Source organism: Rhizobium sp. BK112 (assembly GCF_014193215.1).
Classification (GTDB): Bacteria; Pseudomonadota; Alphaproteobacteria; order Rhizobiales; family Rhizobiaceae; genus Rhizobium; species Rhizobium anhuiense.
The window spans coordinates 1-112603 of record NZ_JACHYZ010000009.1; the positions used below are offsets into that span (position 1 = coordinate 1).

Annotated in this window: 112 protein-coding genes and 1 riboswitch (1 of these 113 cut by a window edge); of the genes, 73 read left to right on the forward strand and 39 right to left on the reverse strand. The window is 59.9% G+C overall.

What is annotated here, in order from left to right; all coding sequences use genetic code 11:
- Positions 1–600: 600 nt before the first annotated feature.
- From FHT75_RS22905 to FHT75_RS22930, 6 genes are all read left to right on the forward strand, one after another.
- Entirely contained in the window at positions 601–1731 is a 1131-nt protein-coding gene (locus tag FHT75_RS22905; protein ID WP_183844968.1) for an RNA ligase, read from the forward strand.
- A 143-nt stretch (positions 1732–1874) separates the two neighbouring features.
- The gene (locus FHT75_RS22910) at positions 1875–2063 is read left to right on the forward strand and encodes a hypothetical protein (RefSeq protein ID WP_183844969.1); all 189 of its coding nucleotides are present in this window, start codon (positions 1875–1877) and stop codon (positions 2061–2063) included.
- Positions 2064–2136: 73 nt separating this feature from the next.
- Positions 2137–2844, forward strand: coding sequence for an alpha/beta fold hydrolase (locus tag FHT75_RS22915; protein WP_183844970.1), 708 nt, complete (start codon positions 2137–2139; stop codon positions 2842–2844).
- A 39-nt stretch (positions 2845–2883) separates the two neighbouring features.
- Entirely contained in the window at positions 2884–3345 is a 462-nt protein-coding gene (locus FHT75_RS22920; protein WP_183844971.1) for a GNAT family N-acetyltransferase, read from the forward strand.
- A 419-nt stretch (positions 3346–3764) separates the two neighbouring features.
- Positions 3765–4193: a DUF4304 domain-containing protein gene (locus FHT75_RS36510; RefSeq protein WP_409527371.1), complete on the forward strand. Its 429-nt coding sequence runs from the start codon at positions 3765–3767 to the stop codon at positions 4191–4193.
- Between the two features lie 102 nt (positions 4194–4295).
- The gene (locus FHT75_RS22930) at positions 4296–4790 is read left to right on the forward strand and encodes a hypothetical protein (RefSeq protein WP_246712925.1); all 495 of its coding nucleotides are present in this window, start codon (positions 4296–4298) and stop codon (positions 4788–4790) included.
- Between the two features lie 111 nt (positions 4791–4901).
- On the opposite strand, the gene FHT75_RS22935 is transcribed toward FHT75_RS22930, so the two are convergent.
- Positions 4902–5279, reverse strand: a complete 378-nt coding sequence (locus FHT75_RS22935; protein WP_097631552.1) for a VOC family protein — start codon at positions 5277–5279, stop codon at positions 4902–4904.
- Between the two features lie 37 nt (positions 5280–5316).
- Positions 5317–5697: a GNAT family N-acetyltransferase gene (locus FHT75_RS22940; RefSeq protein ID WP_245450254.1), complete on the reverse strand. Its 381-nt coding sequence runs from the start codon at positions 5695–5697 to the stop codon at positions 5317–5319.
- Between the two features lie 223 nt (positions 5698–5920).
- Here FHT75_RS22940 and FHT75_RS22945 point away from each other — a divergent pair, with 223 nt between their 5' ends.
- Positions 5921–7300 carry a transposase gene (locus FHT75_RS22945; protein ID WP_183844974.1) on the forward strand — a complete coding sequence of 460 codons (1380 nt, stop codon included), beginning with the start codon at positions 5921–5923 and terminating at the stop codon, positions 7298–7300.
- Between the two features lie 258 nt (positions 7301–7558).
- Here the strand turns inward: FHT75_RS22945 and aspS are convergent, their stop codons facing one another.
- Together aspS and FHT75_RS22955 are read right to left on the reverse strand one after the other, a co-directional pair.
- Entirely contained in the window at positions 7559–8875 is a 1317-nt protein-coding gene (aspS, locus tag FHT75_RS22950) for an aspartate--tRNA(Asn) ligase (protein WP_097631587.1), read from the reverse strand.
- A gap of 742 nt (positions 8876–9617) precedes the next feature.
- Positions 9618–10490 carry an ornithine carbamoyltransferase gene (locus FHT75_RS22955; protein WP_183844975.1) on the reverse strand — a complete coding sequence of 291 codons (873 nt, stop codon included), beginning with the start codon at positions 10488–10490 and terminating at the stop codon, positions 9618–9620.
- Between the two features lie 1428 nt (positions 10491–11918).
- Between FHT75_RS22955 and FHT75_RS22960 the strand changes: the two genes are divergently transcribed.
- Entirely contained in the window at positions 11919–12980 is a 1062-nt protein-coding gene (locus tag FHT75_RS22960) for a flagellin (protein ID WP_183844976.1), read from the forward strand.
- Here FHT75_RS22960 and FHT75_RS22965 read toward each other — a convergent pair whose 3' ends face one another.
- Complete coding sequence (locus FHT75_RS22965; protein WP_097631546.1) at positions 12981–13544, reverse strand: recombinase family protein; 564 nt, start codon at positions 13542–13544, stop codon at positions 12981–12983.
- Between the two features lie 78 nt (positions 13545–13622).
- On the opposite strand from FHT75_RS22965, the gene FHT75_RS36405 reads away from it, so the two are divergent.
- Positions 13623–14348 carry a helix-turn-helix transcriptional regulator gene (locus tag FHT75_RS36405; RefSeq protein ID WP_183844977.1) on the forward strand — a complete coding sequence of 242 codons (726 nt, stop codon included), beginning with the start codon at positions 13623–13625 and terminating at the stop codon, positions 14346–14348.
- Between the two features lie 149 nt (positions 14349–14497).
- Here FHT75_RS36405 and FHT75_RS22975 read toward each other — a convergent pair whose 3' ends face one another.
- Entirely contained in the window at positions 14498–14995 is a 498-nt protein-coding gene (locus FHT75_RS22975; protein ID WP_183844978.1) for a GNAT family N-acetyltransferase, read from the reverse strand.
- Positions 14996–15159: 164 nt separating this feature from the next.
- On the opposite strand from FHT75_RS22975, the gene FHT75_RS22980 reads away from it, so the two are divergent.
- The 9 genes from FHT75_RS22980 (at position 15160) to FHT75_RS23020 (ending at position 22595) form a co-directional block, all read left to right on the forward strand.
- Positions 15160–15288, forward strand: coding sequence for a trifolitoxin family RiPP peptide (locus FHT75_RS22980; RefSeq protein WP_179869564.1), 129 nt, complete (start codon positions 15160–15162; stop codon positions 15286–15288).
- Between the two features lie 68 nt (positions 15289–15356).
- Positions 15357–16478 carry a SagB/ThcOx family dehydrogenase gene (locus FHT75_RS22985; RefSeq protein WP_183844979.1) on the forward strand — a complete coding sequence of 374 codons (1122 nt, stop codon included), beginning with the start codon at positions 15357–15359 and terminating at the stop codon, positions 16476–16478.
- Positions 16471–17541 (forward strand): SagB/ThcOx family dehydrogenase, encoded by a 1071-nt coding sequence (locus FHT75_RS22990; RefSeq protein WP_183844980.1) that lies wholly within the window; start codon positions 16471–16473, stop codon positions 17539–17541. The genes FHT75_RS22985 and FHT75_RS22990 overlap by 8 nt, the downstream gene beginning before the upstream one ends.
- 3 nt (positions 17542–17544) lie before the next feature.
- Positions 17545–18795, forward strand: a complete 1251-nt coding sequence (locus FHT75_RS22995; protein ID WP_183844981.1) for a hypothetical protein — start codon at positions 17545–17547, stop codon at positions 18793–18795.
- A complete protein-coding gene (locus FHT75_RS23000; RefSeq protein WP_183844982.1) occupies positions 18776–19534 on the forward strand; it encodes a YcaO-like family protein in 759 nt (252 codons plus the stop codon). Before FHT75_RS22995 ends, FHT75_RS23000 begins: the two co-directional genes overlap by 20 nt.
- Positions 19531–20307: a SagB/ThcOx family dehydrogenase gene (locus FHT75_RS23005; protein ID WP_183844983.1), complete on the forward strand. Its 777-nt coding sequence runs from the start codon at positions 19531–19533 to the stop codon at positions 20305–20307. Before FHT75_RS23000 ends, FHT75_RS23005 begins: the two co-directional genes overlap by 4 nt.
- A gap of 251 nt (positions 20308–20558) precedes the next feature.
- Positions 20559–21344, forward strand: a complete 786-nt coding sequence (locus FHT75_RS23010; RefSeq protein ID WP_183844984.1) for a phosphotransferase — start codon at positions 20559–20561, stop codon at positions 21342–21344.
- Positions 21345–21429: 85 nt separating this feature from the next.
- Positions 21430–22389, forward strand: coding sequence for a hypothetical protein (locus tag FHT75_RS23015; protein ID WP_183844985.1), 960 nt, complete (start codon positions 21430–21432; stop codon positions 22387–22389).
- Positions 22389–22595, forward strand: a complete 207-nt coding sequence (locus tag FHT75_RS23020; protein WP_183844986.1) for a hypothetical protein — start codon at positions 22389–22391, stop codon at positions 22593–22595. Before FHT75_RS23015 ends, FHT75_RS23020 begins: the two co-directional genes overlap by 1 nt.
- Positions 22596–22962: 367 nt before the next feature.
- Here FHT75_RS23020 and FHT75_RS36410 read toward each other — a convergent pair whose 3' ends face one another.
- From FHT75_RS36410 to FHT75_RS23040, 4 genes are all read right to left on the reverse strand, one after another.
- Positions 22963–24402 (reverse strand): reverse transcriptase domain-containing protein, encoded by a 1440-nt coding sequence (locus FHT75_RS36410; RefSeq protein WP_312865376.1) that lies wholly within the window; start codon positions 24400–24402, stop codon positions 22963–22965.
- A 424-nt stretch (positions 24403–24826) separates the two neighbouring features.
- On the reverse strand, positions 24827–25639 hold the full coding sequence (locus FHT75_RS23030; RefSeq protein WP_183844988.1) for a metallophosphoesterase: 813 nt from the start codon (positions 25637–25639) through the stop codon (positions 24827–24829).
- A gap of 212 nt (positions 25640–25851) precedes the next feature.
- Positions 25852–27840 (reverse strand): AAA family ATPase, encoded by a 1989-nt coding sequence (locus FHT75_RS23035; protein WP_183844989.1) that lies wholly within the window; start codon positions 27838–27840, stop codon positions 25852–25854.
- Between the two features lie 18 nt (positions 27841–27858).
- Complete coding sequence (locus FHT75_RS23040) at positions 27859–28158, reverse strand: hypothetical protein (RefSeq protein WP_183844990.1); 300 nt, start codon at positions 28156–28158, stop codon at positions 27859–27861.
- Positions 28159–28313: 155 nt separating this feature from the next.
- Between FHT75_RS23040 and FHT75_RS23045 the strand changes: the two genes are divergently transcribed.
- The 5 genes from FHT75_RS23045 to FHT75_RS23065 all read left to right on the forward strand — a co-directional run bounded on the left by FHT75_RS23045 (position 28314) and on the right by FHT75_RS23065 (position 32138).
- The gene (locus FHT75_RS23045) at positions 28314–28832 is read left to right on the forward strand and encodes a helix-turn-helix transcriptional regulator (protein ID WP_183844991.1); all 519 of its coding nucleotides are present in this window, start codon (positions 28314–28316) and stop codon (positions 28830–28832) included.
- 505 nt (positions 28833–29337) lie between these two features.
- Complete coding sequence (locus FHT75_RS23050; protein WP_183844992.1) at positions 29338–31197, forward strand: hypothetical protein; 1860 nt, start codon at positions 29338–29340, stop codon at positions 31195–31197.
- Positions 31198–31420: 223 nt separating this feature from the next.
- On the forward strand, positions 31421–31654 hold the full coding sequence (locus FHT75_RS23055) for a DUF2171 domain-containing protein (RefSeq protein WP_097594267.1): 234 nt from the start codon (positions 31421–31423) through the stop codon (positions 31652–31654).
- A gap of 53 nt (positions 31655–31707) precedes the next feature.
- Entirely contained in the window at positions 31708–31917 is a 210-nt protein-coding gene (locus FHT75_RS23060) for a DUF2945 domain-containing protein (RefSeq protein ID WP_097594268.1), read from the forward strand.
- Positions 31918–31952: 35 nt separating this feature from the next.
- On the forward strand, positions 31953–32138 hold the full coding sequence (locus FHT75_RS23065; protein ID WP_028756545.1) for a DUF3008 family protein: 186 nt from the start codon (positions 31953–31955) through the stop codon (positions 32136–32138).
- 13 nt (positions 32139–32151) lie between these two features.
- On the opposite strand, the gene FHT75_RS23070 is transcribed toward FHT75_RS23065, so the two are convergent.
- Positions 32152–32871 carry an MgtC/SapB family protein gene (locus FHT75_RS23070; protein WP_183844993.1) on the reverse strand — a complete coding sequence of 240 codons (720 nt, stop codon included), beginning with the start codon at positions 32869–32871 and terminating at the stop codon, positions 32152–32154.
- A gap of 245 nt (positions 32872–33116) precedes the next feature.
- Between FHT75_RS23070 and greA the strand changes: the two genes are divergently transcribed.
- Positions 33117–33599, forward strand: a complete 483-nt coding sequence (gene greA / locus FHT75_RS23075) for a transcription elongation factor GreA (RefSeq protein ID WP_183844994.1) — start codon at positions 33117–33119, stop codon at positions 33597–33599.
- A 93-nt stretch (positions 33600–33692) separates the two neighbouring features.
- On the forward strand, positions 33693–34052 hold the full coding sequence (locus FHT75_RS23080) for a hypothetical protein (RefSeq protein ID WP_183844995.1): 360 nt from the start codon (positions 33693–33695) through the stop codon (positions 34050–34052).
- Positions 34053–34091: 39 nt separating this feature from the next.
- Here the strand turns inward: FHT75_RS23080 and FHT75_RS23085 are convergent, their stop codons facing one another.
- On the reverse strand, positions 34092–34985 hold the full coding sequence (locus tag FHT75_RS23085) for a LysR family transcriptional regulator ArgP (protein ID WP_028756549.1): 894 nt from the start codon (positions 34983–34985) through the stop codon (positions 34092–34094).
- Positions 34986–35085: 100 nt separating this feature from the next.
- Between FHT75_RS23085 and FHT75_RS23090 the strand changes: the two genes are divergently transcribed.
- The 3 genes from FHT75_RS23090 to FHT75_RS23100 all read left to right on the forward strand — a co-directional run bounded on the left by FHT75_RS23090 (position 35086) and on the right by FHT75_RS23100 (position 37166).
- Positions 35086–35694 (forward strand): LysE/ArgO family amino acid transporter, encoded by a 609-nt coding sequence (locus FHT75_RS23090; RefSeq protein WP_063475209.1) that lies wholly within the window; start codon positions 35086–35088, stop codon positions 35692–35694.
- Between the two features lie 274 nt (positions 35695–35968).
- On the forward strand, positions 35969–36910 hold the full coding sequence (locus FHT75_RS23095; protein WP_028756551.1) for a LysR family transcriptional regulator: 942 nt from the start codon (positions 35969–35971) through the stop codon (positions 36908–36910).
- 100 nt (positions 36911–37010) lie between these two features.
- Positions 37011–37166 (forward strand): hypothetical protein, encoded by a 156-nt coding sequence (locus FHT75_RS23100; protein WP_003560194.1) that lies wholly within the window; start codon positions 37011–37013, stop codon positions 37164–37166.
- 51 nt (positions 37167–37217) lie between these two features.
- On the opposite strand, the gene FHT75_RS23105 is transcribed toward FHT75_RS23100, so the two are convergent.
- Entirely contained in the window at positions 37218–37559 is a 342-nt protein-coding gene (locus FHT75_RS23105; RefSeq protein ID WP_063475079.1) for a hypothetical protein, read from the reverse strand.
- A gap of 31 nt (positions 37560–37590) precedes the next feature.
- Positions 37591–38592 carry a glycine betaine ABC transporter substrate-binding protein gene (locus FHT75_RS23110; RefSeq protein WP_183844996.1) on the reverse strand — a complete coding sequence of 334 codons (1002 nt, stop codon included), beginning with the start codon at positions 38590–38592 and terminating at the stop codon, positions 37591–37593.
- A 655-nt stretch (positions 38593–39247) separates the two neighbouring features.
- Here FHT75_RS23110 and FHT75_RS23115 point away from each other — a divergent pair.
- The 3 genes from FHT75_RS23115 (at position 39248) to FHT75_RS23125 (ending at position 42985) form a co-directional block, all read left to right on the forward strand.
- Positions 39248–40702 carry a cobyric acid synthase gene (locus FHT75_RS23115; protein ID WP_063475078.1) on the forward strand — a complete coding sequence of 485 codons (1455 nt, stop codon included), beginning with the start codon at positions 39248–39250 and terminating at the stop codon, positions 40700–40702.
- Positions 40703–40824: 122 nt separating this feature from the next.
- Positions 40825–41595 (forward strand): SDR family oxidoreductase, encoded by a 771-nt coding sequence (locus FHT75_RS23120; protein ID WP_047610293.1) that lies wholly within the window; start codon positions 40825–40827, stop codon positions 41593–41595.
- A gap of 133 nt (positions 41596–41728) precedes the next feature.
- Positions 41729–42985 (forward strand): adenylate/guanylate cyclase domain-containing protein, encoded by a 1257-nt coding sequence (locus FHT75_RS23125; protein WP_063475077.1) that lies wholly within the window; start codon positions 41729–41731, stop codon positions 42983–42985.
- Positions 42986–43013: 28 nt separating this feature from the next.
- On the opposite strand, the gene FHT75_RS23130 is transcribed toward FHT75_RS23125, so the two are convergent.
- Complete coding sequence (locus FHT75_RS23130; protein WP_028756557.1) at positions 43014–44804, reverse strand: chloride channel protein; 1791 nt, start codon at positions 44802–44804, stop codon at positions 43014–43016.
- A gap of 258 nt (positions 44805–45062) precedes the next feature.
- Positions 45063–45459: riboswitch (cobalamin riboswitch) on the forward strand.
- Between the two features lie 221 nt (positions 45460–45680).
- Here FHT75_RS23130 and cobU point away from each other — a divergent pair.
- The 4 genes from cobU to cobO are packed head-to-tail and all read left to right on the forward strand — an operon-like array spanning position 45681 to position 51744.
- Entirely contained in the window at positions 45681–46190 is a 510-nt protein-coding gene (gene cobU, locus FHT75_RS23135) for a bifunctional adenosylcobinamide kinase/adenosylcobinamide-phosphate guanylyltransferase (RefSeq protein ID WP_028756558.1), read from the forward strand.
- Between the two features lie 4 nt (positions 46191–46194).
- Positions 46195–47244, forward strand: coding sequence for a cobalamin biosynthesis protein CobW (cobW, locus tag FHT75_RS23140; RefSeq protein WP_028756559.1), 1050 nt, complete (start codon positions 46195–46197; stop codon positions 47242–47244).
- A gap of 4 nt (positions 47245–47248) precedes the next feature.
- A complete protein-coding gene (gene cobN / locus FHT75_RS23145; RefSeq protein ID WP_063475076.1) occupies positions 47249–51097 on the forward strand; it encodes a cobaltochelatase subunit CobN in 3849 nt (1282 codons plus the stop codon).
- Positions 51094–51744 carry a cob(I)yrinic acid a,c-diamide adenosyltransferase gene (gene cobO / locus FHT75_RS23150; RefSeq protein WP_063475075.1) on the forward strand — a complete coding sequence of 217 codons (651 nt, stop codon included), beginning with the start codon at positions 51094–51096 and terminating at the stop codon, positions 51742–51744. Before cobN ends, cobO begins: the two co-directional genes overlap by 4 nt.
- Positions 51745–51749: 5 nt before the next feature.
- Here the strand turns inward: cobO and FHT75_RS23155 are convergent, their stop codons facing one another.
- The 3 genes from FHT75_RS23155 to FHT75_RS23165 form a co-directional block, all read right to left on the reverse strand.
- Complete coding sequence (locus tag FHT75_RS23155) at positions 51750–52544, reverse strand: helix-turn-helix domain-containing protein (RefSeq protein ID WP_183844997.1); 795 nt, start codon at positions 52542–52544, stop codon at positions 51750–51752.
- Complete coding sequence (locus FHT75_RS23160) at positions 52544–52909, reverse strand: nuclear transport factor 2 family protein (protein ID WP_028756563.1); 366 nt, start codon at positions 52907–52909, stop codon at positions 52544–52546. Before FHT75_RS23160 ends, FHT75_RS23155 begins: the two co-directional genes overlap by 1 nt.
- Positions 52910–53019: 110 nt before the next feature.
- On the reverse strand, positions 53020–53805 hold the full coding sequence (locus FHT75_RS23165) for a TSUP family transporter (RefSeq protein ID WP_047611645.1): 786 nt from the start codon (positions 53803–53805) through the stop codon (positions 53020–53022).
- Between the two features lie 101 nt (positions 53806–53906).
- Between FHT75_RS23165 and FHT75_RS23170 the strand changes: the two genes are divergently transcribed.
- From FHT75_RS23170 to FHT75_RS23205, 8 genes are all read left to right on the forward strand, one after another.
- Positions 53907–54326 (forward strand): cobalamin biosynthesis protein, encoded by a 420-nt coding sequence (locus FHT75_RS23170; protein ID WP_047610280.1) that lies wholly within the window; start codon positions 53907–53909, stop codon positions 54324–54326.
- 71 nt (positions 54327–54397) lie between these two features.
- Positions 54398–55351 carry a nucleoside hydrolase gene (locus tag FHT75_RS23175; RefSeq protein WP_028756566.1) on the forward strand — a complete coding sequence of 318 codons (954 nt, stop codon included), beginning with the start codon at positions 54398–54400 and terminating at the stop codon, positions 55349–55351.
- Positions 55352–55541: 190 nt separating this feature from the next.
- Positions 55542–56381 (forward strand): uroporphyrinogen-III C-methyltransferase, encoded by an 840-nt coding sequence (gene cobA / locus FHT75_RS23180; protein WP_063475208.1) that lies wholly within the window; start codon positions 55542–55544, stop codon positions 56379–56381.
- On the forward strand, positions 56378–57685 hold the full coding sequence (locus tag FHT75_RS23185; protein ID WP_047610278.1) for a cobyrinate a,c-diamide synthase: 1308 nt from the start codon (positions 56378–56380) through the stop codon (positions 57683–57685). The genes cobA and FHT75_RS23185 overlap by 4 nt, the downstream gene beginning before the upstream one ends.
- Positions 57682–58704 carry a threonine-phosphate decarboxylase CobD gene (cobD, locus tag FHT75_RS23190; RefSeq protein ID WP_183844998.1) on the forward strand — a complete coding sequence of 341 codons (1023 nt, stop codon included), beginning with the start codon at positions 57682–57684 and terminating at the stop codon, positions 58702–58704. Before FHT75_RS23185 ends, cobD begins: the two co-directional genes overlap by 4 nt.
- Positions 58701–59681, forward strand: a complete 981-nt coding sequence (gene cbiB, locus FHT75_RS23195; protein WP_028756577.1) for an adenosylcobinamide-phosphate synthase CbiB — start codon at positions 58701–58703, stop codon at positions 59679–59681. The genes cobD and cbiB overlap by 4 nt, the downstream gene beginning before the upstream one ends.
- A gap of 81 nt (positions 59682–59762) precedes the next feature.
- Positions 59763–59963 carry a hypothetical protein gene (locus tag FHT75_RS23200; RefSeq protein ID WP_028756576.1) on the forward strand — a complete coding sequence of 67 codons (201 nt, stop codon included), beginning with the start codon at positions 59763–59765 and terminating at the stop codon, positions 59961–59963.
- Between the two features lie 149 nt (positions 59964–60112).
- Positions 60113–60541, forward strand: coding sequence for a L,D-transpeptidase (locus FHT75_RS23205; RefSeq protein WP_028756575.1), 429 nt, complete (start codon positions 60113–60115; stop codon positions 60539–60541).
- Positions 60542–60581: 40 nt separating this feature from the next.
- Here the strand turns inward: FHT75_RS23205 and FHT75_RS23210 are convergent, their stop codons facing one another.
- On the reverse strand, positions 60582–61304 hold the full coding sequence (locus FHT75_RS23210; RefSeq protein WP_028756574.1) for a Crp/Fnr family transcriptional regulator: 723 nt from the start codon (positions 61302–61304) through the stop codon (positions 60582–60584).
- A 419-nt stretch (positions 61305–61723) separates the two neighbouring features.
- Here FHT75_RS23210 and FHT75_RS23215 point away from each other — a divergent pair, with 419 nt between their 5' ends.
- From FHT75_RS23215 to FHT75_RS23245, 7 genes are all read left to right on the forward strand, one after another.
- Positions 61724–62002 (forward strand): acyl carrier protein, encoded by a 279-nt coding sequence (locus FHT75_RS23215; RefSeq protein ID WP_003540486.1) that lies wholly within the window; start codon positions 61724–61726, stop codon positions 62000–62002.
- A gap of 212 nt (positions 62003–62214) precedes the next feature.
- Complete coding sequence (locus FHT75_RS23220; protein WP_003564235.1) at positions 62215–62697, forward strand: 3-hydroxyacyl-ACP dehydratase FabZ family protein; 483 nt, start codon at positions 62215–62217, stop codon at positions 62695–62697.
- Complete coding sequence (locus FHT75_RS23225; protein ID WP_183844999.1) at positions 62694–63899, forward strand: beta-ketoacyl-ACP synthase; 1206 nt, start codon at positions 62694–62696, stop codon at positions 63897–63899. The genes FHT75_RS23220 and FHT75_RS23225 overlap by 4 nt, the downstream gene beginning before the upstream one ends.
- A gap of 11 nt (positions 63900–63910) precedes the next feature.
- On the forward strand, positions 63911–65197 hold the full coding sequence (locus tag FHT75_RS23230) for a beta-ketoacyl-ACP synthase (protein WP_063475073.1): 1287 nt from the start codon (positions 63911–63913) through the stop codon (positions 65195–65197).
- A 55-nt stretch (positions 65198–65252) separates the two neighbouring features.
- Positions 65253–66281 (forward strand): zinc-binding dehydrogenase, encoded by a 1029-nt coding sequence (locus FHT75_RS23235; RefSeq protein WP_063475072.1) that lies wholly within the window; start codon positions 65253–65255, stop codon positions 66279–66281.
- Between the two features lie 4 nt (positions 66282–66285).
- Positions 66286–67221 (forward strand): lipid A biosynthesis lauroyl acyltransferase, encoded by a 936-nt coding sequence (locus tag FHT75_RS23240; protein ID WP_047610269.1) that lies wholly within the window; start codon positions 66286–66288, stop codon positions 67219–67221.
- 245 nt (positions 67222–67466) lie between these two features.
- Positions 67467–68183 carry a PAS domain-containing protein gene (locus FHT75_RS23245; protein WP_063475070.1) on the forward strand — a complete coding sequence of 239 codons (717 nt, stop codon included), beginning with the start codon at positions 67467–67469 and terminating at the stop codon, positions 68181–68183.
- Positions 68184–68228: 45 nt separating this feature from the next.
- On the opposite strand, the gene FHT75_RS23250 is transcribed toward FHT75_RS23245, so the two are convergent.
- The 3 genes from FHT75_RS23250 to FHT75_RS23260 all read right to left on the reverse strand — a co-directional run bounded on the left by FHT75_RS23250 (position 68229) and on the right by FHT75_RS23260 (position 69849).
- Entirely contained in the window at positions 68229–68588 is a 360-nt protein-coding gene (locus FHT75_RS23250; RefSeq protein ID WP_047610265.1) for a VOC family protein, read from the reverse strand.
- Positions 68589–68987, reverse strand: a complete 399-nt coding sequence (locus FHT75_RS23255; protein ID WP_183845000.1) for an SRPBCC family protein — start codon at positions 68985–68987, stop codon at positions 68589–68591.
- 70 nt (positions 68988–69057) lie between these two features.
- A complete protein-coding gene (locus FHT75_RS23260) occupies positions 69058–69849 on the reverse strand; it encodes a helix-turn-helix domain-containing protein (protein WP_047610261.1) in 792 nt (263 codons plus the stop codon).
- A gap of 210 nt (positions 69850–70059) precedes the next feature.
- On the opposite strand from FHT75_RS23260, the gene gndA reads away from it, so the two are divergent.
- Positions 70060–71511 carry an NADP-dependent phosphogluconate dehydrogenase gene (gndA, locus tag FHT75_RS23265; RefSeq protein WP_174824475.1) on the forward strand — a complete coding sequence of 484 codons (1452 nt, stop codon included), beginning with the start codon at positions 70060–70062 and terminating at the stop codon, positions 71509–71511.
- 384 nt (positions 71512–71895) lie between these two features.
- On the opposite strand, the gene FHT75_RS23270 is transcribed toward gndA, so the two are convergent.
- The 7 genes from FHT75_RS23270 to FHT75_RS23300 form a co-directional block, all read right to left on the reverse strand.
- Positions 71896–73401 carry a tripartite tricarboxylate transporter permease gene (locus FHT75_RS23270; RefSeq protein WP_183845001.1) on the reverse strand — a complete coding sequence of 502 codons (1506 nt, stop codon included), beginning with the start codon at positions 73399–73401 and terminating at the stop codon, positions 71896–71898.
- Positions 73402–73410: 9 nt separating this feature from the next.
- On the reverse strand, positions 73411–73872 hold the full coding sequence (locus FHT75_RS23275) for a tripartite tricarboxylate transporter TctB family protein (protein ID WP_097543714.1): 462 nt from the start codon (positions 73870–73872) through the stop codon (positions 73411–73413).
- Positions 73873–74172: 300 nt separating this feature from the next.
- On the reverse strand, positions 74173–75165 hold the full coding sequence (locus FHT75_RS23280) for a Bug family tripartite tricarboxylate transporter substrate binding protein (protein WP_373289111.1): 993 nt from the start codon (positions 75163–75165) through the stop codon (positions 74173–74175).
- Between the two features lie 155 nt (positions 75166–75320).
- Complete coding sequence (locus tag FHT75_RS23285; RefSeq protein WP_183845002.1) at positions 75321–76208, reverse strand: amidohydrolase family protein; 888 nt, start codon at positions 76206–76208, stop codon at positions 75321–75323.
- A complete protein-coding gene (locus FHT75_RS23290) occupies positions 76208–77230 on the reverse strand; it encodes an amidohydrolase family protein (RefSeq protein WP_097543704.1) in 1023 nt (340 codons plus the stop codon). The genes FHT75_RS23285 and FHT75_RS23290 overlap by 1 nt, the downstream gene beginning before the upstream one ends.
- Positions 77227–78117: an NAD(P)-dependent oxidoreductase gene (locus FHT75_RS23295; RefSeq protein WP_097543703.1), complete on the reverse strand. Its 891-nt coding sequence runs from the start codon at positions 78115–78117 to the stop codon at positions 77227–77229. The genes FHT75_RS23290 and FHT75_RS23295 overlap by 4 nt, the downstream gene beginning before the upstream one ends.
- A 28-nt stretch (positions 78118–78145) precedes the next feature.
- On the reverse strand, positions 78146–79396 hold the full coding sequence (locus FHT75_RS23300; RefSeq protein WP_097543702.1) for a LysR family transcriptional regulator: 1251 nt from the start codon (positions 79394–79396) through the stop codon (positions 78146–78148).
- A 105-nt stretch (positions 79397–79501) separates the two neighbouring features.
- Between FHT75_RS23300 and FHT75_RS23305 the strand changes: the two genes are divergently transcribed.
- The 6 genes from FHT75_RS23305 (at position 79502) to FHT75_RS23330 (ending at position 85089) form a co-directional block, all read left to right on the forward strand.
- A complete protein-coding gene (locus FHT75_RS23305) occupies positions 79502–80173 on the forward strand; it encodes a 4-carboxy-4-hydroxy-2-oxoadipate aldolase/oxaloacetate decarboxylase (RefSeq protein ID WP_063475062.1) in 672 nt (223 codons plus the stop codon).
- Entirely contained in the window at positions 80166–81221 is a 1056-nt protein-coding gene (locus FHT75_RS23310; protein WP_063475061.1) for a 4-oxalomesaconate tautomerase, read from the forward strand. The genes FHT75_RS23305 and FHT75_RS23310 overlap by 8 nt, the downstream gene beginning before the upstream one ends.
- Positions 81222–81301: 80 nt before the next feature.
- A complete protein-coding gene (gene dctA, locus FHT75_RS23315) occupies positions 81302–82621 on the forward strand; it encodes a C4-dicarboxylate transporter DctA (RefSeq protein ID WP_063475206.1) in 1320 nt (439 codons plus the stop codon).
- Between the two features lie 689 nt (positions 82622–83310).
- Positions 83311–83805 (forward strand): GNAT family N-acetyltransferase, encoded by a 495-nt coding sequence (locus FHT75_RS23320; protein ID WP_063475060.1) that lies wholly within the window; start codon positions 83311–83313, stop codon positions 83803–83805.
- Positions 83806–83861: 56 nt separating this feature from the next.
- A complete protein-coding gene (locus FHT75_RS23325) occupies positions 83862–84371 on the forward strand; it encodes a GNAT family N-acetyltransferase (protein WP_047610252.1) in 510 nt (169 codons plus the stop codon).
- Positions 84372–84471: 100 nt separating this feature from the next.
- Positions 84472–85089, forward strand: a complete 618-nt coding sequence (locus tag FHT75_RS23330; RefSeq protein ID WP_063475059.1) for a class I SAM-dependent methyltransferase — start codon at positions 84472–84474, stop codon at positions 85087–85089.
- 18 nt (positions 85090–85107) lie between these two features.
- Here FHT75_RS23330 and FHT75_RS23335 read toward each other — a convergent pair whose 3' ends face one another.
- The 3 genes from FHT75_RS23335 to FHT75_RS23345 are packed head-to-tail and all read right to left on the reverse strand — an operon-like array spanning position 85108 to position 87380.
- Positions 85108–85647 carry an AAA family ATPase gene (locus tag FHT75_RS23335; protein ID WP_063475058.1) on the reverse strand — a complete coding sequence of 180 codons (540 nt, stop codon included), beginning with the start codon at positions 85645–85647 and terminating at the stop codon, positions 85108–85110.
- Positions 85644–86732 carry a D-alanine--D-alanine ligase family protein gene (locus FHT75_RS23340; RefSeq protein ID WP_063475057.1) on the reverse strand — a complete coding sequence of 363 codons (1089 nt, stop codon included), beginning with the start codon at positions 86730–86732 and terminating at the stop codon, positions 85644–85646. Before FHT75_RS23340 ends, FHT75_RS23335 begins: the two co-directional genes overlap by 4 nt.
- A gap of 33 nt (positions 86733–86765) precedes the next feature.
- Positions 86766–87380: a C39 family peptidase gene (locus tag FHT75_RS23345; RefSeq protein ID WP_063475056.1), complete on the reverse strand. Its 615-nt coding sequence runs from the start codon at positions 87378–87380 to the stop codon at positions 86766–86768.
- Between the two features lie 175 nt (positions 87381–87555).
- On the opposite strand from FHT75_RS23345, the gene FHT75_RS23350 reads away from it, so the two are divergent.
- The gene (locus FHT75_RS23350) at positions 87556–88446 is read left to right on the forward strand and encodes a LysR family transcriptional regulator (RefSeq protein WP_063475055.1); all 891 of its coding nucleotides are present in this window, start codon (positions 87556–87558) and stop codon (positions 88444–88446) included.
- Positions 88447–88542: 96 nt separating this feature from the next.
- Here FHT75_RS23350 and FHT75_RS23355 read toward each other — a convergent pair whose 3' ends face one another.
- A complete protein-coding gene (locus FHT75_RS23355; RefSeq protein WP_063475054.1) occupies positions 88543–89586 on the reverse strand; it encodes a LacI family transcriptional regulator in 1044 nt (347 codons plus the stop codon).
- Between the two features lie 453 nt (positions 89587–90039).
- Between FHT75_RS23355 and FHT75_RS23360 the strand changes: the two genes are divergently transcribed.
- The 12 genes from FHT75_RS23360 to FHT75_RS23415 all read left to right on the forward strand — a co-directional run bounded on the left by FHT75_RS23360 (position 90040) and on the right by FHT75_RS23415 (position 104872).
- Positions 90040–91275, forward strand: coding sequence for an ABC transporter substrate-binding protein (locus FHT75_RS23360; protein WP_063475053.1), 1236 nt, complete (start codon positions 90040–90042; stop codon positions 91273–91275).
- Between the two features lie 182 nt (positions 91276–91457).
- A complete protein-coding gene (locus tag FHT75_RS23365) occupies positions 91458–92363 on the forward strand; it encodes a carbohydrate ABC transporter permease (RefSeq protein ID WP_047610242.1) in 906 nt (301 codons plus the stop codon).
- Positions 92356–93300 (forward strand): carbohydrate ABC transporter permease, encoded by a 945-nt coding sequence (locus tag FHT75_RS23370; RefSeq protein ID WP_047611637.1) that lies wholly within the window; start codon positions 92356–92358, stop codon positions 93298–93300. Before FHT75_RS23365 ends, FHT75_RS23370 begins: the two co-directional genes overlap by 8 nt.
- Positions 93301–93304: 4 nt before the next feature.
- Positions 93305–94396, forward strand: coding sequence for an ABC transporter ATP-binding protein (locus tag FHT75_RS23375; protein WP_174824474.1), 1092 nt, complete (start codon positions 93305–93307; stop codon positions 94394–94396).
- 125 nt (positions 94397–94521) lie between these two features.
- Positions 94522–96984, forward strand: coding sequence for a beta-mannosidase (locus FHT75_RS23380; protein WP_063475052.1), 2463 nt, complete (start codon positions 94522–94524; stop codon positions 96982–96984).
- Positions 96985–97021: 37 nt separating this feature from the next.
- Positions 97022–97783: a sugar phosphate isomerase/epimerase family protein gene (locus FHT75_RS23385; RefSeq protein ID WP_063475051.1), complete on the forward strand. Its 762-nt coding sequence runs from the start codon at positions 97022–97024 to the stop codon at positions 97781–97783.
- Positions 97784–97791: 8 nt separating this feature from the next.
- The gene (locus FHT75_RS23390; protein ID WP_063475050.1) at positions 97792–98925 is read left to right on the forward strand and encodes a Gfo/Idh/MocA family protein; all 1134 of its coding nucleotides are present in this window, start codon (positions 97792–97794) and stop codon (positions 98923–98925) included.
- 128 nt (positions 98926–99053) lie between these two features.
- Positions 99054–100085, forward strand: coding sequence for an L-glyceraldehyde 3-phosphate reductase (mgrA, locus tag FHT75_RS23395; RefSeq protein ID WP_063475049.1), 1032 nt, complete (start codon positions 99054–99056; stop codon positions 100083–100085).
- A gap of 98 nt (positions 100086–100183) precedes the next feature.
- Positions 100184–101797: a glycoside hydrolase family 43 protein gene (locus tag FHT75_RS23400; protein WP_063475048.1), complete on the forward strand. Its 1614-nt coding sequence runs from the start codon at positions 100184–100186 to the stop codon at positions 101795–101797.
- Positions 101798–102338: 541 nt separating this feature from the next.
- A complete protein-coding gene (locus FHT75_RS23405; protein WP_063475047.1) occupies positions 102339–103265 on the forward strand; it encodes an ABC transporter ATP-binding protein in 927 nt (308 codons plus the stop codon).
- Entirely contained in the window at positions 103262–104023 is a 762-nt protein-coding gene (locus FHT75_RS23410; RefSeq protein WP_063475046.1) for an ABC transporter permease, read from the forward strand. The genes FHT75_RS23405 and FHT75_RS23410 overlap by 4 nt, the downstream gene beginning before the upstream one ends.
- 111 nt (positions 104024–104134) lie before the next feature.
- Positions 104135–104872, forward strand: a complete 738-nt coding sequence (locus FHT75_RS23415) for an SDR family oxidoreductase (RefSeq protein ID WP_047610228.1) — start codon at positions 104135–104137, stop codon at positions 104870–104872.
- Here FHT75_RS23415 and FHT75_RS23420 read toward each other — a convergent pair.
- Positions 104835–105758 carry a LysR family transcriptional regulator gene (locus FHT75_RS23420; RefSeq protein ID WP_063475045.1) on the reverse strand — a complete coding sequence of 308 codons (924 nt, stop codon included), beginning with the start codon at positions 105756–105758 and terminating at the stop codon, positions 104835–104837. The genes FHT75_RS23415 and FHT75_RS23420 overlap by 38 nt on opposite strands.
- Positions 105759–105884: 126 nt before the next feature.
- Positions 105885–106322: an EamA family transporter gene (locus FHT75_RS23425; protein WP_063475044.1), complete on the reverse strand. Its 438-nt coding sequence runs from the start codon at positions 106320–106322 to the stop codon at positions 105885–105887.
- A gap of 490 nt (positions 106323–106812) precedes the next feature.
- Here FHT75_RS23425 and FHT75_RS23430 point away from each other — a divergent pair, with 490 nt between their 5' ends.
- A complete protein-coding gene (locus FHT75_RS23430) occupies positions 106813–108066 on the forward strand; it encodes an MFS transporter (protein WP_097622391.1) in 1254 nt (417 codons plus the stop codon).
- Between the two features lie 17 nt (positions 108067–108083).
- Here the strand turns inward: FHT75_RS23430 and FHT75_RS23435 are convergent, their stop codons facing one another.
- Genes FHT75_RS23435 through FHT75_RS23445 form a run of 3 tightly spaced genes read right to left on the reverse strand, consistent with a single transcriptional unit; the run spans position 108084 to position 109801 of the window.
- The gene (locus FHT75_RS23435) at positions 108084–108785 is read right to left on the reverse strand and encodes a TIGR02281 family clan AA aspartic protease (protein WP_047610219.1); all 702 of its coding nucleotides are present in this window, start codon (positions 108783–108785) and stop codon (positions 108084–108086) included.
- A complete protein-coding gene (locus FHT75_RS23440) occupies positions 108782–109000 on the reverse strand; it encodes a DUF1289 domain-containing protein (protein ID WP_063475042.1) in 219 nt (72 codons plus the stop codon). Before FHT75_RS23440 ends, FHT75_RS23435 begins: the two co-directional genes overlap by 4 nt.
- An 18-nt stretch (positions 109001–109018) precedes the next feature.
- Positions 109019–109801, reverse strand: coding sequence for an adenosylcobinamide-GDP ribazoletransferase (locus FHT75_RS23445; protein WP_047610214.1), 783 nt, complete (start codon positions 109799–109801; stop codon positions 109019–109021).
- A 155-nt stretch (positions 109802–109956) separates the two neighbouring features.
- On the opposite strand from FHT75_RS23445, the gene cobT reads away from it, so the two are divergent.
- On the forward strand, positions 109957–110973 hold the full coding sequence (cobT, locus tag FHT75_RS23450) for a nicotinate-nucleotide--dimethylbenzimidazole phosphoribosyltransferase (protein WP_047610212.1): 1017 nt from the start codon (positions 109957–109959) through the stop codon (positions 110971–110973).
- A 159-nt stretch (positions 110974–111132) separates the two neighbouring features.
- Positions 111133–111516: a diacylglycerol kinase gene (locus tag FHT75_RS23455; RefSeq protein ID WP_047610210.1), complete on the forward strand. Its 384-nt coding sequence runs from the start codon at positions 111133–111135 to the stop codon at positions 111514–111516.
- A gap of 1 nt (position 111517) precedes the next feature.
- Here the strand turns inward: FHT75_RS23455 and FHT75_RS23460 are convergent, their stop codons facing one another.
- Positions 111518–112603, reverse strand: the 3' portion of a protein-coding gene (locus FHT75_RS23460; protein WP_063475041.1) for a sensor histidine kinase. The gene runs 450 nt beyond the window's last position; only the last 1086 of its 1536 coding nucleotides appear in the window; the start codon falls outside the window, past its right edge — the gene reads right to left on this strand; it ends in the stop codon at positions 111518–111520.

Sequence of the window (112603 nt, forward strand, 5' to 3'; positions counted from 1 at the left end):
CTGCAGACCCCACTAAACAGGGGGCGAGATCATCCCGGAAACCGGGGGCGCAATCATCTCGGAACAAAGGGGCGGCTTCATCGGAATCGGCAGATGTGCACGACCAACAACGGCCCACGCTCATCACCAAGGCGCACAATCCGTTTCCATTCGGCCTCTCCCCAATCGCTGGTTCCGACAAGCACCCTCGTCAATACGACCGGAATTTCGGACGGGAGTTTCAAAATTAGGTCGTGTGCGACGCTTTCGATTTTCTCAACCGCTTCGATGAACTCTGGCGACTTGAACTCTGTCGTAAGCGGGGCCCCAATCACACCTTATGGCAGCCTAGATAATGCCGCGAGAATAAATTCTTTGAGCATGATTGATCGAGCCGTTATCTCGAATCGGTTTCACGCTTCGACGCGGGGATCGCGAACGCCAGCAGCGAAATCATTGGCAAAGGGCTGTGCTGGGTCCGAACCCAATAGGCGTTGCATCCATCAGAGCGGGCAATCAAATCTATTAGTAAATCGCGTTTGACGGCGTGGAACGGCTGAACAATTGATAAATTTAGCCAAAATTAATTCTGAAGGCGATAAAAGAGGATGCTGTGAAAAGATGAACGACCCGATACACCCTGCACGCCAAATCCCGTTTCCCGACCTTATCGCTGGCTTGAAGCGAGCCCAAGGGCTTGGCCATGTCCATCGCCGTCCGAACGCAACCAATACTTTGCAGCTCTACATCTATACGCCCCGGTGCGTATATGAGGATGGTTGGGATCAGTTTTCGCTGATCGCTCGCGGTCTCATTGTGGACGAGGGCGCTGGTCGGGTCGTTGCCACGCCGTTTCCGAAGTTTTTCAATGTCGGCGAGCGGCATGGCGAAGTACCCGATCTGCCGTTTGAGGCGTTCGAAAAGCTCGATGGTAGTCTGATAATCGTGTTCAATGATGCTGGCCGTTGGCACGCAGCCACCAAAGGCGCGTTCGACTCCGAACAGGCCCTATGGGCTCAAGCACGCTTGGATGCCCACGATCTCTCCGGTCTGTCGCCGGATACGACATATCTGTTCGAGGCGGTATATCCGGAAAACAGAATTGTCGTGCGATATGCGGAGCCTGCCATGGTGATGTTGGCGGCCTACCACGCTTCAGGTCTTGAAGTAACCTACGACGAGGTTCGAACGACCAGCCAAGCGTTGGGATGGCGTGCGGCCGAACGCCATGAGTTCGGGAATATGGCGGACATGATGCTCCATACTGCAACGCTCCCACGCGACAACGAGGGATTTGTGGTTAGATTCACAAATGGTTTGCGCTTCAAACTCAAAGGCTCCGAATACCGTCGTATCCATGCGTTGATCTCACGCTGCACGCCATTGGCAATGTGGGAAGCAATGGCCGCTGGGGACGACATGGCCGCGATTCGTCGTGATTTGCCGGAAGAGTTTTGGAGCGATTTTGACAACATCGTACTCCTCCTGACGAAGGAATACGCGGCGATGGAAAGGAGGGTTGCTGAACTGGCAGCATCTGTCGCCCATCTTTCCGATAAAGAGTTGGGATTGTCGCTCAATTCACTGCCTGCTGACGTGGGTCCTTACGTTTTTGGCTTGCGAAAAGCAGGTGCAATCGTAGGCAAGTCCCGAGACGCGTTGATGCGTTCCATCAGACCCACTGGCAATGTGTTGCCAGGTTACCAGCCGTCATATGCCATGGGGCGTGTGATTGATGAGGCAACATCGTAGATTTGCAGCTTACAGTAGCTCTGGCGTGAATGCGGGATTGGAAAAGGCCTCGGCTGAGAGGCTCCTTCGGCTGTGACATTGAGGCAATATGCGTTAAATAGCGGCATCAACCGTTCTGCCTCGAACAACACGGAGCGGAAACAATGAGCAAATTGACCAGAGCGGAAGTGTTTCAGCGTTTTGAAGCCGCGCTTGCTATATTGGGCGAAGAAGATTGCGAGGACGCGCAGGCTGATCTGAGGATGAAGAACTTGAGGAATTTAGTTAAGTGGGCAAGCCAAGATTCAGCGGTCAATCTCCACGACGTTGCTAATGATGTGTTGGCTAACTGAACCGCAATGGGGTGAACCGGATTGAGCGAAAACCTAGCTTTAACCTGAGATTTTAGTGAGTACGAGGTTGCACGTGGATTCTGGTGGAAAGCTCGGATTGCTTCTCTTGCATGCGCTTCCGCTTGATGGCTCGATGTGGGATCGCCAGATCAATTTGTTGCCTGGGTCCACTTATGCACCGACGCTCTATTCCTTAGGCGACAGTGTTGAGGAGTGGGCCGCCTCGGCTTTGAACCAAGTCAACGAGGAACGCATTGTCGTCGTTGGCTGCTCGGTCGGTGGTTCTTGCGCGTTGGAGGTCGCCGCGATTGCCTCCGATAGGGTTGCGGCGCTGGTTCTCATCGGGACGAAGGCGAGGCACCGACCTGATCCGATCCTTCATATGTCCGTTCTGGAAACGATGCAGACGGAAGGACAAGAAAAGGCTTGGGACGCATTTTGGGCACCGCTGTTTTCAAAGGCTGCAGCTGGCTCGGTGGTAGATGCGGCGAGGCTGACCTTCCTCCGCCAGTCTCCTGGCGATGTGGCGAGAGGGGTTATCGCATTTCATAGCCGTCCGTCCCGCGATGAAATCCTTTCAACGTTTTCCGGACAAGTTGCGGTGATTACCGGCGCGGAAGATACCGCCCCTGGTCCTAAAGTGAGCGCAGCTCAAGCGAACTCTGCGCGGCGAGGGAGGCTGTATGTCATCCCGGCGTGCGGGCATTACGTGCCGCTAGAGCAACCCGAACATCTGAATTCAATTCTGCGCGACGTGATAGCGGCCCAGTCACGCCCTTGAGCAGGCGGAATCCGCTCAAACACAAGTGGGAGGTGGAGAATGATGGTTCAGATCAGCCTAGCACAGGATGATGATGTAGCACCCTGGCTGCGGCTGGCTGAAGACGTTGTCCCGTTGTTTGGCCCTATGCCGGATTTTGATGCTGTTCTCGTCCGGAAGATCGCCCAGCAGCGGGCTTTCAGCGCAAGAACAGACATAGGGAGCGCAGGATTCATAGGAGGAGTTCTGATAGGTGGCAGCGACTTGAAACACGCGATCCGCTGGCTTGCGGTCTCTTCGGAGTTTCGAAGGTTTGGCGTCGGTAAGATGCTTGTCGAGGCTGCCCTTTCCAGCATCCCATCTGACTCCACCGTTCATGTCGATACCTTTGTCGCAGGTAGTCCAGGAGCGGAAGCAACAAAGCGACTCTATGAGGGATGCGGCTTCATTCCATTGGAAGTCTGGAGAGAGGGTGAGGTGGTTCGCCAACGGTATATTCGACCACCGCTAAAGCGGCCGTAGTACCTATGACCGCCAATGGCGCGAAGCTACCGCCCCGTCGTAGCGGCGTCCTCCGACAATATGCAGCTGGCGGCAAACGCCACGACCTTTAAACTCCGAAAGAGAAATGCCAATAGTTCCTTTGGCATGCTGGCCGCCGTAAAATTCGTTCAGCGACCATAGGGCGTTTCACGAAAAAGACGAGTTACCGACGATGGAAGCATCGAGGCAGCATTCGATCCCGAGCGACATTGCGATGAACGCTCTTAAGGGCTCAGCAGTGCCAATTATAGCCAGGATTGCCCACCTACGGTAAGCACTGCTAAGAACGGCGATTGCCTGGGTCAGTGAATCGCAACTGTCGCCTGAAATTATTGATGCGCTCTTATAGTGCTTTTTCGGTAGGGGCTGCGTTACCTATCGGCTTGAAAGGTGTCGAAATGGCCTCTCGCCAGGAAATCAACGCGGCTATCAAGTCGAATGTCCTTTCAAAATTGAGAAATCAGGGATTCAGCGGGTCGTTTCCTCATCTCCGCAGAATTGGTGATGAGGTGGTCGATCTGGTCACATTTCAGTTTGATCGACACGGAGGAGCATTGACGATTGAGATAGCAAAATGTTCGCTTTCAGGTTTCGACGGTCCGCTCGGACATACACCGGCAAAAAATGCCACGGCTCACCATAGACACCCAATCTACAGAAAGCGGCTCGGGGATCACTCGCGTTCACCCGGGGGCAGCGATAACTGGTTTAGCTATGCTGACCGGGACGCGGCTTCCGTTGCCGACGCTATCCTCACCCGTTTGTCGGATGATAGCATTTGGAACGACGTTTCTCCCGACGGATCGGAAACGCCATATCGGAAATAGGTTACGGACCCAGTGCGCCTCAGCTTTTTTGCTCTAATTCTCCCATTGATTTCGATTGTCGCATTACCTTGCGCTGCACAAGAAGATCGGAGGTCTTTCGCCTTGCTCGACCGTCTTCCAGGCGAAGACCCTTCGTGTGATTTCGTAAACCGTTCCTATGAGCGCACATTTGGAGGGAATTTCTCGGCACGCACCTATGGCGTTCAACCGATGGGCGATTACGAATTAATCGAAACCGGAATCTTTATTGGCGATTTAGCTTATGATCGACAGGGGCTGGGTAGGTGGCATTTGCGGCACCGTGGACTCCGGAAGACTGTCGATGGAATAGGGGCTGTTTTCCGGCATTGCTCGAACGCTTCCGACAGCCTCTATGGCGCATTGCCGGTGAAGGTTTTTCAGGTTGACTGGGCAAGAAACGGATATAACGCCAAATCGGAAGTCGTGATTGCCACAGCAACTGCGAAGTTCGTCAAAATCACAAGTCATTTTGTCGGAAGATCACCTTCTGGCTTCCCCGTAATGATGGGATTAATTGAGACGAAAGGAGATCGGATCAAAGCGCCCTCTGACGCAATCGATCTCCGGTACGAATAGGTCGCGCGAGAAGCCCTGGCTACAGACTGAGGGCGATTGGCGTCGGTGAATTCCGCACATCGATTCTTGAATCGATACGAGCCTGTCTGTGCGGCCGCACCTGGGTATGCGTCAGTTCGGATGACGGCTGGTCACTCTGACATAATAGCCGTCGGGATCGATAAGGCGAAAGTCACGCAGCCCCCAAGGCTGTAGAGCAAGATCGGAGACCGGCCAGCCGCTCTCTTTTGCCGCGCGATAGGCACCCTCGACGTCAGCGACCTTCAAGACGATCTCGACGCCAAGGCCAACCCTATCGCCGATTTCGATCCGTAATGGATGATCGCTCGAAAGAACGCTTCGCGAGTTGATCGCGATCACCGCGTCACCGTTTTTCAACATCGTGTATTCGGCGCTTGCCGAGCCCTGAACTTCAAAGCCCAGGACGCGCTGATAGAAATCGAGCGATTTCCCAGGCGTTTCGACAAATAGCTCCAAACTCAGTTGCAACTGGTGCCTCCCTTTTTCTTCCGGAATGGCGTAAGACTCACAGTGATCGTTCGAAAAGAAGCTCACTGTCCTTTTCGCCGACGTGCTCCCAACCAGCCGCGCGATAAAATCTCTCGGCTCGGGTGTTTGGATCGGTGGTGAGCCAAGCGCGTCCGATGCCTGCAGACCTGAGGCAGGCACAGGCTTCGGCCAGCAGAATGGAGCCGATCCCTTTTCTTTCAAATCCTGGAGCCACAAAAAGCGCCCAAATGTTTCCGTTGCGTGGGTCGGACGCAGAAAAGCCGACGACATCGCCGTTCTCTTCCCAAACGGCCACTCCCGGATTGGCTACATACCAATCGTAATCATCATCGGTAACCTTTGTGGGGTCGCCCAACATGTTTTCGAGGACCGACGAACGGACAGCTTTCAGCGCCAAGAGGTCACTCGGAACCGCTTTTCGGAGCATGCAATGATCTCTCGATATCTTGCGAAGGCTTGCACAATGCCTCTTTGTGGCCATCGGTTCAATGACCGCTTTCTGGCCCGGAACGGACGCGATCCCATGACTGCTTTCTGCCGATACCGTTGAAAAACTTGGCATTGCCGGTGCTTGAGACGCGTGATTCAATCCTCTGAGTGATTTGCAGGGGATTAGGCGAATGATGGGATGTCAGGCGGCTCCGGCACAGCTCTTCTACGACTTCTGCCTCGATGATCACGTCCCTGCGGACCATCTGCTGCGCGGGATTAACCGCCATCTCGACCTCGACAGCGTCCGGGTACAGTTGAAGCCGTTCTACAGCAGCACAGGTCGTCCTTCGATTGACCCTGAGCTGATGATGCGGATGCTGATCATCGGCTATTGCATGGGTATCCGCTCGGAACGGCGGCTTTGCGAAGAGGTTCACCTCAATCTTGCCTATCGCTGGTTTTGTCGCCTCGGACTGGACGGCAAGGTGCCGGATCATTCCAGCTTCTCGAAGAACCGTCATGGCCGGTTCCGGCAGAGCGACATCCTGCGGCATATGTTCGAGACGGTGGTGGAGCGTTGTCTGGCACAGGGTCTTGTCGGTGCTGAAGGCTTTGCGGTCGATGCCAGCTTGATCGCGGCGGACGCCAACAAGCAGCGCTCGGTGCCCGGCTCAGAATGGGAGGTCAAAGACGACGCCAGCCGCTCGGTCCAGGAATATCTGGCGGTTCTCGATGACGCCGCTTTCGGTGCTGCCTCTCCCGTAACGCCGAAGTTCATCTCCCCATCCGATCCGGCAGCGCAATGGACCGGTGCCCACAAAGGCCATGCCTTCTTCGCCTATGCCACCAATTATTTGATCGATACCGACCATGGCGTCATCCTTGATGTGGAGGCGACGCGTGCGATCCGCCAGGCGGAGGTGGGAGCATCCCGTACGATGCTCGACAGGACCGAGAACCGCTTCGGCTTGAAGCCGGACTATCTCGCTGCCGACAGTGCCTATGGTTCTGCCGACAATCTGGCCTGGCTGGTCAAGGAAAAGAAGATCGCGCCGCACATTCCTGTCTTCGACAAATCGAACCGGACAGACGGCACCTTCTCGCGTTCCGACTTCACCTGGGAGGCGGAGAATGATCGCTACATCTGCCCTACGGGCAAGGAACTGAAGCAATTCCATCGAACCTATGCAACGCCCAGATCGGGGATCACGGCCGAAGGTACGCGGCTCTATAGGGCAAAAAAGAGAGATTGCGACGCTTGTGAACTCAAGCAGAGATGCTGTCCGAACATGCCGATGCGCAAAATACCGCGTGATCTCAACGAAGATGCCCGCGATGTCGCCCGAGCGATTGCCGCCACACCGGAATACGAGCAGACCCGGCATCGTCGCAAGAAGGTCGAGATGCTCTTCGCTCACCTCAAACGAATTCTCCGCATGGCGCGTTTGAGGCTGCGAGGTCCATGTGGTGCGCGGGACGAATTCTTGCTTGCAGCAACCGCCCAGAACCTCAGAAGATTGGCGAAACTCAGACCACCAAGGCCGCTGTGCGGCGTCATCGCCGCATAAGAGCGGCACAAACCAATACCCCCGCGCACGAGCGCAGGGCATCTACCGACAACGCCCTGCGCCAAAAGGCCGAAACCGGCAGATGAGCCGCTACCCCTTCGAGTTTTTCAACGATATCTGCCCAAACCGGTCATCGCGTATTGGCGCGTTCCCGCCGAGGAAATGCTCGACGGGAATATTTGCTGCAAGCGAGGGCTATGCAGAAACGAGAGGCGATAAGCAGATATTTCACGCTTATGAATGCCCCGTGATCAAGGATCAGGGACGTAGCCGTTTTGGGGTACGGCTGAGTAGAGTTACTTCTCTGATGCTGTCAGTCTTAAATAGCCGCATCAGTACGCGGGCCAGCCCTACACCCATTCCGCCATGTGGCGGGCATCCATAACGAAAAAACTCTAAGTAGTCTGAGAGTGCATCAAGTTTGTAGCCACGCTCAGATGCTTGAGCTACCAGGCGGTCGTACCGATGTTCTCGTTGAGCACCAGTTGTGATCTCCATTCCTCGCCACAATAAATCGAAACCTTTCGTAAGATGAGGCTCGTCATCTCGACACATATGGTAAAATGCACGCCCTTGGGCAGGATAGTCGGTGATGAAAAGAAACTCATGGCCCGTTTTTGCCGTCATCCATTCGGAGAGTATGCGTTCTCCCTCAGCGTCGAGATCGTGGGACTTTTGTAGGTTATGGCCTAGCATGGCGAGGGTCTGACGCGCCTCTTCAAAGGTGATTTTCGGGAACGGAAGTTTCGGCGGTGATATTTCGATGTCGAACAGCTCCTTGATGGCCGTGCCGTGACCTTTGGCTACAGCACTTACGGAATGCGCCAACCACCGCTCCTCCAAGTCCATTAAGTCATAGTGGTCATCGATCCACGCAACCTCCATGTCGATTGAGGTGAATTCAGTCTCATGACGAGAGGTGAAGGACGGTTCCGCACGGAATGCGGGACCAATTTCGAATACCCGTTCCATGCCTCCAGCAATCGCCATCTGCTTATAGAATTGAGGTGATTGGGCGAGAAAAGCTGTGGTGCCGAAATACTTTACGGCGAAAACCTCCGATCCGGATTCACTGAACGTGCCCATGAGCTTCGGTGAATGAAGCTCTCGGAAACCGTTCTCGCCCCAGAACGAACGCATCGCTTCTTCAAGGGCCGTCTGGACAGAGAAAACGAGTTGCTGTCTTGGATATCTCAGACTGACCTGCCTATGGTCAATCCACTTGTCGAGGCTCGACTCTTCGTCGATTGGCGAGCGAGCGTCAGCGAGCCCGCAGACGTCGGCGGTTTCAAGGCTAACCTCCAGGCCGCCAAGTTTCACGCCGGGAGCCGAGGTTACCAGACCAGTGATGGCAACCGCGCTTTCCGAAGTGAGAGCATCGAGAACAGCGGTGAGCGGGAGATTGTCTTTGCTGTGTGTAAGCTGAACTTTTCCTGTGTGATCTCGGAGGACAATGAAGCGCATTCGCTTTTGATCGCGGATTGCCTCTGCAAAGCCGCAGAGCCTGACACGTTGGCCTACGAGCATAGGCAGCTGTGCAATTACAGATCGTTTTAAGGGTGATTTTTCAAGCATGACTATCTCCTGAAACGGAAACCGGATCAGGAGAAGCCAAACCACAAGCCCTTCCGAAACCGGCAGGGCTGTGGTGATCAATGAGCTACGCTAGAACGCGCACACAATGTCCACGACCCCGAAGGGGCCGTCATTATTGATCGTGTTCTTCGACAACGTGCTCATACGGTCATCTGGACACAGGACACTACGAAAGTAAACCCACAAAAATCATGAGGGTGTTTGGTACCAGATGACCGGTTTTGGCACTTGGTGAACTGCGTCACATGAGTGCTGGCGGTGCAGCTCGGTCATCATTGCTCATGGCGCACCAGAACAGTTTTGAATCCGATTAGATATCGGTGCTCCTCGCGAGCTTGCATCTGCTCCAGCGTTTCGATGGCTGGAAAACCTATCCTCTTGGATAGATGTAGAACCAAGCCTTGCCCCAAAGAAAGCCCCACATGTGCGCCGAAGCTTTTGGGCTCATCATTCACTAAGACCAGATCGAACGGCTTCGGGTCCTAGAGACCGCCGTATGTGCCGTGTCATCCCAAAGGTCGTTGGAGCGAAAGTTCGGCAGCTCGAAACCGAAGTGCCTCAAAATCGAGTATGCGTATTGCTGACAGTTCGCTCCACCTTCTACGCCGCGAACTCCATGAGCGCCAGGAAAATGCCCTCCGTTATATCGTACCCCCCCAAAACTGAGGAGGAATTTCGATTGGGGATTGGTTGAGGTTTTTGGTCATGCCAGGCCCCATGGTCAGGACGTAGCCCACTCCATCAGTGCATTCTGGGCGTGAAGCAGGAATGCTTTTGCGGGACGGCTTTGACATGCAGTGTGCGACATTGCGTCGGCCGTCATTTCTTGCCCCCTCGCGACCGGCGGACACGGCAGAAAGATCACGTCGCGCTTCCCCTTATCGAGGAGCGCTGCCGTCACCTGATATTCTGCTAACTCGCGTTCCTCGGTATCTTTCGGCCACGAGTCCGTGATGATGACATCCGCTTCAAGGACATGCCGGATATCCCGGCTGGTTTCGAAATTCGGGTTTAGCAGGTTGGGGTCGGCAACGTGCCAGCGCTCGGGATACACTTGGACGACACGGATGGGCATGGACTTCGACGCCTCGACCCATGAACGGAACATGTTGGCATCTGGAGCTATCCCGACAACTTTAAGACCTTCTAGTGATCCCCTGACGCTCTTGATGTAAGCAAGATCGCCAAGCGTTTCGCACGGGTGATTGGCCGTTGTCCGGGCATTAATAACGGGCGCATCCGTGAAGGATGCAAGTTCCCACAAGGTAGAGAGTTCCTTAGTCCTGATGACGAGAAGATCAAACCAATTGTCGAGGTAGCCCGCAAGGTCGGCGGTGGTCTCGCGGACATTGAAGCTGATCGCCGGTTGCACGCAGACGCCTCCCATAGCCTTCACGCCGAGGTCGAAGGCAGCAGTATTCCGCCATCCAGTGTCATCGACGATAACACCGACCCGTTTGCCTTTCAGCGATTGCGGCATGGCGCGGTCCGCCCAATGCTTCCCAAGCTGACCAGCTCGGTCGATGATCGCGGTGATGACTTCCAGCGGCAATGAGTGAAACTCAAGGAAATCTCTATTCTGCTTAAAATCCATGTGCTTCCAATTCCAAGTTCGGTGCGATCAGAGCGGCTAATCGGCGAATACCCATACGGAACCTTCGAACCGTTCAATCGATTCGGCAATGGTTGGTTTCCCGGCTCCCGATGCGCCGGTTAGAATTACGAGTGGCATGATTTTTCCTCAATCGCAGCCAGCAAAAAGGCATCCGCAAGGCGGTGCTGGCTAAACGTACCCAGGTGCGATGCACCTGCTTCGAACCCCTTCAACAAGGGAAATGCCGCTAGGCTCCAAGAAGGCCGTGGCGATGTTGAGGATGATCGTCTTCATAACGACAGAAAATATAGTACAACTAGGATTGGTGCAATGGCTATCGTTGCTACTCGCAGAAACTGGTTTGTTGGCGCAGTGCAGCGGCGGGGATGTGCGGAAGGGAAGGCGGATGTCGCGGGTGGAAGCAATGATCGGCATGTTTTGTGCAATGGTGATATGTCTAATCTGCGCCACCATGGCTTGTTACGCGGTGTTTTCAATCCTCATCCGGCTGCCTGTTTCCAATCCCTTCGTATGGTGGACCCTCGACAGCTACACGGGGTTTGCCACAGTGTTTGGTTCTGTCTTCCTACTTACGTTTGTCGTCTTGATCAGCCTATACCGTCTTGCTTTACGACGAGCACGATAGCCTCATCGAGTATGATGGGTTTGGAACCCTTCATTGCATGACGCTTTCCTAGCATCGTTGCTGCAATGCCCTGCCTAAAAGGGACATGCGATCAAACTCAATGATCAACCTCGACGCACCGGATCATTGCGTCGACTGCCAGTTCGTACTGGCTGCGTTCGAACTCAAATGGCCCAAAGCACGCGTAGTCCCGTCGTGGCCGATGCGGTTGCATGAACCCCTCCCATATTACTTTGTCATGGTGCAGGCGAACATGCGCGACTAGCGGCCAGCACCCGACCTCGCCACACTCGCATGACAAGACATAGATTTCGCCCTGTTCATCGCCTCTGACCGGCTCCTCTCTGCCAAGAAAATAGCTCGATAGCGCCCCGAAAAAGCGTGAGGGTACGAGCCCGCCATGTCCCCAGCGGGATCGGTATAGCCGTTGGCTCGCTCGAAATTAGCCACGAGTTGATCCAAGCCCAATCCGTCTACGCAAGGAAGAATGGCCGTCGTGTCTTCCGCAATGTTTTCGAGCTTAAAGCTGAGAACGTTTGTCATCCAGTCTGGATAAAGCCAGCGTCCGTTCGCAGTCAACTTAACCTGTCACTGGCATCGCGCAACGTCGTTAACAGGCATCCTGGGGACATGGCGAATAGTTTGGATGTTTTTCTCAAAAGCACCGGGGGAGGGTAGTTTTCCCCTTCCATTTGTGCCGCTTCGTTAACGCAACCTGCTCGAAAAATAACGCCAGAAGTTGTCGCTTCATGATGAAGCCATCTAAGCAAATGGCGGAAATCATGACATCGATAAACACGAATAATGGCGCAATGGCCGCCTTGCAGACGTTACGGACGGTCAACAGCGGCCTGGAAAAAACGCAACAGCAGGTTTCTTCAGGCCTGCGCGTCGTGAAAGCCTCGGACAATGCAGCCTACTGGTCGATTGCCACGACGATGCGATCCGATAAGAAGGCGATGGGAGCCGTTTCCGACAGTATCGGCTTTGCGAGGGCGGTCCTCGACACGACCTATGACGGCATGGACAAGATCAAAGACGAATTGGTCACTATCCGCAATCTGATGATCACGGCATCGAGCCTTCCGCCGCCAGCAACCGATGGCTTCTCGAACTGGACCGATTATCAGCCTGACGCGATCTACGATCAATCCCAAGTCGCCAAGGTCGATGCTGAAATCTATCAGCATTGGCAGCAGATCAACTCCGTTGTGGAGTCTGCATCCTTCGGCGGTGTGAATCTGCTGAAGAATGATACGTTCGAGCCGACGCTGCCGGGTGCGAAGACCGAGTTCACCACCGGCTACGTCAACGGCCAGGTGCTGACGGTATCCATCGACACGAAGGATACGACGATGATCAACTACAACCGAACGGTCGACAACATGTGGAACCAGCCCGGATCGGAGAATATGGGCTACGTCGACGGTGTGCTGTGGAGTGCCAACATCATCTACCCCATCACCTATGTCGACGGTGGTGGTGTGGTCCAGAAGAACGAAAACACCTATACTCTGCGTAATGCGGAAGTCAGGATCGCCGCCAACAATCTGGACCGGAATTTCTACTATAACGCCTTGATCGGTCAGATGGATGAGCGAATCCAGGCAGTTGTCGGCGGCATGTCGGTCGTTGGCTCCGCTCAGAAGCGTGTCGGCATGCAAGACGAGTTCAACACCAACATGATCGACAACGTCGACAAGGGCGTTGGCCGGTTGGTCGATGCCGATATGGAAGAGGAATCGGCGAAATTGTCAGCCTCACAGACGCAGCAGCAATTGGCGATCCAGGCGCTCAACATTGCCAACCAGAGCCCGCAAACTATCATCACGCTGTTCCAGTGATTACGTTCCAACGGCACCTTTGACGAGACAGCGGCGTATCGTTCTCGGATGGACGTTGAACCGCTTTGCCAGGTCCGTTGGAAGCTCCGCTCCTGAGGCAACCCGCTGCATGATTTCGGCCCGTTGTTCAGCGTTTAACAAAGGACGCCTGCCGAGTAGGTGCCCCTTCTGACGGGCGGCAGCGAGACCAGCACGAGTTCGTTCCTGGATTACCTCTTTTTCGAATTCGGCGAATGCGCCCAGCATGTGCATCGTCAAACGGCCAATTGCTGAGGAAGTGTCAAAGGATTCCGTTATTGACAAAAATTGGACCCCTCGCTTCTGAAGTCGACTGATCAGATTCACGAAATGCATCATGGACCGGCCAATGCGATCCATTTTCCAGACGACCAACGTGTCACCACGTTTGAGCCTTCGTAGTGCGGCAGATAGGCCAGGGCGGTCTCTTTGAGCACCGGAAACATGGTCGTGGAAAATGAGTTCGCAACCGGAGGCTCTTAACGCGCTCATCTGTAGATCAAGGTGTTGATCGAGCGTTGAGACCCGCGCGTATCCAATTCTCATGCAAATTCCTTGTCCATCCCGCCGTTGACAAAAACGACCGTTTCCGCCGCTTGGCTGTGGGCTGATCAGGAATTGAGCGTGGCAAGGAAATTCGCATCCAACAAAATGGTCGCCACGCTCGTGACAAAAACGGTCGTTTTCGCCGGGCATCGGCGAGAACTGCCAGGCTGCCGCCAGGATTTCCCGCCTATGAAGCCCAAGAGGAGCTTTGCGCACGCGTCGAGAGTAATGTGGGATGCCTGGATTTCCAGCGTCGCAAACACCTCTCCGGAGCTGGTTTATCGCCCGGCGCTAAGGCTCTTCACAGCGAGTATGGTTCTTGCGGTCCAGGAAAAAGAAGAGTGCCTTATCCTGCAAGGGTACGAAGCGCTTGCCGGACAAGCGCCCATCGCCAACGATATCGCTCGCGAATGGCTCGTCGTCCGATGTCACGAAGCACAAAGGCGGGACCGGCCGGTCACAACCAAGGAAATGATCCAAAAAGAAGAGAAGTTCGCGGCGTTAGAGTCTTTGCTGCTTCCACAAAAGGGTGGGAGATGGTGCCTCGCGGTCATCGATATTCAGCTAATGCTTCCGATCCCCCGCACAAGAGCGGACATCGACGACATAGACCGGACGATCCTTCAGTTGTTATACGAGGGCTTTTCTGGAAAAGAGATCGGGCAGTACCTTGCGCTTTCCCACCGCACTATCGAGCATCGGCTTGAGCGATTGAAACATGGCTTTGGCGCACGCTCGCTTGCACAGCTCGTGGCACTCTCGATTGCGGGCGGACTAGGGAGCGGGACTTCTCACACCGGCTGAGACGATGGAAACCGATGCGGGGCGGATCAATATCATTCCCGCATTGTGCTCCTGAAAGTCAGCCATCCCCTGGTTACGATGCGCGGAAGGAAGATGGAACAGTGTGGCAATTATTGGCTTGGCGGACGAGATCGCGCTTGCTCCCCCGATTACCCCATCAGCTTTTTTTCCATTTTGGCCGGGTGGCTATCTTCTACTTCAACGTATCCGCGCGACGCGTAAAAGACACGAGCAGTCTCCGTAGACCATAAGAAGCTTTTAGAGCAGCCAACGCATAGCAGCCGCTTTTCTAAAGCTGCTAGCAGCTTGGTGCTTATTCCTTGGTAGCGTACGATTGGATCGATATACAAAAGTGTAATCTCGCCACTAACAAGAGCCGATCCGACTCCTCTTACTAGTCCGGCAACCTTAGCTGTAAGAAATATTGAGTGCGGGTTGTCAATCCACATCGATACGTTTGCTGCGGTCTTGTTCTCCAACCACTCATCTATTTCGGCAGAATTTCCGTGATGGTCAGCCAAGCAAAGTTCTGCGATTGATCGCCGCAATACACGGGCGCAGTCGGCGGCATCTATCGCCGAAGCGTCACCAATTTCCGCAGCGAGGTTTTCTCGCTGCATAATTTTTTTCTTTCCTGAATCGATCATTAGTTGTGTTTTTTGTTGCTTTCGACGTATTTGCAACCGTTTGATTCGATTGCGTATTTGTCAAAATACTCCATATGATTGCATTTTTTAAAAGACAAGATAGGCTCACATTTGTCAGCAAATGACTGCTGGCAAACCCCAATCGCTAAATGAGGTGTTGTTGCATGGATAACAAGGTTGCGAAGAATGTCGAAGTGAAGAAGGGCTCCATCAAGGCGACCTTCAAGGCTGCTGTTCTGAAGTCGAAGACGAAGGTCGACATCGGAGGTAGCCGTCAGGGCTGCGTCGCTTAAGTGAACATCCGGCGGGTGCGGCAAACGTACCCGCCACTTATGCCCTCGCTTTCAACGGGATGTTTCGCATGGACTTCGTCCAACGATTCGTAATCGACCGCTCTTTCCACCTCCGCTACTACAGCCTCGACGCCTATCTATATCGCGCAGTTGACCAGGTCGCCTGGGACGCAGACATCACTCACAATCGCCTATTTTGGGACATTTGGTCAGCATTCATGCAGCCGAGAAGTCTGGTAGACGCTGTTGAGACGCTATCCGATTACGATCCCGACGAAGTGGCCGCAGCAATCGAAGGCATGTGCGAGTCGGGCATCATCGAACCGGTGGGCTTGAAAGACCGCCAATTTGATCCTTTGACGGTAGAGCTGTCACATGTGCCACAGGCATGGGATTATCACCTGGTCTCAAGTCGCATCGACTGGATCAATTATCTGGATGGGAAGGACGTTAAACGCCAGGACCTTGAACAAATGGACAAGCATTTGTCGGAGGAGGCTGTTCCGTCGAATTTTCACAAGGCCGCCAACTCTCGACCGAAATATGATTTGCCAAGTTTAGTGCCGCTGACAGCGTTCGAATTCAATAACTCGGCGTCCGTCGCATTCGGTCATGAGAAGGCACCGCTTCCGAACGAACTGTCGCTCGATATAATCACATTGCTCCTCAACTATGCGGCCGCAAAGACGGATACCGTCAACATGTATGCCACTGGCGAGCATCTGCGAAAGGCCGTCCCATCCGGAGGAGCGCGACACCCCATCGAATTCTACGTGGTTGTCGGCGATGAGATTGCAGGTATCGAAGCTGGCGTATATCACTACAATGTTCGCCATCATCGGCTCGATGCTATCGAAATAGCGTCCACCTCATTGAAAGCACTGCAAGAGGCAAGCTCAGTGCTGCCCCGATCACGGTCAAAACCGTTCGGCTTTGCTTTCATTCATACATGTCGGTTCGAGCGAAGTATGTTTCGGTACCGCGAACCGCGAAGCTACCGTGTGATGCAGTTTGATCTTGGGCATATCCATGCCAACGAGGTTTTGGCTGCCAAAATCCTCGGCCTCGATTTCAGTGAAACCTTTTCTGTGCCGGAAAGCATAGTTGAGAGCGTCTTGACGCTCGATCCGTTCATCGAGTCCGCGATGTCAGCCTTTGTCGTCCACAGACACGAGAACCACCATGATTGAACTGCGCCCGCTTCTCCAACTGAATCTTGAAGATGGAATCCCGGTCCTCAAAGACCTCCTGACCGCCGACAGCTTTTCCTTCACCGATGTTGAACTCTTGCGGTACATTCCAGCCATTGCCAAGAACACCCCCGCCCAGACTCGGGATTTGGCTGCCTCTGTTGCTGATGCGCTGGATGTTGACCAAACCACCGCGCTCGCAGCCATCGAAGCATTGGTTGAGCTTGGTCTTTTGGTGCCATCCGCGTCGATCTCCTCGCAGAAGGCAGGAATCCAGTTGTGGGTGGATAAGGGATGGGTGGACGCACTGATCCTGCATTTCGCGAGCAGAAATCTCAATTATAATGACGATCCAATTGAATTTGGCGGGTTGGAGGATATCAAAAGCTATCCCGAACCGATGGAATCGAAGCGTAGGAAACGCGGCACCGCCACGCGATTGGTCAAGCCGTCCCGGGAGCTGGCAGCTGCAGTCATACTGGACGGGCTCATGAACAGGCGCTCGTTCAAACCCTTCACACGCAAACAACTGTCGATCACCGAGGTCAGCGAGATACTTTGGTTTGGGAACCTCTATGCGCGAGAACGCGCGGTCATCGCTGAAAATCGTGACTTCGAGTCTCCTCGCGATATAGCTTTCGACAGCGCCTTCTCAGCGTTGTCCACCTTTGTTGTCACATATGGACAGATCGATTGGCAGGATGGCTCGTTGCCACCCGGAGTCTATCGTTACAATGTCGTCAATCACGAACTTGAAGCAATCAGAGCCGGTGATTTCAAGCTGGACATGGCAAAACTCGCTATCGGTCAGAGTCGGGCTTCGAGCGGGCTATTCACGTTTGTGATCTGCGGCGATTTGAAGTCATACACATCGCGGTACAGGCACGAGCGGAGCTACCGCAATCTGCTGATCAACACCTCACAGCTCGCCCAATTCTATTTGACCCTCGCAACGATCAACGACTTCAACACCTTTCTCACGCCCGCCATCCACGATGAGAAAATGCATCTGTTTCTTGAAGCGGAGGACGACCTCCCGCTTTATCTCGTCACGGCAGGCTAGAGCATGAGCGACGAAAACCAGCATGGGTTCTATCGGACTTCGTTCGAATACGCATCGATCAGTTGGCGGAGAATGATTCCCAATGTGGCTGACACTATCGTCGTCACGCTCATCGGCGCTACTGCACTTCAGGTGGCGTCAAATGTTCTGATCACGATACTGACCCTCAATATCGCTTTTCTGAACTTTTGCTCGCTTATCTGCATGCACAATCTGAAAAGAGGGGCAAAGGCCGACGTATTTGCTGCAATCGTCCGCGCTGCTTGCATGATGATCGGGGTCTACCTGGCGCTTATCGCGGTCTCCGTCGCCACCCTCGAAGGTGCACCGCGTACCCAAACCATTGCTTTCATAGCACTGTCTGCGCTCCGGCCGTTTGTGGCTGGATGGAATGCTTACTGTGCGGAGGTTTTTTTCGCCCAGGGAAAACGACAAATTGTGCGAAGCGTCATCACGAGATCGTCGCTGATCTATGCAGGAGTTAATCTGCTCTTTGTCGGGCTGTCGCATTTCGCTGGCACTCAAAATTCGATCATATCGCTTCTCATCGGCGTATATCTTGCTCTCTTCCACAACGCCCTGGCCTACGCCAGAATCCTGCCGACCGAATGGAGGTTCAGTCGCCAGGATTTGAAGGATGTCTTCTCACTTCGGAAGCTTGATCTGGTCGGAATCGGGGCAGGGCTTTCTGCGTCTTTTATCAACATGCTCGAAATGGGGTTTCTTGCATTAGTTGGGTGGGTGGTGGCAGCAAAGTTTCCGCAAATCGCGGTTTTTTATTTCCCGTTTTTCACTTTGGTGGAATTGACGAGCGGACTTGCGATTGGGCTTGGACGCTCAGTCACCGAACGTTTGATTACGCCGCGCCCGTTTCCCCGGCTGCACGTCTTGATCGCCGTTTACAGCACGTATTCGTTGCTCTGCTTCTTGATCTACGTTGGATTAATAGGTGTGAGCAATCGGGACATATTTGCTCTCCCGCTGTCGCTTGCCGGATTGGCGCTACTTTTCCTGATCTGCGACGGGCTGCAGCTTGTGGTTCGGGGATATACGCTCGCCAAAGCTGACGGAGGCAAGCTCACGCATCTCAGCGCCATTGCATACCTAGCCTCTGGAGTGATCCTCGCGCTGGCGGCCGTCTTGGGCTCGGTTCAAGCGTTGGCCATCGCTTTGGTCTTGGGACCGCTGTTCCTTGCAATCTCCATTCCCGCCGTTCAAAGTCGAACTGCCCTAAATGCACTACCGAACAGATAAACCGAAAGTATTCGTAACCGACTCCGGCAGGTTTGTTGCTGACTGCCAGATAATTCTGCTTGGTCGCAAGATCATATGTACGGGAACCGATCTTCAGTACGAGATTGCGGTTGCAAAAGCAAAGTCTGAGCTTGCGGAGAGGATCGCGTTTGCATCACCAGACGCCTTCAATGCGCGAGTGACGCGGGTTGCAAGGCGTCTCATGCTCGAAGCTACCAATGCCTTCAACAGAGAATCCGTCACCCTGCCGTTGAGCTTGTTCGTAACGCGGCCACATCTGTGCTGGATGCGCGGCAACAACTCCACAGGATTTGCCGCACATCCCCGGCGCAAGGCAGCAATTGAACACGCGGTCAATGAGGTTTTAGAGCGCGGCTGGAACGCTCGGTTTCGACGAGATCAGCAGTCTCTTCTTAAGTTGGCCACGATCCGACGAGACGGTTCAACAGCTTGGGTACACGAATCGAGGCTCCGCCAGGTTTCCTACTGCTTGGCCAACGCCCGTGTTGCGGGACATGTCGGTTGGGGTTCCGCAGTTCGCAGAACGACCGAAGCGGCAGTGGAAGCTGCAACTAGTGAAGCCCATGCGATGAGTGCGTCGGGGCAGGATTACGGTCGCGGCGGAACCGGCGTGTCGGAGCTTCCCTCGCAACACGACCAAATCGCGTTTGTCGAGAGGCAGCCGGTGCGCATCGATGACGTCACTCATTACGTGATACAGGCGGTGAGTTATTCATGAGAGCAAGCAAAACACCGATCTTGATAAACGGCTCTCCGTGGTTGTTAGATTTCCGTCGGCGGTCAAGCCGAGAATTCGATTGGGAAATTGCCGAACATCTAGAGGTGCCCGAAGCATATTTTCAGGCGTATGACCCGCTAACAACTTGGTTCGAGTGGTTTTCTCGGATCGGCTATCGAGATTACACCGATGCTGAGGCCGAAATTGAGCGAGATGCCGAGGAAAATGTACGGCAGCACCAAGTTTCCGTTCAACCCGATCTCACGCTGACCCAGCGCCTATCGAGCGAAGGCTCGATCCAGCTTCCAGTTCCGTTCCTAAAAACGGCCGATCAATTTTGTATCTTGTCGTCGCTCCTGTACGCCGGTTTTGGAGTGGTTGAGACGCGGAAATTCCACGGTGACACGATCTTCCTAAAAAACGTACCTTCGGTTGGAGCGCGTCACGGCATTGAGGCTTATGTTTCCCTGGATGACGGGCGCTATTATTACGACTGTGAGCAGCATCGGTTGTTTTCCGCAGGCTATCGGGGTGATCTACGGAGCGGTCAGATCGATATCGTATTTCGGCCTGAGGTATACATGTGGCGTTATCAAACCGCTGCCTGTCTTGCCGATGTCTACCTCGACCTTGGCCACATATTAGGTACTCTATCGATGGTGGCGTCCCTCTATGACACGTCTATCACGAGCCGCTCTGCAGAAGCCGCTCCTGTAGACTTGATCAATGCGGTGCATCTCCAGCGAATAGCCGTTGATGGATTTAATCCATAGGCGCAGGACGGGAATGCCTGCGAACTGAAGAAGGCCGACGATCCGTTTTTCTCTTGATGAACGCCGTCGGCCAGTCGTCCGTTTTGGGCCGTAAGCGCTGACCCAGCGGCGGCAACAGCGACCGTGTCTTTATGGCGGCTTGCCAACGACAGGAGCGAGGCCCTTGAGGTGCAGAAATCGTTGCCGGGGGGCGAAGGCTGAAAGGTAAACGCGCCGCTTGTGGTGCTACTAATGGAATCCAGGTGGGTGCCATGAATGATGAGATTTGCCTGACAGGTGGCGGACGAACGACTGTCACGCGGCGCGGCGGAGTCGTGTATCGCGAAGGCGGCCCGTGGTCATCAACCGTCATTTCGCTCCTGCGGCATCTGGAAGCCTCTGGCTTCGCTGAAGCTCCTTCCGTTGTCGGCACCGGTTTCGATGAGCGCGGCCGGGAGACATTATCGTTTATCGAGGGTGAGTTTGTTCACCCAGGCCCTTGGTCGGAGGAGGCTTTTCCGCAATTTGGAATGATGTTGCGGCGACTGCACGATGCCACCGCCTCGTTCAAACCTCCCGAAAACTCGATGTGGCGCGATTGGTTCGGGCGTAACCTCGGTGAGGGTCAACACGTAATAGGACACTGCGACACAGGCCCATGGAACATTGTTTGCCGGTCAGGATTGCCTGTCGGGTTGATAGATTGGGAGGTGGCTGGGCCTGTCAGGGCGGATATCGAATTGGCCCAGGCTTGTTGGCTGAATGCCCAGCTCTACGATGACGACATTGCGGAGAGGGTCGGATTAGGCTCTGTGACCATGAGAGCGCATCAAGTTCGCCTGCTGCTTGACGGCTATGGTCTGTCTCGGAAGCAACGCGGCGGCTTCGTCGACAAGCTAATCACGTTCGCAGTTCACGATGCGGCCGAGCAGGCGAAAGAGGCGGCTGTCACGCCAGAGTCGAACGATGCGGAACCGCTATGGGCAATTGCCTGGCGCACTAGAAGTGCCTCCTGGATGCTCCATCATCGGCAAACACTGGAAGCAGCGCTGGCATAGTAGGCAGCGACCGCGCCATAAGTCGTGGGACGAAGCTGCGGACTGGGGTTGCGAGGTTAAGTTCAGCAAGCAAGGGGGAGACACTATGGAAGCTTCGTTCAGGCCGTTCGTCCGCTTTATCCACGAAAAACAGATGCAACTTCTCGAAGAGACTGCAAAAAGTCCGAAAGGCTCCTGGCTGTGTGACGCGCTCGGTGATCCGGAACTATTCTTCGCCTTGAGAGACGAGCGTATCGACGTCTACTATCGCGGACGGGCCATCTATTCCATCGAGTTCAGCGGTGGCAAGGTGACACCACGGACCCATGTGAAGTACCTGGTTCTCGACGACCGTGACCCTTACATCAAGATGCAGAACGCGTCCTTTGATTATAAACACCCATACCTGCAGGGCGATTACCAGGAGAGGGTGTCGCTCCGACAGATGAAGGCTGCCGCCAAAACCTTCTCGGGCATCGAGAGCATGGGAGTCTATGCTGCGATCAAAGACGACCCCTTTGTGATCGACGTTGAAGTTGCTTTCAACCGCAGCACGGAGGTGACGGAACACGACGAGCTGGAGGTGGGGAGGAAGCAGGATCGGGTCGATGTGGTTAGGCTTCGCAGAGCCGCTGACGGCTTCGACCTCGTCTTTTGGGAGGCCAAGCATTTCAGCAATTCGGAGCTGTTCAACGACAAGATATTGAGGCAGCTGGCCGCCTACGAAAGGCAGTTGCAGGCCAGGGAAGAACAGTTGCTCACCGCATTCCGGAATGTTTGCCGGTTCCATCACGATCTCGACCAACTGAGAAAGAGCCTGGGGTTTGACGGCGGGTCTGAGTCCCATCTGAAGACGCTGCAGGACCTCGCCAGCGGCAAGCTTGCTTTGAACGTCGTCAAGGAGCCATCCCTGTTCGTATTCGGCTTCGATAACGACCAGAAGGGAGGCCGCTGGAAAGGTCGGAAGGAGCATTTCGAGGGGGTGCTCGGGAAAGAGCGTCTGAGGGCAATAGGAGACGCATCTGACGGCTTCGAGCCTGGTGGCAAGAAGAAGGGAGTTCGCTGATGGCAACTTCCAACGCATCGCAAAAAGGAAGCTACGTTCACCTCTATGATGAGCGTGGACGAAACACCTGTCAGCTCCCGGCTGGCAACGGTCCGAAGGACGGTCTCGTAGGCTTTACCGGCTCCACCGTAAGCATCAGGCGCGGCAACAATATCTACACCTACGACGAACACGGGCGGAACACGTTCGAGAAACACGCATACTGACAAATAACAGTGAGGACGGTGATGGCGAGATCGCGCAAAAAACTGCCCTACGTCGGGGCCTGTCCCGACAGCGATAAGGCAAGCAAGAAGCTGGCTCACTAGCAGGAGCTCCATGCCGTCAAGAAAGCTTTGAAGCGGGAAGATGACATTCCCGCTTCAAAGGCATTCGGCGATTCTTGGAACGGAGACAAGGATGGGAACCATCCCGCAGTTAATTAAGATTTCAGTAAGGCCTTGTGCCTCTACTGGTCGGATAGCGGGTGCATCCCCAGAAATTGCTTCCTGAACGGCGTCCGCGTCTCGTGGTCGGCAACCTCATAGCTGACACGCAGATCGGGCACGGCGATACACCTCTCGATGGTTGATGCTAGGAAAGCGCTCGTTTTAGCTCTGCTGCCAGGCGAGTTTTGATTGATCGGCGCAGACCGCCCAGTTGCCGGGCGATAGGCTTTCCAAGCGTTCCCATCGCTCGCGACGCTCTCTTTGCATATGTCGTGAACGTCCATGCACGATAGTCGCTCGCCTTTGAACGGAAGTCCTCAACCGTGCCAAATGCCTGGATCAGGCGCTCAAGGTCAGCCATTTCGAGAATTTCGTCCGCTCCTTTTCCCTGATATCGCTTCACCATCTTTATTGCTGACGCTCGGCAGACCGACGCAATCTTGCGATGAAGGTTACTCATTGTCTTATCGCGAATAAAGACGCTGCACCCGTCGTAGCGGAAGCCAAGGTATTCGAACGGCTTGCCGGGCATTGGTTTGTCATCTTTGTCGAAAGCTTTAATGACCGATATATTTTGTCGACCGTTGCCGTCTTCAAACCGATGGATCGCTGACTTCGCTTCCTTGATAACGAGACCCTTGCCCAAGGCGCTGATTGCGGCGCGGACATCCTGCTCCATTTCCAATGCTTTTTCCAAACTGATGGGCGCAACGATCAGGATATCGTCCGAGTATCGGAAGTAGGTGCCACCGACTTTTGCGCACAGGTCGCGAACGGATTTGTCAAATTCCAGCAGATAAGCGTTTGCGAGAAGATCGGAAAGTGGTGCGCCTTGCGGAACGCCCATGCCCTCCTTGTTTGTTTTGATTATCGAGGGGAGACCGCCATCACTTGCGATCTTCGCTCGAAATGATCTGCCATCGCAAAGCTGCACCGGCATTTCCTTGAGAGACCGGAGGTATCCAAGCCTAGTTTTGCCATGCCGGTCTTTCTTTTCACCATAGAAACCGAGCCTTTCGTAGGCTTCTTCAAGTTCGACGTAGGCATATCTCGTAATCGCTTGGTAGACTCTGAAATGATCTTCTGGAAGGCGCGAGACGCCTAATAGGTCGCCCCAAACTTCCCTCAACCGGACATGGTCAAGCGATTCAAAAAAGCTGCTGATGTCCAACGCGAGCGTGCAGCAGTTCCCAAGGCTGCGGATTGCATCAACAGCCGATAGCGCGAACTCGACGTTGCTCTGTCCGCCTCGACCGTTGGACTTGAGAATCCTTCGATAAGCGATGACAGAATTGGCCAGGCCCTCCGCCAGAAGCTTTTCCTCATATGGTTCAGAAAGGAGGTAGCGGTAGTAAGAAAAAATGCAACTGTCGAGGCGAGCCGCGTAGCGGATTGGGCGATCTTTTCGTCGCCCAAATGTTCCCTTTTTGGCGAAGGCCGTCCAACCCTCGTTATATTTAAGGAATGGGTAAAACGTGTGCTTGGCAACTTGCGTGGGATTGGTCGCAATTGCTGCAGCTTCATCAACCGAAATAACAGGATCAAAATGCGGATAACGCCGAACCGTTGGTGTCCATGGCTTCACGCATTTCCCCCAAAGGCGAGAGGGGGCAAGAGAACCGTTGTGCTTCCGGTTAACCTCTCGCCCCCGACTGTTTAGAACGGGCCTGGAAACCCTACGGCACATTTAGTCGAGATAATGGACTATATTGGCTGTATGAAGAATTGCTCTTCATGCACCGTGGGCGTCCAGATACGCATGGAGGTCCTGATGGACATCGTAGCAATACTGCTGGCAGCTTTCGGGCTTGACAGCTTCAAGCTATTCTCCGTCCCCTCGGGAATACCTTTAAAACGGATAGCGCGAATATCGGGATCAATACATGCAACGTCAAGAGGTGCGAATCCGGAATCTGCTCTATCCACAGTATGAAGGTCTTTCTAGGGATCGACGGACACCTTGGCCCAGTTGACAGTTCGTTGATGACAAGGTCGAAGTCATATTCGCGCTATAAATCGATCACGAAATCAGGCCGAAATCCTGATGTGCCGCGCTCACCACCATAACCGCGAGGATTGCAAATTACTCTGGTCTTGGCAGCCATATAGTCACGGAATTTATGGATGTGGCCGTGAATCCAGACGTCGGGCCGTCTTCGCGCGATCAAGTCCGAAAGATCACTTCCAAACGCTGCATTGGTTACACTCCCAAAAAATCGGGCATCGAAGCTCCGAATGAGCGGTGCGTGGTGGGTCACGACGAATGTGCGGCCGTCGAACGGCTTTTCCAGTTCGCGGTCAATAAATGATCGGCTCGCGATATGGCGCTCAAGGATTTCCTGAACTGTGATCAGCCCGTTTTCACCGGGGCGTCGAGGGTCGGATCGGAAAATGCAGGAGAAATCCGCCATCAGCGACGGCACTAGGCCGAATGCAACAGCCCGACGTTCCTCCGGCGGAACATGCTCGTCCCCACCGATAGACACCGCAAAGTCGGTCCACAAGGTAGCGCCGACAAAGCGGCAACCGGATGTCTCGATGCTTTGATTTTCTAGGAGATGGATGCGGGTGCCTTCGATTTCGCGACGTGCTCTTTCCAGCGCAAGATCGATGCTGCTGTTGTAATAGTCGTGATTTCCCAGGACCAAGATGACGGGCATATGCCGCTCGATATCGCGTCGCAGGTAAGCGATGCTCATCGAAACGTTTTCCGAAATATCGCCTGCGCAGATGCAGATATCCGCATCCGGAATCCGAAGGGGAGCGCCCACGAGAGCATCCATCGGGGAGTAGTGGAGGTCACTGATGATCCAAGCTCTCACTCGGCCGTTCCTTTAGCAGAGGCAAAGGTGTGGGGATGACGCGCCGGAATTTCCGCCGCAGTCTTTCTGTTCAGAACTTTGGGAATTGTCTGCGTCAGCCAGATTTCATGGGCGCGTCGTCAGGCACTGTTCGTTCAGGTCGAATGCCACGGCCCGCACCACTGCGAGAGCAACCTTTTCACGGACCAAGGAAATGTTGACAGAACGGTCCCTCAACATTTCCTTGCCACCGTCTGGTCTGAGGTTGTTGCTCCTGGCCAAAGTTTTTCCAGCTGATTCCCTTGCAGTCGCTTGTGCTTGGCCAGCTCGGCAGCGAATTTCACAAGCGTTTGCTGCAGGCCGCTGAGCATGTCTTTTGCCCGCGCGTACTCGGTTCGAAGAATGCCATCGACCTCCGCTCTCAGCCTGCGGTCCTGCCACAGCTCCGAAGAGCTGCTCGTGTTTATGGAGCCTGGTAGATAGTAGGGCGACGTACCAAAGCCGTATTTCGTGATCATTTCGACGGCGAGTTCCGTTGCCATCGCGAAGTCGCTTTGGCTCGAACCTGAAGCCATAGTCGACCGGTCTCCGTAAGAGACTTCTTCCGCAGCCGCCCCGGCCAGGTGCATGGCGACTAGGTTCATCATTTCCCCCTTAGTTTTGAAGGGTAGCCTTGGGTGCTCGATAACAGTGATCCCGTGCGCATCGATGTCTGTTGCGAAGTTCCGGGCGTTATCGAACACCTCAACCCGCTCGACTCTTCCAACTCGCAAAGCGTGAGCTATAAGCGCATGACCCGCTTCGTGAATTGCGATGTGCAGCTGGTATCCTTCATTCAGAACAGGCAGGGGCTCGATCTTTTCTCGGAGGTCATCAATTGTGACGCCCCGGCGCTCCTGTCGCGCCGTCCGACGGGCATCCCGCGACAGGCGTTCCAGATCGGCACCGCTCTTGCCGGGCAGTCTGGCGGCGATTTCCTTCAAGGAAGGATGTTCGGCAAGGGATGGGAGATGGAAAGCGAGGATTTCGGCCCGGGCTTCCGCATTCGGCAAGGGGAAGTACACATGCTTCTCTAACCGACCGCTTCTGATGAGCGCGGCATCGATTCTGTTGGGGTGATTGCAAGCCCCCACGACGACGACGCCTTCTCGTCCCTCGACACCATCGAGGCACTCCAGGAGTGCGTTCACCACCTGGACGCTGTAATCAGCGTGTCTGGAATCGAATTTGGTACGGTCGCCAATGGAGTCAAATTCGTCCAGAAATAACAGGCAGGGCGCATTTTCCTTGGCGCTCGCGAAGGATCGGTACATTGCCTTGAGCATATCGCCTAGATGACCATCTTTGCTGCTCTGCCACTTTGAAATGGACGTGGCTTCCAGATGCATCTCGCACTCCGCCGCGAGCGCTGACGCAAACCTCGTCTTCCCTGTGCCCGGCGGACCGTAAAACAAGCACCCCTTGTCGACATCGGACCAGGCTAGCTTGCCGTCGCGCCAATCCTGGAGGTCTTTCTTCAGCTCCAGTGCCCAGGTGGACGCCTCACCGAAGCCTTTGGAGACATCCAGTCGTTTGACTTCGGTCGATAGGAGGCGCTGCTTGCTTTCATTCCGGAGCCGCGTCGCCGCCCGCTCGGCCGGTTGCCCAATCCGGTAGATAGCCTCCATCCTCTCTGAAGGCTGTTCGGCGATCAGCGCAATATGGTCGTCGGAGAGATTGCCGCAGCCCCGGAGCCTCCCAAGCGCTCGAAGGTGGCGGGGATCACACAGGTGGAGGCGGTCACGGACCGTTGCCGCGAGTTCGAAATCCTCATGGATTGTCGATCCCTCGGTCACGAAGACGATCAATCTGCCTGACGTGAGATGCTCAGCAGGGTCAATCTCCCAACCGCGCCGACTCTTAGACGCCGGATGTAGGCAAAAGCGAACTTTCTCATCTTTGAAGATGATTTTCGCCGCCTCCTGGATATCGTTCAACTGCCATGCGGCTGGTACCACGACGAGCCCAACGCAAAACGGATTATAGATCGGCTCGATGTTTCGGCGGACCAGGCTCACCAATGCACAATAAGCTAAGAAAAGGCGCGTAGACTTCATCGCGAGTGCTGCTCCTTCACGACGAGCCTTGAAGGGGCGGGCGGATCGCAATCCGTTCAGCTGGATCGCGATCCGCTGGAGTTTGGTGATGTATGCGTCGAGGTTGTCCTTAAAGGCCGTATCCATCGATATTCTCCGCCCGGATCAGATGAGGCCGTCGTCGAACCGATACCAACGGCTCAACGTCCGCGCGAGCTTCCGCTTCCCGTCGAGATAAAACAGCTCGGAGGTGATGCCGGGACCGTCCTTGATAGACGGGTGCCCGCTCATCTCGCCCATCAGGCAGGGCACCGCGCGGCTCGCGACAAAACAATTCCGGATGTTGACAAGCTCGTTCGGTGCTGGGTGGCTGCCGGGCAGGGCAAGTTGTTCGAGATCAGCGAGGAGCGACCTCAGTCGCGGGAGGATCACGAGGGGTGGGGTTCCAAGCCATTTGTCGTTCATCGAGAGGACCTTTTGATTCGAGTTCCGTTTGCGGGCGAGCAAGGAAATAGACCGATTCGTGAGACATACGCAAAGAAAAAGAGTTGAAATCTCCTTTGGTAAGACAAATGCCCAATATGTTGACATTTTGCAAATGAAAGCTGCTCTTCCGCCAAATGAGGATTTTGGCGAGCCAGTTCCGGGCAGCACGAGCGCTTCTTGGTAAAGATCAAGAGGATGTCGCGGCGTGGGTGGGACTGGATCGCCGCGAAGTCAGTCGATGGGAAGCCGCCAAGTACAAGCTGTTCTCTTCGGATGCCGAAAACTTGCAAAAGGCGTTTGAAAAAAACGGAATTGAATTTCTGACATCCACAGGAGTACAGGGAGCAGGGGTACGCTGGCTCAAACCGGGCCAAAAGGACCGATACCGGGGAGCGCAGTTCCGCGCGGCTCGCGCGATGGCTAACCTGTCGATGCGCGACCTCCAAACAACGTCCGGCGTGAACCGGAACTTCGTCACCCGGTTAGAAACGGGGCAAATCGCCGGACTGAATCTGGAGACTTTAAAGAAGCTGGAGCAGGCCTTTGCTCGGTTGAATATCGAACTTACCGCTGAGACCGAGAATTGGGGGGCGGGAGTCCGATGGATGGTCCCAGAACCGTTCTCTCAGTCTGCCGCGAAGGAGCATCAGTAGGCTTTTGCGTCGTCAGGTAACTCGGAAAGGTGTCCTCTCCGAGGCCCACGAAAGCGGCTCACAGGGTTCGCAGATATTCGATGTCGAGGGAATCGAATTCCTTGGCGGAGACGGTAAAGCAGGAGCCGAGATTACGTTGGAAGACTGGCGGGCACGAAGAATTCTTCCGAGGCAAACAGGTGCAAACGGCCCGAGTTCTGATCAATTTGTCCCAGACCCAGCTAGCGCTGAAGCTTGTGTCGCCAGAAAGGTCGTGACGAAATACGAGAGGGCGCGGTGAAGACGCCTGACAGGCTTTGATGAGCAGGTCGTGCGAGCTTGGAGGACGAAGGCGTGATCTTCTTTCCAGACATTGCAGGTGAGGCATAGGAGTCCGCTTAAAGCCTCGCTGTCTTCGCCGGAAACAAAACCGGAAGGGGAGACTGGGGAGCCAGAGACCCACTCGCAAGGGCATATGGGAGCAGCTACGCCGATCTGTCACCAAGTAGCAGTAAGGGTAAATGCGATGCTTTACGATCCACCGATTACAATCACCACAGAAATTGCTCAGCGACTGATTTCCCTTGAAGGGAAACGCCTTGCGGTTCCGGTAGCTCCCCTGCCAGGCGAAGGGCTCGCTGATGTAGCGTTCAGATCGGCGAGTATAAACGGCTTGTCAACGACCAATCGAATGCTGGGCAGGGAGGCCAAAGCCTTTTCGCACCAACTTGCGGCGCTGGCAACGTTCGAAATCTCGGCGATAGCCGATCTCATCGGGACACCAAATGGAGCCGCTGATCTCGTTCCAATCTCATACCCCCGGGTCAAAGGGCCGAACGAGTCAGACGAAGGCGCTGCTCTGCACCGCAATGAGAGCAGCCATTACTCATTCTTCGGCAGCAGGGTTACAGCAAAGCAGCTAATCTCTAACCGACGCGTCTCGCCACGGTCGCTCCGCGAGTCGCCACATTCCCGGGCAATATGGCATCTTGCCCCTTTGAACTTCGATCCAACAACTTTGGAAATGCTGCTGGATCATTGTCCGGTTTGCCTTGCTGCCCTAGATTTTCTGAATAGTCGCGGAGTTTGCTTCTGTCATAAGTGCGGTAGCAGAGGCGATTTGCGAAATCACCCACAACCCATCGTGAGCGTACCCCACGAGGATGCGTTGCGATTTCTCGCAGGCTTGCTTGACCCGTGTCACCCTGAAAGCAAAGTCACGCTCTCCAACCTACATCCAGACATCTCGAAGGAAGAGCCTGGTTCCATCTTCTTTTTGGGCTCACTCATTGCAAATGTGTTGGATGGTAACGTACAGCCAAATGCCCTGGCACGGCGATATTACCTCGCGGCGCAGGCCGCTTCCCCGACCAATCTGGCTCTGGCCGCGAGAGCCTTGTTGGACTGGCCATACGGATTTGAGAAACTTCTTCCTGAGTTGGAGAGGAGACTGCCGTTTTCGCGACCAAGCTTAAATGGGCATCCATTCGTCATACTTTTCGGCCAGTCTCGCCTGGTCAGCAAATCGCTCCTTAAAGTGTGTGCAAATGCGGCAAAATCGACCGATGTAAAACGGATAGCGGGCTTGGCATTCGGGGGCGTCGAGGGTGGATCGCCTAAGGACGGAAAAGCTCCTGCCATATTCAATTCAAGCGCTGAGTATGAACTTCTCAACCTTGCTGTTCGCTCGAAAGAGGTTTTTGCCCTGAAGTGTGTCACTGGGCTGCCAGTTGGCATCCTCTTAAACTGCTTTCGGTACGGTGCACTAAGATGCCCGGAAGTCGGTCTGGCTTCGGCTTTCGTACATTCGTCAATTGGTCAGACTGAAATGGCCTCATTTCTGAAGTCGGTCCCAAAGACGAAGAGCAAGGCATCGTTGCCAGTGAAGAGTTTTGTGTCTGTGATGTTCAGGCTGCTCGGCTGCCCATGGCCGCCGGTCATACGAAAGCTGTTAGAAGGCGAGTTGCCTGTGGTAAAACACTCGTCGGGTGGCACCTGGATTGACGCATTGCACGTCATCGATTTCGAGAATTGGAAGGCTATACTAAGCCAAATATTGCCATCTACGAAAGTCGTCAATGTACTTACTTGGAATGACGTTGCGTTCTACTTGGATAAGAGCCGCACATCTGCGTTCGCCAACACCCGACACCATTTCTTAAACCATGAACGTCCTACCATGGAAGAACTTGCTTCTTTCAGGGCTAAATACATTTCGATCAGGGAGATCGCGGGTCGGTTTCGTATTGGTGGGGTTAAAATGCCTGAGCAGCGTATATTATGGGAGCTGAAGCGAGCTGCGATCCACTCGCCACCTGGAAGAGATGGCTTCGGGCTACGAACTGAAGTCGAGAGTTTCTATGGACAGTCAATTTCGATATCGTAGAATAGGTCCATCAGAACCACGTTGGGTGAATCGTTTCTGACCGCGTTCTGAATCGTTTTTTCTTGCGCTCTCTGATTTTTAAGGATTATTTTGAATCATTTTGAATGGATTTCATACATCTGGCCCGACGAGCATAATTCGGTGCGCGACCGGATGCCTCGGAACCAAGTTTGCTCCACCTCGTTGCCAGTTCGTAGCTGACAATGATGCAAAGGAGGAAACGATGATTTCCGCAGATCAGATCCGTGAGCATATGGAAGTGCGGGCTGCCGACGGCACCCATGTCGGCACAGTTGATCACCTCGACGGCCCGACACGCATCAAGCTGACGAAGCTCGATTCGGAAGACGGCAAGCACCACCTGATCCCGATCGATTGGGTCGATCACATCGATGCACACGTCCATCTGTCGAAGAACGCCAGGGATGTCCGGATGCAATGGGCCACCATCAACTGAGAGCCCATCGGCTGCGGCTTGCAGGCCGCAGCCTCTTTGAAACAGGAGCCGCCATGCCGAAGCAATTGAAGAAGGGCGACGAGGTAAGCTGGAATACCAGCCAGGGAAAGACCGAGGGCAGGGTGGTCAAAAAGCAGAGCGGTCCGACGACGATCAAAGGCCACAGGGTGAAGGCATCGAAGGCCGAACCGCAATATATCGTCGAGAGCGACAAGTCGGGAAAACGCGCCGCACACAAGCCTGACGAACTCCGGAAGCTTTGAACCGGCGGTCGCTCGTTTGGCAATAGGAGATCGATATGCCAGCCAAATCGAAGGCCCAGCAGAAGGCGGCAGGCGCCGCACTCTCGGCCAAGCGTGGCGAGACGCCGAAGAGCGAACTCAAAGGCGCCTCGAAACAGATGGTCGAATCCATGAGCGAAAAACAGCTGGAGGAGTTCGCCTCAACCAAGAGGAAGGGCAAGCCCGAGCACGTCTCCAAATGAGGGAATGCGAGGTTTAGTTCGTCGTCGACTGCATCGAGAAATCCGCGACGTCATGCGCCTTTGACAAAGCGTTCAAGATCGCACGGGCAGATGTGTCATGGTCTTTTGCCATCCATCTTAGTTCGAATGTCACGCCGGCGCGTCCATCGGTGGTCCGTGCAAAGGAAACGAACAGAGCACGGCATGCGAGAGGTTTCAGCGCTTCCGACAGTTCGGGGATATCGGCATCGGCGCTGCGGATGAGAAGCGTTGCCTTGCGTTCGCAGCGCAGCCACGTATCCAGACGCTTCAATGGCGACAGGACGATGAAGGCGAGCGCGGTCGCCATCATCCCGGTCAGGATCTGGCCGCCGCCGAAACAGAGGCCGACCACCGTCATGAACCACAAGGTCGCCGCCGTGGTGACGCCGGTCATCATATCGCCGCGCCTGAGGATCGCTCCGCCGCCGATAAAGCCCACGCCCGTCAGCACGCCGAGGGGAAAGCGCAGCACGTCCATCTGGGTGAAGGAGCCAGGCGTTTTTCCGTATACCGAGAGAAGAAGGTTTGCCTGGACCATCGCCAGGCAGGCGGCAAGCGCCACCAGGATCGTGGTCCTGAAGCCCGCCGCGTGACCGCCGCGCTCTCGGTCGAGGCCGATCAGGCCGCCGGCAACCACCGTCAGCGCGATACGCGTGCCGATATCCCACCAGTTCGGCGTCAGCGGCATGGCATCCGTCAGGAACGCAGGCATGTGTTGGTCCAGACTTTGTCGTGGCGCTCTGGCTGGTCGCGGGGCTTTTGCCCTTCCTCAGCCGTGCACCGGTCTAAACGCCATGCGGGTCAGGACGTTCCCAAGGCTCCCAAGCTAGTGGCGGCTGATGAGCCAAGATTGGCGGTTCGTCTGCAGTCGGTGTATGTAGGGTGCCGACAAACAGATGGGGCATTCGCCCCGCCAGCGATAAAGCGCGCGCACTGCGCCTAAAACGGAGTTCGAGATTGGCCGTCGCCTTCACCAAGGAAGAGAGTTTCGAAACCGCTTCGGAAACCCTGCTGCCCGACCGTCCGATTTCGCCGCACCCCAACCTTGTGACGGAGGCGGGGCAGAAGGCTTTGGAGCTGCAATTCCAGCAGGCCCGCGAAGCTTATGATGCTGCGAGCACGATCGAAGACGTGAACGAGCGGCGGCGGCAGACGGCCAATCCCTTGCGTGATCTTCGCTACTTAGCGGCAAGACTTCGCACCGCCCAGATCATGCCTAACCCTACGTCAATCGACGCCGTCGCCTTCGGCTCCACGGTGACTTTCCGCCGTGATGACGGGCGCGTGCAGACCTATCGGATCGTCGGGGAGGATGAAGCCGATCCCAAGGCCGGATCGATTTCCTACGTCTCGCCGGTGGCGCGGCTTTTGATGGGCAAGGCTGTCGGCGATGCGGCGGAGGCGGGCGGCCAGGAATTGGAGATCATCGCCATCGCATAAGAGCGCGATATTTATTTTGGTACTATTCGGTACTTTATTTATCGAACCTTTACTCTCCCTGGCTAGAACGGTGACATTCCACCATCGAAAGTCATGCTCATGGTCAGCGCAATTTCCAGTTCCGCATCCACAATTTTGAGTTCCGTCGCTTCAACCTCGTCTTCGAGTTCGTCGGATCAGCTTGCCTCTCTCGAGGCCCAGCTTGCCGAAAAGAAGGCAGACCTGGAGCAGACGCAGGACGAGCAAGAGAAGGCCACGATCCAAAAATCCATCGATACGCTGGAAGCCAAGATCGCCAAGCTCGAAGCGAGCGAAAGCAGCCAATCTCAGTCGTCTGCCGCATCGAAGCCCGCCGATGAAGCTTCTGGAGAATTCTCCGGCGAAAGCGAGCGCATCGGCACGAAGAATTTTGACGAGACCAGCGAGTTCGGCAGCCGCACGGCTTACGTCTGACAAAGCGCACTCGGTCCTGCTGTATCTTTAAGTGATGCATCAAAGACGGCGCTTGGCCACCGTGACGACTTCACGCGTCAGATCCGCCAAGCGGTCGGCGGCGAGGCGGTTTATCTGCCAGTAGAGCGGGACATCGAGCGGCGTGTCGGGCACCAGTTCGACCAGCCGTCCGGATGCGAGATGCTCGTGGGTCAGCTGGGTCGGGTTCATTCCCCAGCACATGCCCGAAAGACTCGCCTCGACGAAGCTCTGCGGCGACGGCAGCCAGTGGGTGGGATAATCGAGATCGCGTCCGAACGTTCGCCTGATCCAGCTGCTTTGGAGCCTGTCCTTCTGATTGAAGGTCAGCGCCGGAGCGTTGCGTATCGCCTCCGATGTCACGCCCTGCGGAAAGTGGCGCGCGACGAATTCGGGGGTTGCCGTGGCGTGGTAGCGCAGAAACCCAAGCGCAAAACGCCGGCATCCGCGAACTGGCTTTTCCAGGCTGGTGACGGCGGCGATCACCCGCCCGCGCTGCAGCCATTCGGCGGTGTGATCCTGATCGTCGACGGCGATGTTCAGCAGATAGGAAGAGCTTTTGGCGAAATTCGACATGGCCTCGACGAACCATGTCCCGAGGCTGTCAGCATTCGTGGCGATTTGAAGCGTGACCCTTTGGCTGGGCTCGTCGGGATCGACGAGAGCCGGCAGCTGCCCGAAGAGTTCGGCTTCGAGCATGCCGACATTCTCCACATGGCGACAAAGCCATTCCCCCTTTTCCGTCGCCGTGCACGGCGTGCCTCTGACGATGAGAACGGCGCCGAGACGCTCTTCCAGCTGTTTCACGCGCTGAGAAACGGCCGAAGGCGTCACGTTCAGGACGGCCGCCGCTCTTTCGAAGCTGCCTGTCTGGACAATGGTTGCGACGGCGCGCAGCGCGGGATAGTCGAGCATGGATTAGTTTCGCTTAATCGGAGTTAGTTGGATTAATTAGCCTAATTCTCGTAATCGCGGTAGCGCAACCCTACCGAATTAAGGGGCGTTGGCCGAAGCGATGAATTTTTCGATCTATATAACCGGCCTGATGATGGGCCTCAGCCTGATTGTCGCCATCGGCGCGCAGAACGCCTTCATCCTCCGCCAGGGCTTGCGCAACGAACATGTCTTTGCCGTCTGCCTCGCATGCGCTGTCTCCGATGCGGCGCTGATCGTGCTTGGGGTGACCAGCCTGCAGCAAATCGCCAGGTTCATGCCCTGGCTCGATCCCGTCATGCGCTACGGCGGAGCCGCATTTCTGGTTTGGTACGGGGCGAGAAGCCTCTATTCGGCCTTGCGGTCGTCCGCTACCCTCACGGCGGCGGAGGCCAGAACGGCGAGTTTCCGGCAGACGCTCATGACCTGCCTCGCGCTCACCTGGCTCAATCCGCATGTCTATCTCGATACGGTCGTGCTGCTCGGCACGATATCCACACGTTACCCCGGGCAGCAGACTTCGTTTGCCGCCGGCGCGGTGACGGGTTCCTTCCTGTTCTTCTTTTCGCTCGGATATGGCGCAACATGGTTGCGGCCGATCTTCTCGAAGCCCTCGTCCTGGCGGATGCTGGAAACGCTCGTCGCTTTCACGATGTGGGTGATCGCCTTCAAGCTGCTGGGCGGCATGTGACCGCCGTTCGATCGTCGATCATCCACTTCGGCGGCCGAGGCAAGGGTGCTCAATTCCATTTCGCGCTGACAATCCGCCAGCAGATGCGACGGAAAACGCTTTAACTGCCGGATCGCATATTCATGGTTTGCATCCCTGCGCCTCTGCGACTTGAATGCGGAAAGGGCCTGTACGATATTCCAGGTGCTTGATTGCGTCATGTCCGGCCTCCTTTGCTGGCATCATTGCTGCCGACACTGAAGATATCCGGTCGATTGACATTCAATCAAACAAAATGATATGCGGTTATAAATCAGAAAAATTGAAAGATGTGACGATGAGCATTCCCTTTCGCCGTCCCATTCCGCTGCTTGACAACGATGTGCTGCGGACCTTCGTGGCCATCGCCGAGACAGGCAATTTTTCGACCGCCGCGGAAGCGGTCTTCCGCACGCCATCGGCAGTGTCGATGCAAATCAAGAAGCTCGAGGAACAGCTTGGTGCGACGCTATTTTTGCGCGACGCCCGCTCGGTATCCCTGACGCGCCACGGCGAGATGTTGCTGTCCTACGCCCGCAACATCCTGGCGCTGTCGAACGAGGCGGTGTCGCGCTTCATCATGCCGGAGCTCAGCGGCGTCGTGCGGCTCGGCGCGCCGGAAGATATCGGCGAACGGCTGCTGCCGAGCATCCTGAAGAGTTTCGCCGAGAGCTATCCCGGCATCATGGTCGACGTGACGATCGACATGAGCATCGGGCTGAAGAAGCGCATGGAGGAGCAACGGCTCGACCTGGCGTTGATCAACTGTGCGACGCGGCCGTTCCCGACCGGTGGCGAGGTGGTCTACCGCGAGAGGCTGGTCTGGGCCGGCGCCAGGTGTGGTTCGGCCCATCGCCGCGATCCCCTGCCGATCTCGATCTGGGAGGACGGTTGCATCTGGCGCCAGGAGGCACTGACCCAGCTCGAACGCAACAAGCGGCCCTATCGCGTCGCCTATCTCAGCGGCCATACCATGGCGCAGCGCGCCGCCGTGCTCTCCGATCTTGCCATCGCGCCGCTGCCGCTTTCCTATGTCAACGAGGACATGGCGCTCCTCGGCCCGAATGAAGGTCTGCCGGAACTTGGCGCCTTCGATATCCGTCTGCTGACCGCCTCACAGATGTCGGGGCCGATCGAGACGGTGGCCGACAGCATTCGCAGCGCCTTTGCCGAACGGGCAAAGGCAGTCGCCGCCTGAGGGGCCTTTCAGCCAGTGAACCTTTTGGTTTGTCGCGCGTTATTGGCGCGGACGGCATTTTGTCGCCGTTCGGGGTTGATTTCAAACAAGGATATCCGAGATGACGACAACGGCCAAAATTGCCGCAGCTTTTATGGTTCTTCTTGCCCTTTCCTCCTGCGGCAACACGATCCGCGGCATAGGGAAAGATACGGCAAACACCGTGAACGCCACCCAGGATGCCGGCCGCTCGGTCGACCGCGCCGCGAAGAAGTAGCGACTATTCAGATTGCTGCTGGGATCGCCAGATCAGGTGCTGACCGGGGAATCAAGTGTTGACCGGGGGATAAACCTTTTCCAGCCCGCCGGATCGGCTAAGGCCGGTCCGGAACGCCTGGTAGGCGGGATGCTGGCTGGAGCGGGCGGTTTCCGTCAGCCGGATCTGCAACCGGCCGGGCGCCTGAGTCCCGAGCCACATCCCAAGACTTTCGAGTTTCAAAGAGTTCAGGAAACGCGATCCGGCGGCAAGATCGAGATGGCGGCGCAGCCCGTCGAGCAGATTGTCGTCCTGGGCAGCGTTTTCCATGAGCAGCGCCAGGTATGACTTGTCGGCCTCCGACAGGGCGGCGAGCTTTTCCGCAACGGTATCGCGGTCGGGAAAGGGAATCATCGAATCGCCCGTGGTAATGGTGTTATTACCGTTATAAACTTGCCTTGACCTTCTCGGCTACATCGGCCGGCACCCATTTCGTCCACAGACCCTCGTAATTGCGAAGGAAATAGATCGCGGCATCCTCGTTGCTTTCGCGGTTTTCGTCCTGCCAGGCAAGCACCTGATTGATCGTCTCATTGTCCCATTTGCGGGTCTTGAGATAGGTCGCGACGGGCCCCGCCCGGCTGGTGAAGGACCTGGTCATCAGCGTAAAGGCGCGTGAGACCGGGTAGGAATTGACTTCAGGTCTGGCGCAGCCGGCAACGGCGGTGCAGCGGTCCCATTCGTTTTTGTTGTGGCCGACACCGAAGCTCAGGCGCGTCATGTCGTATTTGCCGAGGATGGCAGTCGGCGCCCAGTAATAGCCTAGCCAGCCGACCTTGTTTTCGAAGGCATGCGCAATCGAGGCGTCGAGCCTCTCGGGGCTGCCGGTTTCGACGAGCTCGAAACCCTTCTTATCGGCGGCAAGCGCCTTAAACAGGTTGGCGGTGGATATCTGGCAACTCCAGTCGGCGGGGCAGTTGTAGACTGCGCCCTTCGACGGATCGTCCTCGGCGGGAAACAGTTCAGGATGTTTCAGCGCGTCCTCGACCGAGCGGATGTCGGGGTGGGCGTCGGCGATGAATTTCGGGATCCACCAGCCCTCGACGGCACCGTCGGCCAGGATCTCGGCTCCCTGCACCAGCCGGCCGCTGTTGACCGCCTGATCGAGCAGGGACCTCACCGAATTGATCCAGTATTCCGAGGCAATGTCGGGGGTGCCTTTTTCATTCATCGAGGCGAAGGTCGGCAGGGTGTCGCCGTCGACGATGGTGACGGAGCAGCCATATCCGTTTTCCAGGATGATCTTGTCGAAGCTTGCGGCAATGCCTGCCGAAGCCCATTTCATTTCGGCGATCGAAACGCTGCCGCATTCGGCGGCTTCGGCCGGCGCAACGGTGGAAAGAGCCGCGGCAAAGACGGCCGGAATCAGAAACGTCTTCATCGTCATTCCCCGAATTCTTCTCAGGCGGACGCGCAGCAGGCTCTGAAATCCACCGAAAAATCTCTCCGGCACCCGAAGCGAAAATGTCTGCCGGGCGATGCCGTGCAGGCTTTTCCGGTTCATCGGCACCGTCCGTCCTTGCGGCTCCGGCAGCTCGTCGCAGGCCATGTTCAACAATGGCGTATTTGGATGAAGCCTACGCGTTCGCTCGGAGAAATCAACCGTCTTCTGCTCATGGTTGCGTGACTAAATGATTGAATTCGAAGAATTTATGACATCATCCCGAAAATGGCGCCCTCGGGCGAAATGCACGCTGTTCGCGATCGGCGGCGGATCTCCGGCAGAAATTTCGACGAGGATGTCAAAAAAGATCAAAATTAACATTTGCGTAAGCCTTCAATAACTCTCCGGTAAGAATGTGCCGTTATCAGTTGGGTCGTGGCGGCAATGACCGCCACTTCTCTGGTTCAGGTAGTGCGTACCGGAGAAAGCGAGCTTCGCCGTGTAAGGGTGAAGACGCCTGAGTTTTCGGCAAACCGCGCAGAGCCAAGGCCATGCGCGGTTTTCGCGTTTGCGGGCGGAGCTTGACCCGGGCCAAATCTTGACCCGGGATTGCTGTCCATTGTAGGCCTCGCTGAACAGAAGACGGATGCGAGCCACCATGGCAAGAGCAATCATGCTGCAGGGAACCGGCTCGGATGTCGGCAAGACGGTGCTGGTCGCTGGCCTTTGCCGGCTGGCGGCCAATCGCGGTCTGGCCGTCCGGCCGTTCAAGCCGCAGAACATGTCGAACAATGCAGCAGTCGCCGATGATGGCGGCGAGATCGGCCGGGCGCAGTGGCTGCAATCGCTGGCGGCGCGCACGCCATCCTCGGTGCACATGAACCCGGTGCTGCTCAAGCCGCAATCGGAAAACGGCAGCCAGATCATCGTGCAGGGCAGGGTGTTCGGACAGGCGAAGGGGCGCGATTACCAGCGACTGAAGCCGCAGCTGCTCGGCGCCGTGCTCGAGAGTTTCGAAAAAGTGGCTGCGGGCGCCGACCTCGTTATCGTCGAGGGAGCGGGGTCGCCGGCTGAGATCAATCTCAGGTCCGGTGATATCGCCAATATGGGCTTTGCGACACGGGCCGGCGTGCCTGTCGTCCTCGTCGGCGATATCGACCGCGGCGGCGTCATCGCCTCGCTGGTCGGTACGCATGCGATCCTCGACGATGGCGACCGGGCGATGATTGCGGGCTATATCATCAACAAGTTCCGCGGCGACGTCTCGCTGTTTGACGACGGCATTCGCGCCATCGAAGGCTTCACCGGCTGGCCATGTTTCGGCGTGGTGCCGTGGCTGCCGGGCGCGGCGCGCCTGCCGGCCGAGGATTCGGTCGTGCTCGAACGTCTGGCGCGGGGCGAGGCGGGTGCGCTGAAGATCGCCGTGCCGGTGCTGCCGCGCATCGCCAATTTCGACGATCTCGACCCGCTGAGAACCGAGCCGGATGTCGAACTGGTCTTCGTGCGATCAGGCGAACGGCTGCCTGCCGATGCAGGCCTGGTCGTCCTTCCCGGCTCGAAATCGACGATATCGGATCTCGCCGACTTCAGGGCTCAAGGCTGGGACCGCGATCTCCAGGCGCATGTCAGGCGCGGTGGCCGGGTGATCGGCATTTGCGGCGGCTACCAGATGCTCGGCCGGACGGTGCACGATCCGCTTGGGCTCGAGGGCGGGACGGTCGAGACGCCGGGGCTTGGGCTTCTCGACGTCGAGACCGAGATGGCGCCGGAGAAAACTGTGCGCAACAGCCATGCCCGCTCGACCGAATACGACGCGCCGCTGGCCGGCTACCAGATCCATCTCGGCATCACCCGCGGCCCGGATTGTGATCGGCCTTCGGCGATTATCGACGGCACGCCCGACGGGGCGCTTTCGGCCGACGGCCGGATCATGGGCACCTATCTGCACGGCCTCTTCGGCAGCGACGCCTACCGCGCCCGGCTGCTTCAAAGCTTTGGGCTCTCGGGTGAGCGGAAGAATTATCGCGAGAGCGTCGACCAGGCGCTCGACGAGATCGCCGGGGATTTGGAACGTCACCTCGATGCGCGTTGGCTCGCCGGGCTGCTCGGTTAGGCCAGGATGTGTCCCGGGTGGGGCGGTCACACTGCCATCCGGTGTCGCCGTTCTGCTCTTGCCAAATTAGTTGACTGAGTCCATTAATTGTCGCGACGGACCCTTTGAGAACGACGAAAACCATGAGCATATTGGATAGATTTTCACTGGCAGGTCAGGTGGCGCTGGTGACCGGCGGCGGTCGTGGGCTGGGCTTCGAGATGGCGCGCGCCCTGGCCGATGCCGGCGCGCATGTCATCGTCAACGGACGCACGGCGGCGACGCTGGAAGGCGCGGTCAGGACCATCCGGGCTGCGGGTGGCACGGCGGAGGCCGCTGCATTCGACGTCGCCGACCGCGAGGCTCAGCGTGCTGTGATGGCCGATATCGACAAGACCCACGGCCGTCTCGATATTTTGATCAACAATGTCGGCGCCCGCGACCGACGGCCGCTGGCCGAATTCGACGATGATGCGATCTTGGAGTTGCTGCGCACCGATCTGGCGGCGGCGATGACGCTTTCGCGGGATGCTGCCGTGCTGATGAAACGGCGTAATCACGGCCGGCTGATCGCGGTGACCTCAATCAGCGGCCATGTCGTCATGCCCGGCGACTGCGTCTATCCGGCGGCCAAGCAGGGCCTGACCGGTCTGATGCGCGGCATGGCGGTCGAATTCGGCCCGCACGGCATCACCAGCAACGCGATTGCGCCCGGCTGGTTCGCCACCGAGACGAACGCGGCAATGGCTGCGAACGAGGAATTGATGCCCTTTGTGCGCCAGCGTATCCCGGTTCAGCGCTGGGGACGGCCGGACGAGATCGCCGGCGCGGCGCTTTTTCTGGCAAGCGCCGCCGCTTCCTTCGTCAACGGCCACGTACTGACGGTGGACGGCGGCATGACAGTCAGGATGTGAGATATCGGTAGGCGCTGCGGCACCATCTTTCACTTCTGCGGCACTCTCACAGCTCCTCGTCGGCAGGCGAATGACTGATTGTCGTTGCCGGAGACCACGGCTAGAAATATCTGCCTGACTCGACTATTGGTTGATGTGGCAACCCCGGTGGTCATCGCCGTCCATTTGCCCGATTTCCGACCATAATCTGCGTCGGTCATTTGGAGGTTCGGAAATTAACAATCATATTCAGTGGCTTATAGAACATGGAATCACAGCTGAGCATATTGGCGAGCTGATAGCCGGATTGTGCGATCGGCTGATCGCGGATGGCTTTCCGATCTGGCGGGGAAGCATCTCGATGCCGTCTATTCATCCCATGTATGGCGGCGTCTCGGCCAATTTCGTGCGCGGCGGTGCGACCACTATCGAGAATGCCGAATATGGCAGTGCGGCAGTGCTGAATTTCGAGAAGACGCCGATCTATTTTCTTTTGGGCCGCGGCGAAACATCAGGTCGATGGAACATCGCCAAGGGTGAGGGTGTCAATGACTACCCGCAGCTTGCAGAATTCGCGCATGCCGGCGGCACGGATCACCTGGTCAGCCTGCTGGAATTCCCGAAGGAGGCTGCGCTGCGTGGCGTCAGTCTGTCTCTCACAAGCGATAGGCCGGGCGGATTTTCGGATGATCAACTGGCGATCGTCGCGAAGCTCTTCCCAGCGCTGGGGCTGGCTTGTTATCGCATTGCGGCATCGAAAACCGCATCGGATATCCTTGCCGTCTATACAGGCGCCAAGACAAGTGCACGCATCCTTGCAGGCGATATTCAGAGGGGAAAGGGAGGGGCGATCAATGCTGCAATCCTGCTTGCTGACCTGAGAAACTTCACGGCGCTGACCGAGATCTATCAGCCGGGCGAAATCGCCGGGTTTCTGAATGAACATTTCGAGCTGATCGGCTGGCATGTCGAGGAAAACTCGGGCGAGATCCTCAAGTTCATGGGCGATAGCGTGCTGGCGATCTTTCCGACCGATGCTGAAGACCCGCAAAAGGCCTGCATGGCCGCACTGGCTTCCGCAAGGAATATTCTAGAAGCCAACAAGGTGCTGAATGGTCAGCGGAGGAATGATGGAGGTCCTGACATCGGCGTCGATGTCGTGCTGCATCTCGGCGAGGTCTTCTACGGAAATATCGGCGCACGCGGCAGGCTTGATTTCACGGTTATCGGCAGCGCCGTCAACGAGGCTTCGCGGCTTGAAAAACTCTGCGGCGCGCTCGGACATCACCTTCTGATGTCGGAAAGCTTCGCCGTCACCTGTGCCGTCGCCAACGACTGTCTGGGATCTTTCGAATTGCGCGGGGTTTCGAAAGCGGTAAACGTGTTCAAGCTCGCCGACATGGTATCCTGAAACGACGATCCGGTCGGCGCGACGACGCTTAAATCTCGCCTGAGACCTCGCGGCGGCGGCGGTCGAGTTCCTCGCTGTAGCGGCGTAGCGTATAGCTTTCGCTGAGCTGGCCGATCACCTTGCGTTCGATCAGGTTGTTGACGACGGCGAGAGCTTCGCTTTCGCTCTTGTCGAAGATCGCCGCCGCCTGCCTGGCATTCATCTGCGGCTGCAGGAAATCGTTGCGGTAGTGGATGAAATCGGCAAGCGTCTTGCCCTCGTCCTGTGCGTCGGTCGGATTGGCGTAAATCTCCGGCACCAGCACGAGGCCCGCATATTTGTCGCTCTCCTCGACGAGGACGACGCGTTGGACCGAGCCGATCGGGAAGGCTTGCTTGAATTCTTCCAGGGAGATGCTCGCTTTTGCCGTCTTGACGTCGGCGCGCATCAGCTTGTCCACCGTCAGGTTGCGAATCCAGCCGACATCGTGGGCGCTGCGGATGCTTTCGCCGCGCAGGTGGAAACGCCATGTGGCGAAGGAATAGCCGAAGGTCGAGCGTACGACGAGGGACGAGGTGATGACGGCGGCGAGCACCAGCGCGGTGATCGGGAAATCGCCGGTGATTTCGAGCGCCAGGAACGTCATGGTCAGCGGTCCGCCGATAACGGCGACGGCAAGCGAGCTCATGCCGACCACGGCATAGATGACGGGGGTCAGCGTCGCATCGGCGAAATAGGGTCCGCAATAGGCAAAGAGCTTGCCGAGCAGGGCGCCCATGAACAACGAGGCGAAGAACAGGCCGCCCCTGAAGCCGGAGCCGATCGAGATCGCCGAGGCCAGGGATTTCAACAGGAAGAGACCGATCAGTGTCGGGATCGCCACCTCGCGGGAGAGGTTGAGATGCAGCGCGCCGTGGCCGGCCGAGAGCACCTGCGGCGAGATCATCGCCAAGAGCCCGACGATGACGCCACCGAGCGCCGGGCGGAAGGGTGGGGCGATCGAACTCTTGCGCGCCAGTTCCTCGACGAAGGAGACGCCCTGCATGATCAGGATACCGATGCCGGCGCAGAAGGCGCCGAGCAGCAGCGCCGGGATATAATCGGCCGGCACGACCGAGCCGAAGCTGCCGATATCGATGGTGAAATCACCATCGGCAAGCAGCCTTGCGACAAGGGTGGAAATGAGAGCTGAGACGACGACGGGTGTCAGCGACACGATCGTATAGGTGCCGATGATCAGCTCGAAGGCATAGAAGGCGCCGGTCAGCGGCGCGTTGAAGGCGGCGGCGATGGCGCCCGCCGCGCCGCAGCCGACGAGGATGCGCAGGTCGGAGCGGCGAAGCTGCAGCTTCAGGCCGAATTTCGAGGCAAGGCCGGCGGCAAGCTGGGTATAGCCGGCCTCCAGTCCGACCGAGGCGCCGAACCCGTTGGAGATCAGGTTCTGGACGGCAACGATGATGCTGTCGGTCAAGGATAGACGGCCGCCATGCAGCGCATTGGCTTCGATCGGGTCGACCATCGGCTTCTTGCGCCGTTTCGCCAGCACCAGGAGCAACAGGCCGAGCAGAGCGCCGCCGATGACGGGCGCGGTGAGCAGCAGCATCTTGTTCTCGATCTCGGATGAGCTCAGCCGCTCGCTATCGGCGATGCCGAAGACCAGCTGATGCAACTCACTGGAGACGTAGCTCATACCGGTGACGGCGAGACCCGAGATGATGCCGACGACGGCGCCCGCCAGTGACAGGCCGACCTCGCTGCGGCGGGTCAGCGCCCGCAGGCGGCCCGGATCGAAGAAAACACGCAGCGCCCGGAAACGGCGCCGATCCAATTTCATAAGCATGGCTAGACAACTAGGCGGGGAGAGGCCCGGTCAAGGGCGGAGATGGTCGCGCAGTCCGCTTGCGACGCAATTGCGGCGAAAAGCCGGCGCCCGGGACAAATATTTATGACGTAAGCCTCTGATAAATGACGATATTTTAGGTAGAGTAAGTCGTGTTGACAGGGTTGGGCCATCTCCTCGGAAGCTGACCGGCCGTCAAGGCCGGTTGACTTCACACCCCGGCTTGCCTAACCATCCCTCAACGGATGGTCGCCCGACCATCCTGACATAACGGATGGTTCCGGATCGGTGTTGCGCCCTTCCGGATGAAAAGGGAATGTGAAGGGGCGGACCCAAACCGGGCGCCTTCATCACAGCCGACCCCGCGACTGTAGAGCGGTCAGGGTCTTCCATCCGGCACCGAGCCCCTCCGGCCGGCGGCTTGCAATCATGCAAGCGGGCGGGATGGGCGATATGCCGGAAAAGCCACTGGAGATGCATGGTGATCAACCGGGGTCGGACGCCTCTAAATCTACGAATCGTCCACCTTTTCACCAATGCAGCCGGGAAGGCGAGGATGATCCGCCGGCACGATCAGGGCGACCGGTTTCCGGTCTGCCCCGATCGCGGCCGATAACCGCGAGCCAGGAGACCTGCCATTACGTGCCGGGCCAGAAGCCCACACCTGGGCACTACGCCCGTTGCCAGCACGGAGGTTGTCTTGGCTGAACGATTGAATTCAGCGCGGCCTGGTGCGGCGCTCGCGACGCCTCCAAGCAGCCCTGCAAGAGGAGTGCTTTCGGCCGGTTATGTCGAATACTCGGTCCCCCCAGCAGTCGAAAAAGGTGCACTCGGAACAAGCCACGGCTACGCACCCTCCCTGAGGAGCGTCTGAGCATGACCACCATCTTCATCCTCGGCGGCGCGCGCTCCGGCAAATCCCGCTTCGCCGAAGCTCTCGTCACCGCGACCGGCCTCGACCGCCACTACCTTGCCACCGGCCGGGCCTGGGACGAGGAGATGCAGGCGCGTATCACTCAGCACAAGGCCGACCGCGGTCCGTCCTGGACGACGCATGAGGAGCCGCTCGATCTCGTCGGTAAGCTTGGCGCCATCGACGGCGAGGGACGCATCGTGCTGATCGACTGCCTGACGCTCTGGGTCACCAATCTGATGATGGAGGAGCGCGACATGGCGGCGGAATTTGCAGCGCTCGCCGATTTCCTGGCCGCCGCGAAGGCGCGGCTCGTTTTCGTTTCCAACGAGGTCGGCCTCGGCATCGTGCCTGACAATCGCATGGCGCGGGATTTCCGCGATCATGCCGGCCGGCTGCACCAATCGATCGCGGCGAAGGCCGCCGAAGTTTATTTCATCGCGGCAGGCCTGCCGCTGAAAATGAAGGGTTAAGTTCATGAACCAGCAGAAAATTCCCGCAACCGTCATCACCGGCTTCCTCGGCGCCGGCAAGACCACGATGATCCGCAACCTGCTCACCAATGCCGGCGGCAAGAAGATCGCGCTCATCATCAACGAATTCGGCGATCTCGGTGTCGACGGTGACGTGCTGAAGGGCTGCGGCGCGGAGAATTGCACCGAGGACGACATCATCGAACTCACCAATGGTTGCATCTGCTGCACTGTCGCCGACGATTTCATTCCGACGATGACGAAGCTGCTCGAGCGCGAACAGCGGCCCGACCACATCGTCATCGAAACCTCGGGCCTCGCCCTGCCGCAGCCGCTGGTCGCCGCTTTCAACTGGCCCGATATCCGCACGCAAGTGACCGTCGACGGCGTCATCACGGTGGTCGATAGCGCCGCCGTTGCCGCCGGCCGGTTCGCCGACGACCATGATGCCGTCGATGCGCGCCGCGCCGAGGATGAATCGCTCGATCACGAAAGCCCGATCGAGGAGCTGTTCGAGGATCAGCTCACCTGCGCCGATCTCATCGTGCTCAACAAGACCGACCTGATCGACGCGGCAGGTCTTATCAGGGTGCGCGACGAGGTTGCCTCCCGCACGGTGCGCAAGCCCGCGATCATCGAGGCGAAGAACGGCGAAGTCTCGGCCGGCATCCTGCTCGGCCTTGGTATCGGCACCGAGGACGATGTCGCCAATCGCAAGTCGCATCATGAGCTGGAGCATGAAGACGGCGCGCCGCACGACCACGACGAGTTCGACAGCTTCGTCGTCGATCTCGGACCCGTTGCCGATCCCGCCGGCTTCGTCGAGAAACTGAAGACGATCATATCAACCCATGACGTGCTGCGCCTCAAGGGCTTCGTCGATATCGCCGGCAAGCCGATGCGCCTGCAGCTCCAGGCCGTCGGCAGCCGCATCGATCATTATTTCGACCGCGCCTGGGCTCCAGGCGAAAAGCGCACGACGCGCCTCGTCGTCATCGGCCTGCACGAGATGGATCAGGACGCGGTGAGGGCGGCAATCGAAGAGCTGGCATAAACCAATGCATCTGCTTCTGGCCCAGCAGGGAACGATCAGCGACGGCGAGGAGGCGATCGACCTCGGGCAGACGCCGGGCGAGATCCTGTTCCTGTCGGCTGCCGACAGCGAGCTTGCCGCGATCGCAGCCGCCCACCGCGACCGCGGTGGGCAGCATTCGCTGCGGCTCGCCAGCCTGATGAGCCTCAAGCATCCGATGTCGGTCGATACCTATGTCGAGCGCACGGCGCGGCATGCCAAGCTGATTGTCGTGCGGGCGCTCGGCGGCGCCAGCTATTTCCATTATGCGCTGGAAGCGCTGCATGCGGCAGCGTCCCGCGCCGGTGCGCTGATCGCAGTGCTGCCGGGTGATGCGAAGCCGGATGCCGGGCTCGTCCCTTTCTCCAATGTTGATCTCGACGATCTCAATGCGCTGTGGGCCTATCTGATCGAGGGTGGCGATGCCAATGCGCGGGCCTTCCTCGACTATGCCGGGGCGATGCTGGCAGGCATGGAGAAGCCGGCGCCGGCGGTGCCACTGATGAAGGCCGGCATCTGGTGGCCGGGGCGAGGGTTGATCGGGGTTGAGGAGTGGCGGCGGGTTGTTGCGGAGGAGTCTTGGCGCGTGGCTGCCTCTTTGTCCGGCAGGACAGAGGGGGGTACCTCAAACTCGACGGAGAAGATGGGAATCGAACCCACACCTTCCCCCGTCGTCGCTATCAGCTTCTACCGCGCCCTCGTCCAAAGCGGCGAAACCGGGCCGATCGAGGCGCTAGTCGAGGCGCTGGTCGCACTTGGCCTCCGGCCGTTGCCGGTCTTTGCCTATAGCCTCAAGGATCCCGTTTCGACAGGCATTCTCGAAAGCGTGTTTTCGGCACTGAAGCCCGATGTCGTCATCAACACGACTGGCTTTGCCGTCTCGGCACCGGGTGCGGATCGGCAGCCAACGGTGCTGGAGGCGAATGAGGCGATCGTACTGCAGGCTATCCTGTCGGCTTCTTCGAGGGAGGCGTGGGCGGCTTCCTCGCAAGGCCTGTCGGCGCGCGATCTCGGCATGAATGTGGCGCTCCCAGAGGTGGACGGCCGGGTGCTGGCGCGGGCTGTCTCCTTCAAGACGGCGGCGCGTTACGATGCGGCTGTCGAGACGAATATCGTCGCCAGCGAACCGGATGCCGGCCGGGTGCGCTATACGGCGGAGCTTGCCGCCAACTGGGCGCGGCTGCGGAGGGCTTGCGCCGGCGACCGGCGTATCGCGCTCGTCATGGCGAATTACCCGAATCGCGACGGTCGGCTCGGCAACGGCGTCGGCCTCGATACGCCGGCCGGCACCATCGAAGTGCTGAAGGCTATGCGGGCGGCGGGTTATCCGGTCGCCGACATTCCGGCCGACGGCGATGCGCTGATCCGCCATCTGATGGAAGGACCGACCAATTCCGGTCATGACGGTAAGATCATCCGAGAGACGCTTTCCCTGAGTCTCTACAACGGCTTCCTGGAATCTCTTCCCGATCAGATTCAGGATGAGGTGAGAGCCCGTTGGGGCGATCCCGAAGACGATCCATATTTTCGCAGGGCAGCTTTCGCTCTGCCGTTTGCCCAGTTCGGCGGTGTGCTCGTCGGTATCCAGCCGGCGCGCGGCTACAATATCGATCCGAAGGAGAGCTATCATTCGCCGGATCTCGTGCCGCCGCACGGCTATCTCGCCTTCTACGCTTTCCTGCGCCGCGAATTCGCTGCCCATGCCGTCATCCACATGGGCAAACATGGCAATCTCGAATGGTTGCCGGGCAAGGCGCTGGCGCTGTCGGAAAGCTGCTATCCCGAGGCGATCCTCGGGCCGCTGCCGCATCTCTATCCCTTCATCGTCAACGATCCCGGCGAGGGCACGCAGGCCAAGCGCCGCAGCGCTGCCGTCATCATCGATCATCTGACGCCGCCTTTGACGCGGGCCGAGAGTTACGGGCCGCTGAAAGACCTGGAAGCGCTGGTCGACGAATATTATGAGGCCTCCGGCGGCGATCCCCGCCGCATCCGCCTGCTCAGCCGGCAGATTCTCGATCTCGTCGCCGATATCGGCCTCGACCGCGACGCCGGCATAACGAAGGGCGAAAGCGAGGGTGAGGCGCTGAAAAAGCTCGACGCCTATCTCTGCGACCTCAAGGAAATGCAGATCCGCGACGGGCTGCATGTGTTCGGCGTGTCGCCCGAGGGGCGGCTCTTGACCGATCTGACCGTGGCGCTGGCGCGGGTGCCGCGCGGACTGGGTGAGGGCGGGGATGCGAGCCTGCAGCGGGCGATCGCGGCGGATGCTGGATTGAGCGGCGTCGTGCGGGGTGCCTCTATCTTCGACCCTCTCGATTGCGACATGGCCACTGCCTGGACCCGCCCGAAGCCCGCAATCGTCGCCGATATTCTCGACGCCGCCTGGCGGACCAATGGAGACACCGTCGAGCGCATCGAACTGCTGGCCGCAAAATTCGTCTCCGGCGAGATGGACTGCCCGTCCCTCTGGTCTCAAACCAGATCGGTGCTCTCCGAAATCGACACCCGCCTCAAGCCCTCCATCCTTGCCTGCGGCCCCGCCGAGATCGACGGGCTGCTTAAAGGGCTCGACGGCCGGTTCGTCGCGCCCGGGCCTTCCGGCGCGCCGACGCGCGGGCGGCCCGACGTGCTGCCGACCGGCCGCAATTTCTATTCGGTCGACAGTCGCGCCGTGCCGACGCCGGCGGCCTACGAGCTGGGCAAGAAGTCCGCAGAGCTGCTGGTGCGCCGCTATGTGCAGGATCACGGCGAATGGCCTGTCTCCTTCGGGCTGACGGCCTGGGGCACGTCGAACATGCGCACCGGCGGTGACGACATCGCCCAGGCTTTGGCGCTGATCGGCGTCAGGCCGCTCTGGGACATGAGCTCGCGCCGTGTCACCGGCTATGAGATCATCCCGCCGGCGATGCTCGGACGGCCGCGTGTCGATGTGACGCTCCGCATCTCCGGCTTTTTCCGCGATGCCTTCCCCGAGCAGATCGCGCTGTTCGACAAGGCGATCCGCGCCGTCGGCGCGCTTGACGAGGACGAGGCCGACAATCCGATCGCAGCGCGCATGCGCGGCGAGGCCGCAAGGCTTGCCGCCGCCGGTCTGGACGAGGTCTCGGCAAGGCGCCGGGCGGGCTATAGGGTCTTCGGTTCGAAGCCTGGTGCCTATGGCGCCGGCCTGCAGGCGCTGATCGACGAAAAGGGCTGGGAGCGGCGCGCCGATCTCGCCGAAGCCTATCTCGTCTGGGGCAGCTATGCCTATGGCGCCGGCGAGGAAGGCAAGGCCGAACGCGGCCTGTTCGAGGAGCGGCTGCGCTCGGTGCAGGCCGTCATTCAGAACCAGGACAATCGCGAGCACGACCTGCTCGACAGCGACGATTACTACCAGTTCGAGGGCGGCATGGCGGCGGCGGCCGAACAGCTCGCCGGCGCGCGTCCTTCGATCTATCATAACGACCATTCCAGGCCGGAAAAGCCGGTGATCCGTTCGCTCGAGGAGGAGATCGGCCGCGTCGTGCGCGGACGTGTCGTCAATCCGAAATGGATCGCAGGCGTCATGCGCCACGGCTATAAGGGGGCGGCCGAGATTGCCGCCACCGTCGATTATCTCTTCGCCTTTTCGGCGACGACGGGGGCGGTCGGCGCTCATCATTTCGAGGCGGTCTACCAGGCCTTCGTCGCCGATCCCGCCGTGCGCGATTTCATGATCGAGAAGAACCCGGCTGCATTCGACGAGATGAGGGAGCGGCTGCGCGAAGCCGTCGACCGCAGTCTTTGGACGCCGCGCAGCAATTCGGCCCAGTTCGACCTGGCCGCCAGACAACAGAATGAGGTGAACCAATGAGTGACGAGACTCCTGACAGCGAGATCGCAGAAGCCGGGACCGGCAAGGACGATGCGCGCCACGCCGAGAAGATGGCGAAGAAGAAGGCGGCGCGCGACAAGATCATGGCGACTAAGACCGACGGCAAGGGCCTGATCATCGTCCATACCGGCAAGGGCAAGGGAAAATCATCGGCCGCCTTTGGCATGATCTTCCGCCACATCGCCCACGGTAAGCCCTCGGCCGTTGTGCAGTTCATCAAGGGTGCGATGTGGACCGGCGAGCGCGACCTGATCGAGAAGCATTTCTCCGATCTCTGCCAGTTCCACACGATGGGCGAGGGTTTCACTTGGGAAACGCAGGACCGCGCCCGCGATGTCGCGGCCGCCTCGGCCGCCTGGGAAAAGGCCAAGGAACTGATCCGCGACGAAAACAATTCCATGGTGCTGCTCGACGAGATCAACATCGCGCTGCGCTACGACTATCTCGACATCAACGACGTCGTCGCCTTTCTGAAGACCGAGAAGCCCGCGATGACGCATGTCGTGCTGACGGGGCGCAACGCCAAGGAGGAACTGATCGAGATCGCCGATCTGGTGACCGAGATGGAACTCGTCAAACATCCCTTCCGCTCCGGCGTCAAGGGCCAGCCCGGCGTGGAGTTCTGAGACGGTCAGCTGAGCGCGAGGCTGCGCAGGATGGCCGCCGTTTCCTCATCCGCCGGAAAGAAAGATTCGACCGCGAGTTCCGACAACGTGATGTCGACGGGTGTGCCGAAGACCGTCGTTGTCGAAATCAGGGAAAGCAGGCCGGCCTTGGTCGAAAGTTGAAGGGGAACGGCGATGCCGGCATAGTCGGTATGGACCTCGCCGGCAGTTTTAGGCGCTGGATAGGATAGCAACTCCTTCAAAAGCTTGTCCAACATTAGATCGCCCGAAGCCGAGAACTGTTGGCGCAGCCTGCTGATAAGGTGGGCGCGCCATTCGGAGAGGTTTTTGACATGGGGCGCCAATCCTTGTGGATGCAGGCTGAGGCGCAGTACGTTGACGGGTGGCGAGAGCAAGGACTGGTCGGCAACGCCTGAGAGCAACGGCGCAATGGCCGCATTGGCTGCGATGAGTGTGCAGTGGCGGTCGATGGCGATTGCTGGGAAGGGCTCGTGCCCTTTCAGCACCATGTCGATGGCGCGACGGGCCGGTTCCAGTGCGGGATCATCCAGCTTGCGTTCGGCAAAAACAGGAGCGAAACCCGCCGCGAGCAGCAGCGGGTTTCGATCGCGAAGGGGCACGTCGAGCCGTTCGGCAAGATGCAGCAGCATGTCGCGGCTTGGTGTCGAGCGCCCGCTCTCGATGAAGCTCAGATGCCGCTGCGAGATCTCCGCCTCCAGCGCGAGGTCGAGCTGACTCATGCGGCGGCGCTGGCGCCATTCGCGCAGATGGTCTCCAAGCGAGCGGGCGGTCGGCGACATCAGGCGGCTTCCGGCAGCAAATCTATGAAACCGCGCACGGATTTCAGCTTGCCGCCTTCGAGCTCGGCGAAATCTGTGCCCTTGATCAGCGCTTCGCCATTTTCCGGGCCGAGCCCCCAGGAGAAGCGCAGGTTATCGCCGTAGCCGTCGGCCGCGCCGATCAGGGCGAAGCGGAAACCGGGGAAGCGGCTTTGCACCGCCTCGACCAGCGAATTGATCTGCTCATGGCCTTCACCGCGCATCAGTGGGTCGATATAGGTCGCGGCTTCGCTCCAGCTCTCGGCGATGAGGGCGCGGCGGCGAGCGGCATCCGTCTCATTCCAGACGGCGAGATAGCGCTCTGCGTTGTTGTTTGCGTCATTCATCAGGTCATCTCCTCTTGATCGCCCGTCAATTCCAGGCAGCCCGATCATGCGGGAAGGCGATGTACCGTATCAATTACGCCAGAGGTAATGAAGATGGTCGAGGGTTCGTGTCAGGCGCCGAGCCAGATGCGCAGCGGATTTGCCGGGTTGGCGAGCAGCTTCACCGCAAGGGCGATGCAGACGAAGACGAGCAGAGGCTTGATGAGCTTTGCGCCGATGCGCATGGCCAGCCGGGAACCCAGCTGCGCGCCGAGGAACTGGCAGATGCCCATCAACAGGCCGATCTTCCAGAGGATCGCGCCGAAGCTTGCGAAGACGATGAGCGCGCCGAAATTCGATCCGAGATTGAGAAGCTTGGTGTGGGCCGTCGCCTTCAGCACGCCGAAGCCGGCGAGTGTGACGAAGGCCAGCATGAAGAAGGAACCGGTGCCGGGGCCGAAGACGCCGTCATAGAGGCCAATGACCGGAACAAGCGTCAAGCCAAAGGCAAAGGGTGTGATGAGACGGTGTTTGTCGAGGTCGTTGAGGTTCGGCTTGACGGCAAAGAAGATCGCGATCGCCACCAGCAGCACCGGCATGATCGCCTCCAGCACCTCACCGGGCACGATCGTGGCGAGTGCGGCGCCGAGTGCGCCGCCCATGATGGCCATCAGCGCCATCGGCAATTGCTCACGCAGCTCCACATGGCCCTTGCGAGCATAAGCGATCGTGGCCGAGGCGGCGCCGAAGAGGGACTGCACCTTGTTGGTGCCGAGGGTCTGGAGCGGCGGAATGCCGGCGATCAGCATGACGGGAACGGTGACGAGGCCGCCGCCGCCGGCAATGGAATCGACGAAACCGGCAAAAAAGGCAGCGATGCAGAGCAGCAGAAGCAGATGGAAGGCGATATCGGGCAAGGTGGTATTCCAGGGAGGGATTTCGGACGGCCTTGTTGCATTTGCCGCACCAAGCTGCAATGGCTGCGAGGACACGGGCAGGGCGCATTCGGCGGTTTTCCATGAGCGATATCTCTTTCGGTAGGGCGAGGCGCCACGTGCTCGGCCTCGGTTGCGAGCGGGGGACGCTACCTGCCGAGGTGTTGGCGCTTGCGATCGCAGCGCTCGACGCAGCCGGTATTGCTGCTGCGGAACTCGCAGCCATTGCCTCGATCGACAACCGGAGACATGAGCCGGCGATCCTTGCCGTTGCCGCGCATTTTTCCGTGCCCGTCGTGTTTTTCGACGCGCCGCGGCTGGAAGAGGAGACACCGCGGCTCAAGAATCCCTCCGCGAAGGTCTTTGCTCGCGTCGGCTGCCATGGGGTTGCCGAGGCAGCTGCGCTGGCGGCTGCGGGGCCGGATGCCGAGCTTGCCGTCGCCAAAATCAAATCTGCGCATGCGACGGCGGCAGTTGCCCGCAGCGGGTTGCAGAAAGCCTAGCCGACGTTATGGTGGCGCCAATTCGCGGCGCCGTCCGGCAGCTTCACGGGTTCACATCTAGAGGATATCTCATGCACAAGGTCATCTATGACACCGACCCTGGCGTTGACGACGCCATGGCGCTTCTTTTCCTGCACCGTCATGCCGAGATCGACCTTCTCGGCATTACCACGGTCTTCGGCAACGCTTCAGTCGAGACGACGACACGCAATGCGCTCTTCCTCAAGCGCGAATGGAATATTGCGGCACCGGTTGCCAAGGGCGCCAGCGTCACCATCGATTCCTCGCGTGCGGAGCGGCCGTGGCCGGCCATGGTGCATGGCGACAACGGTCTCGGCGATATCGACGTGCCGGAAACGATCGACCTGCCGCTCGATGCGCGCCCGGCGCATCGCTTCATCATCGACACGGTGCGCGCCAACCCGGGTGAGGTCCGCCTCGTCGCCGTCGGCCGGATGACCAACCTGGCGCTGGCGCTGAAGGAAGACCCCGAGATTGCGACGCTGGTCAAGGACGTCGTTATCATGGGCGGCAATTTCTATGTGCCGGGCAATGTCTCGCCGGTCGCCGAGGCCAATATTCACGGTGATCCCGAGGCTGCCGACATCGTCATGACCGCGCCGTGGAAAGTGGCCGTCATCGGCCTCGACGTCACCGCGATCACCACGATGAGCCGCAGCTATCTCGGCGAGATGGCGGCGAGGGGTGATAAGGCTCTCAAGCAGCTCGACGCGCTCTCGCAGTCCTATATCGATTTTTATAAGCACGCGGTCGAAGACGGCATGATGGTGCATGACAGCTGCGCCGGCGTCTATGTCGTGGCGCCCGAGCTGTTCTCGTCGATATCGGGTGCTGTGCGCGTCGTCTGTGGCGGCATCGCCGATGGCCAGACGATCGTCAAGCGGGACGGCCGGCATTTTCCGCCTAATGGAGACTGGGACGGCCTGCCGAGCCAGATCGTCTGCACCGGCATTGAATCGGAGAAGGTCATCGACCTCATCCGCAACACGCTGCTTGCCGCCTGACGGTCGGGAAGGCCGGCTGCGCCGCGGCTGGCCTTCTTGATGATATTATAATCTATTCATATTGTTGAGCGGGTTTGTTGTGAAATCGAATCCGCCTCTTTGCGAAGTGAGTCATAGCAATCTCAGCAACTTCCAGTGAGGTGACGGGCGCGGCGTTGACCTTGCCCTTTGCGGGGCCTAGATCAACATGATGATCGATGCCGCATTCTCCCATCTTCCGGCGCTGGAGCCGGGCAGCGTCTGGCTCGTCGGCGCCGGTCCCGGCGATCCCGGGCTTTTGACGCTGCTTGCCGCCAAGGGGCTTTTCGAGGCCGACGTCATCGTGCACGACGCGCTGGTGAACGAGGAATGCCTGGCACTGGCGCGGCCGGAAACGCTGGTGGAATATGCCGGCAAACGCGGCGGCAAGCCTTCGGCGAAACAGCGCGACATTTCGCTGCGGCTGGTGGATCTGGCGCGCGCCGGCAAGCGCGTGCTGCGGCTGAAGGGCGGCGATCCCTTCGTCTTCGGCCGCGGCGGCGAGGAGGCATTGACGCTGGTCGAGCACAATATTCCCTTCCGCATCGTGCCCGGCGTCACCGCCGGTATCGGCGGGCTTGCCTATGCCGGCATTCCGGTGACACATCGCGATATCAACCATGCCGTGACCTTCCTCACCGGCCATGATTCCTCCGGTATCGTGCCTGACAGGATCGACTGGGAGGCGATCGGCCGGGGCTCGCCCGTCATCGTCATGTATATGGCGATGAAGCATATCGCCGAGATCAGCGCCAATCTCATCGCCGCCGGCCGGCTGCCGTCGGAACCCGTCGCCTTCGTCTGCAATGCCGCCACCGGCCGGCAGCAGGTGGTGGAAACGACGCTCGGAGAGGCGACCGAGGCTGTTGCCGCCTCCGGGCTGGAGCCGCCGGCGGTGGTCGTCGTCGGCGAGGTGGTGCGGCTCAGAGCCTCGCTCGATTGGCTCGGCGCGCTCGGCGGACGGCGCCTGCAACCCGATCCGTTCCGCCGGTCCGGCAAGGTGCAGGCATGAGCGGCCTCCTGATCGCAGCCCCTTCCTCCGGCGCCGGCAAGACGACGGTGACGCTCGGGCTGCTCAGAGCGCTTCGCCGCCGCGGCATCGCGGTCGCGCCCGGCAAGGCAGGTCCTGACTATATCGACCCCGCCTTCCATGCGGCGGCAAGCGGCACGCTCTGCCTGAATTTCGATCCCTGGGCGATGCGCCCTGAACTGATCTCGGCCAATGCGGCCCTGCATCGCTCCGGCGACCGCATCCTCGTCATCGAGGCAATGATGGGGCTTTTCGACGGAGCGGCCGACGGAAAGGGCACGGCGGCCGATCTTGCCGCCCAGCTCGGTCTTTCGGTGGTGCTCGTCGTCGATGCCTCGCGCATGTCGCAGTCGGTGGCGCCGCTGGTCGCCGGTTTTGCCGGTTTCCGCGCCGATGTCCGCGTTGCCGGCGTCATCCTCAACAAGGTCGGCAGCGAACGGCACGAGGCGATGCTGCGCCAGGCGCTTGAGGCTATCCGCATGCCCGTCATCGCCGTGATCGGCAGCGACAAGGCGCTTTCGCTGCCGGAGCGCCATCTCGGCCTCGTCCAGGCCGGCGAACATGCGAGCCTCGAAGATTTCATCGATCACGCGGCGGATGCGGTCTCCGAGGAATGCAATTTTGAATTCCTGCTGCGCATCGCCAGGCAGGGGCTCAACCGGCCGTCGGCCGCCAATATCGAGCGGCTGATGCCGCTGGGCGCCCGTATCGCGGTGGCACGCGATGTCGCCTTTGCCTTTTCTTATGAGCACATGCTGCTCGGCTGGCGGCGCCGGGGTGCTGCGATCTCCTTCTTCTCGCCGCTTGCCGACGAGGCGCCGGCTGGCGATGCCGATGCGATTTATCTGCCGGGCGGTTATCCCGAGCTGCATGCCGGGCGGCTGGCCGCGGCGCAGAATTTTCGCGCCGGCATGCTCGATGCGGCGGCACGAGACACCAGGATCTACGGCGAGTGCGGCGGCTACATGGTGCTCGGCGACGGGCTGATTGACGCGGAAGGGCGCCGCCACGAAATGCTCGGCCTGCTGCCCGTCGTCACCAGCTATGCCAAGCGGCAACGCCATCTCGGCTATCGCCGCGTCATGCCGCTCGACGGCGCCTTTTTCGCGCGGACGATGACGGCGCATGAATTCCACTATTCCACCGTCGTCTCCGAGGGCGAGGGGAATCGGCTGTTTGCAACGCAGGATGCCCTCGGAACCGATCTGGGTGCTGCCGGCCTCCGGCGCGACCAGGTGGCGGGCTCCTACATGCATCTGATCGATCTGGCCGGAGCTGCCGCATGAGCGCACCGATCGCCCATGGCGGCGGCATCACCGCCGTTGCCGCCACCTTCGGCGGCAGGCCGGAAGACTGGCTCGATCTTTCCACCGGCATCAATCCATGCCCTGTCGCCTTGCCCGACATTCCGGCAAGGGCCTGGCATCGGCTGCCGGACCGGCATCTCGTCGATGAGGCAAGGCGCGCGGCGCGCGATCATTATGGCAGCGGCGAGATCCTGCCGCTGCCGGTGCCCGGCACGCAATCGGTGATCCAGTTGCTGCCGCGCCTCATCGCGGCGGGTAAGCCGGTTGGCGCCATGGACGACACGGTTGCCGTGGTATCGCCGACCTATGGGGAATATGCGCGCGCCTTCGCTTCGGCCGGCTTTGCCGTCGACGCGGTCGATAATGTTGCCGCAATCGGGATCGAGCATCGGCTCGCGGTTGTGGTCAATCCGAACAATCCGGATGGGCGCATATGGTCGACGGAAACGCTGGTCGCACTGCACGACAGGATGAAAGCGGCAAATGGGCTGCTCGTCGTCGATGAGGCTTTCGGGGATACCGATCCGGCGCTGAGCCTGGCGGCTCGCGTGCAAGAACTTTCCAACCTCATCATCTTCCGCTCTTTTGGCAAGTTCTTCGGACTTGCCGGCCTGCGGCTCGGCTTTGCGATTGCGCGTAGCGATATTCTCGCGCGCTTCGAGGATTGGCTCGGCCCCTGGGCGGTTTCCGGCCCGGCGCTTTCGATTGCAGCGTCGCTGCTGCGCTCGGATGTTACTTCGATCCGTAGCCGTATCGATGAACGTTGCGCCGGTCTGCATGCGGCGCTGATGGGAGCGGGATTACGGACGGCGGGGGGAACGGCGCTGTTTACCCTTGTCGCCGATGCGAGAGCCGGCGACATTTACACGCATCTCTGCAGCCATCATATTCTCGTCCGCAAGTTCGATTATGCGCCGGAGTGGCTGCGTTTCGGGCTGACGCCCGATGGGGCGGCGGACAGGCGGCTTATCGAAGCCCTTCAGAGATTTGAGCGATGACGATCGACGAAAACCTTCTCGTGCTGCTTCTGGCGCTGCTGCTCGACCGGATCCTCGGCGATCCGCAATGGCTGTGGTCGCGGGTGCCGCATCCCGTCGCCATCTTCGGCGCGGTGATTTCCTATGCCGACCAGCAGCTCAACCCATCAAGCCTGACAGGCTCGCAACGCCGGATGAACGGCGTCGCCGCCATCCTGGCGCTGCTTCTTCTGGCAGTGGCCGCAGGCTTGGTGTTCGACCGGTTTTTCGCGCTGTTCGGCCTTGCCGGCATCCTGCTGGAGACCGGGCTGGTGGCGATCTTCCTGGCGCAGAAGAGCCTTGCCGATCACGTCGCGGCCGTCGCTATTGCGCTGCGCGACGAAGGGCTTGCCGGTGGGCGGGCCGCCGTTTCCCGCATCGTCGGGCGCGATCCCGAGACTTTGGACGAGCCGGCCGTCTGCCGCGCGGCGATCGAAAGCCTTGCCGAGAATTTCTCCGATGGCGTGGTGGCGCCGGCGCTCTGGTATGCCGTCTTCGGCCTGCCGGGACTGCTTGCCTACAAGATGCTGAACACCGCGGATTCGATGATCGGCCACAGGTCGGAAAAATACATCGATTTCGGCTGGGCGGCCGCCCGGCTCGACGATGTCGCCAACTGGCCGGCCGCCCGCCTCTCGATCCTGCTGATCGCCGCCGGCGCCTGGATCAGGCGCGGCACCAGTGCCAGCCGAGAAGCGGTTCGGGTGGCGATGCGCGATGGCGGCCTCCACCGCTCGCCGAATTCCGGCCGGCCGGAAGCGGCAATGGCAGGTGCGCTCAATGTCCAACTCGCCGGCCCTCGGGTCTATGGCGGCGTCATCGTGGCCGAGCCGATGATCAACAATCCCGGGCGCGATATGGCCACTGCGGCCGATATCGAGGACGGCGTTTCGGTGTTCTATGCCAGCTGCATGGTGCTTACGGGCATCATCTTCGGGCTGTTCTTGTGTTTTCTCTAGGGTACATCACGCCCGGTGGACATGGCCGCCGCAAAGGTTTATTCGAACCGCCTCATATCTTATCAGACCGGAAGCAGAGCGATGACAGTTCAGGTTGAGTTACCGTGCCCGAAGTGCAAGAGCACGAAGATGAAGTTCGAACGTCCCGAGATCCGGGAGACCGACATCATCACCTGTGCGGCCTGCGGGCATAATCTCGGCACAATGGCCTCGATCCGCGAGAAGATGAACAAGGCCTACCAACAGCTCAAGCAGCCTTCGGCGGCGCGCAAGCTCCAGTGAAGCAGAGGCCGGTGTCTTACTCCGGTAACTCCCGCCTTGGCTCGTTAGAGTTGTGATTACCATTCGGATTAAAGCAATATAATAAGTATTGCCGTAGTCTCTCTTCCGTGAGGGCGCAATGAAGCTGCGCGGGCCGAAGAGGGGTTATCATGAAGACGATTTTGGCGGCTGCGGCCGCAAGTTTATTGCTGCAGTTTTCTCCGGTTGCCGCTCAGGCCGCAACGCTGGTCGCCAATATCAGCATCGGCAAGCAGACGATGACCGTTACCGAGAACGGCTTCGTCAAATATCGCTGGAAGGTTTCGACCGCGCGCAACGGTTATGTCACGCCGACCGGTTCGTGGAGCGCCAAATGGCTGTCGCGCGATCACCGCTCCAGGAAATACGACAATGCGCCGATGCCCTTCGCCGTGTTTTTCAACGGCGGTTACGCCGTTCACGCCACCTTCGACCTGAAGCGGCTGGGCCGGCCGGCCTCGCATGGTTGCGTTCGCTTACATCCGGACAATGCTGCCCAGTTCTTCTCGCTGGCACGACAGGCCGGCCTTGCCAATACCCGTGTCATAATCACGCGCTGATCCCGGACCGGAAAGCCGAATGCGGCATTTGATCCCTTTTTTACGCGCTGGTCATGCTCTGCAGCTCATCCATATCGGGGACGACGATATGTCGAAAGTTCTCGATGTGAATGACGCCCCGCTTGCGCAGCTTGGTCATCTGGCGGCTGACGGTTTCGATCGTCATCCCGAGGAAATCGGCGATCTCGGCGCGCGATAGCGGCAGATCGAAGGCGGTGCTCGTGGCGGTCTGCGGTTCGGCATGTGTGGCGATAAGGTAAAGCAGGCTTGCGACTTTCTCGCCTGCGGTGCGCCGGCCGAGCGTCAGCATCCACTCGCGCGCGGCATCGAGCTCCTTCAGCGCCTGATCGTGCAAGCTGCGCTGCAGCTCTGGTGTCTCGGATATCATGCGGTCGAGCAGGTTACGGGGAAAGACGCAGATTTCGGCGTCGGTCGCAGCCTCAGCCGATAGCGTGCTTTCACGCACGAAAGGTCTGCCGACAAAATCGGGGGCGAATTGCAGCCCGACGATCTGCTGGCGCCCGTCCTGCATCACCTTGCAGAGCTTCACCACCCCGCGCATGATGTTCGAATAGAAAGAGCTTTCCGCCCCTTGGGCGATGATTTCGCAGCCGGCCTCGATCTTGCGGCGCAGAGAGTGGCGGTTGAGCTCTCTCAATTGACCACTCGACAGGGCGCCGCAGACGACGCCGTGCCGCGCCTGGCAGGAAGCGCAAGCGACAGGAGTGCTGGTCTCGAAAAGCTCACTGCGTGCAACATCCATGTCCTGATCCCTTTTGAAATCTTCGTATGGCCGGCAGGATTGGCGCGTCCGGCATGGCCCATGCCCGCGCATGCCCCCAGCGCGCCTTGAGGATTATCAATTTCGCCGGGATCGCTGTTTGATTTAGATCAAAGCATCCCCGCCCGCCGGTTTTGCCGGAAGTTGCGTTTGCCGCGATGCGAGGGCCGTTCGCGGGTTTGATTCGGACGGCTTTTTCGCCTTCCGGCTGGGCGGGCTTTCGGGTGCGGCATCGCCGCGCGCCTCGGCGCCCGTCCCGGGGACGGCAAAGACCGGCATTCCATTGCTGTTTAGGCAACACCCAACCGGCAAATTGCCGCAACGCCGGGACGAAAGCATTGGCTTTTGAAATGGATTTGCCTATGAGGAGGTTTAAATCGTCATTTCATGAGGTACAGCGCGTGACCGCTACATTCGATAAAGTTGCCGACATTATTGCAGAAACCAGCGAGATCGACCGCGCGACGATCACGCCGGAGAGCCATACGATCGACGACCTCGGTATCGACAGCCTCGATTTCCTCGACATCGTCTTTGCGATCGACAAGGAATTCGGCATCAAGATTCCGCTCGAAAAGTGGACGCAGGAAGTCAACGAAGGCAAGGTTTCCACCGAAGAATATTTCGTGCTGAAGAACCTCTGCGCCAAGATCGACGAGCTCAAAGCAGCCAAGGCCTGAGCGACATAAAAGTCTTTTTTGAACGCCCTGCCGCCGTGAATATGGCGGCCGGGCGGTTTCGTTCCTAACTAGTGCATGTCGCCCAAAAGCGTGCAGCGGTTTTGGGGCGACGACATGCACAAAACAAAGACCTAAAGTGCGACCAGCTTCTATGCGACGCGCTTCAGGCGTCACCGGCGGGCGGATCTGGCCTGTCGGGCCGGAGGATCCGAATGCTGCTGGAATATTTCCAAATGATTGACCGCGTCGAAGCGGTGGACCTGAAGAAGGGCACGCTTAAGGCGCGATCCGTCGTGCCGGCCAAGAGCCCCGTTTTCGAAGGCCATTTTCCCGGAATGCCGCTGGTTCCCGGCGTGCTTCTGATCGAGACCATGGCGCAGGCCTCCGGCATGCTGGTGCTTGCCGTCACCGATTTTGCCGCCATGCCTTTCCTGATGACTGTCGACGGCGCCAAGATGCGCACCTTCGTCGAGCCGGAAGCGGTGCTCGACATCGAGGCGGTGCTGGAGCATGACGGTTCGGGTTTTGCGGTCACCAAGGCTAAAATCACCAGCGCCGGCAAGAAGGTCTGCGATGCGCAGCTGAAGCTTCGCACCATGCCGTTTTCCGAGGTGCCGCTCGGCGATATCGTGAAGAAACGTGCCGGCGAGATCGGGCTTCTCGAAGCGATCGCGGCGCAGGGAGTGATTGGATGAGCAAGGCTGCAAACGACGTCGTCATCACAGGCATCGGCATCGTCACCTGTCAGGGCGTCGGCAAGGATGCGCATATCGCGCTGCTTTCGGCCGGCACTACCCCGAAGGCGATCGTCGAGACCGAGAAGTTCAAGCCCTATCCGGTGCATCCGCTGCCCGAGATCGACTGGTCGCAGCAGATCGCCAAGCGCGGCGACCAGCGCCAGATGGAGAACTGGCAGCGCATCGGCGTTTTCGCTGCCGGCCTTGCGCTCGACGATGCCGGCTTCAAGGATGATATCGAGGCCTGCGGCGCCATGGACATGATCGTGGCGGCCGGCGGCGGCGAGCGTGACATCAATGTCGATACGCTGATCGTCGACGAAGCGCTGAAGCGCAACGACCGTGAGCTGTTGCTCAACGAAAAGCTGACGACGGAGCTCCGGCCGACGCTGTTCCTTGCCCAGCTTTCCAACCTGCTCGCCGGCAATATCTCGATCGTGCACAAGGTCACCGGCTCCTCGCGCACCTTCATGGGCGAGGAAGCGGCCGGCATATCAGCCGTCGAGACCGCCTTCTACCGCATCAAGTCAGGCGAATCCTCGCATGCGCTGGTTGGCGGCGCCTTCGCGGCCGAACGGCCCGATATGATCCTGCTCACCGAAGCGATCGGCGCGCATGCGCGCGGCGACTGGGTGCCGCTCTGGTCGCGGAGACCCAGCGACGGCGGCGGCATGATCACCGGTTCGGCCGGCGCCTTCCTGGTGCTCGAATCGCGCAAGCATGCCGAAGCCCGCGGTGCCCATATCTACGCCGTCATCGACGCGGTCGAGGGTGACCGCGGCAACCGCAATGCCGGCAATCTCGAGGTCCGGCTGGAGCGGCTCCTGGCACCGGCCGTCGGACTTGCCGCCGACAGCACGGCGGTCTTTTCCGGCTCGACCGGTATGCACGATCTTGCCGCCCGTGAACGGGCGGTGCTCGAACATCATTTGCCCGACGTTGCGATCCGCGGCTTCGGCGGCGTCACCGGCCATACGATCGAGACGCAGTTCACGCTGGGGCTGGCGCTTGCAGCCCTTGCCGTCGATGGCAAGGCCAAGGTTCCGCCCTTCGATGCCGCTCATGAGGCGCCGATGCGGGCAGGCGCCACCGCCGCCGTCGTAACCACGGTCGGACATCAGCGCGGCGAAGGTGTTGCCGTTCTTTCCGCAGATGCGTGAGGAGTAAGGACATGACAGCTTCCGCTTACAGGGATCATCTCGGCCGTCCGATCGTGGCGGTGACCGGCATGGGCATCATCACCTCGCTCGGTCAGGGCCTCAGCGACAACTGGGCAGCGCTCTCGTCTGGCACGTCGGGTATCCACGAGATCAACCGTTTCCCGACCGAGGGCCTGTCGACTCGGATCGCCGGCACTGTCGATTTCATCGGCATCCCAGTGCCGAATGCTGTCGAGCGCTCCTATGCCTTTGCCCGCGAAACGACGATCGAGGCGCTTGCTAATGCCGGCCTTTCCGGCGATTTCAACGGCCCGCTGTTCCTCGCCGCCCCGCCGATCGAGCCGGAATGGAGCGCGCGTTTCGAGCTTGCCGACCGTTCACCGGCCTCCGACCATCCGGGCGATGCCTATGAGCGCTTCCTGACGGCGCTGCGCCAGCGCCCGGACCCGGCCTTCCACGAGGCGGCACTGTTCGGCGCGATTTCCGAACGCCTGGCAGACCGGTTCGGCACGCGCGGCCTTCCCGTGACGCTGTCGACCGCATGCGCTTCCGGCGTCACCGCCATCCAACTCGGCATCGAAGCGATCCGCCAGGGCCGCACGACGCGGGCGCTGACGGTTGCGACCGACGGATCGCTGAGCGCCGAAGCGCTGATCCGCTTCTCGCTGCTGTCTGCCCTTTCGACGCAGAACGATCCGCCGACCAAGGCCTCCAAGCCATTCAGCAAGGATCGCGACGGCTTCGTCATCGCCGAAGGTGCCGCGACGCTGGTGCTGGAATCGCTGGAAGCGGCGGTCGCCCGTGGCGCCAAGGTGCTCGGTATCATGAAGGGCGCCGGCGACAAGGCTGACAGCTTTCATCGCACCCGGTCGTCGCCGGATGGCGGCCCGGCAATCGCGACGATCCGCGCGGCGCTTGCCGATGCCGGCATCGACGAGAGCGACATCGGCTACATCAATGCCCACGGCACCTCGACGCCGGAGAACGACAAGATGGAATATGGGGCGATGTCGGCCGTCTTCGGCGAGCGGCTCGTCGGCATCCCGGTCTCGTCGAACAAGTCGATGATCGGCCATACGCTGACGGCAGCGGGTGCCGTCGAGGCGGTGTTCTCGTTGCAGACGATGCTGACCGGGACGCTGCCGCCGACGATCAACTACACCAACCCCGATCCGTCGATCGTTCTCGATGTCGTGCCGAACAAGAAGCGGGAAGCCCAGGTTTCAGCCGTGCTTTCCAACTCCTTCGGCTTCGGCGGGCAGAATGCCAGCCTTGTCATGGCGCTCGAACCGGCTTAAGCGGTTCCCGACAAATTTTTGAGAGAGATGACGCCTTCAGGCGAGGGATTTTGCCATGCGCGCTTTGCAACTGATCGACGACCGCAAGCTTGAGATCACCGATCTGCCGGAACCGGACGCACCTGGCGCCGGAGAGGTGACGTTGCGGGTCAAGGCGGTGGCGCTCAATCACATCGACGTCTGGGGCTGGCGCGGCATGGCCTTCGCCAAGCGGAAGATGCCGCTGGTCATCGGTGCGGAAGCTTCGGGCGTCGTGGAATCGATCGGGCCGGGCGTCGCCAACGTGCTGCCGGGCCAGCTCGTCTCGATCTACGGCGCGCGCACCTGCGGTCTCTGCCGCCCCTGCCGCGAGGGCCGCGACAATCTCTGCGAACATGTCTCGGGCGTGCACGGCTTCCATCTCGACGGCTTTGCGCAGGAGAAGGTCAACCTGCCGGCGCGCCTGCTGGTGCCGGCTCCTCCCGGTGTCGATGCGATCGGTGCAGCACTTGCGCCCGTCACCTTCGGCACGGTCGAGCACATGCTGTTCGACAATGCCAAGCTCGAGCCGGGCGAGACGATTCTCGTCCACGCCGGCGGTTCCGGCATCGGCACGGCGGCGATCCAGCTTGCCAAGAAGATCGGCTGCACCGTCATCACCACGGTCGGTTCCGACGACAAGATCGAGAAGGCCAAGGCGCTTGGCGCCGATCACGTCATCAACTATCGCACCGACCGCTTCGAGGGCGTGGTGCGCAAGCTCACCAAGAAGAAGGGCGTCGACGTCGTCTTCGAACATGTCGGCAAGGACACCTGGGCGGGCTCGATGCTCTGCATGAAGCGCGGCGGGCGGCTCGTCACCTGCGGCTCGACCTCGGGTGTTTCCACAGAGATGAACCTGATGATGCTGTTCCAGCAGCAGCTGAAGCTTCTCGGCTCCTTCGGCTGCCGCATGGAGAACATGGCGGATGCGATGCAGAAGATGGGCCGCGGGCTCGTGCATCCGGTCATCGACACCGAAGTCAGCTTTAGCGATATCGACCGGGCGCTGGAGCGGATGGAATCGCGCCAGATCTTCGGCAAGATCATCCTGAAGATGGATTGACCGCGTGAAGCTCTTCATCACCCGGATCGTGCTGGCGCTCAGAAATTTCCAGCAATGGCTGGTGGCGCAGGTGATGTTCGGCTTCCTGAATTTCCTGAAGCTGTTTCCGGCCGATGGCGCGATCCGCTTCGCCGACAGGATGATGCGTCGCCTCGGCCGGCGCACCCGCCGCCACAGGCTGATGCTGACCAATCTTCGCAACGCCTTCCCCGAGAAGAGCGAGGCCGAGATCGAGGTGATCGCGCTCGACAGCTGGGGCAATATGGGCCGGCTGGCGGCCGAATACGTCTTCCTCGACCAACTGTTCGACTACGATCCCGAAAAGTCGGAGCCGGGCAGGGTAGAGGTGTCTGGCGTCCCGATCTTCCTCGACCTGCGTGACAATCCACGCCCCTTCATCGTCTTTACCGGCCACACCGCCAATTTCGAACTGCTGCCGGTGGCAGGGGCCGCCTTCGGGCTCACCGTGACCGTGCTTTTTCGGCCGCCGAACAATCCCTATGTCGCCAAGAAGGTGTTCGACTTCAGGAGTGCGCGCATGGGCAAGCTGGTGCCTTCGCATGCCGGTTCCTCCTTTGCGCTCGCCCGCCAGCTGGAAGCAGGCCAGGGGGTCGGCGTGCTCGTCGACCAGAAATTCCGTAAGGGGCTGAAAGGCACCTTCTTCGGGCGCGAGGTCAAGACCAATCCGCTGCTGCCGAAGCTGGTGCGCCAGTTCGACTGCGAGGTCTATCCGGCGCGCTGCATCCGGCTGCCGGGAAATCGCTACCGGCTGGAGATCGAGCCGCGGCTGGACATGCCGCGCGACGCCAAGGGCAATCTCGACCTGCCGGCAGCCGCCCAGCTGCTCAACGACAAGGTGGAAAGCTGGGTACGGGAATACCCGGAACAGTGGCTCTGGTATCACGACCGCTGGCAGATCAAGCAGACGCTCGCGCCTTAAGACAGATTGATTTTAGGTGGGCCGGTCTAAAAAACGCTTACACTTTCGGCATCGTGCTGCAAAAAGGTCCACCCTCAATTATCAGCGGTGAAAAGCGGCAGGTGCCCTCGGATTGAAACTGAGGGCACTTCATGTTACCCGTCACCACCAAGACGCGAATAAAGTCTACTGCAGGGCGCATTTTGGGGAGATGCAGCCTTAGCCGGTTTCGGACTCGTTCTTGGGACAATGGGAGTTGGAGCGTCTTGCTGGAGCTTTTTCGGGCCTTTTCCTTGCGTTGCGTTCAAATCGAGGAAGCCATCCGCTTGGGCGACGATCAGCGCGTCACGGCGCTCGACCGCCATGTCGAGCCGCTTGTTGAAGCGATTCTCGCCCACAAGGCGATGAACCTGCTCGAAGTCTACATGCAACTGCAGTTTGTGACCCATCTGATCGGCCAGGACGCCGACGATAGCGCCAGCGTCACCGAGCACACGACGGTGCTTTCCTACCTGCTCGACCGTTATTTCGGGGCGCATGGGCCGGACTGGCGCACGCCTTCGCCGCGGGATGTGCGCATCGAACCGCCGGCGGCCTATGTGCCGGATACAGACAACGGCCAGTTCCTCAATGCCGCGATCTTGGAAAGCCTGCCGGACCGCGTGGCCGTGCTGACGAGAGACTATCGCTACCTCTATTCCAATCCGGCCAACAGCGCCCATCTCGATAGAAAGCCGATGGAACTCATTGGCCGCCACCTTTCCGAATTCATCGGTGAGGAGCGGTTTGCCGAATGCGCCAAGCACAAGCTCGACGCCTGTTTTGCCGGGGACCAGATCGACTATACCTATGAGCGCCCGGCCGGCAGTGTCGGATCGCGGCAGGTGCGCTGTCGCATGTCGCCGCTGCGCGATGCGGGCGGTACTGTCATCGGTGCGCTGATCGTCATGGAAGATCACGATCGGCGGCGGCAGGCTGCCTGACCCCGGCCGGCTGATTCAGGCGCGCCCTGACCAATCAAGTTACCGTCAGGCAGTCGCCCAGACGGCGAGTTCGTAACCGTCGCGGTCGAGGAAGTGGAAGCGGCGGCCGCCGGGAAAATCGGTGATCGGCCGGCAGATCGTGCCGCCGGCTCTTTCCACTGAGGTCAGCACTTCTTCCAGGTCCTTGGCATAGACGACAACAAGCGGGCCGCCGGGCCGCACGGGGCCGAAATCGGTGAAGCCGCCCTTCAGCCGGCCATCGTCGAATTCGCAGTAGTTCGGGCCGTAGTCGGTGAAACGCCAGCCGAAGGCCGAGCCGTAAAAGGCTTTGGCGGCGGCGATGTCGGCGACGTTGAATTCGACATAATCGATACGGCGGTCGTGGTTTTCTGCTTTATCGGCCATCTATCTCTCCATCAGGGCTTTCAGCATGGCGAGATCCTTCTCGACATGGGCGGCATCGGCGGAAAACTGCGCGTCGGTCATGCCGGGCAGGCGCAGCATCATGAACATGACCTCGCAGCCATCGCCGTTCGGCACGATGCGCAGGGCATTATAGACCCTGAGACCGGATTCGATCGTCACCGTATGGTCGATCACGCCGAATTCATTGGCGGGAACGAAGCTCACCTTGACCGTGCCGAGAGGACCGTGGGCGATCCAGTCGGCGCCGTCGGGCTCGAAACCGGTCGCAAGGCCGGAGGCCCAGAGCGGCATGTTCTCCGGCTTGCCGGCAAAATCGTAGACGTCGCGCCAGTCGCGCTCGATCGACAGGTGGATGATTTTCGCGGGCATTGTCGACATGGCTTGCAGGTCCTTGGCATTTGGTTTCGTCAGAATAACAAACCAGCCGGCAGCGTCTTGAACAAAACGGTCAGTCAGCTCTTTTGCGCATGCTGAACTGGTCGAGAATGACGGCAGGCGTCAGAGTCGAAAGCTCGCCGACCTCGCGCGTCATGTGGGGCTGGTCGGCAAAGCCCGCTTCGAACGCCAGGCGGGCAAGCGGCATCGTGCCCGACCTGCGGCAGAGGTCGAGGAAACGCTGGAACCGGCGGATCCGTTCCAGTGTCTTTGCGCCATAGCCGAAATGATGGTGGCAGCGACGGCGCAGCTGCCTTTCGCTCATGCCGAGCCGGTCGAGCAGGCCGGATGCCGGGCGAGCGCTGTCGGCGGCGGCGAAGATCACGGCGGCGTCCCGGGCGGGTTCTTCCTCATGGCGTGCGGCTTCTTCGAGCAGGCGGCTGAAGAGCGCCATAGCGGCCGAGGGATTGGGACAATCCCCAAGCCGCGCCTCGAATTCGGCCGTGTCCTCCCGGCCAATGTCACTCAGGGGCACCGAGCAGCCGACCAGGGCCGAGAGCGGTGTCCTCAGCCAGGGTGCCGCGGCGCCCGGTGCAAAACGTGCGCCGATGACGGTTGCGCCCGGCCGGATGATGGGAAAGGCTGCCGTCCTGTCGGGGCCGGCGACGATCAGCCGGCCGTCGATCCAGAGAAGGTCGCAATAGCCGTCCGGCACGATTGCCACCATTGCCGGCGGTCCGTCATGGAGCGTATGCGACCAGAGGCGGCTGAAATGGCGCCGCAGCGCCGGCGGCGAGGCATGTTCGCGGTAGCGGCCGGCGCGGGCCGCCAGGAGAGCCGTATCTTTTCGTCTTCCTGATGCCAATGCGATATCTCCCGAGGCAATGATGATAACATGAGATAGGGCATTACGGGCAGGCCGCGCGAAAACTCGTCGCTTGCCGATCGGCCGGCCGCCGTCTGGGGTTGTCGGACAAGTCAGCAGTGCAAGCTTCATTTCATTGGCTTTTGCGAACCGATTAGACCCTTGCGAGACTTGCCGTTTGGCTGAGACAGTGCCACAACACCGGTCCAAATGACACATCGGAGGTTTGTCGTGGAAAAGGCAGAAATCGGACTGATCGGCCTTGCGGTCATGGGCTCCAACCTGGCGCTCAACATCGCGGAGAAAGGCAATAAAATCGCGGTCTTCAACCGCACGCCGGAGAAAACCGACGAATTCTACGAGAGCGCCGGCGATCTGAAGAAGCAGATCATTCCCTGCAAGACCATCGAAGAATTCGTCGAGGCGATCCGGCCGCCGCGCCCGATCATCATCATGATCAAGGCGGGTGATGCCGTCGACCAGCAGATGGAAGCGCTGCGCCCGCATCTTTCCAAGGGCGACATCATGATCGATGCCGGCAACGCCAATTTCCGCGACACCGTCGCCCGCTTCGACCGCCTCAAGGATACCGATCTGACCTTCATCGGCATGGGTGTATCCGGCGGTGAAGAAGGTGCGCGTCACGGCCCGTCGATCATGGTCGGCGGCACCGAGGAATCCTGGAAGCGCGTCGAAAAGGTGCTGACCTCGATTGCCGCCCGCTACAATGACGAGCCCTGCGTCGCCTGGCTCGGCAATGACGGCGCGGGCCATTTCGTCAAGACCATCCATAACGGCATCGAATATGCCGACATGCAGATGATCGCCGAAATCTACGGCATCCTGCGCGACGGCCTCGGCAAGAGTGCCTCCGACATCTCCGGCATCTTCGGCGAATGGAACAAGGGCCGGCTGAACTCCTACCTGATCGAGATCTCCGAAAAGGTGCTTGCCGCCAACGACCCCGTCTCCGGCGGGCCGATGGTCGACATGATCCTCGACAAGGCCGGCCAGAAGGGCACCGGCAAGTGGTCGGCGATCGAGGCGCAGAACATGGGCATTCCGGCAACGGCGATCGAAGCCGCGGTCGCCGCCCGCAGTCTCTCCTCGATGAAATCGCAGCGCGAAGCCGCCGAAAAGATCTTCGGCACGCAGGCCGTATCCTTCCCGATCGCCTACGGCCCCGAACTCAACAAGGATCTGGAACTGGCGCTGTTTGCCGCCAAGATCGGCGCCTATGCGCAGGGCTTCGCGGTGATGGCGGAAGCCTCGCGCGAGTTCAACTGGTCGCTGCCGATGCCGACGATCGCCCGTATTTGGCGCGCCGGCTGCATCATCCGCTCGCAGTTCCTCGACGAGATCACCTCGGCCTTCACCAAGGCGCCTGATGCCGCCAACCTCATCGTAACGCCCGCCTTCTCGGACATGGTCAAGGAATCGATCCCGGCGCTTCGCCGCGTCGTTGCGGCTGCGATTTCCGCCGGCCTGCCGGTGCCGGCGCTAACCTCGGCGCTCACCTATTTCGATGCTTACCGTCAGGGCAGGGGAACGGCGAACCTCATCCAGGCCCAGCGCGACTTCTTCGGCGCCCACGGCTTCGACCGCCTCGATGGCAAGGATTTCCACCACGGCCCATGGGGCAGTGGTGCGGCAACCTTCTAAGGTCTGCCGAGTAGAGATCGAGAAGAAGCCCGGCCGTCGCGCCGGGCTTTTTCGTGAGGTGTGTCGCGCTGCTCCATTTTGCAGGATGCCAAATGGCGGACTTTCGGAAAGTGTAGGATTTAATCGTGCTCTGTGGGATAAGGGTGCAAAAGCTTTCCAAAGCGAGGAACGGTTCGGAGCGAGATTCGGGATGGCCTGAGGATCGTCGGCTTCGAACGAAGCCTGAGCATTGCTTTCACCGTTGAGGGTGAAACCGTCTATATCCTCAGGATCATGTCCGGTGGGCAGGAGCTGCGCCTTTATGAAGAATGATGCCATCGATGTCGCCGAGTGGTGCTTAATCGATGCCAACCTTGAATAGCGCTGGGGGAGTTGACAGTGTTCTCAATCCTCTTCCTGGAACACTGCCTCGCGCTTCGCCTTGATGCTCGGCAGGAAGACGACGACGAGAACGGCTAATGCGAGCAACAGCAGGATGGCGCTGATCGGCCTGGTGACGAAGGTCGTCGGATCGCCGCGCGAGAGGATCATCGCCCGTCGCAGGTTTTCCTCGAGCAGCGGCCCGAGCACGAATCCGAGCAGAAGCGGCGCCGGCTCGCAACGCAGCTTGACCAGCGCGTAACCGGCAAGGCCGAAGAAGGCGACCGCGTAGAGATCGTAGACATTGGAGTTGACGCTGTAGACCCCAATTGCGCAGAAGGCCATGATGATCGGGAAGAGCACATAGTAGGGGATGGTGAGTAGTTTCACCCAGAGCCCGATCAGGGGCAGGTTTAGCACCACCAGCATCAGGTTGCCGATCCACATCGAGGCGATGATGCCCCAGAACAGTGCCGGCTGCTCCACGGCGACGTTCGGACCGGGAACAATGCCCTGGATGATCATTGCGCCGACCATCAACGCCATCACAGGATTGGCCGGGATACCCAGCGTCAAAAGCGGGATGAACGAAGTCTGCGCGCCGGCATTATTGGCCGATTCCGGACCGGCGACGCCGGCAATCGCACCGTGGCCGAATTCTTCTGGCGTTTTCGACAAGCGCTTCTCGACGGTATAGGAGGCGAAAGCCGCCAGGATTGCGCCGCCGCCCGGCAGGATGCCGAGCGCCGAGCCGATGCCAGTGCCGCGAATGACCGGCCACATCATCTCCTTGAAGTCCTGTCGTGTAGGCAACAGGCCGCTGACCTTTGCCATCAGCACCGTGCGGGTCTTCTCGCCCTCGAGGTTGCGCAGGATTTCCGCCACGCCGAAGACACCGACGGCGACAGCGACGAAGTTCAGCCCGTCGGCATATTCGCGGATGCCGAGTGTGAAGCGCGGCGCGCCGGTATAGATGTCGGTGCCGACGAGGCCGAGCAGCAGTCCGAGCGCCACCATCGCTAAGGCCTTGACAACGGAACCATGCGCCAGTGCGATCGAGGAGACGAGGCCGACGATCATCAGCGAGAAATATTCCGCCGAGCCGAATTGCAGCGCGATTGCGGTGAGCGGCGGCGCGAAGATCGCGACGAGAAAGGTCGACACGGTGCCAGCGAAGAACGAGCCGAGCGCGGCGATCGCAAGCGCTGCGCCGGCCCGGCCTTTGCGCGCCATCTGGTAACCGTCGATCGCGGTGACGGCCGAGGAAGATTCGCCCGGCATGTTGATGAGGATCGCCGTCGTCGAGCCACCATACTGCGCGCCGTAATAGATGCCGGCGAGCATGATGAGCGACGAAACCGGCTCGAGCTGGAAGGTGATCGGCAAGAGCATGGCGATCGTCGCCGTGGCGCCGATGCCGGGCAGCACGCCGATCAGCGTGCCGAGCAGCACGCCGATCAGGCAGAAGAACAGGTTTTCCGGAGTGCCGGCTGTCGCAAAGCCGAGCGCGAGATTGTTGAAAAGATCCATCATCGCCTCCTAGAACCGGACCCAGGGGCCGAAACGCTCGAACGGCAGGCCGAGCCCATAGCTGAACACGGCGACGGAGAAGACGGTGATGCCGAACGACAGAGCCACCGCCATGGGCGGGCGCATCTTCTGCGAGGCAAAGGAGGCGATCAGCGCGGAGAAGAATAACGCCACAACGAAACCGAGCCCACGAACGGTGAGACCGAAGAAGATCGGCGCCGGCAGGATGAACAGCAGGCCTCGCCAGGCAATCGGCCCGATCGGCTCACCCTCGACCCGTGCCGACTGGATCACGATAATAGTCCCCAGGAGCGTCAGGATGATCGCCAGGACCAACGGAAAATAGCCCGGACCCATGCGGAACGCCCTGCCGAGGTCAAGATTGAAGGACTGATAGGCGAAGAATACCCCGAGCGCGACGAAGATCGCTCCGCAGGTGGCGTTCGTGGAATCGAAGGAAACGGATTTCATGATAGCTCCGAAAATTGAAGGCGGTGCGATCAATATTCTCCGCTTCCCTGATAATAGGAACGGGATACATTCGATCGCCGCCGATACTTGTTATCGCGGGCCGTTCCGAAAGCTTCCCCCTCAGAGAAGGGAGAAGGATGCAAAATGGAAGGCGAATGGAGCATCCGGCGTCCTGGTCGAATCTCAACTCGGAAAGGTGAGGCCTCGGCGGACGTCAATCCAGTTTGGCCGGATGACCGGTTCATCCCTGTTCTAAGGCATTGGAAAATAGGCCGAACATCGGTGCCGCTGTGTTACCGCCTATTGCCGCACGATGCCCGAATCCTCGATGACTTTTGACCACTTCTCGATATCCGCTTTTAGACGATCTCCGATCTCCTGTGGCGTGCTGGAACGGGCTTCGACGCCGAGCTCGGCAAACCGCTTCTTCACGTCGGGATCGGCAAGCACCTCGACGAGCGTTGCGTTGAGCTTGTCCACTACGGCCTGCGGCGTGCCAGCGGGCGCGAAAATGCCGTTCCAGGACGTGACGTCGAACCCCTTCACACCTTCTTCCTCGGCCGTCGCCACATCCGGCAGGAGGATCGAGCGGGTAGGGCCAGAGGATGCAATCGCAACCGCCTGGTTTTGCTGGAGGGCAGCCTTCAGCGCGGTCTGGCTGTCGATGATCATGTCGAGTTCCCCACCGAGCAGGGCAACCTGAAGATCCGGCGTACCCTTATAGGGGACGATGGTAAAATCGACTCCGGCGGTCGACTTGAAGAGTTCGGCCGCAAGGTTCTGGCTGCTCCCCACATTGATCGTCCCGACGTTGAGCGCGGCTGGATTGGCGCGGGCAGCTTCGAGAATATCCTTGAGGGATTTGAATTTACTATCTGCCTTGGTGACGAATACAAAGTCGAAGTAAGCCAGGCTGGATACCGGCACGAAATCGGCGACGGGGTCGAACTGCAGGTTCTTGAACAGCGGGACACTGATTGCGGTGCCGTTTGAAAGCAATGCCAGCGTATATCCGTCGGGTTCACCATTCAGCGCAACCCGAGCGGCGACTGATCCGCCGGCACCTGGCTGGTTCATGATAACGATCTGTTTCCCGAGCTTTTTGCCAAGCGAATCGCCGACGATGCGCGCGGTAATGTCGGCAATTCCGCCGGGACCGAAGGGAATGACGAGACTGATCTCGCGGGTCGGATAGTCGTCCTCCTGCGCCGCGGCGGCCCCTGTCATCGCAAGTGTCAGAAGGCACGCGGGGATCAGTGATTTCATCAATGTTGGCATCCGCCGCGATAGCATATTCCGTTGGTGTTGTATGTTCATAGTCTCCTCCTCTTGATTGATGTCAGTCATGCAAGGCGAGCACGCACAGCCAAGGCATGAATGCCCAGTGCGTCTGGATTGATGTTTTCCTCGTGTTCGCGATGCGTCGCCCAGCGATCCACGATGTCCGGCTATCGCCAGTAGAGCCGCATCGGATTGTCCACGAGCAGCTTTTGCCGAAGCTCTTCGGTCGGCGCGATGCGTGGAATGATGTCCACCAGTGCTCCGTCGTCAGGCATATGGTTCGTCATGTTGGGGTGCGGCCAGTCGGTGCCCCACAGAACGCGGTCGGGGAAGCGCTCGACCAGTGTGCGCGCGAAGGGGATGACATCGTCGTAGTTCGGCGGACCCGATCGCGATAGCCGTTCCGGGCAACTCACCTTGCTGACCACATTCTCGTGCTCGGTCATGAGCCGGATAAACCTACCGAACTCCGGACCGCCGACCGGTTTCGCAACGTCGGGCCGGCCCATATGATCGACCACCACGGTTGTCGGCAGCGAGGTGAAGAAATCCCAACGCTCCTCCAGATCGGCCGCTTCGAAGTAGATCACCACCTGCCAGCCGAGCGGCGCGATGCGCTCGATGATCGTGCGGTAATAGGCGTCGGGCTTGGGATCGACGAGGCGGCGCACGAAGTTGAAGCGGACGCCGCGCACGCCGGCGTCATGCAGGTCCGTGAGTTCCTCGTCCGTCACCGTATCGCGCACTGTCGCGATGCCGCGGGCACGATCGCCGGCCGCCCGCAGCGCGTCGACCAGTGCTCGGTTGTCAGCGCCGTGACAGGTCGCCTGGACGATGACATTGCGTTCGAAGCCGAGAAAGTCGCGCAGCGCGAACAATTGCTCCTTGCCGGCATCGCACGGCGTGTATTTCCGCTCGGATGCATAGGGAAAGACATCACCGGGGCCGAAGACGTGGCAATGGGCGTCCACAGCGCCCGGAGGCGGTGCATAGGTCGGCTTGCTGGGCGCGGGATCGTAGCAGAGCCAGTCGGCATCCATCCGGAAATCGGCCATTACAGCCCCCTTGCGTTGAGCTGTGCATCGAGACGCGGATAGACGCGGCGGGCGTTGAGCTCGAAGACTTTTCGCTTGTCTTCGTCCGGAATCTGCAGCGCATCGACATAGCGCTTGGTGTCGTCGAAATAGTGGCCGGTCTGCGGATCGATCCCGCGCACGGCACCGACCATTTCCGAACCGAACAAGATATTCTCCACGTCGATCACCTCAAACAACAGGTCAATGCCGGGCTGGTGGTAGACGCAGGTATCGAAATAGACGTTCTTCATCACATGCTCGCTGAGGGGAGGGCGTTTCAGCATGTCGGAGAGGCCGCGATAACGGCCCCAGTGATAGGGGACTGCACCGCCGCCATGCGGGATGATGAAACGCAGTGTCGGAAAGTCGCGGAACAGGTCGCCCTCGATGAACTGCATGAAGGCGATGGTGTCGGCGGCAATGTAGTAGGCACCGGTCGCGTGCATCGCGCAATTGCAGCTGCCCGAAACGTGGATCATCGCCGGAACATCGAGTTCCACCATCTTCTCGAAGAAGGGGTACCAGGCCCGGTCCGTCAGCGGCGGCGAATCGAACTTGCCGCCGGAGGGATCGGGATTGAGATTGCAGCCGATGAAGCCGAGCTCGCTCACGCAGCGCTCCAGTTCGTCGATGGCGGTGGCAATCGAGATGCCCGGCGTTTGTGGTAGCTGGCAGACACCGGCAAAGCTCTCTGGATAAAGATCGACCACGCGTTTGATCAAGTCATTCGAGCGGCGCGCCCAGACCTTCGCCACCGCCTCGCCGCCGATATGCGGCGCCATGGCCGAGGCGCGAGGCGAGAAGATGGTCATATCGGCGCCGCGCTCACGCAGCAGGCGCAACTGGTTCGCCTCGATCGTCTCACGGATCTCGTCGTCGGAAATGTCCGGATAGGCAGGATCGATATCGCCTCCCGATTTGATGGCAGCCTCCTGGCGCGCTCGCCATTCGCCATGGGGCGCGGGAGCGGTGGTATAATGGCCGTGGCAGTCGATAATCATGGCTTCGAGGTTCCTGTGGCAGCAAGGATGGCGTCGGCCTTGGCGGTGAAGCCATCGGGCAGAGGGGAAAGATGAAGGGCGCCGAGCCGTTGCTGCCAGTCCGCGGTGGCGCTCGCCATCGTTCCCGCCAGGCCTAAATCGGCAGCTGTAACGGCGGACTCGCGCATTTCGGCAGCGCGGCGAAGTCCGTGCACAAGCATGCGGTCGAGATTGTAGTCGGCGCGGGTACGCCAGGGCCAGCCGGGGAAGCTGGCATCGAGTGACGCGAGAACCTCCTCTTCGACGCCTGCTGCGCGTGCCGACAGCAGGCACTCGGCGGTCAAAGCCTCGATCCCCTTGATCATGATGGAGCGGATCATCTTGATTGCGCTCGCTACGCCGACCCCGCCATCGATAACCCGCCCCTTAAAGCCGAGCGCTGCGAGCAACCTCTCGCCCCCTTCGGCAAACGGACCGGATAGCAGCAAGGGGACGGCGAGCAATGCCGGGCGGACAGGTGCCATGACCGCGACATCCACATAGCGTCCACCGGCCGCCGAAATTACATCTGCTGCAGCCTGCTTGGTGGCCGGTGCGACGCTGTTGCAATCAAAGAAGAACGTGCCGGGCGAAATCCACCTTGCCACGTCCCTTGCGGCAGCAAGCGCCTGATCGGCGGTCACAACGCTGATGACTGCATCCGCTCCGTCAACGGCGTCGCTGGTGGCTTCGCAACCCACCACGCCGAAGCGGCGGTAATCGTCGCGCTTGGGGTCAGCGGAAGACACGTCATCCGTCTTGATGTCGTAAGCGCGCAAGCCAAAAAATGGTGTGTCGCCCCAACCTTCGCAGAAGGCCTGTGCGGCCTCGCCGAAACCGATGAATGCGACTGTCTGGTGTTTGCTCATGCCCCCGTTCTAATGGACAACACGCCAATCAGGCATATCGGAACGGTTGACGCTCCATTGCTTTTCCTGAGGTCCACTCCGAACACACGGCACGGAAAGTGTCCATGAAAGCCATCTGAAGCTGCGTCGGGCGCCAGTCATCGCGTGTCGTAAGGCCGATTTGGCGACGCAATGACGGCCCTGTGCCAGCGATCTCGTGGAGCAGCCCGGCCCGTCGCTCGAACAGGAACTGGTCGCGCGACATCAGCGTCAGCCAGTCGTCCTCCAGCATCAGTCCGCGGACCACCAGAACAGAACCGCATTCGATCCGCAGCCGGGGCGGCTCCAGCCCCTGATCCGTGAACATTTCTTCCCACCTATGGCGCACCGGGGCGCCCGTCGTGGCAATGACCCACGGAAAATCCAATAGCCGTGAGAAGGGAAATCCCGGCTCCGTCAGCAGGGGATGGCCCGCACGACCGACGATCACCGGGTCATCGATGAACAAGGGCTCCTGAGCGATATCCTTTACCGGCGGTGGGTCGCGCATTGCCCCGATTAGGAGATCCATCTCGCCTTCACGCAGTCTCGCCAGCAATTCCGTATAGGGGCCCTCGATGACGTTGACCGATGCCACCGGATAGGTGCGGGCAAATCGGGCCAATGTCTGTGGCAGCAGGATTGCACGCGCCAGCGGCATGGTGCCGACGGTGACACGTCCGGCGCCTTCTGACCGAAGTGCATCCAGTTCGTCGAAGCCGGAATTCAGCTCCGATTGTGCCAAGTGCGCGAAACGCAGCAACAGAACGGCCGCCGGGGTCGGCTGAACGGTACGTCCCTGGCGGGTGAGAAGCGGCACGCCCAGCAACTGCTCCAGATCGCGGCTCGCCCGGTGCAAAGCGGGTTCCGAGAGGCCTGTTCGTTTGGAGGCAAGTGCAAAACTGCCCGCCTTGTCGACCGCGATCAGCGCCCGCAACTGTCCAAAGGTGATGCGCCGTTCGATGTGGGGTAGCGGCGGCAAGCGGGCGCCGCGTCGCACGCTTTGCCCGCCGCGCGCCACGTAGGCAAGCGCGCGTTCAATGCGGGCTGTTATCAATCGCCCCGCCTCGGTGGCAATCACACCGCTTGGTTGGCGGTCGAACAGCAGATGGCCAAGTTGGGCCTCCACTTTGGCGACGGCCTGGGTTAGCGCCGGTTGCGACAGGTTCATAACCTGGGACGCGCTGCTGATGCTTCCCAGTCGTCCGGCAACGGCAACGGCTTCGAGGTGCCGCAGGTTGAGTTCTCTGTGCATAATCATGGCCACACTTCAGCATAGCTTATGGGGCGTGCGCAAATCCAGTTTGCTTTGCCGGCCAAAATTCCCCTTCCATAGATGCAATAGAATATGGATTGAGGATCAAACATGCCCGCAGTTATCACGCAAATCGATCGCGCCGATACCGCCGTCATTGACGGCTTGGCAAAGGCCGGTGTTGCCACGGTCCACGAGGCGCAAGGACGCATTGGATTGCTAGGCAGCCGCTTGCGGCCGATCTACGCCGGTGCCCGTATCGCCGGTTCCGCGGTCACCGTCTCCGTGCCGCCCGGAGACAATTGGATGATGCACGTTGCCATTGAACAATTGAAAGATGGCGATATCCTGGTGGTCGCCCCTACCTCACCCTGCGAGGACGGTTATTTCGGTGATCTGCTCGCCACATCGGCGATGGCCCGAGGGTGCCGCGGCCTAATCATTGATGCCGGCGTGCGCGACGTGCGCGATCTCACCGCCATGGGATTCCCGGTCTGGTCAAAGGCAATCTCTGCACAGGGAACCGTCAAGGAGACACTCGGATCTGTCAACGTGCCGATTGTCTGTGCTGGAGAATTGGTCCAGGCTGGCGATGTCATTATTGCCGACGATGACGGCGTCTGCGTCGTCCGCCGCGCGGATGCCGCAGACGTCCTCGAACAGTCGCAGGCGCGCGAAGCCAAGGAAGCCGAGAAGCGCGAACGGCTGGCAAAGGGTGAACTCGGTCTTGATATTTACGCCATGCGCGAGCGCCTGACGGACAAGGGGCTGCGTTATGTCTAAAGCCGTGCGCGCCATGTGGATGCGGGGCGGAACGTCAAAGGGCGGTTTCTTCCTTGCCGATGACCTTCCCGCCGACATCGCCAAGCGGGATACCTTCTTGCTGCGTGCCTTCGGCTCTCCCGATCCACGCCAGATCGACGGCATGGGCGGAGCCGATCCGCTGGCTTCCAAGGTCGCTGTGGTCTCCCGCTCCTCACGGGAGGGCGTGGACGTCGATTATCTGTTTCTGCAGGTCTTCGTCGATCAGGCAATCGTCAGCGATGCGCAGAACTGCGGCAACATGCTGGCCGGCGTCGGTCCGTTTGCGATCGAGCGCGGGCTGGTCGCGGCGAAGAACGGCGAGACCCCGGTCGCGATCTTCATGGTCAATACCGGCAAGATGGCCATCGCGACGGTGTCGACGCCGGGCGGTGAGGTTACCTACGAGGGCGACACGCGGATCGACGGTGTTCCGGGAACGGCGGCTCCAATCCCGCTCGCCTTTGCAGACATCGCCGGGTCGAGCTGCGGCGCTCTGCTTCCCACGGGCAACCCGGTGGACGTGATCGAAGGTGTCGAGACGACACTGATCGACAACGGCATGCCCTGTGTGATCTTGCGGGCCAGCGATGTCGGGATCACCGGCTATGAGGATCGGGCGACGCTTGATGCCAATGCCGAACTGAAAGCGCGGATCGAGGCGATCCGTCTCAAGGCCGGGCCGTTGATGAACCTGGGCGATGTCGCCGAACAATCAGTCCCCAAGATGATGCTGCTCTCCGCCCCGAGGACCGGTGGAGCGATCAGTGTCCGCTCCTTCATTCCGCATCGCTGCCATGCGTCCATCGGCGTGCTTGGCGCGGTCAGCGTCGCCACTGCCTGCCTTATAAACGGCTCGCCGGCACAGGTGTTGGCCGCGATCCCCGACGGAGAATCCAAGATGCTCGAAGTCGAGCATCCGAGCGGCATGACCGGCTGCGTCATCGAGATGAACGGTCAGGGCGTGATCAAAGGAGCGGGCATGCTGCGTACTGCCCGGAAACTGTTCGACGGCACTTTGTTTGGCTGAGCAGCCGGGCAACAGGTCATTGGAAGCGTGACGTTTTTTGGGAGGGAATGGACATGACGTATATGGGAGTGAGCAAGACGATGACGTATTCAGGAGAGACGAAAAGACCAGCAAGTCGGTTCGGCATCTTGGGCCAGCTATGGTTTCAGGTGCTGGCAGGAACCTTGATCGGCATTCTGCTTGGACACTTCGCACCCGCCGCAGCGGTGGCAATGAAACCGTTCGGCGATGCCTTCATCAAAATGATCCGCATGATGATCGGGCCGATCATCTTCGTCACCGTTGTGCATGGTATCGCCGGCATGAACGACATGAAGAGCGTCGGGCGCGTCGCGCTGAAATCCCTCATCTATTTCGAGGCGATCACGATCTTGGCGCTGATCTTCGGACTGATCGCAGTCGATCTGTGGCGTCCGGGCGAGGGCATGAACATCGACGCTGCCGCAATCGATACCGCATCGATCAAGACCTATCTTGCGACTGCGCACGACCAGTCCATTTCCGGCTATTTCCTCGACATCATCCCGGACACCTTCGCCAGTGCACTGACGGAAGGACACGTTTTGCAGGTGCTCTTTATCTCTGTCCTGTTCGGTATCGCCGTCGCCGCCATCGGAGAGCGCGGACGCCCAGTGTTCCAGGTGATCGAAAGCGCCTCGCAAGGGTTCTTCAAGATCATTGGCTATATCATGTACTTCGCGCCGCTCGGCGCCTTCGGCGCAATTGCCTTTACCGTCGGTCAGTTCGGCACCGCCTCGCTCTGGTCGCTGGGCGAGTTGATCATCGAGTTCTTCGTCGTCTGCGCATTGTTCACAACAATCGTCCTCGGCAGCGTCGCCCATTGGTGCGGTGTCAGTCTGTGGCGGCTGCTAGGCTATCTCTGGGATGAAATCGTGATCGTCGCTGCGACCACGTCGACTGAAACGGTGCTGCCGCGCCTCATCCAGAAGATGCGCAAGGCCGGCTGTGAGGAAAGCGTGGTGGGCTTCGTCATCCCGGCCGGCTATTCGTTCAATCTCGACGGCACATGCCTCTATCTGACCACCGTTGCGGTCTTCCTGGCACAGGCGACGAACACACATCTGACCTTCTGGCATGAACTCGGCCTGATCGCGGTGCTGCTGCTCACCTCGAAGGGAGCGGCGGGCATCGCCGGAGCGGCGTTCGTTGTGCTGGCGGCAACCCTGAATACCACCGGAACCATCCCGGTCGCCAGCATCGCGCTGATCCTCGGAATTCACCGCATCCTCGCCGAGGGACTGACTTTTGTTAATCTGATCGGTAATGCGCTTGCCACCGTCGTGGTCGCAAAGTGGGAAGGCCAGCTCGACGAGAAGATGCTGGCTGAGACGATTGGCAATGCACGCGTCCGCGCCGAGCAGGGTATCGTGGTGGCTTGAGCCATCAACAGGGTGATATAAGAAGACGCACGGCCGACTGCGTTTCGAGAGATCGTGAGAATTCATCCGTAGGGAACGCCCTCATGAATTTTCACGGTTTAGGCGAATCTCGCGACCGGCGTTTCAATGCTCCATGTTAAAGTGTTCGTCCATTCGACGTCGCAGCAAGCGCGGTGCAGCAAATGAGAGTCATCCGCTATTGAGGCTTTCGGCTCTCGTGTACAGCTAGCAGCACCGGAAAGAGTAGGCGTGCTGCAATTCCACAACCGCCGACGTGACAACGGAATTCGAGGAGGAACCCCTCGGCCTCAGTGCCATACCGACGGCGATCCGACTTGAAACCATAACATGCGAATGTTGAAGACGAGATTTCGAACTCCCAGCCTCCTCCCGGGGCACCTCGGCTGCCGTCGCACAGGTTCTCGGCGGCAGCCACTTTTCTCGGGGGCATCGCAGTCTTGGCTTCTCCGAGCCTTCAATGCTGGCGTCCGGTACCACACCTGCCGCCGACCTCGGCGCAACTGAGCGCGGTTTTTGTCATGAAGGAATGGATACTTTCGCCACTAACGAAGGCCGCCATGTCGACCCAGGGCAGGAGTTGCGCCTCTACGAAGAATAATGCCATCGATCTCGCGGAGTGGTGTTTAATCGATGCCAACCTTGAATAGCGCTGGGGGAAAATGACAGAGATGCTGATCCGATACGAAGCGCCTGATGATTTCGACGCGATCCACGATCTGACCTCGACCGCATTCAAGCCGATGCCATACAGCAACGGTACGGAAGCAGAGATCATCCGGAGACTTCGCGCGGCGGGCGATCTGACGATATCGTTGGTCGTCGAAGAGGGTGGCGAGATTCTAGGGCATGTCGCCTTTTCACCGGTGACGATTGACGGCGCGCATGGCGGTTGGTTCGGTCTCGGGCCGATATCGGTGAAGCCGGAGCGGCAACGGCAGGGCATCGGCATGGCGCTGATTACCAAGGGGCTCGAACTGCTGAACGCGATGGGTGCCAGCGGATGCGCGTTGATCGGCAATCCCGACATCTATAGCCGTGTCGGTTTCAGCAGCGATGGGCAACTGAAATATCTCGACCTCGATACGCGGCTCGTGCAGCGAATTGTTTTTCGCGGATCCCCGCCAGGCGGTACGTTGCAATTCGCCCCGGCATTTGAAGGCTAGAATAGTCCGTTCAACGGCCAAAGCTCCAAAGCCAATCTGACAGAGAAGGCGACGACATGTCCGAAACGGGCGCGCTGACTATTCGAACCGAGCGTCTTAGGCTCCGCATGCCCGAGATCGACGATTTCGCCGCCTATGCGCAGCTGATGGCGTCGCCGCGATCGGTTGGAATGGGCGGGCCGTTCGGTCTGCGGGCGGCCTGGGGGATGTTCTGTCACGACGTCGCCCTGTGGCAGCTTTTCGGGCATGGAGCGCTGATGATCGAGCTTGGCGAAACCGGCGAATGCATCGGTCAGGTGGGGATCAATCACGGACCGCTCTTTCCCGAGAAGGAACTCGGCTGGTTCGTCTATGAGGAATATGAGGGCAAGGGCTATGCCACCGAAGCAGCCTCGGCGCTGCGCGACTGGGCCTTTGCGGCACTCAAGCTACTGTCGCTCGTCAGTTATATCGCTCCCGGCAATGCTGCTTCCGCTGCCGTTGCGGAGCGGCTGGGCGCGCGCCTCGATCTCACAGCACCCCGGGATGACCCTAAGGATCTGGTCTATCGTCACTTGGCGCCCTGAACGGAGAACATTGAGGCGCACTGCGACTGGTTGCCGACGTCTCAGTCCCTACATGTCGATCAGTTAGGATGTCGAGCTCCGCAAGAGATGGGGATATCGGATGACAAGCGCGAAACGGGAACACTGGGACGAGGTCTACCGCACGAAATCTGCCGACAGTGTCAGCTGGTATCAGTCGACGCCCGGGCCTTCCTTGCAGGCGCTTGACGAGCTGCAACTGCCGGTCACGGCCTCGCTGATCGATGTGGGCGGCGGCGCATCAAATCTTGTCGACCGTCTTATTGAGCGCGGCTGGTCTGATCTCACCGTTCTCGACATCGCCGCCCCGGCGCTCGAAGTCGCCAAGGTGCGGCTGCAGGATAAAGCCGCCCGGATCGCCTGGGTGGTTGCCGACGTGACGGCATGGCAACCCGACCGCCATTACGATGTGTGGCATGACCGCGCCGTCTTTCACTTCCTGAGCGAGCCCGAGCAGCGGCTGGCCTATCGACGCGCGCTCGAAACCGGCACGGCGCCGGACAGTATCGTGATCATCGCGACCTTCGCGCCGGACGGGCCCGAACGATGCAGCGGCTTGCCGGTCCAGCGTTACGATGCGGCCGCGCTGGCGGCAGAATTCTCGCACACCTTCACGCTGGAGCGCGACTGGCGCGAAGAGCATACGACGCCCGGCGGCGGCCGGCAGTCTTTCCAGTGGTGTGTCCTGCGCAGGCGTTGAGATGCCGGCGGGAGGCCGCTACTTCGTTTCCCGGGACAAGCGGTCGAGGACGAAATCAGCGCGGTCGGCGACGGCGACTTTCGGCAACATGACGACCTCGTAGCCAAGCATCGGATAGATCGCGGCGAGCCTGTCGTATTCGGCGACCGCCTCATCGAAGCCATGGCGCCGCTCGGGGTCGTTGACATAGATTTCCGGCCATGGCGGGGTCAGAAAAACGCTGCTGTTATAGCGGTGAACAGCGCTCATTTTTTTGAGGACCGGTTCGCCGGTCAGGTGCTGAAGCGCTGCCGCCGCATCGATCAGCCCACGATCGAAAAACACCCAGCCGGTCTGTGCGCTCGCCGCCGCGTGGTCGGCCGTTGCCGTGTCGATCGCGCGGCGGGCGAAGGCCGCCATGTCGATCCAGGGCAGGGCTGTACCGTTTTCCTCGAGCTCCTGCCTGACGATCCGCCGCCCGGGCTCTTCGACGATTGCATGACCGCGACGGCCAAGCTCCGCCAGCAGCGTCGATTTTCCGCCGCCGGAACATCCGGAAATCAACACCAACCTGTTCATGTTCGGGCTGTCGTCGTCCGGCCGGCGCGCGCCAGTCCATGATCCACCAGCCGGTCGATGATCTCGGCATAGCCGACGCCGCTTGCCGCCATCGCCTTGGAATACATGCTGATATCAGTGAAACCGGGGATGGTGTTGATTTCATTGACGAGGAACCGCATGTCATCCGTCAGGAAGAAGTCGACGCGGGCCATGCCGTCGCAGCCGACGGCCCGGAAGGCTCGGGCGGCCACGTCGCGCATGGCCGCCTCGACCTCTTGCGGCAGCTCGGCCGGGACTTTCAGCGCCGCGCCCTTCTCGTCGATATATTTGGCATCATAACTGTAAAAGCCGTGGCTTTCCGCCGGCACGATCTCTCCCGGCCGTGAGACGAAGAGTTCTCCTGCCGTATCCTCCAGCACGCTGAATTCGATCTCGCGGCCGCGCACGAATTCTTCGGCAAGCAGCGTACGATCATGACGGAAGCCTTCGGCAAGGGCGGGCGCGAATTCCTGGCTGGCATGGACCTTGGCGACGCCGACCGACGATCCTTGCCGCGCCGGCTTGATGAAGAGCGGCAGGCCGAGCTCGCCTTCGAGGGCTGCCAGCGATGGTGCTGCGCCCTCATGGATCGTCACCGCGCGCGCCACCGGCAGGCCCGCGGCCCTCAGCAGACGTTTGGCGATGTCCTTGTCGAGCGCCGCGGCGGAGCCGAGGATGCCGCAGCCGACGAGCGGAACGCGGGCCACCTCCGCTACGCCCTGGACTGAGCCGTCTTCGCCATGCGGGCCGTGCAGCACCGGAAACAGGATATCGATCCTTGCCAACTCATGCGGCGCGCCATGGGCCGGCATTGCCAGCATCCGGCCCCGTCCGCCCGGCACGAGGCAGATTTCCGTTCCTGACGAAGGTGTCGCCAGCGTGTCGCCCTCAAAACTGCTCAGCAGCCATTGTCCATCGCGGGTGATGAAGATGGGCACGGCGTCGTATTTCTCGGGCTTGAGCGCTCCCATGACATTGGTTGCCGAGAGCACGGAGACCTCGTGCTCGGCCGAGCGGCCGCCGAAGAGCACGGCAATGCGCAGCCGGTTTGGGGAAGGGGTCATGAAAGCCTCCGAAACGATCTGGTGTTGAAAAGGTCAGGCGCTGACCGAAATGCCGCGCTTGGCGAAGAAGCGATCGAAGACGGCAGGCGGCAGCGTGACATCAGCCTGGCTCGCCGCGTCGTGGCCGGACGGGTTGTGGAAGCGGATTACCTCTTGCGAGGCCGCCGTTACCAGCACCAGATGCCCGCCCTTCGACGGTGGCTCGCGTTCCGGCCAGCGGATGCCCGAGTTCACCGATGCGATGAAAAAGCGCCGCTTCGACAGAAGCTCCGGAAGGGCCGATGTCTCGACGCCGGTCACCGTCTCCGCGCCAAGCCCGAAGTGTTCGGCGACGAATCGAACGAAGGGCGCGTAGATCAGCCCCTTGATCGAGGCATCGATCTCGTCGACGACATAACCGCCGTGGCGAGTGCAGGCGCGAGCAAGCTCGAGGGTCGGGTGGATCTCGCCGCGCGCGGCAAGAATCATCTTCAGGCATGCCATGCCGCAGACATTGACTGCCCAGCGCGCATATTCCTCGATCGTCGCGGCCCCCGATTGATGCCAGAGCGGGTCGCCGAGCAGGGCCTGTGGTCCCTCGGCAAGCACCGGCAGCGTCATGCCGGGTGTTTCCCATTGGCTGAAATAGGGCACGCCACTCTGCTGCATCCTGTCGATATCCCCGTGATTCACCTCATGAGATGGCTGGCAATCTTGGCTTTTTCGAGCCGATGCCCGCCTCCGAATCCGAGGGTAGGATGCGTTTTCCTGCAGGTCTACTTAATTAAAATAAGTATATAGATTAGAAAATATGGCTGATTGATACGATTGAAGGGAGCCGGATTTGGATTTTTTCCGATTGCGCACGCTTCGCGAGCTCTCACGCCGTGAGACGATGGCCGCGGTTGCCGATGCGCTCGGCATTTCGTCCTCGGCCGTTTCCCAGCAGATCGCCCAGTTGGAGGATGAAGTCGGAATTGCGCTGGTCGAGCGGCGTGGGCGAGGGGTGACGCTGACACCGGCCGGCCGGCGGCTGGTTGTGCATGCCGACCGGATATTCGCCGTTGTCGAGGAGGCCAAGACCGATATTGCCGAGCTGCAGAATATCGTCGCGGGGGATCTCAGGATCGCCGCTCAACCCTCGGCGGCGTCCTCCTTCATTCCGGCTGCGATGCGCCAACTGGCAAACGATCACCCGCATCTTGGCATGGTCATGACGACGATGGGACCTGCCGACGGGGTTGCAGCACTCAGATCCTGGCAGGCCGATATCGTCGTTGCCGACGACATATCCTTCGATCCCCATACCTTGCAAGGCCCGTTCGATACGCTGTTCCTGTGCCGCGATCAGCTCTTCGTGCTGCTGCCCGCCGGCCACAGGCTGGAGAGCGAGCCCGTCATCGAACTCGGACAGTTGAGGGATGACCATTGGGCGCACGACGTCGCCTCCAGCGCCTATTCCATGGCCATCCGCCAGGCCTGCCGCGATATCGGTTTCGAGCCTGTTATCAACGGCTTCAGCGACAGTTTCGAAGTGGTCTTCGCGCTTGTCGAGGCCGGCTGTTCGATTTCGGTGATGCCCGGACTGGCGCTTCGGGATTTCGCCGAAGGCCTGACCGTCAAGCCGCTGACGCCAGCCGTCTACCGCAACATCTATGCGATCACGCGGCACGGCGAGGGGCGCAATCCGAAGATTGCAGCGGTGCTTGATGCGTTGGTGAGGGCCGTCGCGTGACGCCGCGTCGCGGGGTGTCTTTCGAGGCGCCGGCCTTTGGCTTACGCGTACAAGGATGCCGAGTGTCGGACGATGCCGCGCTCCATCCGCTGCCCCCTATCTCCCGCTCTCCGGCCAGGTCGGCTGACTGATGCTCTGCAGCAGCTCCGGTTCGACGCCGTCGATGCGGGCGATGACGGCTTTGGCCATTTCGCGGCCGGCTTGGCGCACGTCTTCCTGGGCGGTGATGATCTCGGGGCGGATCCAGTTGAGGATCGGCACCGATTGCTTAGAGACCATATCGAGGTCGCGGCCGAGCGCCTTGCCAGCGGCTTCAATGCCGGCATTGACGGCGATGGCTGCACTGCCGGCCGAACAGACGATGCCGTCCGGCGCATTGGCCGAGCGCATCATCACTTCGACGACGTCGCGGATGTCGGCGAGCGGGGCGTCGGTGTTGATGCGCAGCGGCACTTCCTCGGCGCCGTAATCGTGCAGGCCGGTCTGGAAGCCGATGCGGATATGGGCGTAGTAGGTGAGCTTGCTCGGCGGCTGCAGCAGGGCGATGCGGCGCCGGCCGCGCTTGACGAGCTTTTCCACCGCCTGATGGGCGAAGGCCTCGTTGTCGAAATCGTGGAAAGGGTGCGTGAGACCTGCATCGGTGCGCCCATGCGTGGCAAAGGGCATGCCGCGTTCGCTTAGCAGCCTGACGCGCGGATCGTCCGGCTCGATGCGCGAGATGATGACCCCGTCGGCCGAGCCGGTATCGAGGATATAGCGCACCGGCAGCATCGGGTCCTTGCTATGGGAATGCGGCGTGATGACGATATGATAGGGCGTGCCGGACAGTACCTCGGAGATGCCGAAGACCATCTGGCTCGAGAAGCCCATGATCTCCTCGTCGATGCTGAGGACAAGGGCGATGACGTTGGTCTTGCCGGTGCGCAGGCGCACACCCGCCCTGTTCGGCTGGTAGCCCAGCTGGCGGGCGACCATGCGCACCCGCTCCTTGGTTTCCGCCCCAATGTCAGGCGCATCTTTCAGCGCGCGCGACACCGTGGTCACGCCAAGGCCGGTCATGAAGGCGATCGTCTTCAATGTCGGGCGCTCACGCGCTGCCGGCGTCGATGCCGTTTGCCCGAAATTTCCCTTGTTTTCCATCCCTTAGGCCTGCCTCGCGCGAATTGGTGTCGCTTATAGAGGCTTTTTCCAGCGCCGTAAGCCCGCCGCCTGCCAAAATCGCGCCTCCCTAAGGAATGCAATCTGTAACGATACAGTAGAAATGTCGAGTGCTTTTTCTTGTGTGCGCAGCAGCATTATAGCCATAGGTTGAATCGATGGTTTGTGGCTTGTTTTTCTGCAGTTGCGAAGGAGGCAATGCGAGAGGCGAGAATGTGTTATAAAATTTAATGTTATCTATCAATGATATAAATCAACGACGCATATGCGAGAAAGCTTTACTACAGATCGATCCATGGAATGCATCGGTTCTGTGGAAAACAGGCAGAAGTAGCAATTTGGATGTTCGCAGAAAAATTTGCAGGCGGACAGTTGCGTGGAGAAATCGATTGATCTAAGTTTTTCCGGCAACGTTTCAGTGAGGGAGGAGAACTCATGAAAATCCGTATTATGGCAAGCCTGCTTGCCGCTTCGGTCGCGCTTCCGTTCGGCGCCGCCAACGCCACCGATCTCGAAGTCACCCATTGGTGGACTTCGGGCGGTGAATCCGCTGCCGTCGCCGAACTGGCCAAGGCATTCGACGCGACCGGCAACCACTGGGTCGACGGCGCTATCGCCGGTTCCGGCGGCACGGCCCGTCCGATCATGATCAGCCGCATCACCGGCGGCGACCCGATGGGCGCCACCCAGTTCAACCATGGCCGCCAGGCCGAGGAACTCGTTCAGGCCGGTCTGATGCGCGATCTGACCGACGTGGCGACCGCCGAGCACTGGAAGGACATCGTTCGTCCGTCGAGCCTGCTCGATTCCTGCACCATCGACGGCAAGATCTACTGCGCTCCGGTCAACATCCACTCCTGGCAGTGGTTGTGGCTTTCGAACGCCGCCTTCAAGAAGGCCGGCGTCGAAGTTCCGAAGAACTGGGACGAGTTCGTTGCCGCCGCTCCGGCGCTCGAAAAGGCCGGCATCATTCCGCTCGCCGTCGGCGGTCAGCCGTGGCAGGCGACCGGCGCCTTCGACGTGCTGATGGTTGCGGTCGCGGGCAAGGATACCTTCAACAAGGTCTTCAAGGACAAGGATGCGGAAGTTGCCGCCGGTCCTGAAATCGCCAAGGTGTTCAAGGCAGCAGACGATGCACGGCGCATGGCCAAAGGCAGCAACGTCCAGGACTGGAACCAGGCCACCAACCTCGTCATCACCGGCAAGGCCGGCGGCCAGATCATGGGTGACTGGGCGCAGGGTGAATTCGCGCTCGCCGGTCAGAAGGCCGGTACCGACTATACCTGCCTGCCGGGCCTCGGCGTGAACGAGATCATCTCGACCGGTGGCGACGCCTTCTACTTCCCGCTGCTGAAGGATGAGGAAAAGTCCAAGGCGCAGGCCGTGCTTGCCAAGACCCTGCTCGATCCCAAGACCCAGGTTGCCTTCAACCTGAAGAAGGGCTCGCTGCCGGTTCGCGGCGACGTCGATCTCGCCGCCGCCAACGACTGCATGAAGAAGGGTCTCGACATCCTGGCCAAGGGCAACGTGATCCAAGGCACCGACCAGCTGCTTTCGGCAGACAGCCAGAAGCAGAAGGAAGATCTCTTCTCCGAATTCTTCGCCAACCCATCGATGACGCCGGAAGACGCTCAGAAGCGTTTCGCCGGGATCATCGCTTCTGCTGACTGATCAGCAGATTCGCTGCCTTGCGATCCGGCTCTTGGTGAGCCGGATCGTTCCGGGCGATCGGTGATGGTCCGGTCCGCAGCGAGGTTTCTCCGGTATCTTCAGCAGGTTTCGGAGGTGGGGACGACAGGTGGCGCTTTGCCGTTCTGTCACGGGTCGCAGTCGCGATTTGAGGAGAAGTGTTCATGACGGGTCAAGCGAAAGCAGGCCGGCCAAACAAGTTACTGCGCAATCTGAATGCAAAGATTGCGTCCATCCCGATGATCCTGACAGCGCTGGTAATCTTTGTCGGCGGCACGTTCTGGACGGTGTTTTATTCCTTCACCAATTCCAAGCTCCTTCCGAGGTTGAGCTTTGTCGGCATCGATCAGTACGAGCGCCTCTGGGCGGCACCCCGCTGGGTGACGGCGATCCAGAATCTGGCTGTCTATGGCATCCTCTCGCTGATCTTCAGCCTGGTCATCGGTTTCATGCTCGCCGCACTGATGGACCAGAAGATCCGTTTCGAAAACACCTTCCGCACCATCTTCCTCTATCCCTTTGCGCTGTCCTTCATCGTGACGGGCCTCGTCTGGCAATGGGTTCTGAATCCCGATTTCGGCATTCAGGCGGTGGTGCGCTCGATCGGCTGGACGAGTTTCACCTTCAATCCGCTCTATACGCCTGAAATCGTCATCTACGGCATTCTGATCGCGGCGCTGTGGCAGGGAACGGGTCTCGTCATGTGCCTGATGCTTGCCGGCCTGCGTGGGATCGACGAGGACATCTGGAAAGCGGCGCGCGTGGACGGTATTCCGATGTGGAAGACCTATCTCTTCATCGTCATCCCGATGATGCGGCCGGTCTTCATCACGACGATCGTCATCATCGCCTCCGGCATCGTCAAGGTCTACGATCTTGTGGTCGCTCAGACGTCCGGCGGACCGGGTATTTCTTCGGAAGTGCCGGCGAAATATGTCTACGACTACATGTTCCAGGCGCAGAACCTGGGGCAGGGCTTTGCCGCCTCGACCATGATGCTCGTCACTGTCGCGATCATCATCGTTCCGTGGGCCTATCTGGAATTTGGTGGAGGGCGCAAGCGTGGCTAATATAGAAGCTCTCAACACCGTTGCTGCCGGCATCGACGCCGTTGCCCCGAAGCTTGGCGACGGCCCCAGCGGCCCGAGGCCGCGCCCGGCGCTGTCGGCGCGCAACATCATGCTCTACGGTACGCTGATCGTCGCAGCACTTTATTATCTGCTGCCGCTCTATGTGATGGTCGTGACGTCGCTGAAGGGCATGCCGGAAATCCGTCTCGGCAACATCTTCTCGCCGCCGATGGAGATCACCTTCGAGCCCTGGGTGAAGGCCTGGGCGCAGGCCTGCACCGGGCTCAACTGCGATGGCCTGTCGCGCGGCTTCTGGAATTCGGTGCGCATCACGGTGCCGTCGGTCATCATCTCGATCGCGATTGCCTCGGTCAACGGCTATGCGCTGGCCAACTGGCGCTTCCGGGGATCCGAGCTTTTCTTCTCGATCCTCATCATCGGGGCATTCATTCCCTATCAGGTGATGATCTATCCGATCGTCATCATCCTGCGCGAAATCGGCATTTACGGCACGCTGAGCGGCCTCGTCATCGTGCATTCGATTTTCGGCATGCCGATTCTGACGCTGCTCTTCCGCAACTACTTCGTGTCGTTGCCGGAGGAACTGTTCAAGGCGGCGCGTGTCGACGGGGCCGGTTTCTGGCAAATCTTCCTGAAGATCATGCTGCCGATGTCGCTGCCGATCTTCGTCGTCGCGATGATCCTGCAGGTGACCGGCATCTGGAACGACTTCCTGTTCGGCGTGGTCTTCACCCGTCCGGATACTTATCCGATGACCGTGCAGCTCAACAACATCGTCAATTCCGTCCAGGGCGTGAAGGAATACAACGTCAACATGGCGGCAACGATTCTCACGGGTCTCGTGCCGCTCATCGTCTACTTCGTGTCGGGACGGCTTTTCGTCCGCGGCATCGCCGCTGGCGCAGTGAAGGGTTGATCTCATGAATATGAATGCAAGCGTCTCCATCAAGGATCTGTCCCTGAACTTCGGTGCGGTGAGCGTGCTGAAGGATCTCAACCTCGATATCAACGACGGCGAATTCCTCGTGCTGCTCGGCTCGTCCGGCTGCGGCAAGTCGACCTTGCTGAATTGCATCGCCGGCCTGCTCGACGCCTCGGAAGGGCAGATCTTCATCAAGGGCAAGAACGTTACCTGGGAAGAGCCGAAGGATCGCGGCATCGGCATGGTGTTCCAGTCCTATGCGCTCTATCCGCAGATGACCGTCGAGAAGAACCTGTCCTTCGGTCTTCGCGTCGCCAAGGTGCCACAGGCCGAGATCGACAAGCGCGTGGCGCGCGCCTCCGAAATCCTGCAGATCCAGCCGCTTTTGAAACGCAAGCCGGCCGAGCTTTCCGGCGGCCAGCGCCAGCGCGTGGCGATCGGCCGGGCGCTGGTGCGCGATGTCGACGTCTTCCTGTTCGACGAGCCGCTGTCCAACCTCGACGCCAAGCTCCGCTCGGAGCTGCGTGTCGAGATCAAGCGCCTGCACCAGTCGCTGAAGAACACGATGATCTACGTCACCCACGACCAGATCGAGGCGCTGACGCTTGCCGATCGCATCGCCATCATGAAGAGCGGCATCATCCAGCAGCTCGACGATCCGACGACGATCTACAACAGGCCGCGCAATCTCTTCGTCGCCGGCTTCATCGGCTCGCCTTCGATGAATTTCCTGCACGGCGAGCTGGTCAAGTCAGGCGACGGCATTGCCTTTTCTGCCAACGGCGTCATTTTCTCGCTCGCGGCTTACGACGCCAACGAGACGCTGCAGCCCGGCCGCAAGGTGGTGCTCGGCGTCCGTCCCGAACACATCAAGGTCAACGAGAATGCCGGCGGCGAAGAACATGACGCCACCGTCGATATCGAGGAGCCGATGGGCGCGGACAATCTGCTGTGGCTGAAACATGCCGGTCACACGATGTCGGTACGCGTCAACGGCGCGCGCCGCTTCAATGTCGGCGCCAAGGTGAAGCTCAGTTTCGACATGACGGTCGCCTCGGTCTTCGATGCGGAAACCGAGCTGCGTCTCTAGAGAACAATGCGGGCGGGGCCGAAATGGCGCCGCCCTATCTCCAATCGGCCGTCAGGCCAGCCAAATTCGGCCGCGGTCCGGCTTGTCCGGCGATCCCCAGGAGCGGTCCGATCGGGATACTACTAATGACATCCTTGCCGAAGAACGGTTTCAACATCGACCTTTCCGGTTCGTGGCAGCTTGCCTCCGTCGATGGCGAGATCCGCACTGCGATCATTCTGCCGGGCGACGTGCACACCGCGCTCCATCGCGCAAGCCTGATCCCCGATCCCTATTTCGGCCGCAACGAGGAAAAGGTGCAATGGGTCGCCGAGCGCGAATGGGCGGTCGAGCGCAGCTTCACGCTTCAGGAGGTCGAGGGCGACTGGTATCTCGATATCGATTATCTCGACACGGTCGCCAGCGTTCACGTCAACGGCTTCCTGGCGCTTGAGGCCGACAACAGTTTCCGCCGCTACCGGCCTGATGTCTCCAGCATGCTGAAAGCAGGCGACAACAGCATCCGCATCGTCTTTGCCTCCAGCGTCGCCGTCGCTGCTGCGCGGCAGAAGCAGCAGCCCTTCTACATTCCCTACAGCACCGGCAATTCGCCGATCCCCGACGGCAACATGCTGCGCAAGCCGCAATGCCATTTCGGCTGGGACTGGAACATCGCCATTGCGCCGCTCGGCCTTTACGGCACGATCGCGCTGAAAAAGCTCGAGACCGCGCGCATCGAGCATGTGGTCACCCGTCAGACCCACAACAATGACGGCTCGGTCGATCTCAAAGTGACGGCGACGCTGTTTTCCAAGGGGCCGAGCATTGCCCAGGTCTATTTCGAACTCGACGGCGAGCGCGTGCGCCTGGATGTCGGCGTCAACGGCGAGAGCCATGTCAACCACCTCTTCCATATCGACAATCCGCGCCTCTGGTGGCCTTCCGGCAGCGGCGAGCAGGCGCTCTACAGGCTGTCGGTCGAAACGTCGACGGATGAGGTGATCAAGCAGATCGGCCTTCGCACCGTCGAACTGATCACCACGCCGGATGCATCAGGCAGTCGCTTCGCTTTCAAGGTCAACGGCCATGAGATCTTCTGCCGCGGCGCCAACTGGATCCCGGCCGACGCGCTGTTTTCGCTGTCTTCGCCTGAGAAGACCGAGGATCTGCTGCAATCGGCCAAAGCCGCCAACATGAACATGATCCGCGTCTGGGGCGGCGGCTTCTACGAGCAGGATCATTTCTATGATCTCTGCGACCGGCTGGGTCTCATGGTCTGGCAGGACTTCATGTTCGCCTGCAACCTCTATCCCTCGACCGAGGACTTCCTCGACAATGTGACGATCGAGGTCGATTACCAGGTGCGCCGGCTCTCCTCGCATCCGTCGATCGTGCTCTGGTGCGGTGATAACGAGCTGGTGGGCGCACTCACCTGGTTCGAGGAATCCCGCAAGGATCGCGACCGCTATCTCGTCTCCTACGATCGCCTCAACCGCACCATCGAGCAAGCGGTGAAGAAGGCGCTGCCCGGCGCGCTCTGGTGGCCGTCGAGCCCGGCCTCCGGCTATCTCGATTTCGGCGATGCCTGGCATGCCGACGGATCCGGCGACATGCATTACTGGTCGGTCTGGCACGAGAACAAGTCGTTCGACAATTACCGTTCGGTGCGTCCGCGCTTCTGCTCGGAATTCGGCTTCCAGTCCTATACGTCGCTGCCGGTAATCAAGACCTATGCCGAGGAGAAGGACATGAACGTCGCTTCCCCGGTGATGGAGCTGCACCAGAAGAATGCCGGCGGCAATGAGCGCATCGCCGGCACGATGTTCCGCTATTTCCGCTTCCCCAAGGATTTTCCGAACTTCGTCTATCTCTCACAGATCCAGCAGGGACTCGCCATCAAGACGGCAGTGGAATACTGGCGGTCGCTCAAACCCCATTGCATGGGCACGATCTACTGGCAGCTCAATGACACCTGGCCGGTCGCCTCCTGGTCGAGCCTCGATTATGGCGGCCGCTGGAAGGCGATGCACTATCTCGTCAAGCGCTTCTTCCAGCCTGTCGCGGTCGCCGCCATTCCTTCCGACGACGGAAAGACGATCCGCTTCTCGCTGGTCAACGACACGCTTGCCGATGTCAGCATCGACCTTTCGATCTCGCTGCTGACGATGAAGGGCGAACGGCGGCACCTCAAGGACGTGCAGGCCATGTGCTCGCCGGATGCGGCGGTGACGGCCACGAGCATCGACGTCTCCGACATTCCCGACGGAACGCTGCTGGCCTGGCATTTCACCGCGTCTAACGGCACGGGCGGCGAGGGGCACTATGTCAACGGCACCTACAAGGCGTTGGAGCTGGAGCCCGCGGGGCTTACCGTCACCCACGAATATGTCGAGGGGAATGGTTCGGTCGACATCAACGTCACCGCTGGAGGACTTGCGCTCTTCGTGATGATCGAGACCGAGACGGACGGCAAATATTCCGACAACGCCTTCGACCTTGCGGCCGGCGAGAGCCGCCGCATCACCTTTACCCCGGCACGGCCGCTTGATCGCGGCGCGCTTCCGGCGTTCCGGTTCTACGACCTGCATTCCTGCCAGTCGGCGGATTGATCTTGCAAGAATGGGCACGAGGCCCAAGGAGAACATGATGACGAAACTCAGCTATCAGCTTTATAGCGCCCGCAACTTCCAGCCCTATTCTGTGATTTTCGAAAAGCTCGGCAAGGCGGGCTATGCCGAAGTCGAAGGCTTCGGCGGCATTTACGCCGATCTCGACGATGCCGGGCTGAACAGCCTTCGCGCCGACCTCGACAAGAATGGCCTGGTCATGGCGACCGGCCATTTCAGCCCAGACTTCCTGGAGAAGGACGTTCAGAAGTCGCTGAACATTGCCAAGATCCTCGGCATGGATTCGATCTATGCGCCGCATCTGGCAGCTGACCAGCGGCCGTCAGACGCCGCCGGCTGGGTCGCCTTCGGCAAGCGCCTGCAGGAAATGAGCAAACCCTACAAGGATGCCGGTTACGAATTCGGCTGGCACAATCATGACTTCGAGTTCTTCAAGCTGCAGGACGGTTCGCGGCCCATCGAGCGCATCTTCGAAGGCGCACCCGATATTTCCTGGGAGGCCGATATCGCCTGGGTCATCCGCGGCGGTGCCGATCCCTTCGCCTGGGTCGAAAAGCTCGGACCGCGCATCACCGCCGTGCACGTCAAGGACATCGCGCCGGCGGGCGAAGCGACGGATGAGGACGGCTGGGCCGATGTCGGGCATGGCAAGGTCGAGTGGGCGAAGCTGATCACGGCGCTGCGTGCCACAAGGGCGAAACACTTCGTCGTAGAACATGACAACCCCAAGGATATCGACCGCAACATCAGCCGCTCGATTGCATCCTTTCAGACTTATTGAGGCACATCATGACCAGGGAACTTGGCGTCGGCATCATTGGATGCGGCAACATCTCCACCACCTACTTTTCACTGGCGCCGCTCTTCAAGGGGCTGAAGGTGCTGGCCTGCGCCGATATCAACGTGCAGGCCGCCGAGGCGCGCGCCAAGGAATACGGCGTCAAGGCGCAGACGATCGACGCGCTTCTCGCCAATGACGAGATCGACGTCGTCGTCAACCTGACGATCCCGGATGCTCATTTCCGGGTGTCGAAGGCGATCCTCGAGGCTGGGAAACACGTCTATTCGGAAAAGCCCCTAGTGCTTTCGCTCGAAGAGGGCGAGGAGCTTCGGCGCATCGCCAAGGAGAAGAAGCTTGCCGTCGGCTGCGCGCCCGACACCTTCCTCGGCGGCGCCCACCAACTCGCCCGCAAGTTCATCGACGACGGCGGCATCGGCCGGGTGACTTCGGGCGCCTGCTACGTCATGAGCCCCGGCATGGAGATGTGGCATCCGAACCCGGATTTCTTCTTTCTGCCGGGCGGCGGCCCGATCCTTGATCTCGGCCCCTATTACATCGCCAATCTGATCAATCTGATCGGCCCGGTGAAACGCGTCGGCGGCATGACCTCCATGGCGTCGCCGACCCGCACGATCACCAGCGAGCCGCGCAATGGCGAGATCATCCCGGTCAAGACCCCGACGACGATCCAGGCGCTGCTCGAATTCGTCAACGGCGCCACGGTGACGCTGACGGCGAGCTGGGACGTGTGGTCTCACCGCCATGCCAATATGGAGCTCTACGGCACCGATGGCTCGCTCTACGTACCGGACCCGAACTTCTTCGGCGGCGTCGTCGAGGCCAGCGGCCGCGACAAGGACATCAAGCCGCTGGAGGCTTGGGAGCATCCGTTCGGCAAGATCAACCAGGAAAACCCGAACGGCGCGCGCGCCAACTACCGCACCGCCGGCCTTGCCGACATGGTGTCGGCGCTGATCGAAGGGCGCGATGCGCGCTGCTCGCTCGACCGCACGCTGCACGGCGTCGACGTCATGACCTCGATCCTGAAATCGGGCGAGGAGGGCCGTTTCATCGACCTGACGACAACCTGCACGCAGCCGGCCGCCCTCGGTATCGAAGAAGCACAGGCGCTCTTGAAGTAGGTCTGCGAAGCTCTATTGTCGGCGCGGGCGATAGGCCCGCGCCTTTTTACTTCGATCGTTTGTTACGCGCGATTCCTGGGAAAAAGGCTGCATACTTTTCCAGGAATTGCTTTTAAAGGATTGGGATCATGAGCTGGCAACCAGCCGCAGACCGCTATTCGAAAATGAAATATAATCGCACGGGCCGTTCCGGCCTGAAGCTGCCGGCCGTCTCGCTCGGCCTCTGGCACAATTTCGGCGGCGACACGTCGCATGACCGCAAGATCGACATGTGCCGCACGGCCTTCGACCTCGGCATCACCCATTTCGACCTCGCCAACAATTACGGCCCGCCGCCCGGCAGCGCCGAGACCGCCTTCGGCGAGATCCTGCGCACCGAATTTGCCGGGCTTCGTGACGAGCTGATCATCTCGTCGAAGGCCGGTTATGACATGTGGCCCGGACCCTATGGCGAATGGGGCAGCCGAAAGTACCTGATCGCCTCCTGCGACCAGAGCCTGAAGCGCATGGGCCTCGACTATGTAGACATCTTCTATTCGCATCGCTTCGATCCGGAGACGCCGCTGGAAGAGACCTGCGGCGCGCTCGACCATATCGTCCGCTCCGGCCGGGCGCTCTATGTCGGCATTTCCTCCTATAATTCGCAGCGCTCGCGCGAAGCCGCAAAGATCCTGCAGGAGCTCGGCACGCCGTGCCTGATCCACCAGCCGAGCTATTCGATGCTCAATCGCTGGGTCGAAGACGACAAGCTGCTCGATACGCTGGATGAGGTCGGCATGGGTTCGATCGTCTTCTCGCCGCTTGCCCAGGGCATGCTGTCGACGAAATATCTCGGCGGCATTCCGGAAGACAGCCGCGCGGCGCAGAACCACTTCCTCAAGCGCGATTTCATCCGCCCTTCGATCATCGACAATATCCGCAAGCTCAACGGGATCGCCGAAAAGCGCGGCCAGACGCTGGCGCAGATGGCGATCGCCTGGGTGCTGCGCGGCGGCCGCGTGACCTCGGCGCTGATCGGCGCCAGCCGCTCCTCGCAGATCGTCGATTGCGTCAAGGCGCTCGACAATCTCGAATTCACCGTAGAGGAACTTGCCGAGATCGACGTCTACGCCCGCGAGGCCGACATCAACCTCTGGGCCAAGTCGGCCGAACGCGCATAAATCAAGCCGGGCCCGGGGAGGAAACTCTTCCGGGCTCTTTTCTGCTATGATCTGATGTACGTGCAGCAAATAGCACCGATGCTCGGAGGAGACCGTCCATGATCCGCAATCCCATCCTGCCGGGGTTCAACCCCGATCCGTCGATCTGCCGCGTCGGCGCGGATTATTACATCGCCACCTCGACCTTCGAATGGTATCCCGGCGTGCAGATCCACCATTCGCGCGACCTGGTGAACTGGACGTTGGTGCGCCGGCCGCTGGAACGCAGGTCGCAACTCGACATGCGCGGCAATCCCGATAGCTGCGGCATCTGGGCGCCGTGTCTTTCCTATGCCGACGGGCAGTTCTGGCTTGTTTATACCGACGTCAAGCGCTTCGACGGCAGCTTCAAGGACGCGCCGAACTACATCGTCACCGCACCCTCGATCGAGGCCGAATGGTCCGACCCCGTCTATGTCAATTCCTCCGGCTTCGATCCCTCGCTGTTTCACGACGATGACGGCCGCAAGTGGTTCGTCAACATGCAGTGGAACCATCGCACCGAAAGCTACGGCGGCTCGCCGAAGTCACCGGCCTTCGACGGTATTCTGCTGCAGGAATGGGATCCGGCGACAAAGGCGTTGAAGGGGCCGATCAAGAACATCTTCGCCGGCAGCCCGCTCGGCCTCGTCGAAGGCCCGCATCTCTTCAAACGCAACGGCTGGTATTATCTGACGACCGCCGAGGGCGGCACCGGCTACGACCATGCCGTCACCATGGCGCGGTCGCGTGATATCGACGGACCCTATCAGATGCACCCGAACATGCACCTGATCACCTCCAAGGACCACCCGGGCGCGGTGCTGCAGCGGGCAGGGCACGGGCAGTATGTCGAGACGCCCGACGGCGAGGCCTACCACACCCATCTCTGCGGCCGGCCGCTGCCGCCGAAACGGCGATGCACACTGGGGCGAGAGACAAGCCTGCAGAAATGCGTCTGGCGCGACGATGACTGGCTTTATCTCGAAAATGGTACCAGCGTACCTGATGTCGATGTACCCGGTCTCTTCGGCGCGACGCCTGTGGAAAAGCCGATGCGCAGCGAATACAGCTTCGACGGCGGCACGCTGCCTGCCGATTTTCAGTGGCTGCGCACGCCCCAGCCCGAGCGCATCTTCAACCTGACGGATCGTCCCGGCCATTTGCGCCTGATTGCGCGCGAAAGCATCGGTTCCTGGTTCGAACAGTCGCTGATCGCCCGCCGGCAGGAACACCACAGTTTCCGCGCCGAGACCGTGATCGAGTTCTCGCCCGACACCTATCAGCAGGTGGCGGGGCTGACGCATTACTACAACCGGCACAAGTTCCACGCCGTTGCCGTGACGCTGCACGAAACACTCGGCCGCTGCGTGACGATCCTCTCCTGCAACGGCGACTACCCGAACGGACGGCTGAGTTTTCCCGCCGAAAGCGGCGTTTCGATTGCCGCCGAGGGCCGCGTCCAGCTCGCCATGGAAATCCGCGAGAACGACCTGCAGTTCTTCTGGCAGACCGAAGGCAAGGGCGCATGGCAGCCGATCGGCCCGGTCCTCGACGCCGGTGTGATTTCCGACGAGGGCGGACGCGGCGAACATGGCTCCTTCACCGGTGCATTCGCCGGCGTATTTGCCTTCGATACGTCAGGCCGGGCGAAGACTGCTGATTTCGACTGGTTTGTTTATGACGAGTTGTAAGGGCGAGCGACGATAGGACCGAATGCGCCGATCGCCAGCGAGGGGCAACAACGGATAACCCACAAAAAGAAAGCCGGCGCAGGGCCGGCTTAAGACGAACACGGCTGGACAGGGATACTGGCCGGTTCCAAGCACTTCGTAACTGAACAATAACTTTCACTACATGCCGAGGCAGCCAAAAAGAGGCGCAACGAGAACGCCCGGAGACGGCTCCGCAAAGGGATGGGCGGCGGGGGCGGATGCCGGTGCTGGCCTCGACTCTCTTATCGGGCATGAATATCACCGGATGATGACATCTGAGCCCGGCCGCTGCCTTTCTTTTCGCGAGGGGCGGTTCGTCACGAAGCCCGATGCCAACTACCCCGCCCGCGCCAGCGGATTGACAATGTCAGCGGGCGCCCTGTGTTAGTGGGCGCCTACGCTAGCGGGCCAACTATGTTAGCAGTGCGCGAATGCAGTGTTCAGCGCTTAAGGATGTTAAAGCGTTACAAAGGGACTATATAGCGGCCGAGTAACTTCCGAGAATCCTCAAGAGTTCCGCATGGCCCCCATCATTTCCGTTCAGAACCTCACCAAGACCTACGCCAATGGGTTCGAGGCCCTGAAGGGCATCAATCTCGACGTCGAAAAGGGTGAGATCCTGGCGCTGCTCGGGCCAAACGGCGCGGGCAAGACGACGCTGATCTCGATTATCTGCGGCATCGCCAATCCGAGCGGCGGCCGGGTGTTGGTCGCCGGCCACGATGTCGTGAAGGATTTTCGCGCCACCCGCGGAATGATCGGGCTGGTGCCGCAGGAACTGACCACCGATCAGTTCGAGACGGTGTTCAATACCGTCAGCTTTTCGCGCGGTCTGCACGGCAAGAAAGCCAATCCTGCTCACATCGAGAGAGTGCTGCGCGCACTCTCGCTCTGGGACAAGAAGGACAATATGCTGCGCCAGCTCTCCGGCGGCATGAAGCGGCGAGTGCTGATCGCCAAGGCTCTCTCGCATGAGCCGGATATTCTTTTCCTCGACGAGCCGACCGCCGGCGTCGACGTGACGCTGCGCAAGGACATGTGGCATGTCGTCGAAGAGCTTCGGGCCTCCGGCGTCACCATCATCCTGACCACGCATTATATCGAAGAGGCCGAGGAAATTGCCGACCGCGTCGGCGTCATCAACGGCGGCGAACTGCTGCTCGTCGAGGACAAGGCGGCGCTGATGGCCAAGCTCGGTCGTAAGCAGCTCATCCTCGATCTCACTGAACGGCTCGACCGGCTGCCGGATTGTTTTGCCGGCAATGGATTGACGCTGGAGGCTGACGGCAACCGGCTGACTTATGATTTCGACACTGACAACGAGCAGGAAAGTATCGCGGCACTGCTGACCCGGCTCGGCGAGAACAATATCCATTTCAAGGATCTCTCGACGCGGCAAAGCTCGCTTGAGGACATCTTCGTGGCGCTGGTGGGAGCGGACAAATGAACGTCGAGGCCGTCAAATCGATCTATTTCTTCGAGATGGCGCGCACGCGCCGCACCCTGCTGCAGAGCGTCATCTCGCCCGTGATCTCGACATCTCTTTATTTCATCGTCTTCGGCGCCGCGGTCGGCTCGCGCATCCAGGAGGTGGAGGGCGTGTCCTACGGCGCCTTCATCACCCCCGGCCTGATCATGCTGACGTTGCTCGGCCAGTGCATCAGCAACGGCTCCTTCGGCATCTATTTCCCGAAATTCACCGGCACGATCTACGAGGTGCTTTCGGCGCCGGTGGCGATGACCGAGATTTTGCTCGGTTATGTCGGGGCGGCGGCAACCAAGGGAATGATTATCGGCTTCATTATCCTCCTGACCGCCAATCTTTTCGTCGACGTCAGGATCGAGCATCCCTTCATGATGATCCTGTTCTTCCTACTGACGGCGATCACCTTCAGCCTGTTCGGCTTCATGATCGGCATCTGGGCCGGCAATTTCGAACAGCTGAACCTTATTCCCATGCTGGTCGTGCCGCCGCTCACCTTCCTCGGCGGCAGCTTCTATTCGGTCAGCATGCTGCCGCCTTTCTGGCAGGCGGTCAGCCACCTCAACCCGGTGCTCTATCTCGTCAGCGGTTTCCGCTGGAGCTTTTACGGGATCGCCGATGTCAATCCGGCGATCAGCCTGGCGATGATCACGGCCTTCTTGGGCATCTGCCTGGGAACGCTCGCCTGGATATTCAAGACGGGGTATCGGCTGCGCAACTGACCGTTTTCCTGAATGACATCATCGGATTTTTCGATGATGTCATCGATTTCTTCCGTTTTTCTTCCGTTTTGGCCTGGGGCATCTGCTGGTCAGCCAAGAAGGAGACGGCAGATGACGGATATCAGGATCGAAGGCGCGAAGATCATTATTGTTGGCGGCAGTTCCGGCATGGGACTGGCGCTTGCTGCACGCCTACTTGAGGAGGGAGCGTCGGTGACGATCGCGGGACGTAGCGCCGACAGGCTTGCGGCGGCGCGGCGCGATCTCGGCGATCACCCTGGATTGGCGACGCTTGCCGTCGATATATCGCGAGAGGAAGAGGTCGCGGCGCTTTTCCGCAATAGCGATCCCGTTGACCATATCGTCAGCACCGCCGCTGACATCGAAGGCGCCTACCAGTTGCTGCCGTCGATCGAACTTGCGGCGGCACAACGTGTGGTCGAGAGCAAGTTCTATGGGCCGTTGCTGCTGGCGAAATACGGTGCGCCGCTCCTGCCGCTATCAGGATCTATTACTTATACATCGGGCGTTGCGGCCTATCGGCCGGCGGCGCGGGGATCGGTCGTCGCTGCGGTTAACGCTGCGCTCGAAGGCCTGGTCAGGGCGTTGGCGATCGAGCTGGCGCCGATCCGCGTCAACGCCGTGTCGCCGGGATGGGTGGACACGCCGATTTGGAGCTTGGTTGCCGGCGACGCCAAGCAGGCGACGCTTGAGGCCATGGCACAACGCCTGCCAGCCGGGCGTGTCGGCAGGCCCGCGGATATTGCCGATGCGATCCGCTTCCTGATCGGCAACGGCTTCACCACAGGCACTATCCTGCACGTTGAAGGCGGACATCGGCTGGTTTGAGGGGCTGAAGGTTGTCGGACGCTGATGCCAGCAAGAGAGAAAGCGCCGGCGGCTGAACGCGCCGGCGGCGCCACACCATGATCAGCGAAGCGGCAGGTGGATTGCCCGGCCATGGCAGTTCGACGACGTCGTCGCGTGTTGCCGCATGGCCGAGCGCAAGGCGTGGCACAAGGCCGTAACCAGTGCCGGATGCAACGAGGCGGATGATCGTGGCGATGCTGTCGGCCTCAGTGACGATCGGTGGCGTGGCGATGCCGGCGTCGGCAAAGGCGGTCTCGAACAGGTGACGGTAGACGCAGCCGGTTTCGGTGGCGACGAAGGGCGCGTTCTTCAGTGCGGCGAGGCTTGCGGGTGGTCGGGCTTGCAAATCGCGGCCGGCAATCAGCGCCAACTGTTCGCTGCAGATGCGGCGCGTCAAGAAGCGTTCGTCCTGATGCCCGCGATCGAAGGTGAAGGCGACATCGATCGAGCCCTGCTGCAACTGCTCAACCAATTCGCCGCTGCCGCCGACCTTGAGCTTGAGGCCGACGTCTGGGTTCTTCTTGCGAAAGAGTGATAGCCACGGCGCCAGCCTTTCGGCGGCGATGGTTTCGAGCGTACCCAAGGTGATGGACTGTCCAGCGCTGCCGGCTGCAGCACTGACGGCGGCCTTCGCCTCGTCGTTCAGCGCCAGTATCTCTTCGGCATAGGCCTTGAGGACCGCGCCCGCCGGTGTCGGGACCACGCCCTGCCGGGAGCGGAGGAAGAGCTCTGCGCCCAATTCCTCTTCCAGAGCCTGTATCTGGTCGCTGAGGCTCGACTGAGCGAGATTGACCTCGGCGGCGGCGCGCGTCAGATTTTCGTGCCGGATCACCGCAAGGAATGTCTTCAATTGTCGCAGGTTCATGTTGGCTCCGTATGACGCGTGGAGGCGCCTTGACGCAGGATATCAACAAAGCAGAACGTGCTGCAATGCAGGTGCATTTGGCGACGAAGGCTTGTCTTTCCTGCTGCGTGTTGCGCCCGCTTCATCTCAGGCGCTGCTGACGAGCAGAGCGCCTGAGATGATCAGGACGGTACCGGCGGCGAGCCTCATTATGTTGACCTCGGAGGCTTCACCGAGAATGACGGCGCCGATTGCCAGCGTCACCAGCACGTTGCAGCTCCAGATCGGAGCGAGTTTCGAAACCGGGACGCCATAAGCAAAAAGCGCAAAGCTGATGAGGCCGGTGCCGACGGCAAAGCAGGCGCCCGCGATGGCGGCAAAACCGAGACCCTCGGCAGTCCAGGGGGCAGGGCGCCAGATCAGCGCGGCGAGCAGACCGGCGAGTGCGCAGACAGCGCCAAAGGCGATCAGATAGACGGCGGAGCCGGTGGCTGATGTGGCGCTCTGTTTCTGGAAGATGGCAGTGATGCCCCAGAAGAAAGCCGGCAGAACCCCGCCGATGACGATCGGCCAAAGTGAATTCATCGCGAAACTCCTGTCGCACCCATGGATTAAGGCCTCGCCCAAGGCGAAGGCCGGTCGAACATGCGGTGCCACCAGACTACAGCGCCGCGCGTCTTTCAGACGCGCAAAGGACGCTGTAGCACTTTGAATTGCTGCATAGTTCCTGAAATCGATTCCGATTTCAGGAACTATGCAGAGGAAGTTTCTTTTTGCTCTTTGTGGTCTTGTTGTTGCGCTTGAAGCTGACAGATCCGAACGCTGCCGTAAAGCCGCTCCGCCCGTCAAAAAGCGGCACATTGACGGAGTGCGAATTTCTCTCTAGCTGTAGCGGCCATGAAGATCGCAATGGTTCTTGTCGTAGTGATAGAGCGCATGGGCAGGATGGTGTAACCATCCGGCAAACAGCCCCATGCGCGGAATCGAGCTCCTGACGGGGCTTTTTTTATGCCCTGAATTTGGCTGCGCCTCGTCAGATTTCCCACGACATCTCGCTGACAAGACGGGCAAGACCATGACTCGCGACAATGCTGTTCAGAACTCCAGCAGCCGCATGACCGACACGACGGTTGCGACATCGACCGCGGCGGCGCCCCGGCGCACGATCCTCCTCCTGCTCACGGCGCTTTCGGTATTGCCGGTGAACATATATCTGCCGGCGCTGCCGAACATCGCAGCCACGTTCCAAGCCGATTTCGCGCTCGTCAATCTGTCGGTTGCGGGCTATGCGATCGTCAACGCGCTGACAGAGATCGTCGCAGGCGCAATGTCGGATCGATATGGGCGCAGACCGGTCGCACTGATCGCCGTCGCCATTTTCATCGTCGCCTCCGTCGGTTGCGCCCTTGCTCCAAATATCGGCATCTTCCTTCTGTTTCGCGCCATGCAAGCGTCCATCGCCGCATGTTTTTGTGTCGCCCTCGTCGTCATCAAGGAGACGGCGGGCGAAGGTCAGGCCGCCAACAGAATTGGTTACGCCGCCATGGGATGGGCAATTGCTCCCATGCTGGGTCCCACCTTCGGCGGAGCTTTGGACGAGTTGTTCGGATGGCGGTCGATTTTCGTCGCCCTTGCGCTGCTCGGGGCCGCCATCCTCGCGATCTCCATGCGCGAGCTCAAGGAGACCGCCGAACACAAATCGAGATCGAGAGGCAACCATCTCGCCTCCTATGGGCAGCTTCTGGGTTCGGCACGGTTCTGGGCCTATGCGCTGTGCATGGCCTGTTCGACGGGCACTCTCTATATTTTCCTGGGAGGAGCATCGTCGGCCGTTGGCGAGTCGCTCGGCGGATCAAGCGCAAAGCTCGGCTTCTACATGGGAATGATCCCTGCGGGGTTCATTCTGGGCAGCTATCTCGCCGGCCGCTTCACCAGGAACTCGCCGGGCACGACCCTTGTCATTGCGCGCCTGGTGACGTGTATGGGTCTATTGTTTGGGCTTATCTTCTCGATGTCGGGCGCCACCCACGTGCTTGCGTTCTTCGGACCCTGCATATTCATCGGCATCGGCAACGGATTGACCTTTCCCGCCGCCAATCTGGGTGTGATGTCCGTGCGCGGCAATCTCGCAGGCACCGCCGCGGGCCTTGCTGCCGCGATGTCGATTGGCGGCGGAGCACTCATCGCCTCGGTCGCCGGGCTGTTTCTCGGTGGGCCGGGCGCGGTTCACACGCTATTCGGCCTGTTGATGATATCGGCTTCGCTCGCATTGTCGGCAGCGCTTTTCGCGGCACTCGTCGATCGGCGAACGGCTGACAACGGATCGTGAGCGCCTCGGCGCCGGGTTCAATCGCGCATGCGCAGTTCATCGGTCTGCATCTGCAGGGAACCCAGCGTTTCCAGGAAGCTCATGCCGAGCAGGCTCTGGTCGAGCCGGCCGTCCTCGGCGACGCTGGCTGCGACATTGTTGCGGACGATCGGGCCGATCGCCACCTGGTCGAGCGTGACGGGTGCTGCGCGGCCGCGGCCGTTGGCGGTCATGACGGTCATGGAATAGGTGAGGCCGGAGAGATCGATGCCGATCCGCTCGGCATCTTCGCGCGACAGCGCCACCATGCTGGCGCCGGTGTCGACGAGCATCTGGATCGTCTGGCCGTTGACAGCGACATCGGCTTCGAAATGGCCGTTCAGCAGCTTGTGCAGGATGATCTCCTGGCCGCCCTCGCTTGTCGTGACGACGACGGCGTGGCCGGGAACGAGGCCGGCGAGCAGCCTGTTGCCGACGCCGAGCGCCTCCTGGCGATAGAGATAGACGGTCGCGAGCGCCAGGATGATGACCAGCCAGATCATCATCTGGCGCATCGTTTCGCCGACACTGCGCCGGCTGGCCCAGATGCCGGCCGACAGCATCAGCGCGATCGGCAACAGATAGACGACGCGGCCGAAGTCGTCGCTCTGCAGGCCGAGGATATGGCCGCTGTCATTGTTGACGATCAACACGGCAAGGCCGATGCCGATCACGACGAGGAAGACGGTCAAACGGATCATAAAGGCCGCTCCGACCGACTGGCGAGGCTTGTTTCCATATGGTTCGGCACCGCGGCGATGCCTGCAAGCCTTGCCGGCAGCAGCGCCATGATCCGTCTTCGCTCGGCGTCGGAGTAGGTCATCCAGCTGCCAATCTCCTGAAGAGTCCGGCCGCAGCCGGCGCAAAATCCGGCGGAGGGCTCCATGGAGCAGACTTGAATGCAGGGTGTTTGCATGAGCGATATATCGGAGTTTCAAAGAGCGGTGGCAAGAGCGCAAAGGGTGGCGATCTCGCAAATTTGCTGGGTTGCGCCGAGCGTATCGCCGGTGTGGCCGGCAAGCTTGCGGCGGATGAAAACGGTGAAGGAAAGCCCTGCGATCCCGGTGGCGAGCAGGCTTGCGACCAGCGGCCTCAGGCCGAAGGCAGGCCAGATCAGAAGCGCTGCGACGAGGCCGGCCGCGGCGAGCGCAAACTGCATCGCCGCCTCGTCCGGCTGGCCGGTCGAGGCAGCCACGCCATCGGCCTTTGCCGGTGCCAGCCGCTGCCAGTGCCAGGTGATGGCGCCGCGGCTCAGTGCCGCGACGGCGAGAATGGCAAGGGCGGCAGCGAGCGGCGAGGAATGTCGGGCGATGGCGGCAAGCGCGGCTGCGCGGATCGCGAAAGACAGGATCAATGCTATCGCGCCATAGGTGCCGATCCGGCTGTCCTTCATGATGAGGAGGCTCTGCTCGCGGCTCTTGCCGCCGCCGATGCCATCGGCCGTATCGGCCAGGCCGTCCTCGTGCAGCGCACCGGTGACGAGAGCCTGGACGGAAAGCGCGATCAGAGCTGCCATCAGCGGGTCGGCCCTGAGCGCCAAAAGCAGGAGGAGGGCGAGCCCGGGGGCGAAGCCGATGACCAGGCCGGCGAAGGGAAAGGCGCGCACCAGCCGGCCGAGCCTGCCGTCATAGCCTTTGAACAGCGATTGCGGCATCGGAATGCGGCTGAGGAAGGCGACGGCGCGGGCGGTGTCGACCGCATGGTCCTTGATCTTCATTCTGCTTCGTTCTGCCGGAGGTTTCGGCTTATGGTCGCGGCGGCGCTTTTGGAGTTGTTCGCCTCGTCCGCCCGCTTTAAGAGAGTTGCCACCCGCAAGGAAGCTGATTTGCGTGGAAAAGACAAGAATACCGGATTCATAGGAAAACCGCACAGATGAGCGTTTCAGGCCTGCCGTTCGACGATTTCCGTACCCTGCTTCGTGACCTGCCAGGCCCGGATGCCCGCGCGCTGGTGGCGGCGCGCGAACGCGACGCGCAACTGACCAAGCCGCCGGGCGCGCTTGGACGGCTTGAGGAGATCGCCTTCTGGCTTGCCGCCTGGACGGGCCGCACACCTGCCGTCAACCGGCCGCTGGTGGCGATCTTTGCCGGCAATCACGGCGTCACCAGACAGGGCATCACGCCCTTTCCGCCCGCGGTGACGCAGCAGATGGTCGAGAATTTTGCCGCCGGGGGGGCTGCGATCAACCAGATCTGCGTTGCCTATGATCTCGGGCTGAAAGTCTTCGATCTGGCGCTCGATTATCCCACCGGAGACATCACCGAAGAGGCCGCACTTTCCGAGCGCGATTGCGCCGCGACCATGGCCTTCGGCATGGAGGCGATCGCCGGCGGCACCGACCTGCTCTGCATCGGCGAGATGGGGATCGGCAATACGACGATTGCGGCGGCGATCAATTATGCGCTTTACGGCGGTTCGGCACGCGACTGGGTGGGACCCGGCACCGGTTCGGAAGGCGAGATGCTGGAGCGCAAGATCGCGGCGGTGGAAAAGGCGGTGGCGTTGCATAGCGACCATCTCGATGATCCGCTGGAGATCATGCGCCGGCTCGGCGGCCGCGAGATCGCGGCGATGGCCGGCGCCATTCTTGCCGCCCGCATGGAGCGCATTCCCGTGCTGATCGACGGTTATGTCGCAACCGCGGCGGCAGCGATCCTGAAGGCCGCCAATCCGTCCGCACTCGATCATTGCCTGATCGGCCATGTCTCCGGCGAGCCAGGACATCTGCGCGCAATTGAGATGCTCGGCAAAACGCCGCTTCTGGCGCTTGGCATGCGGCTCGGCGAAGGCACCGGTGCGGCGCTCGCCGCCGGTATCGTCAAGGCGGCCGCCGCCTGCCATTCCGGCATGGCGACCTTCGCCCAGGCGGGTGTGACCAACAAGCATTGAGGCCGCGGCCGGTGCCGCCGATCCCGCGGTCGGCGCGGCCGATCCGCCCGCCTTTGCTTGCGCCGCCCAAGGGGATTCGGTATTTGCGTATTCGCTCATCGAAGGGGAGACGGCAAGCTTTCCCGGGTCTGTGACGCAACGGCAAGAGGAGAGGGTGTCTTGACGAAGCCTGCGGTGACGAAAGAGACCGGATTTCGGCATTTTTTCGCCGCGGCCAGCTACTCCTGGGCGGGCTTCCTGCGGGTGCTGAAAGAGGCGGCCTTCCGCCAGGAGCTTGGTTTCTTCGTCGTTTCGATCACAGCGCTGGCGCTCGTTGGTGCAAGTGTCGGCGAGATCGTCGTCGCGGTGCTTCTGTTTCTCGCACTCTTTTCGATGGAGGCGATGAATACCGCCGTCGAAGAGGTGATCGACCGGATTTCGCCGGAGATTTCCATCGTCGGCAAACATGCCAAGGATCTCGGCTCTTTCGCGGTAAGCTGCATGATCGCCGCCTGCTGCCTCTATCTCGGCTTCGTTCTCGGCAAGCACCTATTCTTTAGCTGATTCAGGCAAAACTCTTGCGCTTGCGCGCGACGGCCTGGGCCTCCTCGACGGCTGGCAGGCTCTGAAGCACGCGTTTGGCGGGCAGGATGGCGATGACCTCGGTGCCCTCGCGCAGCTTCGATTTCAGCAGGAACTGTCCGTCATGCTTGGCAAGGATCGCCTGGACGATCGGCAGGCCGAGACCGGTACCCTGTTCGGCGCTCTTGATGGCAATCGAGCCCTGGCCGAAGGCCGACAGGACGACGGGGATCTCTTCTTCCGGAATGCCGGGGCCGTTGTCCTTGATCGAGATGTACTGACCGCCGCCGGCCGTCCAGCCGACCTTGACATGGATCTCGCCACCCTGCGGCGTGAATTTGACGGCATTGGAGAGAAGGTTGAGCACCACCTGGCGCATCGATTTTTCATCCGCCCAGATGGCCGGCAGCTGCCGCTCGAACTGGTCCGAAATGGCAATATTCTTGCCGCGGGCGCGCAGCTGGACCATGCCGATGCAATCTTCGGTGATATCGAGAAGCGAGATCGCCTCCTCGCTCAGCTCGTATTTGCCGGCTTCGATGCGCGACAGGTCGAGAATCTCGTTGATCAGATCGAGCAGATGCTGGCCGGAGCGGTGGATATCGCCGGCATATTCCTTGTAGGTCGGATTGGCGAGCGGTCCCATGACTTCGGCCGACATCACCTCTGAGAATCCGAGGATGGCGTTGAGTGGGGTCCTCAGCTCGTGCGACATGGAGGCAAGGAAGCGGGACTTGGCGAGGTTCGCCTCTTCGGCGCGGCGGCGAGCCTCGTCCGACATCGATTTCGCCACCTCGAGCTCGGCGATCAGGTCGTCCTTTTCAGACTGGTAGGAGAGGATCCTGAGGTTCGACTTGAAGAGCCGGTCGCTGATATAGTTGAAGAAGACGAGAGTGGTGGTGAAGAGCCCCGTCAGGCTGATTTCGAGGAAGTCGCGCGACAGGCCGCTCTTGGCGGCGAGCGCCAGGACCGCCGGCGAGAAGGCGGCGAGCACGGCAGGCGTCAGCATGAAGTTCGACATCGCCGTGACGGAGAGCGCGATCAGCAGCGTGGCGCCCTTATAAAGAAT

Excerpts from the sequence above, each read along its gene's own strand:
- FHT75_RS22905 (WP_183844968.1), top strand. The coding sequence starts at position 601 with ATGAACGACCCGATACACCCTGCACGCCAAATCCCGTTTCCCGACCTT.
- FHT75_RS22910 (WP_183844969.1), top strand. The coding sequence starts at position 1,875 with ATGAGCAAATTGACCAGAGCGGAAGTGTTTCAGCGTTTTGAAGCCGCG.
- FHT75_RS22920 (WP_183844971.1), top strand. The coding sequence starts at position 2,884 with ATGATGGTTCAGATCAGCCTAGCACAGGATGATGATGTAGCACCCTGG.
- FHT75_RS36510 (WP_409527371.1), top strand. The coding sequence starts at position 3,765 with ATGGCCTCTCGCCAGGAAATCAACGCGGCTATCAAGTCGAATGTCCTT.
- FHT75_RS22945 (WP_183844974.1), top strand. The coding sequence starts at position 5,921 with ATGATGGGATGTCAGGCGGCTCCGGCACAGCTCTTCTACGACTTCTGC.
- aspS (WP_097631587.1), bottom strand. The coding sequence starts at position 8,875 with ATGCTTGAAAAATCACCCTTAAAACGATCTGTAATTGCACAGCTGCCT.
- FHT75_RS22955 (WP_183844975.1), bottom strand. The coding sequence starts at position 10,490 with ATGGATTTTAAGCAGAATAGAGATTTCCTTGAGTTTCACTCATTGCCG.
- FHT75_RS22960 (WP_183844976.1), top strand. The coding sequence starts at position 11,919 with ATGACATCGATAAACACGAATAATGGCGCAATGGCCGCCTTGCAGACG.
- FHT75_RS22965 (WP_097631546.1), bottom strand. The coding sequence starts at position 13,544 with ATGAGAATTGGATACGCGCGGGTCTCAACGCTCGATCAACACCTTGAT.
- FHT75_RS22975 (WP_183844978.1), bottom strand. The coding sequence starts at position 14,995 with ATGATCGATTCAGGAAAGAAAAAAATTATGCAGCGAGAAAACCTCGCT.
- FHT75_RS22980 (WP_179869564.1), top strand. The coding sequence starts at position 15,160 with ATGGATAACAAGGTTGCGAAGAATGTCGAAGTGAAGAAGGGCTCCATC.
- FHT75_RS22985 (WP_183844979.1), top strand. The coding sequence starts at position 15,357 with ATGGACTTCGTCCAACGATTCGTAATCGACCGCTCTTTCCACCTCCGC.
- FHT75_RS22990 (WP_183844980.1), top strand. The coding sequence starts at position 16,471 with ATGATTGAACTGCGCCCGCTTCTCCAACTGAATCTTGAAGATGGAATC.
- FHT75_RS22995 (WP_183844981.1), top strand. The coding sequence starts at position 17,545 with ATGAGCGACGAAAACCAGCATGGGTTCTATCGGACTTCGTTCGAATAC.
- FHT75_RS23000 (WP_183844982.1), top strand. The coding sequence starts at position 18,776 with ATGCACTACCGAACAGATAAACCGAAAGTATTCGTAACCGACTCCGGC.
- FHT75_RS23005 (WP_183844983.1), top strand. The coding sequence starts at position 19,531 with ATGAGAGCAAGCAAAACACCGATCTTGATAAACGGCTCTCCGTGGTTG.
- FHT75_RS23010 (WP_183844984.1), top strand. The coding sequence starts at position 20,559 with ATGAATGATGAGATTTGCCTGACAGGTGGCGGACGAACGACTGTCACG.
- FHT75_RS23015 (WP_183844985.1), top strand. The coding sequence starts at position 21,430 with ATGGAAGCTTCGTTCAGGCCGTTCGTCCGCTTTATCCACGAAAAACAG.
- FHT75_RS23020 (WP_183844986.1), top strand. The coding sequence starts at position 22,389 with ATGGCAACTTCCAACGCATCGCAAAAAGGAAGCTACGTTCACCTCTAT.
- FHT75_RS23035 (WP_183844989.1), bottom strand. The coding sequence starts at position 27,840 with ATGGATACGGCCTTTAAGGACAACCTCGACGCATACATCACCAAACTC.
- FHT75_RS23040 (WP_183844990.1), bottom strand. The coding sequence starts at position 28,158 with ATGAACGACAAATGGCTTGGAACCCCACCCCTCGTGATCCTCCCGCGA.
- FHT75_RS23045 (WP_183844991.1), top strand. The coding sequence starts at position 28,314 with ATGAGGATTTTGGCGAGCCAGTTCCGGGCAGCACGAGCGCTTCTTGGT.
- FHT75_RS23050 (WP_183844992.1), top strand. The coding sequence starts at position 29,338 with ATGCTTTACGATCCACCGATTACAATCACCACAGAAATTGCTCAGCGA.
- FHT75_RS23055 (WP_097594267.1), top strand. The coding sequence starts at position 31,421 with ATGATTTCCGCAGATCAGATCCGTGAGCATATGGAAGTGCGGGCTGCC.
- FHT75_RS23060 (WP_097594268.1), top strand. The coding sequence starts at position 31,708 with ATGCCGAAGCAATTGAAGAAGGGCGACGAGGTAAGCTGGAATACCAGC.
- FHT75_RS23065 (WP_028756545.1), top strand. The coding sequence starts at position 31,953 with ATGCCAGCCAAATCGAAGGCCCAGCAGAAGGCGGCAGGCGCCGCACTC.
- FHT75_RS23070 (WP_183844993.1), bottom strand. The coding sequence starts at position 32,871 with ATGCCTGCGTTCCTGACGGATGCCATGCCGCTGACGCCGAACTGGTGG.
- FHT75_RS23080 (WP_183844995.1), top strand. The coding sequence starts at position 33,693 with ATGCTCATGGTCAGCGCAATTTCCAGTTCCGCATCCACAATTTTGAGT.
- FHT75_RS23085 (WP_028756549.1), bottom strand. The coding sequence starts at position 34,985 with ATGCTCGACTATCCCGCGCTGCGCGCCGTCGCAACCATTGTCCAGACA.
- FHT75_RS23090 (WP_063475209.1), top strand. The coding sequence starts at position 35,086 with ATGAATTTTTCGATCTATATAACCGGCCTGATGATGGGCCTCAGCCTG.
- FHT75_RS23095 (WP_028756551.1), top strand. The coding sequence starts at position 35,969 with ATGATATGCGGTTATAAATCAGAAAAATTGAAAGATGTGACGATGAGC.
- FHT75_RS23100 (WP_003560194.1), top strand. The coding sequence starts at position 37,011 with ATGACGACAACGGCCAAAATTGCCGCAGCTTTTATGGTTCTTCTTGCC.
- FHT75_RS23105 (WP_063475079.1), bottom strand. The coding sequence starts at position 37,559 with ATGATTCCCTTTCCCGACCGCGATACCGTTGCGGAAAAGCTCGCCGCC.
- FHT75_RS23110 (WP_183844996.1), bottom strand. The coding sequence starts at position 38,592 with ATGACGATGAAGACGTTTCTGATTCCGGCCGTCTTTGCCGCGGCTCTT.
- FHT75_RS23115 (WP_063475078.1), top strand. The coding sequence starts at position 39,248 with ATGGCAAGAGCAATCATGCTGCAGGGAACCGGCTCGGATGTCGGCAAG.
- FHT75_RS23120 (WP_047610293.1), top strand. The coding sequence starts at position 40,825 with ATGAGCATATTGGATAGATTTTCACTGGCAGGTCAGGTGGCGCTGGTG.
- FHT75_RS23125 (WP_063475077.1), top strand. The coding sequence starts at position 41,729 with ATGTGGCAACCCCGGTGGTCATCGCCGTCCATTTGCCCGATTTCCGAC.
- FHT75_RS23130 (WP_028756557.1), bottom strand. The coding sequence starts at position 44,804 with ATGCTTATGAAATTGGATCGGCGCCGTTTCCGGGCGCTGCGTGTTTTC.
- cobU (WP_028756558.1), top strand. The coding sequence starts at position 45,681 with ATGACCACCATCTTCATCCTCGGCGGCGCGCGCTCCGGCAAATCCCGC.
- cobW (WP_028756559.1), top strand. The coding sequence starts at position 46,195 with ATGAACCAGCAGAAAATTCCCGCAACCGTCATCACCGGCTTCCTCGGC.
- cobN (WP_063475076.1), top strand. The coding sequence starts at position 47,249 with ATGCATCTGCTTCTGGCCCAGCAGGGAACGATCAGCGACGGCGAGGAG.
- cobO (WP_063475075.1), top strand. The coding sequence starts at position 51,094 with ATGAGTGACGAGACTCCTGACAGCGAGATCGCAGAAGCCGGGACCGGC.
- FHT75_RS23155 (WP_183844997.1), bottom strand. The coding sequence starts at position 52,544 with ATGTCGCCGACCGCCCGCTCGCTTGGAGACCATCTGCGCGAATGGCGC.
- FHT75_RS23160 (WP_028756563.1), bottom strand. The coding sequence starts at position 52,909 with ATGAATGACGCAAACAACAACGCAGAGCGCTATCTCGCCGTCTGGAAT.
- FHT75_RS23170 (WP_047610280.1), top strand. The coding sequence starts at position 53,907 with ATGAGCGATATCTCTTTCGGTAGGGCGAGGCGCCACGTGCTCGGCCTC.
- FHT75_RS23175 (WP_028756566.1), top strand. The coding sequence starts at position 54,398 with ATGCACAAGGTCATCTATGACACCGACCCTGGCGTTGACGACGCCATG.
- cobA (WP_063475208.1), top strand. The coding sequence starts at position 55,542 with ATGATCGATGCCGCATTCTCCCATCTTCCGGCGCTGGAGCCGGGCAGC.
- FHT75_RS23185 (WP_047610278.1), top strand. The coding sequence starts at position 56,378 with ATGAGCGGCCTCCTGATCGCAGCCCCTTCCTCCGGCGCCGGCAAGACG.
- cobD (WP_183844998.1), top strand. The coding sequence starts at position 57,682 with ATGAGCGCACCGATCGCCCATGGCGGCGGCATCACCGCCGTTGCCGCC.
- cbiB (WP_028756577.1), top strand. The coding sequence starts at position 58,701 with ATGACGATCGACGAAAACCTTCTCGTGCTGCTTCTGGCGCTGCTGCTC.
- FHT75_RS23200 (WP_028756576.1), top strand. The coding sequence starts at position 59,763 with ATGACAGTTCAGGTTGAGTTACCGTGCCCGAAGTGCAAGAGCACGAAG.
- FHT75_RS23205 (WP_028756575.1), top strand. The coding sequence starts at position 60,113 with ATGAAGACGATTTTGGCGGCTGCGGCCGCAAGTTTATTGCTGCAGTTT.
- FHT75_RS23210 (WP_028756574.1), bottom strand. The coding sequence starts at position 61,304 with ATGGATGTTGCACGCAGTGAGCTTTTCGAGACCAGCACTCCTGTCGCT.
- FHT75_RS23220 (WP_003564235.1), top strand. The coding sequence starts at position 62,215 with ATGCTGCTGGAATATTTCCAAATGATTGACCGCGTCGAAGCGGTGGAC.
- FHT75_RS23225 (WP_183844999.1), top strand. The coding sequence starts at position 62,694 with ATGAGCAAGGCTGCAAACGACGTCGTCATCACAGGCATCGGCATCGTC.
- FHT75_RS23230 (WP_063475073.1), top strand. The coding sequence starts at position 63,911 with ATGACAGCTTCCGCTTACAGGGATCATCTCGGCCGTCCGATCGTGGCG.
- FHT75_RS23235 (WP_063475072.1), top strand. The coding sequence starts at position 65,253 with ATGCGCGCTTTGCAACTGATCGACGACCGCAAGCTTGAGATCACCGAT.
- FHT75_RS23250 (WP_047610265.1), bottom strand. The coding sequence starts at position 68,588 with ATGGCCGATAAAGCAGAAAACCACGACCGCCGTATCGATTATGTCGAA.
- FHT75_RS23255 (WP_183845000.1), bottom strand. The coding sequence starts at position 68,987 with ATGTCGACAATGCCCGCGAAAATCATCCACCTGTCGATCGAGCGCGAC.
- gndA (WP_174824475.1), top strand. The coding sequence starts at position 70,060 with ATGACACATCGGAGGTTTGTCGTGGAAAAGGCAGAAATCGGACTGATC.
- FHT75_RS23270 (WP_183845001.1), bottom strand. The coding sequence starts at position 73,401 with ATGGATCTTTTCAACAATCTCGCGCTCGGCTTTGCGACAGCCGGCACT.
- FHT75_RS23275 (WP_097543714.1), bottom strand. The coding sequence starts at position 73,872 with ATGAAATCCGTTTCCTTCGATTCCACGAACGCCACCTGCGGAGCGATC.
- FHT75_RS23280 (WP_373289111.1), bottom strand. The coding sequence starts at position 75,165 with ATGCTATCGCGGCGGATGCCAACATTGATGAAATCACTGATCCCCGCG.
- FHT75_RS23285 (WP_183845002.1), bottom strand. The coding sequence starts at position 76,208 with ATGGCCGATTTCCGGATGGATGCCGACTGGCTCTGCTACGATCCCGCG.
- FHT75_RS23290 (WP_097543704.1), bottom strand. The coding sequence starts at position 77,230 with ATGATTATCGACTGCCACGGCCATTATACCACCGCTCCCGCGCCCCAT.
- FHT75_RS23295 (WP_097543703.1), bottom strand. The coding sequence starts at position 78,117 with ATGAGCAAACACCAGACAGTCGCATTCATCGGTTTCGGCGAGGCCGCA.
- FHT75_RS23300 (WP_097543702.1), bottom strand. The coding sequence starts at position 79,396 with ATGATTATGCACAGAGAACTCAACCTGCGGCACCTCGAAGCCGTTGCC.
- FHT75_RS23305 (WP_063475062.1), top strand. The coding sequence starts at position 79,502 with ATGCCCGCAGTTATCACGCAAATCGATCGCGCCGATACCGCCGTCATT.
- FHT75_RS23310 (WP_063475061.1), top strand. The coding sequence starts at position 80,166 with ATGTCTAAAGCCGTGCGCGCCATGTGGATGCGGGGCGGAACGTCAAAG.
- dctA (WP_063475206.1), top strand. The coding sequence starts at position 81,302 with ATGACGTATTCAGGAGAGACGAAAAGACCAGCAAGTCGGTTCGGCATC.
- FHT75_RS23320 (WP_063475060.1), top strand. The coding sequence starts at position 83,311 with ATGCTGATCCGATACGAAGCGCCTGATGATTTCGACGCGATCCACGAT.
- FHT75_RS23325 (WP_047610252.1), top strand. The coding sequence starts at position 83,862 with ATGTCCGAAACGGGCGCGCTGACTATTCGAACCGAGCGTCTTAGGCTC.
- FHT75_RS23330 (WP_063475059.1), top strand. The coding sequence starts at position 84,472 with ATGACAAGCGCGAAACGGGAACACTGGGACGAGGTCTACCGCACGAAA.
- FHT75_RS23335 (WP_063475058.1), bottom strand. The coding sequence starts at position 85,647 with ATGAACAGGTTGGTGTTGATTTCCGGATGTTCCGGCGGCGGAAAATCG.
- FHT75_RS23340 (WP_063475057.1), bottom strand. The coding sequence starts at position 86,732 with ATGACCCCTTCCCCAAACCGGCTGCGCATTGCCGTGCTCTTCGGCGGC.
- FHT75_RS23345 (WP_063475056.1), bottom strand. The coding sequence starts at position 87,380 with ATGCAGCAGAGTGGCGTGCCCTATTTCAGCCAATGGGAAACACCCGGC.
- FHT75_RS23355 (WP_063475054.1), bottom strand. The coding sequence starts at position 89,586 with ATGGAAAACAAGGGAAATTTCGGGCAAACGGCATCGACGCCGGCAGCG.
- FHT75_RS23360 (WP_063475053.1), top strand. The coding sequence starts at position 90,040 with ATGAAAATCCGTATTATGGCAAGCCTGCTTGCCGCTTCGGTCGCGCTT.
- FHT75_RS23365 (WP_047610242.1), top strand. The coding sequence starts at position 91,458 with ATGACGGGTCAAGCGAAAGCAGGCCGGCCAAACAAGTTACTGCGCAAT.
- FHT75_RS23375 (WP_174824474.1), top strand. The coding sequence starts at position 93,305 with ATGAATATGAATGCAAGCGTCTCCATCAAGGATCTGTCCCTGAACTTC.
- FHT75_RS23380 (WP_063475052.1), top strand. The coding sequence starts at position 94,522 with ATGACATCCTTGCCGAAGAACGGTTTCAACATCGACCTTTCCGGTTCG.
- FHT75_RS23385 (WP_063475051.1), top strand. The coding sequence starts at position 97,022 with ATGACGAAACTCAGCTATCAGCTTTATAGCGCCCGCAACTTCCAGCCC.
- FHT75_RS23390 (WP_063475050.1), top strand. The coding sequence starts at position 97,792 with ATGACCAGGGAACTTGGCGTCGGCATCATTGGATGCGGCAACATCTCC.
- mgrA (WP_063475049.1), top strand. The coding sequence starts at position 99,054 with ATGAGCTGGCAACCAGCCGCAGACCGCTATTCGAAAATGAAATATAAT.
- FHT75_RS23400 (WP_063475048.1), top strand. The coding sequence starts at position 100,184 with ATGATCCGCAATCCCATCCTGCCGGGGTTCAACCCCGATCCGTCGATC.
- FHT75_RS23405 (WP_063475047.1), top strand. The coding sequence starts at position 102,339 with ATGGCCCCCATCATTTCCGTTCAGAACCTCACCAAGACCTACGCCAAT.
- FHT75_RS23410 (WP_063475046.1), top strand. The coding sequence starts at position 103,262 with ATGAACGTCGAGGCCGTCAAATCGATCTATTTCTTCGAGATGGCGCGC.
- FHT75_RS23415 (WP_047610228.1), top strand. The coding sequence starts at position 104,135 with ATGACGGATATCAGGATCGAAGGCGCGAAGATCATTATTGTTGGCGGC.
- FHT75_RS23420 (WP_063475045.1), bottom strand. The coding sequence starts at position 105,758 with ATGAACCTGCGACAATTGAAGACATTCCTTGCGGTGATCCGGCACGAA.
- FHT75_RS23425 (WP_063475044.1), bottom strand. The coding sequence starts at position 106,322 with ATGAATTCACTTTGGCCGATCGTCATCGGCGGGGTTCTGCCGGCTTTC.
- FHT75_RS23430 (WP_097622391.1), top strand. The coding sequence starts at position 106,813 with ATGACTCGCGACAATGCTGTTCAGAACTCCAGCAGCCGCATGACCGAC.
- FHT75_RS23435 (WP_047610219.1), bottom strand. The coding sequence starts at position 108,785 with ATGATCCGTTTGACCGTCTTCCTCGTCGTGATCGGCATCGGCCTTGCC.
- FHT75_RS23440 (WP_063475042.1), bottom strand. The coding sequence starts at position 109,000 with ATGCAAACACCCTGCATTCAAGTCTGCTCCATGGAGCCCTCCGCCGGA.
- FHT75_RS23445 (WP_047610214.1), bottom strand. The coding sequence starts at position 109,801 with ATGAAGATCAAGGACCATGCGGTCGACACCGCCCGCGCCGTCGCCTTC.
- cobT (WP_047610212.1), top strand. The coding sequence starts at position 109,957 with ATGAGCGTTTCAGGCCTGCCGTTCGACGATTTCCGTACCCTGCTTCGT.